The sequence below is a fragment of the Bradyrhizobium sp. Crot121 genome (assembly GCF_059512385.1).
The window spans coordinates 1-115,343 of record NZ_JCAMOR010000024.1 but is presented as its reverse complement, the minus strand read 5'-3'; the positions used below and the strand labels follow the sequence as shown (position 1 = coordinate 115,343).

The following is a 115,343-nucleotide window of genomic DNA, read 5'->3' as shown; positions in this document are numbered from 1 at the left end:
ACACCGCTGCGCACCGTCATCGCGGCGATTTCCGTTGATGTCGATAGTAAGTTTCCAACAAGCCAAGCGAGCTCACCGCGATCTTTTTGGAATTCCGCAACTGACAAGTCTTCACTTACGCCATGAATGGTTCCGGAACTTCCCAATTTTAACGCTGCAGGGTTCAGTGGATATATCGCACCGTTCTCAGTATTGATGAGTTCGATTTTCTGCACGTTCAGAATTCCGCCGTGACGTCCTAGGAAATTCAGCGCGAGCCGCCGCACTTCGACTTCGCCGCCTCCGGCGAGCGATAGATTCGCCTCATATGAATGGCCACTAAAGCCACCCGCCTGGAATGAACTCTTGATTGGCGCTCGCGCATGCTGGACTATTTGTAGGACATCGGGGCGGTCATGTGCCCATTCTGATGTGTCACGTCCAGCAACGAGAGAAATCTTGCCGCTTTCTTTCCCGTCTGTGGCGTCAATGATCAGCACCGGATCACCGTCGGGACGACCGATAGAGCACGACATGTTTGAGATTACTCTGATTGCCGTTGCCCGCACCGGGACAGGAAGGTCAAAATCCAGGACGGCGTCACCTGCCTTCGCTGCACATGACCCGAATTTGAGATTGGCAGATGGACGACGACCGAAGACTATGTGAGTTATCCCAAGCACACGCCGGAGACTTGCGCTTGGGATCTCGTGGATGGAACCTGTCGTGTCAATTCCCGTCGCCTCCTGATAGGCCTTCGGCTCCAACGGGCCATAACCACTGGCTGATCGGATCCCGTAAAGAAGGTTTATATTCGGCTGAAAGGCTTCATGAGCGAACGCTTCGGGCATCGCCAAGAGGCGACCGTTTGCATTGGACAGATCTTCTCGCAGACTAGGCCAATCCGTAAAAGCCTGCTTTTGAATCGGCGAAAACCGCCATTCACCGTACCACCCGAACTGACTGACATCGAGAACCACCGCGGCAACTACCAAGCTCGGCATGAGGTATCGACCGCTCATCCTCTTCCACAGCAAGAGAAGGCAAATCATTGCGACAAGCGAGATTAGCGGCGGTAGAATGGTTGCTTCAATCATGGCCCACGGGCTCACTCCTGCGTCGCGAAGCGCTTGTTGCCACTGCTTCGAACAAAGAGTTGCCACCCCCGCCGCAATGGCGAAGCTAAGAGCCACCTTAGCGGCCAAAATGATATGACGGGTGGTTACTTGGCCACGCTGGAGGCAATCAATCGCCATGCCGGCCAAAACGGAGATTGCGAAAGTAAAAGCTATTGCGCTTCGTGCTGCAGCGCGAAAGCTGCCAATAACGGGTATCTTATAGACGAAGTGCCCGAGTCCGTTTTGGCCCACCGTAGCCAACAGCAAGGAAAGGGCCGCTGCACCAAGCCAAAAAAGGGCGCCGTCATTACGCTGCCGCGCCAGTATCGCGCTCGCGGCAAGGAATAGAGCTCCTAGGCCCGCATAAGTTGCGAGTTCGGTCTGATTCCACGCTCCAAAGTAATTTGTGGGGTTACCCAACCCGCCACCGTAGAGATATGGGAAAAAGATCGTGGCGATCTGCCGAAGCGGCAACGAATACGTTACGAACTCTCCATAGCTCCACTCGGTAGTCCTTGCGCTAAGGCCGCTGAACTCTAGGAACGGCAGAAGCTGGACAGCGCACGCTGACACACCTACCACAACCATGCCTACGTAAACGCAAGCTAGTCTAAAAACGGCGATCATGCCTTCTGAGGAGGCGAACCAGAGATTTCGGACGGCCATGCCTCCGGCCAAGATCATAGCGTAGACGAAAATCTGAGGGTGCCCGCCCAAGAGGCACAGCGCGACCGCTAGGGCGCCAATGGCAAATCGGGTCGCGGTCCTGCGGTGGGAAAGGGCGTCGATAGTCCATGCGATAAGCGGCAGCCACGCAGCCGTCTGAACAACAGATGCATGGCCAAGATGGCCCACCATAAAACTACCGGTACCATAGATTGCGCCTGCTATCAGCGCAGCAGCAGTCGATCCAGTTTTCCAGTAAATGTAGCCGAAGCTGAATGAACCTGCGGCTACGTAAGCAAAGATCATGAATGTGTTGTAGTCGCGGAAAATCCACCGTGGCGGGTACCAAAGGAAAAACTGGGGATCGGCAAAGACCGGATAACCTGCAAGGATGTTCGGTTCCCAAAGCTGCCAAGGAATTGAAATGGCTGGATAGTAGGAGAGGTAGCCGTCGCCAGGCGCAAGTATCCTGCCCTCCATAAGTGCCGGCGAGAAGAACAAGATATACAAGAGCGCGTAAAAAAGCGGTGCAAGCAAAACCGGCAGATGCGCGGCGAACGCCGGCCGGCCAAACGTGCTAAGAAATAAAGTTCTGGTCATCGCACTGACCTGCAACAAGGCATTTCCTGTACCCGGTTCTGGCGTTTAACCGCCGAATCCATCGACTCATGCCCGAACAACGAGAATGATGCCAGCCAAAAATCAAGACCATCCCCCAAGCCCCACGAGCGACAGTGTTTCTCCCCGGATCTGGTCGTACAAGACCCAGATCGAAGCTATGGTCCGTCGCCCGCGCCGGATGTCGACCGCGACGTCATCATGGCCGAAGAGGACTGGCAGACGCGCGTCTTATCGAGGAACTCATAGGCAAGGTCGAGATCGCCATTGTTCCGACAAGTGGGCAATGGGACTTCATTATCTGTCCGGCGGATCTGATTCTGTTCGGCGATTCGCGGAGTCCCACAAAGACGTCAGGGATCTTACTCGAGTTCTATTATCACGCCATCGAGCACCGCCCGAGCACGGTGGCCTGATGGTGCGCACGCAGCTCACCGATCTCAAGGGCGTCCAATCGTGGCGTCGCCGATCAACCTTACGAGCGCGCAATAGCAAGCCGAATCTAAACTCCCGGTGGCGACCCATGATTGTGGCGGGCAGTTGATCAAATGCAATCGCGGCTAAGCGTTTGAACTTGAGTGGGTGCACTCAGAATTGAACTGTAAACCCCTGATTAGGAGTCAGAGCTTTTGGGTCAGCGAATAGCTGAGAGTCGTCGCTCATCCTGTCTTTCCGGTCCCCAAGGGATTGATAACTTGCCAGTCTTGAACGGGCGCGTTGTAATGGGCGATGCCCCTCGCGTCGCAAACTCAACGCTGCGTACAACACCATTCGCCATTCCATCTCGTCCAAGGTCCGCGCATAAACGACGTAGAATTATGTTTCAACACTTTACCGGACACCATTGGCCGGAAACCCGACCCGAGCGGACTAGCGCATCACATCGCTCTGATGGCTGCCAATCATGGGCCGCGAGACGTCTTGAAGTCGATGACATCTAGCCAAGAATATCTTTCAAAGTCGGCAAGATCGTAAGCGCTGTTTTCAGGCCACAGCTTTGAGTTCGTGACGGAATAGGCCCACGGAAGCAACTGATCGATGTCGCTACTCAGATGACCATTGACGATCCGGGTGAGCGCGTGCGTCCGTCAGGTGGCAAGCGGATCGACGTCGCTCAGCTTACAGGTTTCGACCAGGGATGCGATGATGGCCCAATGCTCGGCACCACCACAACCGTCAGAGCCTGCGAACAGCGCATTTTTCCGGTTCAGCGTGATCGGACGGATCGAGCGCTCGACGGCGTTGTTGTCGAGCTCGATACGGCCATCTTCGATGAAGCGCGTCAGGCTCTCCCAGCGTAAGAGCGCATGGCGGATGGCGTCGGCCAACTTGCCCTTTTGGCTGATCCGCGCGAGCTTTGCGCGGAGCCATGCTCGAAGGCTTCGACCAGCGGCCCGCTTTTCTGTTGCCGAACGAGACGGCGCTCCTCGGCGCTGCGGCCACGAATGTCCTTTTCGACGCCATAGAACGGGCGATGCGCTTGAGCGCCTCGGTCGCAATGGGCGCACGACCGGGTGTGGCATGTTCGTAAAAGTTACGCCGCATATGCGACCAGCAGAATGCAAGCTGAACCTCGCCACGCTCGGCGAGCTTGCCATAGCCAGCATAGCCATCGACCTGCAGGATTCCCTTGAAGCCTGCCAGATGGGCGATTGGTCGGTCGGCTTTGCGATCAGGGGCATAAACATAGGCCACGTCCGGCGGATCGGCGCTGCCCCATGGTTGGTCGTCCGCCGCATAGGCCCAGAGCTGACCGGTCTTGGTGCGCCGGCGGCCGGGATCGAGCACCGGCATCGTCGTCTCATCGGCGAACAGCTTTGGCCGTTGCCTGAGCTTGCCGAGGAGACGGTCATGCAGCGGACGCAGGTGGAAGGCAGCCTGTCCTACCCACTACGCCAGCGTCGAACGATCGAGCTCAATGCCTTGGCGGGCGTAAATCTGCGCCTGCCGGTAGAGCGGCAGGTGATCGGCACATTTGGAGACCAGCACCCGGGCGAGTAGCCTCGGTTGGCAGTCCGCCTTCGATGAGCCGGGTTGGGCCGGCGCTTGTATGACACCGTCCTCGCAAGCCCGGCAGGCGTATTTGGCACGCCGGGTCGAGGATCGGGAGCTGCGCCGGGACAGGTCCAGCCGCTCGCTTCCTCGCCGATCCGGTGCAACTCACGCTGGCAGTAGGGACAGGTCTTGTCCTCGATGTCGACGACAATCTCGATCCGCGGTAGATGCGTTGGTAAGGCACCAAGGTTGCCGTGGCGCTTGGGACCCCGCGCCTCACGGCCTTTAGGTGCGCTGACGTCCTGCGCCTTTCGCTGTACGCGGCGACCTGCTCGACATCTTCCAGACCCAGCAGCATCTGATCTTCAGGCAGCGTTTCCGCCCGCCGGCCAAACCGATGTCGCTGCAATTCCTTGATGATCTGACGCAGCCGTTCGCGCTCGCACTGTTCAGCAAGCAGCATCGCTTCAGCGTCTCGGGATCGTCAGGAATGGCGTCCTTCACACCCAAATCAGAGCATATTCGCCGCCATCTGACGACGCGTTCGACGCTCCTGATTCACTTCGCCGCAGCACTGCCAACAGCTATTCGGGCTGCGCTGGCGCCGGCGTCTCCCGTGCCTCGTGCTCAAGCCGCTAGTCGAGTCCTTCCAGCAGCGCCGACAATTGCGCCGCTGACAGGCGCATCACACCGTCCTCGATCTTCGGCCAGCGGAAGATCCCATCCGCAAGCCTCCTGGCGAACAGGCACAGGCCCGTTCCATCCCAAAACACCAGCTTAATCCGGTCCGCCCGCTTGGCCCGGAACAAATAGACAGCTCCCGAGAATGGATCTGCCCGCATGCTCTCGCACTGGGCTCGCAAGGCCCTCCATGCCCTTGCGGAGGTCTACCGGTTTGGTCACACCATCACCGGTCCGCACCCGACGGGCCGATCACCGGCTCGCCTTTGCCTGGACAATCGACGCAATCATCGTCGTATCCGCGCCACGACCGGCGCGGATCGTGACGCCGTCGATTTCGATCTCGATGATCCCGGCATCCAGCTTGCGCTTGCAACGCACCGGTTTGCGTTCCAGGCCAAGAGCGGGCCGGCACCACGGCATCCACCACCGCCGGCACAAACTGTACTTCTTCCGCCTCGGTATGACCGACCGCGGCTTCTCTCAACTGACGTCGCCAGCCAAACAACTGCTGCGGCGACAATCCATGCCGTCGGACCACCGAACAGACCGAGTCGCCACTCGCTACGATCTCCGCAACGATCCGCGCCTTGTCCTCGTCGCTCCACTTCCGCCGACGCCGGCTCCGGTGAAGACCTCAAGCCGCCGCGCCGGCTCCGTGATAGCAGTATGCACTGCGTCCGTTCTAAGCCTAACGGTCCAAACCAAGACGATTCCAACATCCACCACAACCACCTGTCTGGACTGAGAACAGTTCGAACGGAGCGGGTAAAACATCGCGGCTTGACGACGTGCTATCCAATGTCGGGCGCACGACTTCCTAGAGCCCGACATTCAAGGCTTCCAAGATCCCGCTCTTCTAGGCGCGCAACAAGTTTGCAGAGTACCAACGTCGTTCACTGCGAGGTCGAGTTTGTGCCGATCTCGGCACCTACACGTGAACGCCGCGTGTACAATCGGAGATGCACGCTTCTGCCCGCTGACGGCAGATCAGCAACGTACCGGACGCACCAGCTGTGAATTCGGCCCGAGACTGTCGGGCACAAGGGCACTCGGCTTCCGCAGCTTCCGACCGAACAACCAGAATAAGTGAGTGAGTTGAATCACTTGCGCCATCGAACGCCAAACCGCTCGGCACTAGACTAGCGACGAAATCCGAAAGTCCGTCCACATGGCGCAGATTCTCCGTTTGAGAACCACAAGTCGCCAGTGAACTTCATCGGAAGTGAATCAGACTCCAAAACTGACCCTCGCAACCAATTTTTGCAGGCCGATTCACGGCCATGTCTTGTACCTCACCTCTCCGAAGAGAGCCGCCCTGAGTTGATCGACACTGTCGGCCCAGCTCAGCCATGGCATGCCTTCGGACCTGCGGTGACAGTCGCGGTCATAGAGTGCCAACCAGTTAACGATCGACTGGGCGAGGTCTGAGGGCTCCTTGCCGCTGAAATAGTCGGCGTGGTCGCCAGCAACTTCGCGGAACACGGGAATATCGCGCGCAAGAATTGGAATTTTGTGGCGCGCCGCCTCGATCAGCGGCAGCCCGAACCCCTCCCCTTCCGAGGCTGCAATCAGGCAGCAGGACGCGCCATAGATCTTTTCGAGATATTCGTCGCTTATGCCCTCCAACCAGAACAGGCGCTTGCCAAGTTCGGGATGGGAGCGCAGCTTCCTAACCAACTCAGGAATTGTACGTTGCTGGTTCGGCGGCAGGTGCTTCCACCCTTCCGCGCCTACAATTACCAGCTTGACGTCTTTCCCTTCCCGCCACAGCTGATCAAAAGCTTCCAGCGTCTGTGAGTAGCCCTTCCTGGGCTCGATAGTTCCCACCATCAGGAAACTTGGCCGAGCGGAGAGGGCTGCAAGCGTCTCCCCAGCTTGATGGGGCAGCCCTTTAGTCGCAACGCTCCTCTCGAAATCGGAGCCTAAATGGAACCATTGGATCCTCAGAGGCCGCTTGCGCTCGATGCGGTTTGCATCCAGCCAATCGGCCACTTCGTCCGCGATAGAACGGGAAATACAGATCAGGTTATCGGCGTAGGTACCCAAGACGGACAGCCAGCGAGCATGGAGGTCCGCCGCACCATCGGGAAATGCATGTGGCAGCAGAATCGGAAGCAGATCGTAGACAACGAAGTTGACCGCGACTCCTTGTCGGCGCAGATCGGCGTAGAACTCAGAGTTGGCGAGCACAAGATAATGCTGGAGATCGAGACCCAGAAACACATCACCGCGTCGGACTTCGACGGGCGCATCTTCCAGCAGGTCCGTCGGACACCCCAGGAACCGTGAGGTAAAACTTCGGGCATACCGGTATCCGGACCGGCCGGAGGTTGCGTAAATGGGTTCTACGCGAAAACCTTGCGCCGCATCGTCTAGAAAAGCTTTCAGGACGCTGCGCGAGACGCGCTCGATACCCGTCTTGAGATCGTGCTGGGCCAAACCGGAAATGTCGAGCAGCAGCTGTCGCCGATCCGATCGCACCGGCAAATTGCGATTCATTGCTCGCGCGAGCGAGAGCCAGTCCTCTTCGTCTGCATGTGTGGGATTAATCGCGGCCGCTGCTGCGAACGCTCTTTGCTTCAGTGCCTCGTAGCCCTCGGACTGAAAGTGCTCGATGGCCTCGCGGTATTGGTCGGCTAAGAGACGGGGGGAATGGTACGTCTGCACATAAGACCGAGCATGCTCCCCCAACGCTCGTCTTTGTTTGGGCTCTGTCCGCAACGACTCCACTGCGCCGACCAGTTCCTCATTGGTGAATTCATCCGGTAACATGAGCACACTGCTTTCCGGCAGTTCGGCGAGGGACCCATGCCGGTTCACAATCGTTGGCAATGCATTCGCCATGCAATCGAAAACGGCAGCGGAGGTTTCTCCACGTGAGAGGGTACGCAGCTGTGCTGCTGCGTCGGCTGCCTGAAGATACTGTCGGTAAGTCTCATCAGTAGCGAAGCCAGTGACTTTGATGCGATCACGGAAGGGCGAAGAAGCAATGGTCCGGCCAAATTCTACCCCGTATTCTTTGCCGTCTGTCGCGCCCACGAAAACGAGATGACAGTTCGGATCGCGTGCGAGCTTGCTTTGCAACCAGGCTTCCAACAGGCGGCGATTGAGCTTGGTTGGGGCGATCATGCCAAACGAACACAGCACGAAGTCATCGTCATCAAATCCGAGGACACTTCGGGCAATGTGACGGATATTGCGCTGCGGCAGACGCCGCGCGAACGGGATGACTTTCCAATCGCTGGGAAGAGCGTCTCCATACCAGTTTCGTGCCAACTGCCGCGAATGCTCGCTATGGACAATGGTCCCATATGCGTTCTGCAGTACCGTGAGATTGACTGGGTATTTGGCGACGGCATCTCTCAAGTCGTCGTCCCCAGGCGGGCGCTCATTCACTGCGGAGTAGCCGTGAGAAGAATAAAGCAGTCTCGTCCAAAAGCCCTTCCAATTTAGATGGCGCTCCAGGTGGAAAGCAACTGAGCTAAGAAAGAAGTCATGCAGCACGACCGTGCCAGGAAAGCGCTCCAACAAGTCGAACATATGCTTGTGAAACGGCGAGTTGCCGAAGTGATACAGGATACGGTCGTAGCTCGGAGCGTTATCCGCAAACCAGGCCGGTTCGCGAACTGGGCAGTTCGCGATGACCTCCAGGTCACTTACTTTGGGCTGATCTACGATCACGTCAATGTCATAGTGGCGGGCCAGCTCCGGTATCAGCTCTGCGCTGTAATCCGCTATCCCGCTCTGCTCGGGAGGCAACGGAGAAACATAAGCAAGGCGTGGGCGCTTCCCAGACTCTGCAATGGTGAAGCGCCGCTCAGAAGCCTTCATCTCCTCGTTGTGCTCTTCAAAAGCAGCCCAGGCGCGGCGGGCGCTTTCTCCCCAACTGAACTTTGAGGCTTGTTCCAGGCCGTGCTTCTTGAGGCTTTTTCGGTAATCGGGATCTGTCAACGTCTGATCGAGACGCGCCGCGATATCTTGCTCGTCGAACGGATCGAACAGCGCGTCGGCCCGGCCGATCACTTCCGGAATGCTTGACCGATTGGAGCCGATGACGGCCGCGCCGCATTGCATGGCTTCGAGGGCGGGCAAGCCAAAGCCTTCCTGCAGCGATGGAAAGCAGAAGACGGTACAGAGATTGTACAGCGCTACGAGATCATCGTCGCAGACAAATGGCGCAATGACCAGCTCGTCGGGGCCGAGACCTTGCCGCTGAGCTTCCTGCTTGAGTGTGGCAACTTCAAAATCTACTGCAGGACAAACAACCAGAAGCTGGTGTTGTTGCCGCAGACTGGCCGGAAGGCTGCTGTAGGCCGAGAACAACCGGGCCAAATTCTTTCTCGGATCTGTGGCGCCGGTATACATCACGAACGGACGAACGAGGCCATAACGCCGACGTATGGCGTGTTCGCGATCTTTGGTCAGGTCGATCGCACGAAACTGTGCATCCGCCGCCGTCGAAATATTGACGACCTTATCAGTCGGCAAATTCAACAGATCAATCCCCTCGCGACGGGAAGACTCCGAAATAGCCAGCCACAGACCTGCACGGCGCATGCTGCCGAGCTTATTGTAATACCATGTCCGCATCGCCTGTTCGGGAAGATAGTCATCCTGGTGGACAAGAGGAATGAGATCAAACAGCGTGACCGCGGTTTTATGGCCGTCTGCAAAAGAGTCGACCGAAGCCACAGTATCATCGAAATAGCCGTCAAAGAGACTGGAAACATGCACAATGTCCGGCCTCAGACTGGAGAGAAAAGCCTCGCGCAGGATTTCGCCGGTTCGCCGGCGCCAGTCATTGGTTCGATGGTTTCCACTGACGGGTGTGGGCGTCTGCCAGACCACGATCCGGTCCTGTGGGACCAACCCGTCGAAAGCCGCTCGCAACGGCTCGACCGTATCGGGAAAAGCGTCATTCAATGCAAGCCAGACTTCATGGGCGCCAGCTTGTTTCGCCATGGCCTGCCCGAGCGCCAACGAGTAACGGCCTATACCCCTGTGTCTGCTACGGGACTGTGCGCCCTGCAGGTCTATAACTAGTTTCATTCTACTACCTGCTCCGCACTAGCGGTTATCAAGCTCATGCCGGCGTGCTAGCCTGATCTGCCGGTATACACGCTGGACTCCACAGGGCTCGCCGCTGACGTCCAGTTCTCGGCTTTTGAAATACTGAGAGGAATCAGTTCGATCTCGCGTCCACCCGAAGGTGGAAGGCGCGGGAAGTAGTTCCGGATCGTTGTGAACGACGGCCTGCAGCCGGATTCGCACCGCGGGAAAACGCCTCAAGATCGATCGTGCCCCATTTGCAAGGTAAGGCCGACCCTTGACGTACCCGGCCAACCCGGTAACGGCGCGCTGCGCCACACGGCGTGGGCGTGAGCCGGACTTCAGAGTCACCCACGCACGGACGCCGTGCGCAAGCGATCTCGATCGGGCACCGAAGCGCCCCGCCGCTGAAACGCCGTTCTTTACGCCGCGCAGAGGTGCGGTGATCTTCCAGGAGGTTGAAGCATGGACCGCGGCGAGATGGTCTTCTAGCACTGTCCTGGCGGCTCGCTCTCCGGCGAGGCTAGCTTCCACTGCGGCTTTGGCACCTTTCTCTTCGGCAAGAACAGCTTCGAGCGCTACCTTGGCATTTTGTGATTCACTGAGCTTTGACCGCAACCCAGCAGCTTCGGCGTTGATCTTGTGACAGAATGGCGCCGAAGCTGTCCCGCTCAAGGCAAAATCGTCAAAAAAATTCGGACCCGGCCCGAAACTGTTCGTGAGCTCTGGATGTTCGACACTCACATAGAAGCGGTTCAGCCCGTCGAAGTAACAAAGTTCGTAGCCAAGCTTCAACAGCTTGGGCTCCCATAGTCCATGATTCGATTCAGGTGAATTTGGCTTGGTGCTTTCGACCACGACGATCCACGGTCGCGCCCCGGATGGGACCCAGCTTTCTATTGCCTGGTCCTCCATACCCTCTACGTCGATTTTCAACCAATGGATTTTCTGATCCTTGTAAGAATCCAAAATTGCGGAGAGTGGCTGCGACGGCTTGGTTACTTGCTTGACAGTACGGCCTTGAACCTCATGCTTCCGGGCTATCTCTTCTTCTCCCGTGCTCAGGCCGGTATCTGGTATCTCGAAGAATACGATCTCACCTGCCTCCCGGCTGATCGCGGACTGGATCACCACTTCGTCCGGACGCGCCTGGCGCAGTTTGTCTGCATAGCCGTCGTTTGGCTCGACGTGAACACCCCGCCAGCCCCGCTCATAAAAAGCGAGGCTTACTGAGTCGATCACTGGATCCTGCGCGCCTATGTCAATATAGAAGCCGCGCTCGACGTGCTTAAGTGCACGCCACAGGATAACGTCCTCGAAATTCTGCGCGTATGAGATGAACATTAAAGCTTCCTGTTCCGTGCAGTGTTTCGGCTGATCAGAAGCATCGCCCCTGCCTATCATGAGTAAGGAAGCTCGCTACGATCAGGCCGTCGCCGGTGTAGCATTTGCCCACAGCCGCTAACGGCAAGCGCTGTTCGCTTCATTGTCCTTAGCAATCCGCGTTCCGTCATGAAGAAGCGGTGACAAGCGCCCGATCAAAGGCGTCTCAGATTGCCGACGCTCGGTAACTTTCAATTACACTCGCAATCTCGCCAAATGACCGAATCTGGCCTTGCTGTAGCCAAAGCCCCTTATTGCACCACCTGCGGCAGACCTCGAGATTATGTGACGCCAGCACGAGAACGCTCGCCTTCTGAACAAAAGAGTCGATACGCGCTTGCGCTCTGTCCATGAAATGCGCATCCCCCGCGAGAATCCACTCGTCCATCAGAAGAATCTCCGGCTCGAAACAGGTGGCGACGGCGAAGGTAAGTCGCAGCGTCATGCCCGACGAATAGGTTCGCACGGGCATGTCGAGGTAGTCGCCAAGTTCCGTGAATTCCGCGATACCGGGTAACAGCTGATCAATCTCGCCCGACGATAATCCTAGCAGCAGGCCGCGCAAGCGGATATTGTCATACCCACTCAGATCGGCATCAATGCCCAGCCCGATGTCAAACATCGGGGAGATGCGCCCGTGCACGGTTACAATGCCCGCCATGGGCTCGTAAATGCCCGCCATCACCCGCAGCAACGTGGTCTTGCCAGCACCGTTCGCTCCAATCAGCGCAAGTCGATCACCGCTATCAAGCGAAAAGGACACATCGCGCAGCGCATCGATCGTGATCCGATCGTTAGCGTCACGGGCGATACGGCCCGCGGAGCCACGAGACAACAGGCTTTTCTTCAGCGACCGCGAGCCGCCATGGTAGACTGGAAACGAAACGCTGACGTGATCAAGGCCGAGAACGGGTAGCGACATCAACTCAGACCCAGTAGGAGATACGCGCCCGGAAGCGGACGAAAAATGCGGCGGCCAGCAGAAAGTTGGCTGCCGTGATAAGGATTACGGCTCCATAGTTGACGGCAGAAGGCATCTGCCCCAGCATCGGCGCACGAACCAATTCGACGATATGATAGAATGGATTCAAGTTCATCAGAACAGAGTTGCCCCCGAGCAATTCTGGCTTCCACATGATCGGCGTCAAAAAGAAAAGGATCTGCACCACACTGGCAACAATCTGAGGAATGTCACGAAAGCGCGCGGAAACCATACCGAGATAAAGACTGGTGAGCGCGCCGTTGAGTACTACCAAGAGAAATCCCGGAATAGCAAATAGAGCGGTGCCACCCGGCCAGATCTGGAAATAGAGCAGGATGCCAAAATAGATGACAAAGTTGTGCGCGAAAATGATGATTTTGGCCCAGATGAACCGATAGACGTAGACGGAATACGGGAGTCGGATCTGCTTGATGTAGGATTCCGCCCCCGTAAACAAAGTTCCCGCTTCGGTCAGCATGGAGCTGATGAAGCCCCAGACAAGCAATCCCACGCAAAGAAACGGCATGAAATCGTGCAGCGCGATCTTGAAGATCTGCGCATAGATGACCCCCAGCGCTACCACCATGATCGCCATACTGGCGGTGAGCCAAAGTGGGCCGAGCAGCGAGCGCCGGTAGCGTTGCAGAATATCGTTCCATCCGAGCTTGCCCCAGAGCGGCCACAGCGCGGCGCCATCGATGACGTCGTTGATCGCAAGATGCAATTGCCCTTGCCTCTGCCCGCATACGATCATGGACTTCGCCATCTCAGGGTGCGATCTACCATCGCTCATTTGCTTCGATAAAGTGGTCACGGAACGAAACTCCGCTCATCGGCTTCCGATGCCAATCGTCTGTGTCCGCCGCAGAGAAAATGATTGGTTCTATTCGGCGTGGGCGCGGACCAGGATAACTGTTTCGAAGCCGGCCCGCCGGAACCTCGCCAACAATCGCAATGACGTGCTGGAATTCCGCCGTGGAGGTCGCGCCTATAGAACTTATAGCCGTGAAGAACACGCATCGAGACACTCATCCGCACGATCAGATTCGCTTCGTAACGGAATTGCGAGATCGCTCTAACGCGATGTCATCCCGAACTCTCTTGACCTGCATCTCGACCATTGTCGAGACGAGCTCCGGGAAGGTGACTTTCGGATGCCAGTTGAAAACGGACCGGAGCTTCGCCGGGTCCGCATGCGTATAGTGACTGTCCGTCTTTCGAATCAGTTTTGGATCGACACTGACGTAATCGGTCCAGTCCAGCCCGACCGACCGGAAGGCGAGCTCGCAAAACTCCTGGATTGAGTGATCTTCGCCGGTGCCGATCACATAATCGTCGGCCGTCGGATGTTGCAGAACCATGTGCATGACTTCGGCGTAATCGCCGGCAAACCCGAAGTCGCGCCGTACGCCCAGGTCCCCGAGCAGAAGCTTACCATCGGAGAGGATAGGACGGCCGCGCTCATCGAGTTCTGGTGTATCTTTCAGCCCGCACGCCGCGGCCGCGGCCGCGTAGGCGATCTTCTGCGACACGAATGACAGCGGTCGGTAAGGGCTCTCGTGATTGAACAGGATACCCGAGCAGGCATGAAGGCCATACTGCTTCCGATAGGCACCGATAATACGATGGCCGTAGAGCTTCGCGACAGCATAAGGCGATTTCGGCACACAATGGGTCTGCTCATTTTGACGCTCGCTGAAGCCGTCGCCAAAGATATCTGACGACGATGCTTGGAACAGACGGCAGTCCGGCTTATGTTTCAGTAACAACTCACAGATGTTTTGCGGCAAGAAGGCGTTAACATCCGCGGTTTCTCGTGGAAACTGCCATGACATGATCGGTCGGGATACCGCAGCGAGATTGTAGATCTCGTCCGGCCGCGTGTCCACGATGAGCTGCTCAAGAAACGCACTGCTCGTGAGATCGCCGATATGCCACCGGACTCCGTCAGCCGCGCCGGGCGGCGGTGCTCGCCTCGACTGTGCATGAACGACATAGCGATTGGCCAGGAGCAGGTCTACGAGATAGCGGCCGTCCTGTCCGGTCGCGCCAGTTACCAATGCGATTTTCGCCAACGACTCGTCCCCATCCGCTCGTGTTAGTTCCTTGGCCTGCCCTCTCCAGCTTGCGCGCGTTGCGATCACAAAGCCGGCCCCACCTCAGCGAACTGAGTCCATTCTTACTCGTGGTAATTGAAGTGGCTGTAGCCGTGCTGTTTGACGAGCTCATCGCGCCGTGCGGACTTCAAATCCTCCTGCATCATCTCCCTCACCAGATGCGAAAACGATGTCGACGGTGACCAGTCGAGCTTGCGCTTGGCCTTGGAGGGATCACCGAGCAGCGTCTCGACTTCGGCCGGCCGGAAGTAGCGCGGATCAACCTGGACGATGCACTTGCCGGTCGCGGCATCATAACCTTTCTCGTCGACGCCGGCACCTTGCCAGCGAATCGAGATGCCGACTTCCTCAGCAGCGACCTCGACGAATTCGCGGACCGAATGCTGCTCGCCAGTGGCGATCACGTAATCCTCCGGGTCCTTCTGCTGCAGCATGAGCCACTGCATCTCCACGTAATCACGAGCGTGTCCCCAGTCGCGAAGCGCATTAAGGTTACCGAGATAGACTTTCTCCTGTAGCCCGAGCTTGATGCGCGCCAACGCGCGGGTGATCTTGCGGGTGACAAACGTCTCGCCGCGGATCGGCGATTCATGATTGAAGAGAATGCCGTTGCAGGCGTAGAAGCCGTAGGCCTCGCGATAGTTCACGGTGATCCAATAGGCATAGAGCTTCGCGACGGCATAGGGTGAGCGCGGATAGAACGGAGTGGTTTCCTTCTGCGGTACCTCCTGAACCAGTCCATAAAGCTCCGAGGTCGAGGCTTGGTAGAAGCGCGTCTTCTTTTGCAGCCCGAGAATGCGAATCGCCTCTAACAGGCGGAGGGCCCCCAGCGCGTCGGAGTTGGCCGTGTATTCCGGCTCCTCGAACGACACGGCCACGTGACTCTGCGCCGCAAGGTTGTAGATCTCGTCGGGCTGAACCTGCTGTACAATGCGAATGAGGTTCGACGAATCGGTCAAATCTCCATGATGCAGCGTGAAGTCATGACCTTTTTCATGCAGGTCATGATAGAGGTGATCAATGCGGTCGGTATTGAATAGCGAGGTTCGCCGCTTGATGCCATGCACGCTGTAGCCTTTAGAGAGCAACAGCTCTGCGAGGTAAGCTCCGTCTTGTCCCGTGACGCCGGTGATCAGGGCGGTTTTCTTAGACATTCAGGTTTCAGTCCCTGGTTATAAAATGGAATGTGATCTTCCGCGCACCGGTGGAGGCATAGGCCCGAAACGACGTCCGGTGCCAGCTCGAAGCATTAGCTGGTGCAGCGAGCATTTACAATTCCCCGCGGTGGGGGCACCTCTTTAATCGAGTCAGCTTGCGAACTTCGCTCTAAAGCGGATAGGAATTTCTCATATTTCAGAAGATACCGGTGGGGTGGCCCCTTTTGCCACAAAGTGGGCGAAAAAGCGGCCGAATTGAGTCAACCGACGCCGGTATCGCGAGGCCGCCCCGCAGCAGGTCTACCAGACCTCACCACGGTTGAAGCTGAGAGTTACCCGCGAGCCCGCTGAGCCGAAAATCAAGTGAGACTTGAGCACCGCGAGCGGACGCAAAAGTGCTTTCTTCCGCCAATGACGCTTCAGGTAGTCGATGCTGGCTTGTTCACGTAGGCGAACAAGGGTCACTGTCTCTGGTGGGAGCCGACAGCGCTGCGAGAGTTAGAAGTAGTGCAACGGACTTTTGACCCGCACTGTGATGCCGTTCATTTCGAACTCATCGTACAAGGACAGACGAGCCAACCGGTTCGGCTCAGCTTCAATCATCTCGCGCCGAACCGCTTTTTCGCATTGCATCCCGCCATGGGCGTTCCTGAAATTCAATACGAGCGCAAAGCCCTCCTCGGGAATGGCGTTTGTCGCAAGCCAGCGCTTCACCATGAGTGTCAACTCGTCCATTTCTCCCTCCCGACTTACTGATCTCTTTTTCGCGTACGGGTCCCCCATGCGGATCACTCCGGCCCGGCGCCGCGCGGTTTTCGGCGAGGCCCCTTGCTATGATCCGAGCCGACGCCAACAAAATTCGCTACGTAAGTCTAGCACCCCAGTTGAATTACGTATAAAATAGACAGGAATTCGTAGAAAAGACCTCCATTCCTCTGGCGTGAAGATCGGGAAGGACAGCCGCGTCTGTTTACGACCGACCGTACCCTCAGTTTGCTAGGTCCACAGCATATGTACCACAGCTCGGACCAATGACGATTGAGCCGCTCAAAATTCTCCACACCTACAAGGTATATCGCGGCGACCTTGAGGGCGGAGTGCCCTCCGTAATCTCGGTTCTAAGTCGCGAGTCCAGAGAGTCGATTGACAATCGCGTGCTCGTCGCCCGTACGCGCGGCCGCTTTCGGCGCGAGACCATCGATGGCACGCCCGTAGAGGCTGTGGGATCCCTGGGCACATTGTTTTCGACGCCTTTAGCGCCGAGCTATCCTTTTGCCCTTCGTCGTCGCGCACTCGATTTCGATATCGTGGTTCACCATGCACCGTTTCCGCTCGCCGATCTTGCAATTTCGCGACTTTCGAGCCGTGTAGGCCTCGTCGTGTTTTGGCACGCTGACATCACAACCTATCCTCAGCTGCTAATGCTTCTCGCTCCCGCAATCACCCGGACCTTGGATCGCGCGGATCGGATTATCGTTGCCGATCAGTCATCAATAGACAATTCTCGCTTTCTCCAGCCGTTCAGAGCAAAATGCGTCGTTGCGCCCTACGGTATCGACATCGACTATTGGTCATGCTGCTCATCTCAGGAGAAAACAAAGGCGGACGAGTTGAGACGGAAGTACCCCAGATTGATCCTCGCTCTGGGGCGGTTGGTTCCCTACAAAGGATTTGCTGTACTGATTGAGGCCCTCAAGGCGGTCGAGGGACAATTGGTGCTCATCGGAGAAGGAGCCCTTCGAAGCGAGCTCGAAAAGATGGCCGCTAACTCCGGGGTTTCTGATCGTGTCACGTTTCTCGGAACCATTAGTGACAGCGAAGTAAAGTCATACTTGCATGCCGCGCAAGTTCTCGCGTTCCCTTCGGTAACGCAGGCCGAAGCCTTCGGGCTGGTTCAGTTGCAAGCGATGGCAGCCGGATTAGCTATTATAAATACGACCTTGCCTACCGCGGTGCCGCATATCGCAAGACACAATTTAGAAGCCCTGACAATTGCGCCGAATGATCCCAGCGCGCTGGCTTCAGCGCTAACTGAAGTCCTCCGAGATCCCTCGCTCGCTTCACGGTTAGGCCAGTCAGGAAGGAGGCGCGCCAAAGACCTCTACGACCAAAAGACATTCATGCGCCGTGTGAAGAGTATCTATTTCGATGTTCTAGGACGAAGTGAACCCAATTTAGTCCGTTAAGCCGCGACGATCCGCCTATTGTCTTGTTCGAGCTATCGCGGAGATTCCTCCGATCAAGTTCCGTACCAAAGTATCGCTGTGTGCATGTGGCGGATCTTTCGGATCGGATGCAACCGAAGCACTCCTACCAATGTTCGGCGAATAGCTCTGGATGCACGAGCGCGGCACCAATGCGAAGATCACGCCGTAGGGTACGGAGTTGTTCGCCTTGAAATGCACGCGCTGCGAGGACCACCCTGACCCTCCATCAGAAGGCGATGCCTGCTCGTGCGGTGGCGCCGGCACGCGCTGCCCGGCCTGCAATGTGACTGCCACGCATTGTAAAGCCGGTGATCTGAATTAGGAAATTAGCTGCAGCCCAATTGATCGACAGTACCGTCAGCATCAGATGCAGCAATAATAGCGCTGCGAACGCAGCTAGCCGATCTCATGACATTTGCCCCCTAGCGGGCCTTGGCTAGAACTTGATCGGTAATGCTCCTTGATATTGACCGCCCACCCCATAAAGGCGAACAAGGCGAAGTCACGGCTTATTCTGCCGTGTACCATGGCGATTGCAACCGCCAACGCAAAGCTACACACCACAAACCGCGCGCTTTCGTCTCTGCATGCTAGCCGCAATAGCGGCAACCCGGCGACCGCAACCAGAGCCGATAAGATGACACCGCCAAGCCAACCAAACTCTACCGCTGCTTGCAGAAAAGAATTGTGGACCTGGAAAATGTCAATACACTCAAGTTTAGGAAAGCTATCGAGCCCAAATCCGATGGGGCCGGAACGCTGCGCAAAGTATAAACTGTCAGCCAGCAATATTTTGCGGACGGCAATCGAATCCGCTTTGTTGACATCTAAATTACAGCTAGCCGTCATGTTCTGGTTGGTATCACCTCCACCTGCTCCTTCAACGACGGCTGCAGTAGATTTCGCCGCGATTGTTAATTGAACCGGCGGAGCGGTTAAGACCGCGGCGCAAACGGTCAGTATAACCGCGACCACATAGGCTCGCTGTTTGGACGTCGAAAGAATGGCCACCAAAATTAGACTGCCTACCAGCGCAATGAACAAAGCTCGCACCATGGATGCCGAGAATATGGTTAGCGGCACGAAGATCAAAGCACAGATGCAAAAAGTGCTACGCAATGTTAATCGCCTACTTGTCAGCGCAACCACCACGAAGCACATCGCGGAAAAGAATTGGGTCGGTGCATCGGCAAATCCGATCACGAAGGGATGGCCACCCGCGCTGTATCTGGAGCCGGTAGCTAGGCTATAGCCGGTCAGTATCGTGCCGACAACGACGATGGCGCTTACAAACCATACGAAATCGTTACGAACCTCTTCGACCCTTGAAAAAGGAATCATGCGAAAGGCCGGATAGGTCGCTAGCACCAACAACAACAGAGCGTATTCTTTGGGGCTACTGGTCCGCCCGTTCACAGCCATCGAGGCAGCGATCACCAACAGGAAGGCGCCGAATAAGTAGTCGGCGGGCATAACGACGATTCGCCGAAAGCTCAGGAAAAATATAACAGCGATTGAAAGTGAGAACACCGCACCGCTAAAAAACGCATTACCGGCAGTACCAATGCTACCATAGACGATGACGAAAATAGCGTTAGCACTGATCAGAGCGCTCAAAGCAGCGCCGATGAACCAGCTGGTGTTAATCACTTTGCTTTTTCCACCGAACGCGAAGGATGAAGGATACAAAGACAATAAGGGCGGTCAAATTGACGATCAATCCCATAGTGTCCGGCTCTAAATCCATAGTTGCCCCAATCTCTGGGAGACCCTTCTTTACCGGAATTAGCAGCAAGACCACAGAAGCATTTTGGCGGAATAGGCGCGCGCGAATCGTCCTGCAACTCAATCGGGTCGCGTAGCTGCCAAATCGATCGGTCATTTCGCTCTCCTTTTTGTTGGTTTACGGCCCGCAACCTAGCGAATGCCTGCGATCTCTTTCGGATTGTATCCGTTGGACAAAGCCCAGGCGCACCAAGACACACTTGGCCGTTCTCGATTTGGGCGGTCCGGTGCGGTTCACGCTCACCGCAGGACAGAAGGGTGATGCACCCCGTGCTGCCGCGTTGATTGAGGGATTACCCGCCGAGGTCGTCATGGCCGACACAGCCTATGACGCCGATCACCAGCGCCAAGCCATGTCTGCCAAAGGCGCGCCCGCTGTTACACCCAACAACCCGTTACGCGCGGTCATATATTTCACTCGACAAACATCTCTAAGCCAAGCGCCAACTGATGGAATGTAGCTTCTCAAAACTCAAGCAGCTCCGCCGCGTCGCCACCCACTTCAAAAAAACGCCCAAAATTACCCCACCGTCGTCACTTTTGCTGCAACCTTATCGATGCGATCAGTGTCCACGCCACTTAATCCTTACGCCCGGCAGCGCTGCTGATGGCGCAGTTATTCCTGCTCACACGTCGGCTGTTCGAACCGCAATGGAAAGCCCTTCGTCCATAGTAAGCTCTTGCTGCCAGTCGGTCGCTGTTAGCTTTGATAGATCAACTTCCAGGCCGCCAATCAGGCTGTCACGGATTCGAGGCCTGCCACTTGCGCGCAGCAGGAGTTCCAGCGCTTTGCGCGGAGCTGGAAAAAGCCGCGCCTTTCTGTCCATCGCCCGTGCCAGCCTAAAAATGAATTCCGGTGTTGAGACCTGCTCTTTGTCGGCCACCAAAAATACATCGAAAGGCTTTTCGTTGCGCGTAAGCCTGTTTGCGATGAAGGAGGCCAAATTCTGCACACCCACGAAGGCACGTCGATTATGAACCGCGCCGAACGGGAGTGGAGTTCCCGAGCGGACCGCTTTGACCAAGAGATGGAAATTGCCCAAAGCCCCTGGTCCGTAGACTAGTGGCGGCCGGACGACGGTGAGGCTCATCGGCAAATCCGAAGACAATTGCTTCAATCCAAGCTCAGCCTCTGCTTTTGAGACCCCGTAGACCCCCCGCGGTGCGAGTTCATCAGTTTCTCGAAACGGAGCGCGTTCATCGGTGCAACTCCCATGAACCAGCATGGTACTTACAAAGACAAACCGCTTGACACCTGCCTTTGCAGCAGATCGAGCGAGCTGTAACGTACCTTCAACATTGATCGTTCGGTAAACGTCTATCGCGCTCTCTTCGTTGACCTGGTGTACGCGCGCCGCCAGATGAACCACGGCCTGTACTCCGGTCAGCGCCTCCGACCAGTCGGTCGAAGGTCCGATCGATCCAACAACGACTTCATCATCAATGGATGACCTGGAACTTCGGACGGCACGCCGAACCGTCCAGCCTGCTCGTGACAGTACAGGGGTTAGGTGACGGCCGACGAAACCATTTGCTCCCGTTACCAGTACAATTGGCCGAGAGGCAATTGCCGGTGTGGATTTCTCATCAAGCATAACCATCCAGTTAGCTACAGAACGCTACTTGCGGCCCCTGCGAACTTTGCCGAAGACAGCCTCGAAAGGCTCCGGCCTTTTCACCGCGAGTTCCGTGCTCGAGTCGGACCGTTGCGGTCGGCAAGCCACAGAATCGGCCAATTCAATGAAATTTCCAAAAACATGACAAAGCAGCGGGCCTACAACCTTGGGTTAGGCAGCCATCACTATCCCGAACTCGGCGTAAGCACAATAGTACCAGTCCATCGTCGCCCCGGTATTTTTCGCGCACGGTATCTGCAGCCGCCAGGTTGTTCAACAGACTCGGCTCCAACTTTCTCGCGAATCTGCCGAACGTGAGCGGTTTCGCCGAGCCGTCAATTCTCTAATTGTAGAAGCGGTCCCATCGAAGGCTTGGCCGCCAAAATGAAAGCTGGCGGCAGTTCGCTGCCGCGCAGGGCTGATGCGGATAGAGCTCTCAGCTTGTCTGCCGGGCGCTGAATGAAGCTGCCAAATGTGGTTAGCCATTAGCTCGCAGGCGCAGTCATCGCTATAAGCAGGCAAGAACGCGGCCAAGCGAGAGTTATCACTTGAGGTCGGCGTATAATGACCCATGCGTGGTTAGGCAAACGGCAAGACCGCGCTTAGAAGTTTGGCAGAGATACAGCTAGAGATCGCGAATCTGAGAAACCATGCGGATACTCGTCCTCAATGCGGATTATCCGCGCTTCCTCGCTTGGCTCTATCGCAAGCAGCCCGATCTTGAGAATAGACCCTACGCCGCGCAAATGGCGGCGCGCAATGCCAGCCTATTCGGGGTCGCCGACTTCTACTCGAGGAATTTCAACGGCTGGGGTCATTCCGCGGCGGAAATCCACGTCAACAACTCCTGGATGCAGGCAGCCTGGGCGCGGGAGCACGGCATGGCCGTGGCAGTCACCGAGCCGGCCATGGGCGCCAGCAACCGACTTCCTGCGTGGCTATTGCAAGCGGTCGCGCCGTTCAAGCCGATGTTGCGGCCGTTCGCCCGGAAAATTGGGCTCAGCCCCAAGCTCGATGCGCAGGCGGAAAAAATCCTGCTCGCCCAAATCGAGGATTTCAGGCCGGATCTGGTGCTGAACCAAGACACGTTTCACATCGATACTGCGCTGATGCGGCGCATCAAGGGAATCGGCAAGCCTAAACTCGTTGGCCAGATCGGGATTTCACCGACCCACGGCGAGGATTGGCGGGTCTATGACCTCTTGATCTCGCAACTGACAGCCACGGTCGAGTTCTTCCGAGGCCACGGCGTCCGTGCCGAAGTGAGCCACCTCGCCTTCGAGCCCACCGTAAACGATGCGTTACCTCCCGCACCGGCACTGGACATCGACATCTCCTTCGTCGGCACCGTCTCGGCCGATCATCGGCAGCGAATCGCGCTATTGGAGGCAGTTGCCGCGCGTTACGATCTCAAGTTGTTCGGCAACATCGCGCCGGGCCTCCCCGCCTCCTCTCCCCTGCATCGCTGCTTTCAGGGCGAGGCCTGGGGCGCGGAGATGTATCAGGCGCTACGGCGATCTCGCATCACGCTGAACTCCCACATCGACATGGCCGGCCAGGAGGCCGGAAATGTGCGGCTATTCGAAGCGACCGGCGTCGGCACGTTTCTGCTCACCGACTTCAAGGACAATCTGCACACGCTGTTCGATCTTGACCACGAAGTCGTGGCGTGGCGCTCGATCGACGACTGCCTCGAAAAGATTGAACAATATCTCGCGGACAATGCGGCACGAAAGGAAATTGCTGCTGCCGGTCAGCGCCGCACGCTGAAGGCGCATAATTACCGCGAACGAATCCGCGCAATCCTGGCCGCCGTCGAAAATTCGTGACCACTCCGGCGCGACGGGATGGACGGAATATTTCCTTGACGCCGGGGGGCAAAGCAGCCACATTGCCCTCAAAATAGCCGCTTTGCGGTTGATTTTACTCACCTTTTTGGTCAACCGATGGATAGCGTCGAACACTGTCGCTTTAACGATCAGCTCTACGCGATCATCGTTCGCGCCTCGTTTCGGGAACCGGGAATCACGTTTTTCTCCACGCCCGAATTGTCGCAGCAGCTTGCCTATATGAGCCACCCCAAGGGCAAGAGCATTGCGCCGCATCGGCACAACAAGGTGACGCGCGAGGTTCACTACACCCAGGAAGTGCTGGTGATCCAGAAAGGCAAGCTGCAGGTCGACTTCTACACCGAGAGCGAAGAATATCTGGAGAGCCGCGTGCTCTCGGCCGGGGACATCATTCTTCTGTGCAGCGGTGCGCACGGATTCGAGGTGCTGGAACCGCTCGAGATGATTGAAATCAAGCAGGGCCCCTACGCGGGCGAAGGCGACAAGACGCGCTTCCCCGAGGCGCCAGCGGCTGTGAGGCGGATCAAGGGTCCGGTTGCGTGACGCAGGATTTCGTTCCAGTCAACACGCCGCTCCTCAACGGAAACGAAGCTGAGTATCTGGCCGAGTGCGTTCGCACCGGATGGATATCCTCCGAAGGTCCGTTCATTCCGCGCTTTGAGTCGACCATGGCCGAGATCGCGGGACGCCGTCACGGCGTTGCCGTCACCAACGGATCCGTTGCGCTCGATATTGCCGTTCACGCGCTTTCGCTCGAGCCGGGTAGCGAAGTCATCATCCCGACGTTTACAATCATCAGCTGCGCATCCGCAGTGATCCGCGCCGGACTTGTTCCCGTCGTGGTCGATTGTGATCCGAACACATGGAATATGACCGCGGACGCAGTGGAAGCAGCGATCACGCCAAAGACCAGCGCGATCATGGTGGTGCATATCTACGGCCTGCCAGTCGATCTCGACCCGATCCTGGAGCTGGCGCGCAAGCATGACCTTCGCGTGATCGAGGACGCTGCCGAGATGCACGGCCAGACCTACCGCGGCCGGTCCTGCGGCAGTTTTGGAGACGTGAGCACGTTCAGCTTCTATCCGAACAAGCACGTCACGACGGGCGAAGGCGGCATGATCCTGACCGATGATGCGCAGCTCGCCGACCGGCTGCGCAGCCTCCGCAATCTCTGTTTCAAGCCTGAGCAGCGCTTTGTCCATGATGAGCTTGGATGGAACGCGCGCATGACCAACTTGCAGGCCGCACTCGGCGTCGCCCAGACCGAGCGGCTTGGCGAGATGATCGACATCAAGCGCCGAATCGGCCGGCGCTATGACGAGCTCCTGGAAGGGCTCGATCTGATCCAGCGCCCTGTCCCGCGGACCAATTACGCTGACAACATCTATTGGGTGTACGGCGTCGTCCTGAAAGACGAGGTCGAGTTCGACGCCAAGGAAGCGATGCGGCGGCTTGCCGGCAAGGGTATCGGCACCCGCCCCTTCTTTTGGTGCATGCACGAACAACCCGTCCTGCGCAGGGCCGGCCTGTTCGCGCGCGCCTCGCATCCTCACGCGGAGCGGATCGCGCGCCGCGGCTTCTATCTCCCGAGCGGCCTTGCCTTGACGGACGACCAGATCGTGCGATCCGCACACGCATTAAAGGAGATCCTCGCTTGAGCGCCTTCGAACGCTACGCGCCGTGGTACGACCTCCTTTACCAGGACAAGGATTATGCCGCGGAAGCATCCTTTGTGGACGCGCAGCTCCGTCACCATGGCGCGACGCCCGGCACGTTGCTCGATCTAGGTTGTGGCACCGGCGTATACGCCCATGAGTTCGCGCGCAGCGGATGGACCGTCACCGGTGTCGACATCAGCGCAGACATGATCCGCCGGGCCGAGGCGCGCACGAGCGACGGCTCGGAACGCGTTCGATTCCGGCAGGGCGACGTCTGTGAATCCGGTCCGGAGCGCGATTTCGACGCCGCGGTCGCCCTGTTCCATGTGGCGAGCTACCAGACCAGCCGGGCGAGACTTCAGAATATGCTGGCGAGTGCAGCTATTGCGCTCAAGCCGGGCGGCATTCTCCTGTTCGACTATTGGTATGGCGGCGCAGTGCTCGCGCAAGGCGTTGAAACCCGTATCAAGGTCGTAGAGCGCCCGCCACTGCGCGTCACCCGGATCGCGCAATCCAACCACAATGAGGCCAGCGCGACCGTTCAGGTGAACTATACGCTGTTTTGCGAGGACGTTGCGCAATCGACGATCCATCGGATCGACGAAGCACACCACCTCCGCTACTGGTTTCCGTTCGAGGTCGAGGCGCTTCTCGATGCGACCGGCTTCGAGCCAGTCGGTCACTACGCGTGGTTGTCGACGACCAGCCCGCCGAACTCGCGGGACTGGGCGGCCTATTCCATCGCCAGAAAAAAGACGGTTCAACCGTGAAGCAGTTTCACGTTGGCGTCGTGCTGGAGTTGCCGCTCGAGGTCGACGGCGGCTTCCAGCAAGGGCTTAGCGACATCACGTGGCTGCGCGGCTCGGCAAAAACAGCCGGTATAGACGTGACCGTGTTCACCACATCGACGATCCATCGGATCGACGAAGCACACCACCTCCGCTACTGGTTTCCGTTCGAGGTCGAGGCGCTTCTCGGCGCGACCGGTTTCGAACCAATCGGTCACTATGCGTGGCTGTCGACGACCAGCCCGCCGAACTCGCGAGACTGGGCGGCTTATTCCATCGCCAGAAAAAAGACGGTTCAACCGTGAGGCAGTTTCACGTTGGCGTCGTGCTGGAGTTGCCGCTCGAGGTTGGCGGCGGCTTCCAGCAAGGGCTTAGCGATATCACATGGCTGCGCGGCTGGGCGAAGACGGCCGACATTGGTGTGACCGTCTTCACTACTCAGCCGAACAATATCGCCATCCTGGCTGAACTCGGCATCGAGGCCAAGCTGTTGCGGATTGGCTGGTTCGACCGGTTGTTCCTGTTCCTGAAATACTGCGGATGGTTCGACCTCCTGCAGTACGCGTTGCGTCTGTGTCCGCCCTTTGAAAAGCGGCTGATCCGGGAGCATGTCGACATCGTCTATTTCCTGACGACGTCGAACTGGCAACTCGTGCTCTACAAGCTGCCCTTCATCGTCACGATATTCGACGGTTGCCACCGCGATTCGCCGGAATTCGACGAGGCGCGCGAATTCGCCGAGTTCGAACGCCGCGAAATCGTCTTTCGCAGCGCCAGCACCAAGGCAGCTTTGGTCGTCGCCAACGCCGAGGAGGTAATTGACGCGCTATGCCGTCGTTATGCGATGGAACAGGATCGTGCGGTTTGTATCCCGTTTTCGCCATCGCCTTATGTGACACGGTCGAGTGAGGCTGGCGAGCAAACGGATGCGGACGGCGCGATCTTGCGCAAGTACGGGCTTGAGCCCGGCTATCTCTTCTACCCCGCCCAGTTCTGGTCTCATAAAAATCACGCAACCATCCTGCTGGCGATGAGTTTGCTGCAGAAGCACGGGGTACAGACAACGCTGGTGCTATGTGGATCGGATCGCGGTTCGCGTAGCGCAATCGAAGCCTTAGCCGCGCAACTCGGCCTTGGCGACCGCGTGCGTATCCTCGGCTTTGTTCCCTCTATCGAACTCGGCCCGCTCTATCGCAACGCAGCGGCGCTGGTGATGGCAAGCTACTTCGGTCCGACCAATCTGCCGCCGCTCGAAGCCTGGTCGGTCGGTACGCCCGTGATCTATCCCGAAGCCTTCAAGGCGCAAGCCGGCGATGCCGCCATCCTGTTCGACTACGACAATCCCGCTTCGCTGGCGGAAGCCATCGTCAAGGCCAGCCTACCCGAGGAACGTGCCCGGCTCGCCACCGCGGGCAAAGAGAGGCTCGAATATTTTGCGCGCCAGATTGACGACGGACATCGCGAGTTCGCGCAGCACCTTCTGAGACTGCGGTACCGCCGCTACCCTCGGATCTATTGAGGACCGCGGACGATCCTATCGGGGGATCGTCGCGATTATCTTTTCGCGGATATTTCCGATCAGCAACGGGATCGCCGCCACTCCTGCAACCACCAGCCAGATCGCACATTCCGCGAAGAAGCCCTGCATGCCGGTCCAGGATATCATGGAGCGGATCATAATTCCCAACCCCCAGCCTGCGATTATCGTCGCACCCATTACCCCCGCCAGAAACGCCAGGTGACGGAACGGATGCATGAGCGTTTGACGCATGATGACAAGCGTCAAGAGACCGAACTGAACCAGGAGATCGCTCGCCACGATCGCGGCCGCCGCGCCGAGCGGGCCCAGTTGAGGGATCAGCAGCAGCGATAGCACCAGAAAGACAATGAGCTGCAGCCCCTTGCTGCGTACAAGAAGATCGGCCCGGTTGCTGTAATTGGCATAGCTTAACGCCAAGATCGCCGGCGCGGCCACGCTGGTGCCGATCAGCATCGTCTTTGCCAGCAACGGATCGTAGGGAATGGCGCCGCGGGTCCAGAGCACGAAGAAATCAGGCCAGAACGGCAACAGTCCCGACACGACCGCACTGGCGAGCACCGCCACAAATACCGAACCGCGGGCGTAGAGCGCGCGCAACCGTTCGGTCGCACCAACAGCATAGTCGTGGCCGAGTTCAGCAGCCAGCGGAAGAGTTACCTGCAGGCAGAGCGCCCGCAATAGCCCAGCCGCAACGCGGATCAATCCCCATTGTGCGACAGCGACGCGATCGGCTACCAGCGCGCTGACCAGGAGCACCGGGAGGTTCATCAGCGCCAGCTCGGTCGCGCCAGCGATTCCGAACGGCGCCGCCTTGCGTAGCTGACCGACCATCCAGCGCATGGGACGTCTGCCCCGCGCCTTGCGCAGGAATGGATGCAAGCGCGGCGCATCGATGGTGATCAGATAGACCGCAATCAATATCTGCATCGCGACATAGGCGAACGTGACGGCAAACAAGCTCGCTGTCACGACAATAGCAACCAACTGCGCGACCTGTCCGATCAGCGTTCCGAAGCTCTGCAACCAGACAGCGCGGCCGTACAGGCCCCGCGCCCGATAGAGTGCCGACACCAGACCCGCCGGAAGCGTGAGCAGCATACCCGCCGTCATCGCCACAAAGGCAGCATCGAAATTCTCGATCGCCTCGAACCGGAACACCGTGGACGGCGAAACAGCCAGCGCCGCTGCCAGCACCAGACCGACGAGCAGGACGCTAAGCCAGAGGTAGAGCCGCATTATCGCAGCATAGAATGTCGTGGTGCGGCCGTCGCAATCAACGCTGGACTTGAATGAGAAGAAGCGATTGATGGCACGAAGCTGCAGGCCGGCATCAGCAACCAGCACAAGATTGCCGATCGCATAGATGACAAACCAGGCGGCCAGCTCCTCGCCGTTCCAGAAATGCAGAAAGACAGGAACCAGCGCGACCTGCTGGATGATCCCGAGCACCATCTGGAAAATGCTGGCGGACCAACCCGCAAGCAGCCGTCGTGCCCGGGTCGGGGGCGAAATGCCCGCGGGGACGTTCTCTCTGCCGCGCGCGTTTGGCTCTTCGATCAAGTCCGGGGACCCCTTTGGCGTACAGAGGGGGGCTAGCAGCAACCCGATGGGATGTCGATACTTGGCCCTCGCGCCAAAACATGCGGCTAGCGGCCTCTCATGGACCACAGAGGCCACTGGCGCGGAGCAGCCACCCGAATATGAAAAGCGCACCCGGCCTTGCGGGGTGTCCCAAAACAGATCCCGGCCGCCTTCCCTTACGATCCCCGCCAAGCCACTCAAAACATCAAGTCCGCCATGCCGTTGCTGGCGGGAGGCAGACCTTGCCGGGAGGTTGTCCGGCGCTATTGTAGCGCCGCCGTTCTATCCGGAGCTCCCCGTAATGCCCGTCCCGCATGCATCGCAAGCCCTGTCCCGATTCACAGTTCTCGACCTCACCCGCGTCCGCTCCGGCCCCACCTGTGTGCGGCAGCTCGCGGACTGGGGTGCCAATGTCATCAAGATCGATGCATTGACGGAGGACGCCGGCGGCGAGCAACCGGGCGGCCCACGGCATGGCTCGGACTTCCAGAACCTGCACCGCAACAAGCGCGCGATGACGCTCAATCTCAAGGATCCGAAAGGCCTCGAAGTATTCAAGCGGCTAGCCGAACAGGCTGACGTTGTGGTTGAGAATTTCCGGCCTGATGTCAAAGCCAAACTCGGCATCGACTACGAGAGTCTCCGCCAGATCAATCCGCGCATTGTCTATGGCAGCATCTCCGGCTTCGGCCAGGACGGGCCCTACCATAAACGCCCGGGGTTCGATCAGATCGCGCAGGGCATGGGCGGATTGATGTCAGTGACCGGCGCGCCCGGCGGCGGCCCAATGCGGGTCGGTATTCCCGTTGCCGACCTCGCCGCCGGCCTGTTCTGTGCGATCGGCATCCTCACGGCGCTCCTGGAACGCGACGTATCGGGTGAGGGTCAATGGGTACAAACGTCGCTGTTGCAGGCGCAGATCTTTATGCTGGATTTCCAGGCCGCGCGCTGGCTGATGGAAAAGGAAGTGGCGCAGCAGGCCGGGAACAACCACCCGACGTCGATCCCCACCGGCGTGTTCAAGACGTCGGATGGTTACATCAACATCGCCACGACAGGCGGACGCATCTGGGAACGCTGCGCACAGGCGATCGGGGCGCCCGAACTCATCACCGATCCCGACTATGCCACGGCGCCGGCACGCTCCAAGAACCGCGACGCGCTCAATGCGAGGATCAACGAGTTGACGCAGAAGAAGTCCACCGAGACCTGGGTCAACGAGCTGAACGCAGCCGGCGTGCCCTGCGGCCCTATCTATTCCATCGACCAGATGTTCGAGGATGCGCAAGTGAAATATCTCGGCATCGCCCAGGACGTGCCGAACGCAGAGAACCGCCACATCCGACTGGTGGGCCAACCGGTGACGCTGTCACGGACGCCAAGCACCATGGCGGCGCGCCCGCCGGAATTCGGCGAGCAGACCGACGAAGTGCTGGCGGAGTTCGGCTTCAGCAAGGATGAGATCGCCGAGCTCAGGCAGCGCAAAGTCGTGTGAGGCTTTACGCCTTCGCCGGCCGCAGCCGGCGAGTGGCGCCGCTAAGCGCCATGTCGATCAAGGGCCAGAACAACAGGACGATTGCGAGCGTCGTGATCGAACCGACGAGCCCGTTCGACCAGAACACCTTCATATCGCCGCCGGAGCCGATCATCGATAGCCGGAAGGCATCCTCCGCACGGTTGCCCAGCACAAGCGCGAGCGTGAACGGCGCCAAGGGAATGCCGATCTTCTTGAAGACGTAACCGACCACGCCAAAGCCCAGCATCAGCCAGATATCGAACATCGCATTCTGGATCGCGTAAGCGCCGATCGCACAGGACACCACGATCATCGGTGCAACCGCCGCAAACGGCACGCGCAGGATCGAGGCGAAGATCGGCACTGTCGTCAGCACCAGGACCAGGCCAACGACGTTGCCGAGATACATCGAGGCAATCAGGCCCCAAACGAAATCCTTGTGCTCGACGAACAAGAGCGGCCCAGGATTAAGTCCCCATACCATCAAGCCGCCGAGCAGGATGGCGGCGGTTCCAGATCCGGGAATTCCGAGCGCAAGCATCGGAAGCAGCGCTGAGGTGCCGGACGCATGCGCCGCCGTCTCCGGCGCAAATACGCCCTCGATACGCCCTTTGCCAAAACTGTCCTGATCCTTGGCAAAGCGTTTGGCGAGATTGTAGCCCATGAACGAGGCGGCGATCGCGCCGCCCGGCGTGATTCCAAGCCAGCAACCGATGAAGGATGAACGCACCAGCGTCACCCAGTATTTCGGTAGATCTTTCCAGACCGACAGCACCACGCGCAGGCTGATGCCGGCAGCATGGCCGCGCAGCGCCAGACGCTCTTCCATTGTCAGCAGGATTTCGCTGATGCCGAACAGGCCGATGACCGCGACCAGGAAGTTGATGCCGCGGAGCAGCTCGGTAGAGCCAAAGGTCATGCGGAGCTGGCCGGACACGGTGTCCATGCCGACGCCGGCAAGCAGAAGACCAAGTGACATCGAGATGACGGTCTTGTGCTTGGCCTCGCGGCCAAGGCCGACGAAGGAGCAGAAGGTCAGCAGATAGACCGCGAAGAATTCCGGCGGCCCGAACTTCAGCGCGAATGACGAGATCATCGGCGCCAGGAATGTGATCAGGAGCACCGCGACCAGCGAGCCGATGAAGGACGAGGTGAAAGCAGCCGTCAGCGCTTCCGCCGCCCTGCCCTGCTGCGCCATCGGATAGCCGTCAAACGTGGTCGCAACAGACCAAGCTTCGCCGGGAATATTGAACAGAATCGAGGTAATGGCGCCGCCGAACAGCGCCCCCCAGTAGATGCAGGATAGCATCACGATGGCCGAGGTCGGGTCCATCGTGAACGTCAACGGCAACAGGATCGCCACGCCATTCGGCCCACCAAGCCCCGGCAGTACGCCGACGAAAATGCCGAGCACGAGCCCGACCATCATCAGTAACAGCGTTTTCCAGGTGAGGAGAACGACGAAGCCGTGAAGGAGCAGGCCAAAAGCTTCCATGACTGAAAGTCCCGCCGATCGATTAGTAGCCAAGGGCCGCTTCGAGCGGTCCCTTCGGCATGATGACGTCGAAGGCGATGTCAAACGTCACGAACATCGCGGCGGTGAAGATGAAAGCGGTGAGCAGAGACTTCCACGCCGCGATCTTGCCGACAAAGCGCATGAAGCCAGCGATCAAGAGGAAGCTCGCAACATAGAGCCCAAGGAATTGCGTGGCGAGACAGAACAAGACCGTCGGCACGAACACCGCCATGACCCGGCGAAGCTGTGCCCGTGTCACAAAGATCTCGGAAGCTTCCTTGCGCGAGAAGATCGCTGCAAGCAGCCCGTAGAGGCTGGCGCCGCCAAGAACGATCGAAAGGTAGAACGGGAAGTAGCCCGGCTCGGGGCCGGTCGCATCCCAGGCCGCGCCCGTGCGCCAATTATCCCATCCGAGCGTGACGGCAAGCGCGAGCAACACGAGCGACACGACAGCGTCCACGACGCGATTGCTGGTCACCGCGGGTGAATTAGCTTCCGGCGCAGTCGGATCGTCGACGACGATTTCGATATCGGTGTTGGACATGGAGGCAGACGGTTCGGACGGGCGCACCAGGGTGGATACGTGCTGCCGCAACCGGCGTCAATCTAGCGCTCAACGCCTGCCGGTCCGCTCCGGGAACGCGCTCGCAAGTGCAGCATGATCGGGCCGGACCACGCCGCGTTCGGTGATCAAACCAGTCACCAGGCGCGCCGGCGTGACGTCAAAGCCGTAATTAGCGATCGGCGAGCCCTCGGGGACCACACGCACCATCTCAATTCGTCCATCCGCCGTACGCCCACTCATATGCGTCACTTCGCTTGCTGCACGCTGTTCGATCGGAATTTCCCGGCCATCATTGATACTAAAGTCGATAGTCGGCGACGGCAGTGCAACATAGAATGGCACGCTGTTGTCGCGCGCGGCGAGCGCCTTCAGGTAGGTACCGATCTTGTTGCAGACATCGCCATTGGCTGCGACCCGGTCGGTTCCAACGATCGCCAGATCGACCATGCCGTGCTGCATCAGATGGCCCCCCGTGTTGTCGGGAATGATGGTGTGGGGGACGCCATGGTGGCCGAGTTCCCAGGCGGTGAGTGAGGCCCCCTGATTGCGCGGACGCGTTTCGTCGACCCAGACATGAACGCTGAGTCCCATGTCATGAGCCCGGTAGATCGGTGCCGTCGCCGTCCCCCAATCGACGGTAGCCAGCCAGCCCGCGTTGCAGTGCGTTAAAATGTTGATGGTGCCGCCGGCTTTCTTGGCAGCGATCGCCTCGATGACTTCGAGGCCGTGGCTGCCGATCGCCTGGTTGATCCCGACGTCCTCATCGGCTATCTCGGCGGCACGCTTATATGCCGCCTCCCTGCGCACGGAGGGCGCCAGCGGACGAAGCACAGCCGCCATCTCGTCGAGCGCCCATTTCAGATTGATGGCCGTCGGCCGGGTCGCGATCAGCAGCTTGTATGCGCGATCGAGCGCCACGTCGGACGGATCAGCGTGCATGGCCAACGCCATGCCGTAAGCGGCGGTAGCACCGATAAGCGGCGCACCGCGGACTAGCATGGTTTGGATTGCGTCCGCAGCCTCCTCCGCACTCGTCAGGCTCGCGATGACAAACTCATGCGGCAGCCGCCGCTGATCGATAGCCCCGACGGACCAGCCGTCGGGCTCGAGCCAAATGCTGCGGAAATGCCGGCCATCGACTTTCATGAACGCAGGATCCGCGCTGCTACCGCGTCGAGCTTCCTGAGCAGTTCCGGATCGCGCGCCTCGGGCGCCGTGATCAGCGCGGTCTCGAGCGCGCGGTCGGAGCCGATCGGGCACGGCTCATGCTCGCGCGGAAAATCCTTTGCCAGGCGCGCCACCAGCGCCTTGGCTTTCTCGGCATTTGAACTAAGCACGCGAATGATGTCTTGCACGGTCACCGCATCGTGATCCGGATGCCAGCAATCGAAGTCGGTCACCATCGCGACGCTCGCGTAGCAAATCTCCGCTTCGCGAGCGAGCTTCGCCTCAGGCATATTGGTCATGCCTATCACCGCGTAGCCGAGTTCCTTGTACGTCAGACTTTCGGCAAGGCTCGAAAACTGCGGACCTTCCATGCACAGATAGGTGCCGCCGCGGGCGAAGGGAATGCCTTCGGCTTCTGCGGCGGCCGCCAGATGAATGCGCAAGCGCGGCGATACCGGATGCGCCATCGAGACATGAGCGACGCAGCCTTTGCCGAAGAACGAGCTTTCGCGCTTGTAGGTGCGGTCGACGAACTGATCGATGATCACGAAAGTGCCAGGCGGCAATTCTTCCTTGAACGATCCGCAGGCCGACAGCGACACCAAGTCGGTAACCCCCGCCCGCTTCAGCACATCGATATTGGCCCGGTAGTTGATGTCGGAGGGGGACAGGCGGTGCCCCTTGTCGTGCCGCGGCAGGAACACGATCGGCAGGCCGGCAATGGTGCCAAAGCGGAGCGGCGCGGAAGGCTCGCCCCAGGGACTCCTGATCGCCTCCTCGCGGACGTTTTCAAGACCCGGCAAGTCGTAGATGCCGGATCCGCCGATAATGCCTAGCACGGCGCTGGTCATGGCCTCTCCCGATCAGACTTTCGAAATAACGTTCGACTATACTGCGACGCAATAATCAAGCATTGTCGAGGGGCCGTAAACGGCGTTTGGTAGGTTAACCATGAACGACAAGGAAAAACGCCAATCCATCATCGATGCCTGCCTGCGCATGAATGCGCTCGGCATCAACCAGGGCACTTCGGGCAACATCAGCCTGCGGCATGAGGCCGGCCTGCTGATCACTCCGACCAGCGTCTCCTATGAGACGATGCGGCCCGAGCAGATCGTCTATATGGGTCTCGACGGCTCATTTGATCCGGCGCAGCGGCCATCGAGCGAATGGCGCTTCCACCTGGACATCCTGCGCGCTCGCCCGGACATAAACGCCGTGGTTCACGCCCACCCGACCTATTGCACGATCCTCGCCATCATGGGTCTGGAGATCCCGCCGATCCACTACATGGTCGCCTGCGCCGGCGGCGACACGATCCGCTGTGCGCCCTACGCCACATTCGGAACGCAGGAACTTTCGGCGCATGCGGTCAAGGCGCTCGATGGAAGGCTGGCCTGCCTCCTCGAACATCACGGCATGATCGCCGTCGGGCCATCGCTGGCAAAGGCCATGTGGCTGGCGGTCGAGGTCGAAACGCTGGCGCGGCAGTACCACGGCTGTCTGCAGATCGGGAAGCCGCGTCTGCTGCCGACCGAAGAGATCGAAAATGTGCGTGTCCGCATGGCCGGCTACGGCCACGCGGATAAATGAGACCGGGGAATCCGACTGCCGCCGTGACGCATTACTTGGCGACGAAGCCCGCTTCGTTCATCAGCGAAGCGTTGAGCTTGTCGTCTTCCTCCAGGAACTGCACCATGTCCTTGCCGGTGAGGAAGATCGGCTTCAGCGCCTGCTTTTCCATATAATCCTTATATTCCGGCGTTTGCGTTACCTTCTGAAACAGGTCGACATAGAATGCCTGCTGCTCGGCCGTAACCTTGCCCGGCAGGAACATCGCCCGCAGCATCAGGTATTGGACGTCGAGCCCCTCTTCCTTGCAGGTCGGGATGTCATTCCAGGATTGCGTTTCGGTGACCTTGGTCTTGTAGGAGATGCGCTCCTTGTCGAACACGCAAAGCGCGCGCACCTGGCCGGCGCGCCAGACTTCCAGATTCTCAGATGGATTGTTGACGTTGGCTTCGGTGTGATTCCCGACCAATTGCGTCGCCGCCTCTCCGCCAGACTTGTAGGGCAGATAGGAGAATTTCGCGCCGGTCTTCTGCTCCATGAACACGGTGAGCACGTGATCCTCGCGCTTGGAGCCGGTGCCGCCCATCTTGAACGGCGAGGATGCAGCCTTCGCTGCCGCAATGAACTCCTTCACCGTCTTTGGACCCGATGCGTTGTCCCACAAAACGAACTGATCCATTGCGACCACCGATACCGGAGTGAGGTCACGCCAGTTGAACGGAATTTTCGCCGACAGCGGCAGCATGTAAATCAGGGAATAGGCGATCAGCACCTTGTTTGGATCACCCTCGCTCGATTTCATGTACATCAGCGCTTCGGCACCCGATGCGCCGCCCTTGAGCGAAACCACCATCGGCTGCTTCATCAGATTGTTCTTCTGGATCGCTGCCTGCATCATGCGCGCCATCTGGTCGGAGGCGCCGCCGGCTCCGGCAGCGACGACGATCTCGACGGGTTTGGTCGGCTCCCAAGCGGCAAGTGCCGGCGCGGTCATAAGAACGGCCGCCAGGGCGGTCGCGGCTCCTGCAAAATGTCTCACGTCTCTTCCCTATGTCTTTATTTAGATTGGCACATCAGGGGCGTGCCTGCATCGCCATTCTGCGGACTGGGAACGCGAAGTTCAAGCCGCGAACGACCACATTGCTACTGACTTTGGGATGAGATTGTAAGAGCGACGCAAAGAATTCGGCCCTCTCCGCGAGCCCGTCCACGCGACGTCGGCTCGCGGCAGCGTCCGCCCAGCGTCGATCTCACGGAAAGACGATGATACCTACTTGCCCTTCCAGTTCGGCGTGCGCTTGTTGAGGAAGGCGTCCATGCCCTCTCGAAAATCCTCACTCATATAGGCGCGCAGGATCAGATCCTCGCCCTCATCACGCGACAGCGTGCGGCGGATGCGACGCACCGCCTCCTTCGTCACTTCGAGCGTGATCGGCGCGTGGCTCGCAATGAGCTTTGCGGTCTCGTCGGCGCGGCGCTGCAAGGTCGCGACGTCGGGCACGACTTCATTGAGCAAGCCGAGCGCCAGCGCTTCCGGCGCCTCGACCAGGCGAGCCTTGAAAATCATATCCTTGGTGCGCGCCGGACCGACCAGCGCGACGATGCGCGAAATATTCGACATCGACAGGCAATTGCCGAGCGTACGTGCGATTGGAAATCCGATCCGCGTCGCTTCGGTACCGATCCGGATGTCGCAGCAGGCCGCGATCCCGGCGCCGCCGCCCGTGCAGGCTCCGGCAATCGCCGCGATGACAGGCACCCGGCACTGCTCGAGAGCGCCGAGCACACGGTCGATCCGCGCTTCATAGTCAAGTGCGTCCTGCGCGGTCTTGAAGGCGCGGAATTGCGAGATGTCGGTACCGGAGGCAAAAGCCTTGTCACCGGCACCGGTCAGGATCAGCGCCTTGATCGAGCGGTCCTCGTTGATGCTCTCGCAGATCGAGGCCATCTGCTCGTACATCGCGAAGGTCAGCGCGTTACGCGCCTGCGGCCGGTTGAAAATGATCTTGGCGATCCCCTCCTCGACGGAATAGATCAGGTCTTCGCTGGGAGTGACTGGGGCGTTCATGGCGACCTCTTTCTCTCGTTGTCGGAGCGGCTCAGGCGACCGCGGCCTTCGGCATCGGCAAGACGTCGCGCCCCTTGAGCACCTCCATCGCCGCCAACACTCCACCGCTCCGGTGCGGCACCTTGGCCAGGTCCAGCCCCATCTCGACGCCCGACAGCGTGCCCATCAGCATCAGGTCATTGAAGTGCCCGATATGGCCGATCCGGAAAACCTTGCCTTTGATCTTGTTCAGGCCGGTCCCGAGCGACATGTCGAAATTTTCCAGCACCACCTTGCGGAAATTGTCGGCGTCATGGCCTTCCGGCATCACCACACCGGTCAGGGCCGGCGAATGCGCTTGGGGATCCTGGCACTGGGTCTCCAGCCCCCACACCTTCATCGCCGCGCGCGTTGCCGCACTGTGGCGCTTGTGGCGGGCGAAGACATTTTCGAGGCCCTCCTCTTCGAGCATCTTCACTGCCTCTCTCAGGCCCATCAGCAAGTTGGTCGCCGGCGTATAAGGCCAAGTGCCCACCTTGTTGATGGCGATGACCTCCTGCCAGTCCCAGTAGGAGCGCATCGCCGGGTTGGCCTTGGCCACCGCCAGCGCCTTCTCCGAAACGGCGTTGAAGCCGAGGCCCGGCGGCAGCATTAATCCCTTCTGGGAACCCGCGACCGACACGTCGATGCCCCAGGCGTCATGCTCATATTCAAGCGAACCGAGGCCGGAGATGGTATCGACCATCAAGAGTGCCGGATGGTTGATCCGATCCATGATCTTGCGGACCTCGAGGGGGTACGTAACACATCCGGTCGAGGTCTCGTTGTGGACGATCATGACGGCCTTGATCTTGTGCTGGCGGTCGGCGGATAGCCGCGCCTCAATCTGCTCGAGATCGGCCCCGTGGCGCCAGTCGCCGGGAACGAAGTCGATGTCGAGTTTGAATTTGTCAGCAATGCCGCGCCACAACACGGCGAACTGACCGGTCTCGCACATCAACACCTTGTCACCGGGGGCGAGCGTATTGACGATTGCGGCCTCCCAGGCGCCCGTCCCGGAGGACGGATAGATAATCACCGGCTGCGTGGTCCGGAATACCCGCTGCATGGCCGCCAGCACCGCATGGCCGAGCTCAGCAAATTCGGGACCGCGGTGGTCCAGGGTCGGCATGTCCATGGCGCGCAGAACCCGATCCGGCACGTTGGTCGGTCCCGGAATCTGCAGAAAATGCCGTCCAGTATGCAGGGTCATGAGGCGTCCTTCCCGGTCTAGCTTGGCGTCGCGAGCCGCTCGAATATCACCATTTTGCGGGCTTGTCCCTCGCGCAGCAGTGCCCATCAATGCATAAGAAGCAGGGCTCCGCCTTGCCAAGCCGGTCGCTGGGAGGCAAGAGAATGGTGCAATGCACGAGAACCGACCGGCGGCGGCAATGAAAGCCGAACAGACCCAAAAAACGGCTGACAGCAGCGCGCTCGCTACGAGCCTGGCCCGCGAGATCACGGGCGATGTGCTTTTCGACGCCTTCAGCCGCGGACGCTATGCGACCGACGCTTCGTTCTACCAGATCGTGCCCGAGGGCGTGGTGGTTCCCCGAACCATGGACGAGGCGCTACGGGCGCTGACAATCGCGCGCGACGCCGGTCGGATCGTGACTCCCCGTGGAGGCGGCACCTCGCAATGCGGCCAAACGGTTAACCACGGCGTTGTGATCGATTTTTCGCGCCACCTGAATAAAATCCTATCGTTGGACGTGGAGAACCGGACCTGCGTGGTCGAGCCGGGCATCGTGCTGGACGATCTCAATCGCCAGCTCAGAAAGCATGGGCTGTGGTTTCCGGTCGACGTCTCCACTGCCTCACGCGCTACCATTGGCGGCATGGCGGGCAATAATTCCTGCGGTGGGCGCTCGCTGCGCTACGGCACCATGCGCGACAATACGCTGTCGATCGACGCCGCGCTTGCCGACGGCACACTCCTGCATTTCGGCGAAGCGCCGCGGGACCTCGCGCAGGTGAATTCACCCGACAGCGGGCTTGCACTGTTTCGCGACATGCTCGATCTCGGCGAGCGCGAAGCGGCCGAGATCGCGGACAGATTCCCGAAGGTGCAACGCCGGGTCGGCGGCTATAATCTCGATGCGCTGGTGCCGCGCAATGCGCCGAACAACTTGGCGCATTTGCTGGTTGGCTCCGAAGGTACCCTTGCTTTCACCACCAAGGTCGAGCTGAAGCTGTGGCCGACGATCCGCAACAAGGTGCTGGGCGTCTGCCATTTTGGCAGCTTCTATGAGGCGATGGATGCGGCCCAGCATCTGGTCAAGCTGCGACCGATCGCAGTCGAACTGGTCGACCGCACCATGATCGCACTCGGCCGCGATATCGCGATGTTCAAAGCGGTCATTGCCGCGGCCGTGCGCGGCGATCCCGATGCGATCCTGGTCGTGGAGTTTGCCGAGGAGGACCAAGCTGAAAATCTCGCGCGCCTGAAGCAACTCGGCGAGTTGATGGGAGGTCTCGGCTTCGGCTGGGACAAGCCGCCGCGCAAATGGGGCGGCGTAGTCGAGATCGTCGAACCCGCCTTGCAGGGCGCTATCGCCGACTTCCGCGCCGCCGGCCTCAACGTCATGATGTCGATGAAGCAGGAGGGCAAGCCGGTCTCCTTCGTCGAGGATTGCGCGGTGCCGTTGCCGCATCTCGCTGACTACACTGACCGGCTCAACGCCGTTTTCGCCAGGCACGGCACCAGCGGCACGATGTACGCCCACGCCTCCGAAGGCTGTCTGCATGTCCGCCCTGTGCTTAACCTCAAGCTCGAAAAGGACGTCAAGGCGATGCGCGCCATCGCCGAAGAGGCGTTTGCCTTGGTGCGTGAATACAAGGGCTCGCATTCCGGCGAGCATGGCGACGGTCTGGTCCGGTCGGAATTTCACGAGACGATGTTCGGCGCGCGCATTGTCGCCGATTTCAGGGAGATCAAACAACGGTTCGATCCGAGCGGTGTGCTGAACCCCGGCAAGATCGTCGATCCGCCAAGGATGGATGACCGTTGGTTGTTTCGCTACTCGCCCCAATACAAGGTCAATGACCTGAAGACCGTACTCGACTGGTCGGCCTATCCCGGCGCCGGCGGCGGTTTCCAGGGCGCCGTCGAGATGTGCAACAATAACGGCGCGTGCCGGAAGCTCGAGGGCGGCGTGATGTGCCCATCTTATCGGGCGACACGCAACGAGAGGGATGTCACGCGAGGACGCGCCAACACGTTGCGGCTTGCCATTTCCGGGCAACTCGGACCTGATGCGCTTTCGTCAGACGAGATGATGGAGACCCTGAAACTCTGCGTCTCCTGCAAGGCCTGTCGGCATGAGTGTCCGACCGGGGTCGACATGGCCAAGATGAAGATTGAGGTGTTGGCTGCGCGAGCGGCGAAGCACGGGTTCTCGCCACGCGACCGGCTGGTTGGCTATTTGCCCCGCTATGCGGATCTGGCCTCGCGCTTCGCGCCGCTAGCCAACTGGCGCAACAGCAGCCGCGCGTTACGAGCGCTGTTCGAGAGGTTCGCGAGCATCAGTTCTAAGCGATCGCTGCCGGCATTCCGGCGCGATGTCTTCAAGACGGAAGTGGAAGTCTTTGGTCCGGAAGAAGGCCATGAAGTGGTTCTGTTCGCCGATACCTTCAACCGCACCTATGAGCGCGAAAATCTCGATGCCGCGCTGCGTGTGCTGGTGGAGGGGGGCTACCGCGTTCACGTTCCGAGGCCGATCGATCGCGCTCGACCACTTTGCTGCGGACGCACATTCCTCTCGGCTGGCATGGTGGATCAGGCTCGCATCGAATTGGACCGGCTGGTCACCACATACGCGCCTTTCGCAGCGCGGGGAGTGCCGATCGTCGGTCTCGAACCGAGCTGCCTCCTGACGCTGCGCGACGAACTGATCTCATTGCGTTCCGACGAAATCGCAAGAAGCATCAGCGCCCATGCGCTGCTCTTTGAGGAGTTCCTGGTGCGCGAAGCAGAGGCTGGCCGTTTGCGGCTGCCGCTTGGCGCCATTGCCGACAAAGCCCTGGTGCACGGCCATTGCCATCAGAAATCGTTCGGCGCGTTCAAACCTGTCGAAAAGGTGCTGCGCCTTGTCCCGGACCTGACTGTCGAAAGCATCGAGTCGAGCTGTTGTGGCATGGCCGGCGCGTTCGGCTATGGCGCCGACACCTACCGAGCCTCGATCGATATGGCCGAACTCTCCCTCCTTCCCGCAGTGCGCCGCGCCGACGATGCGACGCTGATCGTTGCTGACGGCACCTCGTGCCGACACCAGATCAGGGATGGCACCACACGTTCCCCGCTCCATGTCGCGCGCGTGCTGGCCATGAGCCTGGACCGCGCGAAATCCGAAGGTCACTCTACCCCCGTAAAGGAACCCCTCCATGACTGAGCTTACGCTTGACGTTGCCCGAAAGATCCTTGACGCCGCGCTTGCTGAGGCGGTCGAGAAAAAGCTCAAGCCGCTTGTCGTCACCATCCTCGACGCGCGCGGCGCGGTCAAACTGACCGCCGCGCAGGACGGGACCAGCCTGATGCGCGCCGAGATCGCGCATGGCAAGGCCTATGGCGCGCTGGCGCTCGGCATGGGGTCACGGGCGTTGTTTCAGCGCGCGCAGGAGCAGGCCTATTTCGTCGGCGCGGTGAATGCGCTGGCGCAGGGCCGCCTGGTGCCGGTGCCCGGCGGCGTACTCGTTCTGGATGGCACCACGCTGCTGGGTGCCGTTGGCGTCAGCGGCGATACTTCGGATAACGATGAGATCTGCGCGATCGCCGGCATCGAAGCAGCCGGACTCAAGGCGAATCCGGGATAGTCGCAAAAGGCGCGACGAGAGCAGATTTCCTTATCCTGGATCGGCCCTATCGCCCGGGCCAGGATGGTTTGCGCTTCTCGCTGAACGCCTTGAGGCCTTCCTTGGCATCCTCGGTCATCGCCAACAACGCGATCTGGCTCTCGGTATAGGCGATGCTCTCGTCGAACGACATCGAGGCTATCGCGCGCATGGCATATTTGCCGCGCCGGATTGCGGTCGGCGACTTGTCGACGATGCGGTTGATCAACCACTCGACCTTCGCGTCCAGCTCGGCCGCCGGCACCACATAATTCAGCAGCCCTGCGGCCTGCGCGGCCTTGGCGTCAAAGGGCTCGCCGGTCAGCGCCCATTCGTTGACCAGGCGAGGCGGCGCCATCGACTGCAATAGGCTCATCACCTGCATCGGGAAGACGCCGACCTTTACCTCCGGAAGGCCGAAGATGACGTGATCGGCGGCCACGGCCATATCGGTCATACATAGCAGGCCCATGCCGCCGGCCATGCACACGCCGCCTACGCGCGCGATCGCGGGTTTGGTCGAATTTTGCGAGAGCCGCAGCAGATCGGCGTAGTCGACGTTCGGTTTGGAATAATCCATCGAGAAGGCGGCGCCGCTGTTCTGCAGGTCGGCCCCCGCGCAAAAGGCCTTGTCGCCCGCTCCTGTCAGCACGATGACGCGGACAGCGCTGTCATCATGAGCGTCGCGGTAGCCTCTTGCGATGCCCGCGATCACGTCACCATTGAGCGCATTGCGCTTGTCCGGTCGGTTGATCGTGATCCAGAAGGCCTGGCCTCGCTTCTCCAGGATCACGCTGCTGGTCTCGGTCATCTGGCCCACCTGTTCTTGCCGTTTCCGGCAACCATTTGCGGCAGGTGGCGGCCGACTGCAAGAGCGATTTAGGCTGAGACCCGAGCCTTCCGGACCCAAACCTTGTTGTCGTGGAACGCGGCGCCGCCGACAGGGGCGACCGTCTCGGCGCCCGTCAGCGTATTGATGCCGCGGCCACCAATATGGGCCTTATTCGGGTGGATGGATTCGGCGATCAGCACGCCGCGACGCACGCCGTCAAACAGCTTCGCCGTTAGCGTCGTTTCGCCGCGCATGTTGCCGAGCGTCACCGCATCGCCGTCGGCAATCGAAAGAGCGGCCGCGTCGTCCGGATGGATCATCACCGTTGGCTTACCCTCACGGGCCCGGGATCCCGGCGTCTCATTGAAGCTGGTGTTGAGGTAGCTCCGTGACGGCGAGGTTGCCAGCCGGAACGGATGCTGCTCATCGGCCTCTTCAATAATGGTCCAATGGTCGGGTAGCGACGGCATCTGATCCCACGGCCCTAAACCGGCGATCCCGAAAGGCGGATGCGCCCAATCGGCCTTGAAGTGGAACTTCTTGTCCGCATGTGCAAAGCCGTCGAGGTAGTGCGAGGTCCGGAAATCTGGCTGGATGTCACGCCACAAATTCGCCTCAAGCCTCTCGATATCGCCATGACCGCTCTTCTTCAGCGTCACGTCGATCAATTCACGCGGTGACATCTCAAAGCCGGGATGGACTGCATTGAGGCGGCGCCCGAGTGCCTGAATCACTTGATGGTTGCTGCGGCATTCGGCCGGAGGCTCGATCAGCTTGGGTCCAACTGAAATGTGCTGGTGACCGCCGCCGTAATAGAGATCGTCGTGCTCCATGAACATCGTCGCGGGCAGGACGATATCGGCCATGGCTGCGGTCTCGGTCATGAACTGCTCATGGACCGCCACGAACAGGTCCTCCCGAGCAAACCCTTCGCGCACCAAGGTCTGCTCCGGCGCCACCGTCACCGGATTGGTGTTCTGGATCAGCATCGCCTTGACCGGCGGTCCGCCCTTCAAGGCCTCGGCGTCGCCGGTCAGGATACGTCCAATCCTCGATTGATCGAGCCAACGCGTGGTGCGGTCGATCGCATCATGTCCCTCGATGACGGATTCGTTGAATTTCCAGATCGCGGCATTGTTGAAAAATGCGCCGCCGCCTTCATATTGCCAGGCGCCAGTCACCGCCGGGATGCAGAGCGCCGCGTGCATTTGCGCCGCACCATTTCGGCTTCGTGTGAAGCCGTAGCCCAGGCGGAAGAACGAGCGTTTGATTTGGCCGACCAGGCGGGCGAAAGCCTCGATCTCCTCCACCGGCACGCCTGATATCGAGGAAGCCCATTCGGGCGTCCTGGTGGCGAGATGTGCTTCCAGTTCATCCGGGCAATCCGTATAGCGATCCATGTAGGCGCGATCTGCGTAGCCTTCGCGAAACAGCGCATGCATGACGCCGCAGGCGAAAGCAGCGTCGGTGCCGGGCCGCAGGATGATCTTCACGTCAGCCTGTTTCACCGTGTCATTGTTGTAGATATCGATCGCGGCAATCTTGGCGCCCCGCTCCTTCCGAGCGCGCATCGCGTGCGTCATGACGTTGACCTGGGTGTTCACCGGGTTGGTTCCCCAGATCACGACGAGGTCGGAGACGCCCATTTCACGCGGATCAACGCCGGCGATCTTGCCGGTGCCAACCGAAAATCCGACGCGCGCGATATTCGCGCAAATCGTGGAATAGAAGCGGGAGTATTTCTTGACATGCGCCAGGCGATTGATGCCGTCGCGCATCACGAGCCCCATGGTGCCGGCGTAGTAGTAGGGCCAGATCGACTCGGCCCCGAATTCGCGTTCGGCCGCATCGAAGCGCGCGACGATCTCGTCTAACGCCTCGTCCCAGGAAATGCGGTCAAACTGGCCGGAGCCCTTCGGCCCGGTTCGCCGCATCGGGTAGAGGAGCCGCTCGGGATGATGGATACGCTCGGCATAACGCGCAACCTTGGCGCAGACGACACCTGCTGTATAGGTCTGCAACTTTGAGCCGCGGACCCGTCCAATCGAGCGGCCCTCGATCACTTCGATGTCGAGCGCACAGGCCGACGGACAATCGTGCGGACAGGTTGAATGGCGAATGTCGATCTTGGCGCGCTCGTTCATGCCAAATAGGTAACATCAAATTCCAGCGCCGCCGAGGGGGATTGTCGGGAATTTGCGTGCGAAACAGGGCATAAGCCGGGTTCCGCCGAGCAGCGACATCAATCGCCGGGGAGCGTGCGGATTCGACTCGCCGGGAGAGCAAGTCGTGTCGGTCGGGGAGCGTCCGGTATGATGTCTGGGCCGACGAAGTCTGGGCCGACAGGCTCGGCCTGCGCCGTGTCCGAAACCCAATTTATAGCCGACGGATGACTAACCACCATGCCGATCAGGGCGATGACGATGAGCAACGGCAAAGCAATGAGCTTGATGCTCCAGCTTTGATAGATGTTCTGGTCGTCGTCAGGGGGCTGGTCGAATGAGTCGTGCATGGATCTCTCCACATTGCGGTCCCTGACGTCGGGTTACCGCAATGCGCGCCACCACCCTGTGAGCAGCTTCACAGGCCCGACGAACTCACCGCGTTGTGAAAGATGTCACGGAACGTGCTATTCGCTGCCGTTTTCCGATCCAGAATCGACCAGGGTCTGTAGTTCTTCCGGCTTCAGCACCACGATCGCACCATGCTCGAGCCGCACCCAGCCACGCGTGGCCCAAACCCGGAGCTGCTTGTTGATGCTTTCACGGGTCATGCCGACCATCTCGCTGATCTCTTGCTGGGTGATGGCAATGACACGACCTTGCGGCTCAGGCTTGTGCTTTTCGGTAAGGCGAAGCAAAGCACTGGCGACCCGCCCCGGAAGGTCTTGCAGGATGACCTGTTCGACTTGATCACTGGTCCAGCGCAGCCGTATGCACAGGAGCTCGATGAACTTCATCGCAAGCGCCGGCTGGCTTCGGACGAAGGGAATGAATTCGCGCTTATCGATGATGAAAAGTTCGCAATTGCTGTTCGCGGTAGCGTCGGCTGTCCGCAACCCTGAATCGAGCACCGCGATCTCGCCGAAGATCTCTCCGGCCTCGATCAGGTTCAGGATCGCGTTGCGACCATCGGGCGATGAGATGCTGATCTTGACGGTGCCCGATATGACAGCAAACAGGCTTGTGCCCGGATCTCCCTTCGAGAAGATCGCAGCTCCGCGCTTCAGCGTCGTGTGCTTGGCGTAACGACAAAGCTGCTCGAACGCCTCGGGTTCGAGATCGACAAAGTATGGATGCTTGCGGAGAACCGACAATTTGCTGGTCGAAAATCCGCGAGTCTCGCCCGTTTTATCCTGGGGCACGCTCGTTACAACTCCGAAAGCAAAAATTGCCTGGGATGTAGTTCTTCCGTAGTCAACCAAAACCGGCTTTTCAACTGGAAAGCGGTTTCCTACGTTGATGTGAGTGTAACGCTCCGATCCTGACGTGGGAAGCCAGCCGTCCGGAGCCCCTCTCCTGTCTCGCCCAAGTAGCCCTCGCCTGCATCTGCCACCTGGACGGCACGTGCGACACATCCGACAACTCTACGACAAACTTAAGTAATTTCAGCTTCGCGCTCGAAAAGTGACTGCGCCAATTTGCTGGAGCGCTGCCGCGCACCCCTGGCCTTGTCACCCGGGGCGATCTGGGTCTATTTGCCGCCCTCGTCCGCGAGAAAGCGACCGAACGACCCGCGCGCAAACAGCAGGGGCTCCTGCCGGTTGTAGGAATAGGCCTCAACCGCACCCAAGAATATGACGTGATCGCCGCCATAGTAGCGATTGACGGCACGACATTGGAAGTTGGCGACGCAGTCGGCGATGACGGGCGCATTCCCCAGTCCAGGCGTCCAGCTCACCCCGGCGAATTTATCGTTTGAGGATTTTGCAAATTGCGACGCCAATGCCTGCTGGGACGCGCCGAGCACATTGACCGTGAAGTGGCTCGCATTCTGGAAGATGGGCAGGCCCTGCGAGAACAGGCCAAGGCTCCACAACACCAACGGCGGATTCAGCGATACCGACGCAAAGGAGTTGCAGGTGACGCCATATGGCCTGCCGTCCGCGGCCATCGCCGTCACGATTGTGACACCGGTCGCAAATGCGCCAAGCGCATTCCGAAAATCCCGTGGATCGATCGGCGAGTTTCCGCTGGCAAATTCGTTGGCCGGGTCGGCCGGATGCTTGGGTACATCAGACATCCGGTGAACCTCAGAGCGTCAGATTTTCGGACGGCAAGCCCAGCGCCACGCGTCCATAGTTGGTCCCCGCCGCATCGAAATTGAAGGCAAGGTGTGAATTGACCGCATGGGCGTCGCGGAACTGCCGCTGCAACGTACCTGCCGTGAAAAGGCTGCGCGCCCCGCTTGCGGCGAACAACAGCGATACCGCCTCGCTGCAGAGATTGACTGAGAAAGCGCCGTCGCGCCGCAGCCTGGTCTTGGCGGCGATATCGGGGATATGGCCGCTCCATGCGTTCGTCATCGCGCCGATGCAGTTCGCTCGCATGATCAGGCGCGCCGCATCGATCTTGGCGGAAGCTTCCGCGATCTTGATCTGTGTGCTCTGCATGTCGCCAAGCTTGGCGCGATTGGAGGTCGAAACGCGATGGCGGGCGATCCCGACATAGTCGTCGAGACATGCCTGTGCATTGCCGAGGGCAACGCCTGACAAGACATATGGAAACAGCGCAAAGACCGGCAGCGCGTAGAGCGGGTTCGGATTGACCGAACTGCCAGGCGTCGGCCCACCCGCGAGATCGCTCACCGCGATCGACATCGAATTTGCGACAAAGGCTCCCTCGACCTCGACCTCATTCGAGCCGGTCCCGCGCAGACCCGTCGCGTTCCAGATATCCTTGATCCTGTAGTCCCGCCGATTGAGCAGGAATATCCGATATTCGACTCCATCGGCCTCGTCATCGGAGGAGACCACGCTGCCAAGCATATTCCATTCGCAGGATTCGACGCCCGACGAGAATGGCCAGCATCCGGTCAACACGTAGCCGCCATCGACCTTCCGCGCCCGGCCGGCGGGGAATATGAAGGAGGACGCAATCAGAGTATTCGGTTCCTTGCTCCAGACCACGTCCTGAGCCTGTGGATCGAACATCCCAAGCATCCAGTGGTGGCTCGCAAGATTGGCGAAATTCCACGCAACGGAAGCATCGCCCTGCCCCAGCGCATCGGCACAATCGATCAGCGCGACATAGTCGAGCTCCGCGCCGCCGACGCGCCTCGGCTGCAGAATCCGGAACAGGCCGGCGTTATGCAGATCGTACTCGGTCTCCGCCGGCAGGCGCCGTAATTCCTCGGTCCGTGCCGCCCGCTCGCGAAGTGCCGGAATGAGTGCCCTGGCACGCGCGACCATGGCCACATAATCTTCTGCTTGCCGCTCGATAGGCGAGCTTCCACCGGGGCTGTGGCCGTCCGTTGCCATTGGCGTTTTCCCGCTCGGCCTTTCTGATCCCAAAGTGGCCAAGACCGCTCGCAGTTTATCGCTTGAACACCACGGATCAAGACTCCTCGCAGCATCCCGACGTGAACGAGTTGCCGCCTGGAAGCAAAAATAAGCCCGGCGGCCAGGACGGCCACCGGGCTTGTTCGGAACTTCTCACGGACGTGCGTGCCTCGTCTAACCTCCTGCGGGCTCCCATTTCGCTAGCTCGCTTCCAGTATCACCTCATGGTTTTCCGCCAGTACAGGGTGCGCGGCCACGCCCAGGGAGCCTGCGGCTGATACAGCCGATAGCCGCGCGAGCGCAGCCAGTTGACGTGAAAGGCGAGCACCTGACCGACGCTCTCGCAGTAGTCCAGGATGCGAAGTTCAGCTCCGATCCACTGCGTCACCCAGATCGTGAAGGCATCGGCGGTCGCGCCGGAGCCGCCGATATCGATGAAGGCGCGCAGGGGCAGCAGCGGATCGGCGGAGACCTTTCCGATGCGTCCCTCTTTCCGCGCCTGCGTCAGCATCTCGGCGAAATAGGCGCCTTCGAACGCTCGCACGTAGTCCCCCTCCCAGATGTGATCATAGCGATCGGGATACAGCGACAGGTCGGTCCGCCGCTCTTCTTCGAGCACGGCCGGAAACCAGGGATTGTCGCGCCAGTTCGCGTGCACGACGATTGCGCCCGACGGTTTTCGCGCGCGCAGGAAGTCGTCGATCGCATCGGTCTTACGCCGCGGATTCCAACTCGCCCACAATTCGGAGCCTTCGGCACGAATGGTCGGACGCAACAGCGCGAGGCTACGTGCGCTCAGTGACTGCGCCTCGTCGACCCAGGCGATGCGAAAACCTTCCAGTGACTTGATCGAGTCCGCCGTATGATCCTGCATGCCGCGGAAGATGATAATACCGTCGCCCGGCGTTTCGATCTTGTCGGCGAACAGCTTGAAGCCGCTACCGATGCCAAGCGAGGCGATCTTGCTTTCGATCAGGCGCTTTGAGGATTGCGCCAATGTCCGCTGCGCCTCGCGGATGCAGACCGCGAGCGTGCCGCGTTCGGCCTGGCAGGTCTCGACCAGAAGCTCTCCAAAGAAATGGGATTTTCCCGAGCCCCTGCCCCCGAATGCTGCCTTGTATCGGCCGGGTTGCAGCAGCGGTTCAAATGCTTTCGCGGTCGGAATTTTCAGGATGGACAATGACGCGCTCTATTCGGTGGACGAGTTCTAGCTGGCCATCGCCGCTGTTCTCGATTGCCTGCGGGGCCTTGCCCCAGCCACGGTCGAGAATGGCGTTGGCGGCGGAAACGCGCGCAGCCGGCGTTGCATCTTTGCTGCGCATGATCCCCACCAGGACGTTCAACGCTGTTCTGGTGTGACTGCGGGCGAGCGAACGAATTTCGGTAAGAGTTTTTGCCACTTAAGTCTCGTGCGGATCAGGAAGGTCGTATGGCTTCGCTTGCGCGCGACGGCGTATTGAATTTGCGGCAGATCGCTCTGGAGACAGCGATCATTTCGGCGCGAACCTTATCCCCTGGATCGTCGGGGGCCGCTTGCGGCCATGGCCCATCTGCGCCAGGCAGCGAGGCCGGCGCGTTCGCGCGCGCCGGCTGATTGACGGTGAAAGTGGTTCGGACGACGGCGCGCTTGCGACGCGCGGCGTCGGGCATGGAGATGTGGCGTCGTGACGCGCCGTCGTCGTCCGATTCGAAAAACGGAAAAGAAAAAGCCCGCCGCGGATTTCTCCGCGCGGGCTTCACAATGTTTGCGATGATGTCCTTATGCCCCTGATTTGCCCGACGTGTCAACGTCCGAGTTGACATGGCGCAGAGCCAGCGATCCGGCGGCGCATCATCGGTGGTCTCACGCTGGGACAGCAAAATGCCCGCAGCGGTTACTTCCACTGCGGGCATTGATGAATTCCGCGACGATGTCCTTATGCTCCTGATTTGCCCGACGCGTCAACGTTTTCTGGAGCGCACTTCTTGCATGACCGCGAAAAACAAAACCAGCCTCGAGGCTCATTGCGGCACTGTGGAGTTAGCCGGATGCGCGGGCTTCGGTCCAGGCGGAGCAGGCTCGATCGATGACTTCGGCTCCGTCGGCATGACGGTGGCGCCTGCCGCTCGCGCAGCTTCCCCGGTTGTGGAGTAATTGGCTGTCGCGGCCGGCTGTACCTTCGGCTTGCTCCACGGACCATGATCGACCACCAATATGCCGAGCACGCCGGCTGCCGCCACCGCCAGTGCTACCAAGAGGGGCGCCCCGCCGTGCCGGTTCGAGCGATTTCCTATCAAAGGACTCTTCTCCATCGAATGCGTGTGGCCTGACGAACAAATCCTCGGGAGCTCGGAGGTTCCGCGCCCGCCAGACCGAACGGACTGTCCGCACGCGGAACAAATTGGCCGTTGACGCATTTGATAGGTTGCCGCTGAGGATGACCGTCGGCGCGGCGTGCGCTGCCAGACCAGATTTCATGAGGTTCTAGCCGTGAACTTCGAAACACCCGAATCCCCGCTGCAGCCCAGCCTTGGCGAACGCGCGATCGACACCGCAACCGATGTATCGCGTACGATCACGGACGTTTCCGATGGTCTTCGGGCTGCGATCGATCGGCTCAGCGACGCGATCAAGACCTCGCGTCAACCCGGCGGCACGCTTTCCACGATCAGCGCGATCACCCGCGAAGCGCCGCTAACGAGCCTGTTCGTCGCATTCCTGTTCGGCGTCGCGGTAGCGCGGCGGCGTTGAGCGCAGCGGCCAGGCACGGCTGTCGACATCTCCCTCGATAAACATTTTCTGGCGGCATCGAACCTGCCCGGATTCCAATGGTGGCGAGAGTATGGCACAGTGATTCGGTGGGTTGTTCGCCCACAAGTCAGTGGCGTTGCGTCTCTTGGGGGAGAGGGGATCCAATGCTGCGCACATTCCGGCCAACGCCGACCTGCACGCGATTCAAGACCGGCATCGAAATGCCATGCATGAAGTGCGGCGCACAGATGCGCCTCGCCTCGATCGAGCCGCGAGATCAGGTTTACGACGTGCTGACCTATCGCTGCACGCCGTGCGACTCCGGCGAGAGCTTCCTGCAGGCCCGCTAAAGCTTGCATCAGCCGCTCAGCACCGCCATGCCGGCCTGAGTCAGAACGGGACTCTCGTCCTGCAGCTCGACCAGACCGAGCTCGCTCAGGACGCGGAGGTCCTCGTCGCTGACAGGGGATATCTTCAGGCGGCGAGCCTGGATGTCCCGCAACGCCCAGCGGAGCGCAATGGCTCGTTCGAGAGAAAAATCTGCGAACGGGTTATCCGCCATTCGCGTCGACCATTCCGGCATTCTCGTTTCCCGCTTCTCGGATGCGGCGGCGATGGTTGCGATAACGCGACAGCCGCCTTCGCGTTCCCTCGCCCGCTTCCGCAGGTCGGAAATCGATGCCGCTAGTAGCGATACGGCTCAATGTCCAGTAGCGGAAATGCGCTGAACACGCCCGGCGGATTGGTCGCCGTCGCGGGGTGCAGGTAGGACTTGTCGAGTTCGGCGAAGCTGGTCACGCCGAGCAGACCGAGGCAGCGGATCACCTCGTCTTCCAGCAATTCCAGCATGCGGGCGACGCCCCTCTCGCCATCGGCGGCCAGTGCCCAGCATTGCAGGCGACCAATGCCGACGAGATCGGCGCCCAAGGCGATCGCCTTCACGATGTCAGTGCCGCGGCAGAACGAGCCGTCCACCATGATCTTGGCGCGGCCCCTCACCGCCTCGACGATTTCCGGCAGGACGTGCATCGCACCGCGGCCGTGATCGAGCTGACGGCCTCCATGGTTGGACACGTAGATCCAGTCGACGCCGTGATCGAGCGCGATGACCGCGTCCTCCGCGGTCGCGATCCCCTTGATGACCAGCGGTATCTTGAACTTGTCCTTGATCAACTTCACCGTCCGCCATTCCAGCCCTTTCTGGAAGTCGCCACCGGTGGCGCGAATACGGCTTTCCCGCACGTACCGCTTGGCAATGTCGCGCTCGCGACGACTGTAATGGGCGGTGTCGACGGTGAGGCAGAATGCGGAATAGCCGTTAGCAACACTGCGGCTGACGACGTCCTCCACGAAGGTATCATCCCCGCGAACATAGAGCTGGAAAATGCGCAGCGCATCGGGTGCGGCCTTCGCGGTATTCTCAAGCCCGGGCTCGGACACCGAGCTCAGCATGTGCGCCGCGCCGAATGCGCCGGCACCGCGGGCGACCGCTGCTCCCGCCGCAGGATCGAAGATCTCGAGCGCACCGACCGGTGCAAGCATGACCGGCAGTCGCAACTTGCGCCCGAACACCTCCGTCGAAGCATCGACGTGAACCACGTTGCGCAGCACACGCGGCCGGAACGCGATCTCATCCAGCGCCACCCGGTTGCGCCGCAGCGTGGTCTCGGTCTCGGAAGCGCCGACGATGTAATCCCAGGCGTTCTGGTTCAGCCTGGCGCGAGCCTTACGGACAAATTCGTGCAGGTTCTGGTATTCTTCGCCGCTGGCCCCGAGTTCGACATTGCGTGTCGGCCGGATGGAGGTCCCGTCATTCATGGTGGTTTCTCTCCCGTTTTGACCGGCACATTAGCCGCAGATAAGCGGCAAAAGCTACCGCCTTGAAGGGCTAAATCCCGGATGCAAATGAAGGGCAGCTATTCGCTTGCGATCACCCGTCTGCCGACAGCGGAGAACTCCAGCGCTCAACCGCCCGAAAAGCGGTTTCTGTATTCGGTCGGCGATATGCCGAGATGCCTGAGGAAGGCGCGCCGCATCCGCTCGTCGTCACCAAAGCCGGCACGTTTTGCGACCTCGACGACGCCGCGTATTTGCCGGCTCTCCAGCAGCAGCCGAGCGGTTTCGACGCGGAGGGCCTCGACGCCGTTTGCCGGCGTCATGCCGGTGCGGCTGGCATAGGTGCGGGCGAAGGTGCGCGGTGTCATGCCGGCTTTCGCGGCCAATGTTTCTACCCGCAGGTCGCTGGCGATGTTTTCGATGATCCAGGCATGGAGCGCGCTGAAGCGACCTTCGACATCGGAAGCCTGTGCTGCGAGAACGGTCGAGAACTGGCTCTGACCGCCCGGCCGTTTCAGGAACACCACCAGCCGCCGGGCAACATCGAGCGCAATCGTATGGCCGAAATCCTCTTCGATCATGGCGAGCGCCAGGTCGATGCCGGCGCTGACGCCGGCCGACGACCAGACATGCCCATCCTTGACGAAGATCGCATTGGGCTCGACGCGGACATTTGGAAAGCTGTCCTGCAGCCGCGGGCAATAGCGCCAGTGCGTCGCAGCGCGCTTGCCGTCCAGCACACCGGTCCACGCGAGCGCGAAAGCCCCGAGACAGACCGAGGCGATCCGGCGTACTTGCGGCAGCGCCTGCGAAATCCATTTCATCAAGCGCGCGTCATTGCGGATCTCCCAGATGCCGGGGCCACCCGGGATCACCAACGTGTCGATCTGGTGCGGTCGCACGCTGCTGATCGGAGCCGTGCCGATCATCATCCCCACATCCGTCGAAACCAGTCCGCCCGAGGTGGACAGATAGGAAAGCGAATATCCGGGGCCCGGCAATTCGATTGCCTCCAATTCGGCGAACACCTGCGCCGGCCCGGAGATGTCGAGCAGTGTCACGCCGGGGAAAGCGACAATCGCAATCCGCCGCATCGCGGCCTGCGGGCGCGGAGGGAGCCGTCGGGATTTGGCAGATTTCGAGGGCATATTGTCCTTTAAGCCATTCGAGCCTCGCCTGTATAGCTCTCTATGGACAGTGGAGTTCTGCCATGGTGCGAAAGCTCGGCAGCCAATACCAGGCCATCAACTCGCCCTGGACCGGTTATGCAGTCTACAGTTTTCCGGATGCATCCTGCATCGGAGCTTCCGACCGCCAGCCGCTGATGGACGCCATGAATGGCATCATCGCCGTAAACTGGAAGGCGACGGAGCCGCACTGGACCGCAAGCTCTCCCCCATTCGACCGCAAGTATAGCCTCATCCTTGTGTTTGACAGCTTGGGATTGGCGGCCTTTTCCGTCTATCGCGTGCTGCAGATGTCATGCGGACCTGCGGTCTATCGCAGCGGCACCGAGGTGCTTCCGGCTCACCAGGGACACGGTCTGTACGGCTTCTTCACTGAGGAAGTGCTGAAGCGTGCAAGCTCCGCAGCAAAGGGAATTGGTGGCCTGTTCTACGGATGGCGGACACGCAATCCAATCGTCTGGGCGGCCAATGCCAAGATCTGCGAGAAAGTGACACCTTCGCTGCTCGACGACATCAGGGATTCCGCCCTGCAGGCAGCCTGCGTCGAGATGTGCGCAACCCTCTATCCCGGCAAACCGCTCGAGGTGCCGGAAATGATCATGCGCGGCGCGTACGGCCACATTAAGCACCACCGGCAGGCTTACCGCGGCACCGCATCACTGGTCGATGCGGCGATGTCCCGCATGATTCCGGATTCGGCGGATGCACTATTCTCGGTTGGATTTGCGAGGGTGTGATGTCGATGCTGGGTCAGCAAACCGCATACGCCTCGACGGCCTCGCGGCTCGGGGACCGGGCCTATTGGGCCTGGGCGACGGTCGCTGTCGCCTACGCCATCGCCTTCCTGCAGCGCGTCTCGCCGCAATCGGTCAATCTGAGCCTGATGCACGACTTCGGCACCGACGCCGCGGGCGTCGCGATGCTCGCCTCCGGCTACTTCTGGGGCTACACGCTGATGCAGATTCCGGCCGGCCTTCTGGTCGACCGTTACGGCGTCAAGCGCGTGGTGCTGGCCAGCATGGCCGCTTCGTCGCTGGGCAGCGCAGCCTTTGCGCTGGCGCCGAACCTGCTTGATGTCTTCGCAGCGCGCCTGATCGTCGCGTGCGGCGATGCGCTGGTGTTCACCGCGCTCTTGAAGCTGGTCGCGCAGAACTTCTCCGATGAGCGGTTCGGCATCATGTCGGGCATCTCACAGGTGTCGGGATATGTCGGAGGCGTGATCGCGACGACGCCGCTTGCGGCCGCCGTAACGGGCTTCGGGTGGCGCGCCTGCTTTCTGTTCATAGCCGCTGTCGGCCTCGCCAATCTCGTCGCCGCCAAGTTCGCATTAAAACCAAATCCGGTGTCATCCGGCAACAAGACGCTGAAGAGCGTCATCTGCGCCGCACGGCAATCGTTGTCGCATGTCGCCAATTGGGGATGCGCCATGACCTTTGCGTCCCACTTCGCAGTAGTGACGACGCTGTCGGGAGTATGGGGCATTCCGATGGTGGCGCACTTTTTCGACATCTCGCCGATCGCCGCCGGAACGCCGCTGCTTGCCTTCATGATCGGCAACGCCATCGGCTCCATCTTCCTCGGTCACGCAGCCGACCGCGTGGCGGCACTCGACGCAGCACTGATCCGCATTTGCGTGCTGCGCATGATCCTCGTCGCGATGCTGCAGCCGCCGATCGCGAAGGCGTTCGGCCTTGTTTATGTCACCGTGGTGTTCACCACGCTCGGCCTGGTCGCCGGCGGAACGGTTCCCCTTGTGCTCAAATGCACCAAGCGGCTCTACACGGCCGACCTCATCGGCGTCGGCGCATCCGTGAACACGACCGCGGCCGGGATCTTTGCCGGCATCGCGCAACCGATCATCGGGTTCGCCATGCTTGTCGCGAGCCAGTTCGCCGTAGCCGATACCGCACATGGCGCAGGTGCGATCGGAGATGCCGGCTACGGCACCTTGATCGCAATTCTGCTGCTCATGTCGCTGCCCGGAATTGCCGGACCGCTTTTGATGAAAGGCAAACTGATAGTTCAGTAGTGGCGTTAACCTTGTAGGGGGCGTTATGGAGCGTTTGTTCTTGAGAAGAGAAGAAGTCGCGTCGAAATTTGCGGTGAGCAGTTGGCAAAGCGTGATGTTCGCCGAGTTCGAAGCGCAGATGAGCAGCGAAGCGAGACCGTTCCCCTGCGTGTTCGGCGTAGCCGGTTATCGCCAGGATCAGCTCCGCTACCTGTTCCTCGATCCTTACGATGTCGAAGTGCTCGGAGAACAGCTCGCGCATTATGTCTCGCAAGCCCGCTCGTTCGGCCCCAATACTTCACTGATCATGTTTACGCGGCCGCGCCCGGTACAAACGCTTGACGCCTATTCTCGCAAGATGTGGTCGACGCTGGACCAGCTTGCGCGGCTGGACAAGTCTGCTTGGCCAGCCGACATCCCCGAGCAGTTGGACGATCCGATGTGGGAATTCTCCTTCGCCGGCGAACCGATCTTCGTGGTGTGCACGACGCCCGCGCATGTGATGCGCCAGAGCCGTCGCTCCAGCGCGTTCATGCTGACCTTCCAGCCGCGGTGGGTGTTCGAAAAGATCCTCGGAACGGAAAAGGCGGCCAATGCGGCATCCGCGGAAGTGCGCAAACGGCTCATTCCCTACGACAGCACCAGTCCCTCGCCGCTGCTCGGACGCTACGGCGCGACCAACGGGCGCGAGTACCAGCAATATTTCCTGCAGGACGACAACCATTCCGTAGGGGGCTGCCCCTTCGCCAAGCTCGCGCAGAACAAGTCGGCTCACACCAGCAACACGGAGCAAGCGGCATGACCAGGATTGTTACAGGTCAGAAGACCGAATTCGCGATCGATCCGGCGATCCTCAACCTGCTTCCGGAACAAGGCTCGATCGAACTGCAGCATGACGTTGCGGGCAAGGTCCATAGCTTCCACACCCATCCGGTCGACGAGATCCTGATGATCATCAGCGGCAGGCTGAATTTCACCTGGGATGGCGGTCAGCGCATCGTCAGCGCCGGCGATACCATCTTCCTCCCGGCCGGCACGGTCCACCAATCGGAAGCGCTCGAAGGCGGTGCGGTCTATGCAATCGCGACCCAGCCACCCGCCAACATGGCGCGGAACTGATCGTTTCGCTCGACGGAGCTCCGAGCTATCTACTGCAGCTCCACAACACAACTGGATTGTTAATCCACTTATTAAGAGAGGAAGAATTTATGGCATATCCAGGCAAACGCGACGGCTTGGCGAAGAAGGTTGAAACCGCAGCCCAGGAGGCCGAACGCCTCGGTCTGACCACGGCCACCTTGATACTGCGGATGGCGCGGCTCGAGATCGACCGGGCCGAGCACAAGGAAGCGGACGAGAGGCCAAACAACAAACTCCGCAGCAAGCCGAACTGAAGCTGTCGCTTGGCTGGCTCGAAAAGCGAGATCGGCCCAAGGCTACAGCGTTTTCGAGCGAAGTGGATGCCGGTTCGCATGAAGAAAACGCGTCAAAACAAGAATCTAGAGCTCCGGTTCTGATTCAATCAGAACCGAATATGCTCCAGAGATCGCCGGCGGAGCGTGCCCAGGCCGATCCGCCAGACGATGGTCAGCTTAGTCCGTCTTCCCGAACGCTCCAGCTTTCTTCAGCGCCGCGATACGGCCGTCGTCATAGCCGAGCGTGGCGCGCAGCACGTCCCTGGTGTGCTGGCCAAGCAGCGGCGCGGCAACCGGATCGACGGTCGGCGTAACGCTCATCCCGATCGGCGTCTCGATATTGGGAACGAAGCCCGCGGTCGGGTGCGGAATCCTGCTGAGGCGATCACGGTCGCGCACTTCCGGCGCATTGAACCCCTGCTCGACTGTGCGCAGATAGCCGACCGGAATATTGGCCTTCTTCATCTTCGCCATCCAGTTTTCGAGCCTGTCGGTGGCAAAGATGCCGGCAATGATCGCGCGCAGCTTCTCTTTGTTTGCGGTCCGGTTCTTGCGGTGTGCGAAATCGGGATGGGTGATGAGATCCGGCCGGCCGAACACTTCGGTGACGAGGCGGCGGTACAGCCGGTCGTTGGCGCAGGCCATGTAGAGCGGACCATCGGCGGCCTGGTAAAGGCCGACTGTCGGCGAACCGTTCGGCGAATTGCCGAAGCGACCGGGATTTTGCCCGCTGATCAGATAGGCCATGCCGTAAAATCCGGTCATCGCTACCGCCATATCGATCAGCGCGACCTCGACATGCTGGCCGCGCCCGAGGCGGTCGCGCGCCAGCAAGGCAAGCAGGATCGCGTTGCAGGCCGACATGCCGGTTGCCATGTCGACGATCGGCGGACCGGTCCGCACCGGCTCACTATCGGGAAAACCGTTCAGCGACATGAAGCCGCTTTCGGCCTGCGTGATCGGATCGAACCCCGGTCGCAGGGCAAACTCGCCCTTGCGGCCATAGGCCGAGATCGAGCAATAGATCAGTCGCGGATTGCTCGGCGCCACCGAAGCATAGTCGAGGCCGAACTTCTTCATCACGCCGCCGGAGAAATTCTCCACCACGACATCAGCCTTGGCGATGAGTTCGCGCACCACCTCGAGCGCTGCGGGATTGGTGAAGTCGAGCGCAATACCCCGCTTGTTGCGGTTGAGGCTGAGATAGGCCGCGCTCTCGCCGCCGATTTCCGCATGCTCATAGGCGCGCGTGTCGTCGCCACCATCTGGATTTTCGACCTTGATGACCTCCGCGCCGAAGTCGGCAAGCGTCTGCGTACAGGCGGGACCGGCAACCACGCGGGTGAAATCGATAACCAGCAGACCATCGAGGGCGGTCGGTTCGCCCTTTGCGCGCGGCGCGCGCTCGAGCAATTGTGGTCCAGCGGTCATGGTTGGGTGTTTCCTCTTATTGTCAGTTCACGGGCAAACACCCGTGGTCGCCAAGAGCGACGCCACGACTTTCTAGCGAAGCACCAAGGTGAGGCCAAACCCGGATTTTGCAGGGCGGGATATCAGCCTGACATGGCTACCGGCTCAGACCGCCGATATTCCGCGGCGAGAAAGGGCACCACGCCCGATCGAGCCTCATTGCTGCTTTTCCCAGAACTCCAACAGTCCCTGCGAAGCCGAGCCACCGATCACGCAGGGGATGCCGATCGCGACCTGCCCGAGCGCCGCAGCCGAGACGCACCCGAGCGAGAGCGCGCCGACGCCAACCTGGCCCCAGAAGTCCAGATTGCGCCGGCTATCCGAGCCCTTAGCCTTGAGTTCGTCGACGGCCGCAAGGGCATCCTTGCGCAGCGCCGCGATCTCCACCGTATCGGCCGCATCGACGACCTCCGCGAGCGGCGCCTTGATCGGCGGTTTCTGCCGCGCCAGTTCGTTGCGCAGGAATTCACGCAGGCTGGCGTCGCGGATCGCATAGCTTGCCAGCGTATAGCGCGCCATGCTGCCGACCGTGAGCTTGTCAACGGTATCACGACTCCTGCTCCACGGCAGCATTTCGATGATGCGCTGGATCGGAACATGGGAGCCGGTCGCAAAATAATATCCCCATAGCGTGTCCAGGAGATCCTGGTTGGTGGCAAAGGTCAGCTTTGTGTTCAGCTTCCTCTCCTCCTTGGAGAACGGATTGCGCGTAAACGCGACGCGGAGCTTGTCCATCATCCCGGGAGTCGCCTCCTCGAGTGGAATATCGTTGAGTGTCGGCAGCCTGCCCGAAAGGTAGCTGTCAATCATCACGCGGCGCCCCGGCATTCGCGCCGCGACCCTGCACAGGATATTCCGCCAGTCAACCAGCCCGGAATAGGCGATTGCGCGCACGATCACCCATTCATCTTCCGGCGCGACGGGGAAGAAACTCGCAACCAGTTGGTCGGCCTTTTCCGGATTGGAGCCGATCGCACCGGCGATAAAGCCGAGATAGATGCCGGCATTTTCCGGCTCCTTGAAGCTTTGCGAATGGAAGAGAATGCGCACCGCGGCCGGCACATGGGCGTAATCCGGCTTGGCGCGATAATTATAGATCCACTGCTGGACCACGGCGAGCGAGGCGCGCGGGTCGATGTCAGGCGTCTTCTCCGCATGCGCCGATTGCATCAGCAGCAGGGAGCTTACGACGAGAGCTGCGTAACGCATCCGGCACTCCTGGCGAGCGTTGATGTATCACCGCACCAACATCTCGGACTTTGTGCTGCAAAGCTGATGCGGCCATTGCGACAATTCTGAGAACCGCCAGGTTAAATATGCGCGCTAAAATTATGGCGGGCGGCCGATTCCAGCCTGCAACTCACCCCAGATGCGACATCGTTTTGCCCGGCACCGGCAATTCGATATCGCCCGTCAATGGGAGACCGTAAGGGACGTGAAGCTCGAGCGCATCACGCTGTATCGGCAACCATCGAGGCTGCGCCTGATCGGCTCGGTGCTTGTCGCCGCCGCAGCCCTGTTGAACGCGGCCGCACCGCTTGCCGCCGAGGGCGTGCCGGCGCCAACAGCGACAATTATCGTCGAAGGCAATCGCCGGGTCGAGGCCGATACCGTACGCTCCTACTTTCGTCCAGGGCCGAACGGCCGGCTCGATGAAGCCGCGCGCGATGAAGCCTTGAAGGCGCTGGTCACAACGGGCCTGTTCGAGAAAGTCTCGATCGAGCGTACCGGCGATGGTCTGACGGTGCGTGTAGCGGAAGCGCCAATCCTCGACCGTGTCGCCTTCGAGGGTAACAGGAGAATAGAGGATGCCGATCTGGCCGCCGCGATCGAGTCCAAGCCGCACGGCAGCCTGCAGCGTGCAACGGTACAGTCGGACGTCGGCCGTATCATCGAAGTTTACCGCCATGCCGGACGCGACGACGTCCGCGTCGCGCCCGAGATCATCGACCGCGGCAACAGCCGCGTCGATCTCGTTTATGTGATCACGGAGGGTGCGAAAACGCCCGTACGCCAGATCAAGTTTGTCGGCAATCGGACATTCGGCGCACGCCAGCTCAACGCCGTGATCAAGACGTCGGCCACCAACATGCTCAGTTTTCTGACCGGCGGCGACGTCTACGATCCGGACCGCGTCGCGCAGGATCAGGAGCAGTTGCGTCTCTATTATCGCAGTAAGGGCTATGTGGATGCCGCCGTTCGCTCGGCAACGGCCGAATACGATCCAGCGGCCAAGGGATTTGCAGTCACTTTTGTGATCGATGAAGGCCCACTCTATCACTTCGGCGATGTCAGCATCGCCTGCAACATTCCCGGGCTCGATCCGCAAAAACTGCGCGGGGTCGCGCCCGCTCGCGCCGGCGCGGTGTTTGACGGCAACGCGCTGGACAAGAGCACCGAACTCCTTGCCGTCGAGATGGCCAAGCTCGGTTATCCCTTTGCGCAGGCGGTGACGCGCATCGCACGCGATGCCGCCGCACAGCGGATCGATGTCACGTTCGTGATCGACCAGGGGCCGCACACCTATGTCGAGCGCATCGAGATCCACGGCAACACCCACACGCGCGACTATGTGATCCGACGCGAGTTCGACATCGCCGAGGGCGATCCCTACAACAAGACGCTGATCGATCGCGCGGAGCGGCGATTGAAGAACTTGAACTACTTCAAGACCGTCAAGATCACCAATCGGCCTGGCTCAACGCCTGACCGCGTCGTGCTCGATGTCGAGACCGTGGAACAGGCAACCGGCGAGTTCAACATCTCCGGCGGCTACTCGAGCACTGACGGCGCGCTGGTCGAGGTCAAGGTGGGCGACCGCAATTTCTATGGGACCGGAAAGAACGTTCAGGCCTCTGTGAGCTATGGCCAATACGCCCGCGGCATCGACCTCGCGGCGTCAGAGCCCTATTTCCTCGGCACCAAGGTGTCGGCGGGAATCGAACTGTTCGGCCGGCAGAGCGAGGTGAGCAGCTACCAGTCCTACAACAGCACGACCTATGGCTCGACCCTGCAATTGGGCACGCCGATCACCGAGCAGCTCGGCGTGCAATGGCGTTACTCGATCTACAACCAGGACATCTCGCTCGGCCCGACCAGCTCCGGCTTGCCCCCTTCCCTCGCTGTCCAGCAGGCCGCCGCTAATGGGCCAGCCTGGGTCTCCGCCGTTGGTTCGACCTCGACCTACAGCACGCTCGACAACAACAAGAGCCCTACGAGCGGATTGAGGTCGCAACTGAGCCAGGATCTGGCCGGCCTCGGCGGTGACGTGAAGTTCCTGCGGACCAGCGAAGACGCGCGCTACTATCAATCACTCGCGGGCGACCTCGTCGGCATGGTCCGCGCTCAGGGCGGCTACGTCACTGGCTGGGGCGGTCAGCAGGTGCCGCTGATGAACAGCTTTTTCGGCGGTCCGAACTTGGTCCGGGGCTTTGCCACCAACGGCTTCGGCCCACGTGATCTGACGCCTGGCACCACCATGGATAACGTTGGCGGCAGTGCCTATTGGGCGACGACGGCGGAACTACAGAGCGGAATTCCCGGCGTGCCGGACGAATACGGCCTCAAGGCATCGGCTTTCGTCGATGCCGGAAGTGTATTCCGTTATAGCGGTCCGACCAGCGTGGGCGGCACCGCGCTGCAAGTTGGCAATAAAAACGTCGTGCGCTCCTCGGTCGGCATGGGCCTCACTTGGGCCTCCCCCTTCGGCGCCCTCACCGTTGACTATGCCTTGCCATTGACCAAAGCCGCCTATGACGTGGTGCAGCCGCTCCGCTTCAGCGCTGGAGGCTTTTGACGGGAACGGGATGCGGCGTCGCAAAGCCGTAGATTAGCGCCAGCCGGTCGAGACATTCCTTGAGGCGCCGCGCAAAGTAATCGTTCCAGCGCTGGGTTCGCAGTCCCCGCCGCTCGCCGACCTGCTCCATGGTCATGCCGAGGATCAGGACTTCGTGCACCAGTACCGTCGGCGCCGAGTTCGCGCTCGACCCAGTTGAGCCGCGATACCGCCCTGCGCTGGGCCTCGGTGATCGGCTCGCGCTGCGTGCCACCATCGACATATTCCCTGGTCGTGTCGACCGCGCGCGGCCCACGCTCGGCCTTCTCCCAATCACTCTGGAACGCGCGGCCACCTCGAAACTGGGTATCATCGATCTGACGGTGCGAATGTAGGCGTCCGAGCGGATCGTTGCGGACCGAGCGCAGCGCAACGACTTTGTCTCCCGGCTCGAGCGCAAGTGGACCGTCGACCTCAACGGTAGCGACTTCGGCGTTGTACGGCAAATCCTGTGCGCGGCGGTCATGTGCTCTTGCGGGATGATATGGTTTCTTGCGTTTGGCGCGCGGCATGGCTTGGCTCCTTCAGGGCAAAATTCAACCGGGACCATCTCGCCGGCGGCAAGACGGATCGCTAGCAAGATGGATGAGGTGGGAGGCGCGTACGCCGCTATGCCGGCTCGCTTAGGTGCAGCGGCGCGGTGCTCGGTGACGGCTCCGGATTGCGGCTCAAGTGGAAATGGGGCGTGCCAGTAGCTTGAGCCTGGCCGCCTCCGATGACCACAAAACGTGATGGGTTCGCCGTCGCTGTCACCGCCATAGGGGTATCGGCAATCTCCGTATTCGAGCTCCACCAGCGAAAGGTGGCGCGGCGCGATCTCGACACAACGGAGCTCGACCTGCGGCGCCTTCTCGAACACAGGCATCGGCCAAGGGAATTCGATCGATCCTGGCTGGCGTTCCCGCGGCTCGCTCGACCTGTTCAACTGCGGCACTGGCGTCGGCCGCGGCGTCACCGGTGGCGAACCGTCCGGCGTCGACAGGCCGAGCCGCCTGGCACGGCCGATCGCGGCGCTTCTCGTATAGTCGGTGTTGAATCTGGCGTTGATCGTCTTGGCAATCTTCGCAAAGCTCATGCCTTGGGCGAGATATTCCCGCAACGCGTCCGAATGTTCGGGCGCCCAGCCTGTCACTTCCATTGTTGATTCTTGTCCTTCCCTTCGGCGCCCGACGCCTCACCCGCCAATTTCTGATATTCCGAAATAAAGTCAAGCTTGATTTCTGATTATCAGAATTGCTACGCTTTCTGGGGATTCGAAAGAAGGATACGCCATGCTGGACGCCAGATTGATCGAGCGGGGCCTGAGGAAGCCAGGCAAGACCAAGGGTGGGCTCGCGCAGGCGATGGGTGTTCGCCCCGGCGCTGTTTCCGAAATCCTCTCCGGGATACGCCTGATCAAGGCGTCCGAGATTGCACCGATCATGGAATATCTCGAGCTCAACTCGGTTCCGGTCATGGGGCGTGTCGGTGCCGGCGCGTCGATCGAGCCGGAATATGAGCAGGTGCCGCCCGAGGGGCTCGGTGAAGTCGAGTTACCCTTCCCGATCGCAGAAGAAATCATCGCATTCGAAGTATCGGGCGATTCCATGCTGCCGAAATACGAGAATGGCGACATCATTGTCGTCTATCGCGAGCAGCGACATCCGCTCTCGAGCTTCTATGGCGAAGAGGCTGCCGTTCGCCTGAAGACCGGCGAGCGCTATCTGAAGACGATCGAGCGCGGAAAGTCGCCGACGGTGGTCAACCTCACGAGCTTCAACGCCAAGCCGATCAACGGGGTGAAGCTCGAATGGATCGGCGAAATCTGCGTGACCCTGCCGCGAGGCCAGATCGAGCGACTGCGCAGCAAGGCGGCCGCACGGTCCCGCAAAGCCGCCAAGACGCAGGGGCCTCGGACGCCGGAGAAATAGATCGCCCGATTTCTGATTTTCAGAAATTACACTTGACAAATTTCCGATTTTCGGAAATTATGTCGCCATCGACTCCTGTCGAGAGAGGTGGCCGATTTGGCCGACATGCAGTATTTCGTCGTGATGATCGATTACGGCCGGCGCGGCCGCGAGGCCGTCGTTGATCCCGAAATCACAAGGCGCGAGGTCATCGCGCGGGTTGTATCGGGCGAATACAGGAATATCAGCTTCATCCACGAAATCTCCGATTCGGTTGTCGAGGACGTGACCGCCGATATCCTCGCCGAGGCCGCCCTCCCCGACATCAGCGCGACCGAAGCCGACCTGCAGGCGAGCACCTTCGACCATCGCCGCGATCTGCGCAAGCACGAGCAAGCATGATCGGCCCTTCACATGAATCGCGATGAATCACATTCCAATTTCGAAAACGTGATCGTCCGCGGCTTTAATTCGTCAGCTGCAGATCAAATATCTTCGGCCAAACGGCTATTCGGAGTAGCGGCGGGGTGCGATGGATTCGCGATTCGCTGCTCCGAATTTGTGAAGTCTTGCTCTCAATGAATCCATATGTGAAGGCTGAGATCGCGGCGCGCGACGGCGATCTACGCATATTCCTTCTGCTCGGCATCGCGACCTGGTCCCTGTTCCTGGATCATATTCCGCACAACGCCGTCAGTGCGTTGACCTTGCGGAACTTTGGATTCAGCGGGGCGACCGAGCTGTTTGTATTTGTGATCGGCTATGCCGCTGCGATCATGTACGGGAAGATCGTTGTGGAACGTGGCTTCGTCGTGGGAGCGACCCGTGTGCTCAAGCGGGTATGGCAGCTCTACGCAGCCTATGTGGTGCTGTTCGTCGTCTACGTCGACCTGATCGGATATGTCGCGGCCCAATCCGCCGCGCCCGATCTCTTCGCCGAATTCAACATCACCGACTTCATCGAGCACCCGATTCGCGTAATCGTCCGCGGCTTGCTGCTGCAGGCCAAGCCGCTCAACCTGGACGTATTGCAGCTCTTCATCGTCCTCATGGCGTTCCTTCCCGCCGTGCTGTTCGGCATGATGCGCTGGCCGCGCCTGACCATGCTTGGATCCTTTGCACTCTATCTGTCGGCGCGGCACTTCGACTGGAATCTGACCGCCTTTCCGGAGGGGGGCTGGTATCTCAATCCGTTCTGCTGGCAATTGCTGTTCGTGCTGGGCGCTTGGTTCGCGGTCGGTGGCGCAGGAGATGCACACCTGGTTCGCGCGATGCAGAAGCTTCCGGCCTTGCGCGTCACCGCGTTGATCTACCTGCTCGTCGCCCTGACGATCATGTCGGCCGGGAAATCACCTGCGCTGGCGGAAATGATACCCAGTTCGGTGCTCGATGCCTTTCCGCCCAACGACAAGGCGAACCTCGCTCCCTATCGGGTGCTGCACCTGCTCGCAATGGCGTTCTTTTTCACCATGCTGATACCTCGCGACTGGTACGGACTCCAATTGCAGGCGGTGCAGCCCCTCATCAAATGCGGCGAGGAATGGCTGGCGGTGTTCTGCTCCGGCATCTTCCTTTCATTTGCCGGGCACCTGGTTCTGATCACAGGCCCCAAGTCGCTGGCGATGCAGGTGCTGGTCAGCGCCGCCGGCATTCTCGGCATGACCTGCATCGCCTATTACGCGTCCTGGTCCAAGCGGCAGGACCACAAATCCGCGGTCGGCGTGCGATCCTGATGCAGCTTCATGGAGGCGTGCGGCGCTAGCGCTGCATCTGCATGATCTGGTCCATCGGCATCATGTTCTGATTGAGGTTCGCCATGATCCATAGCGAGCCGCCAATCACCAGGAAGACGATGAGCACGCCGAAGGCAAGCGCCATCACGTTATTGGTGTTGTCAGGACCGGTCGTGAGGTGAAGGAAGAAGACCAGATGCACGCCCATCTGGGCGATCGCCAGCACGATGATGGCAACGGGAATGCTCGGCTGCCAGACGAGGTCAGTACCGGCAACGAAGAACGAGGTCGCCGTCAACAGGAGCGCAAGGCCAAGGCCGGTGACATAGCCGAGTACGCGCAGGCCGACGCCGCCCTCGCCTTCATCGCCAGGTGCCAGATCGATGCGGTGCTGTTCCGAAGCTTGATCGCTCATGGCTTGCTCCCGAGCAGATAGACCACCGAAAATACCGCGACCCAGATGATATCGAGCGCGTGCCAGAACAGCGCAAAGCACATGATGCGTCGCCCAATGTCGGCCCGAAAGCCCTTGGCGACCACTTGCGCCATCATCGTCAGCAGCCAGAGGATGCCGGCAGAGACATGCAGGCCATGGCAACCGACCAGACTGAAGAAGGCGGTCAGAAACGCGCTGCGCGTCGGCCCCGCGCCGCGTGCGACCAGGTCCGCAAACTCCCGTCCCTCAAGGTAGAGAAAGGCGAGCCCGAGGACGCAGGTTGCCGCCATGCCCACCTGGAACCAGAGCTTGTTTCGGACGTCAGCCGCGATGTTGGCGAGCCCGCAGGTGAAACTCGACAGCAACAGCAAGACGGTCTCGATCGCGACTCTTCTGAGATCGAACAGTTCGGCTCCCTTCGGCCCCCCTGCGGTCTGGTCAACCAGGACCGCATAGGTCGCGAAGAAGCACGAGAACATGACGATGTCGCTGAGCAGGAATATCCAGAAGCCGAAGCCTGTGACGATCCGCTTCGGTGCCGGTCCCGTGTGCGCGACCGCGGCATGCGCGATCCCGCGCAGACGGTGCGGATCGGCTTGAGCATATGCCAGCGTCGTGTCGGCCATGGCTCAGGCTCCCGCCAGGCTGGTCAGGGCGCGCCGCTCTTCGATATTGGCGCGGTCGATGCGCGCCACTTCCTTCGCCGGGATGATGTATTCGTCATGGTCCCGCCATGCGAATGCGACGAAGGTCGCGAAGGCGCCGATCGCACCGGCCGCGACCATCCACCAGATGTGCCAGATCAACGCAAAGCCCATGATGGTCGCGAAGAAAGCGCACACGAAGCCGGTCGGGGAATTGCGCGGCATCTCGATATCCTTGTAGTCGAGCTCGCGCTTCTCGAGGCCCTGCTGCTTGGCATGCGCCTTCAATGACCAGTAGGCATCCTCTCCGGTCACATCAGGTGAAATTGCGAAATTGAATGCCGGCGGCGGCGAGGCCGTTGCCCATTCCAGCGATCGCCCATCCCAGGGATCGCCGGTGCGGTCACGCAGCTCTTCGCGATGACGAATGCTGACGGTGAGCTGCATTATCTGGAAGATGATTCCGATCAGGATAATGACGGCGCCGGCGGCCGCGACCAGGAGCCACGGCCGCCATTCCGCGACGTCGTAGTGCTGCATTCGCCGGGTCATGCCGAGAAAGCCGAGCGCATAGAGCGGCATGAACGCAACGTAGAACCCGATCAGCCAGCACCAGAACGCCGCTTTGCCGAGCCCCTCATGCAGGCGGAAGCCGAACGCCTTTGGAAACCAGTAGGCATAGCCCGCGAAAGCGCCGAACAGCACGCCGCCGATGATCACATTGTGAAAGTGAGCGACCAGGAACAGGCTGTTGTGAAGCAGGAAATCGGCCGGCGGCACGGCGACCAGCACGCCAGTGAGGCCACCGAGGATGAACGTCACCATGAAGCCGATCGCCCACAGCATCGGCGTGTCGAACCGCACCCGTCCACCATACATCGTGAACAGCCAGTTGTAGATCTTCACGCCGGTCGGCACCGCGATGATCATACTGGCGATCCCGAAGATCGCATTGACATAGGGACCGGCCCCCATGGTGAAGAAATGGTGCAGCCACACCATGAAGGAGATGACGCAGATCGCCATGGTTGCGAGCACCATAGACCGATAGCCGAACAGCGGCTTGCCCGAAAACGTCGAGACCACCTCGGAGAAGATTCCGAACGCGGGCAGCACAAGGATGTAGACCTCGGGGTGACCCCACGCCCAGATCAGGTTCATGAACATCATCACGTTGCCGCCGGCCTCATTGGTGAAGAAATGGAAGCCGAAATAACGGTCGAGAATCAGCATCGCCAGCGTTGCTGTCAGGATCGGAAACGCCGCCACGATCAACAAACTCGAGGCGAGCGTGGTCCAGCAGAACATTGGCATCCGCAAATAGGTCATGCCCCTGGTGCGCAGCTTCAGCACCGTGGTAACGAGATTGATGCCGGCAACCAGCGTGCCGACGCCGGAGATCTGAAGCGCCCAGAGATAATAGTCGACGCCGACACCCGGCGAATAAGTGAGTCCGGACAGCGGCGGATAAGGCAGCCATCCGGTGCGCGCGAACTCGCCCACCACGAGCGAGATGTTGACCAGCAGCGCGCCTGTTGCGGTGAGCCAGAAGCCGACGGAATTCAAGGTCGGAAACGCCACGTCCCGCACGCCGAGCTGCAGCGGCACCACCAGATTCATCAGCCCGATCACGAACGGCATCGCCACGAAGAAGATCATGATGGTGCCGTGCGCGGAGAATATCTGGTTGTAGTGCTCCGGCGGCAGATAGCCTTGCGACTGGAAGGCAACTGCCTGCTGCGATCGCATCATGATAGCGTCGGAGAAACCGCGCAGCAGCATGACCATGGCGAGCAAGGTATACATCACACCGATCCGCTTGTGATCGACGCTGGTGATCCATTCGCGCCAGAGATATGGCAGGTGGCCGGCAAGGACGACCCAGACCAGGACCCCGAGGATGACGAGCGCGACGACGCCCGAGGCGATCATCGGAATCGGCTGATCGATCGGAATCGCGGACCAGTTCAGCTTACCGAACATCTTGGCCTCCGATATGCGACTGCGCGCTTTCTGACGTCAGCTTCGGTCCCGGCCCCGGGGGTATCTCCTGGGTCACGATGGCGTTGAACAGCCGCGGATCCTCGAGCCGATAGGTCGATGTCACGGTCTCGACTGACTGCTGGGCGAGCTTTCCATAGCTCTCCGCATTCAAGACACGATTGGTCCGGGCGGTGCGTTCCACCCAATCAGGAAACTCGAGTTGCGGTACGACCTGAACGTCGAACATCATATTGGGAAAGCCATCCCCGCTGAAATGAGACGACAGGCCCTGAAGGGTACCCTGATTGTCGGCGCGCAGCTTCAACCGCGTCACCATCCCGTTCATCGTATAGATCATGCTGCCAAGCTGCGGGATGAAGAACGCGTTCATCACGCTGCCGGAGGTCAACTCAAGATCAAGGGGAGAGCCGACCGGTACCGTCAGCGTGTTGACCGTTGCGATGCCCTGGTCCGGATAGATGAAGAGCCACTTCCAATCGAGCGACACGACCTGGATGCGGACCGGCGCGCCGGTCCCATCGATGGGCCGGGCGGGATCGAGCTGATGCGATCCAATCCACGCCACCCCGCCAAGCAGGATGATCGTCAGCGTCGGGATCGACCACACCACGAGCTCGAGGCGGCCGGAATAAGCCCAATGGGGCTGATAGGTCGCCCGTGGATTGGACTCGCGAAACCAGAATGCAAAGGCAAAGATTGCCGCGATCGTCGGCAGGACGATCGCCAGCATGATCCCGACCGAGTCGATCAGAATTGTCTTCTGGGCAGCGGCGATCGGACCTTGCGGATCGAAGATGTTCATCGCGAAGCCGTGACCGTGTTGTTGCTACAGCGGGGTCTTGGAACGACACTTCGGCGGACGAGATCGGCTTGGTCGGAATCAAGGCAACGGCGCCGGGGTCCCGACAGGAAGACTGATACACTGACTTTAGAGGTTCATCCCGGGATTGTCCGATCAAATTTCAACCGCCCCGCGGCGATCAGCGGCTCGATCGTTCATTTTTGAAAAAAGGCGGCGCAGTTTGCTCTCGCAGCATCTGGGCTTGTTCCGAGCATCCGCGTCGCCCGCGCCCCACGAGCGCCCTCAATCTCCTGGAAATGCGCGTCTCAAGCGCGCCTCGCTTTGGCGCAGCATGGCCGGGTCCAGCTTTCCCTGTCGGGACGCGTCCAGCGCGCAGGCAAAGATGCGATAGAACTGCGCGCCGTCGAATGCGACCAGGAGCATGTCGACGCCGGCATTCAGCGCCTCGACGACGGCATCGCAGACACTGTGCTGGTAGATCGCTCCCATCACCAGGTCATCCGTCATCACGATGCCCTGATAACTCCATTTGTTTCGAATGATCCCGTCGACGACGCGCTTTGAGTGCGAGGCCGCATGATCCGGGTCGATCGCGGTGAGAGTCACATGGCCGACCATGAGCTGCGCTTTTGAGTTCGCCGGCACCTCCCGGAACGGACGCCAGTCGGACGCTTCCAATTCGTCCGCTGATGTTCCGAGTTCCGCGCTGAAGTGATGGGTATCGGCGCGGACGCGGCCCAGCCCGGGAAAATGCTTGACGGTTGCCCCGACGCCGAACGCCTCGAGGCCGTGAACATACGCCTGCGCGATCTCGCCGACGATGGCGGGATCGGCTGAGATTGCGCGACGGCCGATCAGCGTATTGAAATCAAATCGATTAAGCCCAGCCTCGGGCCGCAGGTCGAGCACCGGGGCAAAATTGAGATTGACCCCGAGCGCTGCCAATTCCTGTCCGTGAATGCGGCCGAATTCTTCGGCCTTCGCCTTCCGTAGGTCCAGCGTCATTTCCACCAACGTAGCCAGCGCCGGCAGCTTGGTCAGTGGTGGCGACAGATGAGAAACGATGCCACCTTCCTGGTCGGCTGCGACGATCAAGGGCGGCAGCCCAGCGGCGCGCCGCTTGTCCTGAAGGGCTGCGATCTCGGCTTTCAACGCCTCCGCCGACTTTCGCCGCAGATTGTGCTTGCTGACATAGATGCCGCCGATCAACCCCTTCTCCGCCAGCACTGTCACCGCTGAGACCGACGAATAGCCGACCATGAAGTGCGGCCCAAGGCTGCGCACCTGCGCAGTATCGACCTGCAACACCTCGCGCTTGCGCAGCTCGAACGTAAGATGCGCGCCCAGCATCAGAAGCGGCGGCAGGCACCACAACAGGACCAGCAATCTTCGCGAAAACCCTCGCCGCCAGGAGCCGCGAAGCAGCAGGACAAGGACCACCACGCTGCTCGTGACCACGAGCACGATGTTTCCCGTTCCGCGCAGCACGGCGAGATAGGGCTCGTTCTTGTTGGCGGCGACAAGGGCGAACACCAACCCGGCGAACCAGAGCCCGATGATAACGACACGATTTCGAAATTTCATGGTTGGCGACGCCGCGTGTGAAACAACAGACCCCGCCCCTATCAAATGCACACACGCTTCGCGAGCACTTAATCACGTCTGCACGGAAACTGCACAAAACTCCTGAAGTCGTGCAGACGACCATTTCGAGATTTGCACAACGTCAGTTCAAGGTCCGCCGCGTTCGACATCCGCAAAGGAATTGACATGACAAGTCTCGCTTCGCCCGCCGCCGATATCCGACCCGTCCAAAGCTTGTCGCTGCCAGCCAAGCTCGCGATCGCGGTCGCGCTGGCTGCGCTTGCCGACTTGCTGTTCTACGGCGAGCAAGTCGGAATATCGGTTACTGTCTTCGCTGTTGCGCTGGCCTGCGGTTCGCTGCTTGCCAACATCGCCAAACTGGACAGGCGTCGAGTGATGCTCGGCGGCCTCCTCGTGATCGCCGGCCTCGTCCCGACCGTGGAGGAAGTCAATGCGGCATCACTTGCGATCATCTTGCTCGCGCTCGGAGCGGCCCTCTTGCTCACGACCAACCCTGGTCTCGCCGGCCTTGGCGAACGAGCGGCGGCGCTTTGCGACCTCTTCCTGGTCAATCCTTTCAGGTTCTTTGTGGACGCGCTCGGGATGTTCAATCTGCCGGCGCTGACCAGCGGCCTCATCCTGTGGTTCGTGCCCGCATTGCTTGGAACAGTTTTCGTCGCGTTGTTTGTCGCCGCCAACCCTGTGCTCGAAATATGGATCGGCCTGATCAACCCCAGCAACGCTGCTTCGGATCTAAACGTCGGACGGGCGCTGTTCTGGATCGTGGCGATATCCCTCGTCTGGCCGTTCATCCATGTCAGGTGGCGCCGCAAATCTGGCTCGGTCGCTGCCGCGGCCGAATCCCCCACGCCGGCCGCGGATACATCTTCCGATGTCGTCGATTTCCTCGGCGCACCAACCATCCTGCGCTCGCTGATCCTGTTCAATCTGCTGTTCGCGGTTCAGACGATCCTGGACGCGGTCTATCTCTGGGGCAATGCGGCGCTCCCGGCCGGCGTCACCTATGCCTCATATGCCCATCGCGGCGCCTATCCCCTGATCGTCACGGCCCTGCTGGCAGCGGGCTTCGTTCTCGTCGCAATTCGGCCTGGTGGTCCCGCCGAAGGGTCCAAGGTCATAAGACCCCTGGTCTATTTATGGGTGGCGCAGAACGTCCTGCTGGTCGCTTCCGCCATCTACCGGCTCGACCTCTATGTGCAGATCTATCTTCTGACCTATTGGCGCGTGGCTGCTTTCATCTGGATGCTGCTGGTCGCCGCCGGGCTTCTATTGATCGTCGCCCGCATCATGCTGGACCGTTCCAACGCCTGGCTGATAGCGGCAAACCTGGTCACGTTGACGGCCGTGCTCTATCTCTCCTCGCTCGTCAACTTCGCTGCGATCATTGCCGACTACAATGTCACCCACAGCCGGGACGCGTCCGGCAAGGGCCTGCAGGTCGATACAAACTACCTGGCTCAGCTCGGGCCGCAGGCGCTGCCCGCGATCGAGAAGGTCCTCCAGCTCCGCACGAGCGATCCGTGCCTTGTTTCCCGTCGGGATTCGCTTGTAGAACAGCAGCGGCAGGACATTGCGTCCTGGCGTTCCTGGGGTTTTCGAAGCTGGCGCCTGCAACGCTATCTCGACGGCGAACAGAAGAACAAAGTCACGGGTTGACGAGCGGGCTGGAGGGACGTTTGACGCACCGTATTCTTATCGTCGACGACGACCTGCACATCCGCGAGGTCATCCGCGTCGCCCTCAAGAAAGCCGGCATGAACGTGGTCGAGGCGCGCGACGGCAAGGAGGCGCTCGCCCGATTTGCAAGCGACCGGCCTGACCTGATCGTGCTCGACATCGGGATGCCAGAGCTGGACGGGCTCGACGTCTGCCGGGAAGTACGAAAGACTTCCGACGTACCTATCTTGTTCCTGTCGGCGCGCGACGATGAGATCGACCGCGTGCTGGGCCTCGAGATCGGCGGCGACGACTACGTGACAAAACCGTTCAGCCCGCGCGAGCTCGTCGCCCGCGTCAACGTCATCCTGCGGCGCATGAACCCTCGCGGCGGCGATGCCAAAGCCGGCAACACGGTTCTCACGCAAGGCAGACTGTCCGTCGATCCCGAGCAGCACGTCGCGTTGTTTGCCGGGATACCGCTCCGGCTGACGGCAATCGAGTTCGGAATCCTGCGTGCCTTCCTGACGCGGCCGACGGCCGTCTTCAACCGCGAGCAGCTCATGCGCGCGTCCTACCAGCTCAACGTCCAGGTGTCCGACCGCACCATCGACAGCCACATCCGCAACATCCGCGCCAAGCTTGCCGCGCTGAACTGCGACAACGTCATCGAGACCATTCACGGCGTCGGCTTCAAGCTCGGGCGATGCGAGCCGCAGGCATGAGCGGTCCGAATGCGCCTGACAAATGGCGGCCATCGCTCGGCCTGGTCATCTTCACCGTGCTGGCGACCGTCGCCATATTGCCCCTGGTCGGCCTGTTCTTCTTCCGCCTCTATGACAACCAGCTGATTCGCCAGACCCAGGCCGAGCTGATCGCGCAGAGCCGCGTGCTGGCGGCGATCTTCGCGCAGGAGGTACAGGCGCAGCTCACCAACGGGATTCCGCTCGGCGCCGAGATCCCGCCCGGCGTCTTGCCCGATCCTGGCGATCAGGTTACGCCGATCCGGCCCGCGCTCGATCTCACCGGCAATGATCTGTTGCGGCGGCGGCCCGCCGCCCTGCCCGCGGGCGCACCGGCCGACCAGGCCTATGTCGAGATCGGCGCGCGACTGCTGCCGATCGTCCGCGAGACGCAGAAGGTAACGCTTGCCGGATTCAGGATCCTCGATCCGCAAGGCGTCGTGATCGCGGGACGTCAGGAAGTCGGACAATCGCTCGCCCATATCGAGGAAATCGCCGCGGCGCTCCATGGCGAATATCGCGCCGCGCTGCGAATCCGCGTGCCGGACAAGCCCCCGCCGCCGATCTATTCCATCAGCCGCGGCGTCGGCGTGCACGTGTTTTCCGCGATGCCGGTGATCGTCAACAACCGCGTGGCCGGCGTGATCTATACGACCCGGACCCCGAGCAACATTTTCGACCATCTCTATCAGGAACGCGTCAAGTTCCTGCTTGCCGCCCTCGCCGTAATCCTAGCGACGATGGCGATCGGGCTGTTTTTCTCTCGCACCATCACCCAGCCCATGCACGAACTGATCGGCCGCGCCGCGCGCATCGGCAAAGGCGATCGCACCGCGTTCCGTCCGTTGCGGCACTACGGCACGCGCGAATTCGCACAGCTCTCGCATAGCTTCTTCGGCATGGCCGAACAATTGGCGCGGCGTTCGGACTACATCGCGACGTTCTCGGCACATCTCACGCACGAGCTGAAATCGCCGCTCACCTCGATCAAGGGCGCGGCGGAGCTGCTCTTGGATTCTCTGGACGACAAATCGGACGGCCTGACCCGTTCCGAGCAGAAGACCTTCGTGTCGAACATTCTCGGCGATACCGAGCGCCTCGAAGCGATGGCCCAGCGCTTGCGCGAACTGGCGCGCGCCGAAACCGTGCCGCAGAACGAGCGCACCGAACTCGCGTCCGTGATCAGTGATCTCAAGGGCCGGTTCCCGGCTTGCGTTGTCACGGCGGCCGGCAGTCTCGCCCGGCCGATCGGGATATCCGGCGAAAAGGCGCTGATCGTCCTCTCACACCTTGCCGACAACGCCGTGCGGCACAACGCCAGGAATATACGGCTCGACGCCGTGGACGAGCATGCGGCCGTCAGGCTGGTCGTGGGCAATGATGGTGATCCGATCTCGGAAGCCAACCGCGAACGGATCTTCGACGCCTTCTTCACCACCCGCCGCGATGCCGGCGGCACCGGGATGGGGCTTGCGATCGTGCGCGCCGTGATGACAAGTCACGGCGGCTCGATCCGACTGCTGCCGACCAGTGAAGGCGTGACCTTCGAGCTTAGGTTTCCCGCCGCTTGAACCTCACACCCGCTCGATGATGATCGCAGGCGCCATGCCGCCGGCGGCACACATCGTCACCAGACCACGCTTGAGGTCACGCCGCTCCAATTCATCCAGCACCGTGCCGATCAGGATCGAGCCGGTGGCGCCGATGGGATGACCGAGCGCGATGGCGCCGCCATTGACGTTGACCTTCTCGCGATCCAGCTTGAGATCGCGGATAAACTTCTCCGCGACCACGGCAAAGGCTTCGTTGATCTCGAACAGGTCGATATCGTCAAGCGTCAGTCCGGCCTTGGCCAGCACCTTGCGCGCCGCCGGCACTGGCGCGTTCAGCATCAGGGTCGGCGAGTCCCCCATATTGGCCATCGCGACCACGCGCGCTCGCGGCTTCAGGCCGTGCTTCCTGGCGTAGTCGGGCGACGCCAGCAGGATCGCCGCTGAGCCATCGACCACGCCGGACGAATTTCCCGCGTGATGGACAAAGTCGATGTCGAGATCGGGATACTTTTCCAGGATCAGCTTGCGATAGGTCGTACCCTTGTCGTCGAGCGCGTAATCGGCGATCGCGGTGAAAGCCGGCTTCAGCGCTGCGAGCCCCTCCAGCGTGGTCTGCGGCCGCGGGTATTCCTCCTTGTCGAGCGCGAGCGTGCCATCCTCGCGATAGACTGGAACCAGGCTCTTGTCGAAATGGCCGCTCTTGATCGCGGCCGCCGCCCGCTTCTGGCTCTCCAGCCCGAGCGCATCGACATCCTGCCGCGTGATGCCCTCGAGCGTCGCCACCGCGTCGGCGCAAACACCCTGGTGCGATTGCGGATGCCTTGCGCGCAGGCGGAGATTGCCGGCGTCCATCATGAATGGCCCCTCGCCGCGCCGTCCCTCCATCGACATCACCTCGGTGCCGCCGGCGATCACCAGATCCTCGGAGCCGGACATGATCGAAGCGGCGGCCATGTTGACGCTGGTGATGCCGGAACCGCAGAAGCGATCGAGCGTGACGCCGCTCGCCTTCACGTCGTAGCCGGCATCGAGCGCCGACATGCGGCCGAGATCGCCGCTCTGCGCGCCGCGCTGGGAACTGGTGCCCCAGATGATGTCGTCGACATCTGCGGTATCGATGCCGGTGCGATCGGCCAGCGCGCGCAGCACGGTGGCGCCGAGCTGCTGCGGATGGATGCCTGACAGCGCGCCCTTGCCTGCCTTGCCGATGCCTCGCGGCGTCCTGCATGCATCGATGATCAGCGCGTCAACCATGGTGTGTTCCTCACGATATTGGTTCGGCGCATTTGCAGCCGATCATCCGCCAAAGTCAATTCGCGCCCGCGCAAGCCGCGCTTTCCGGTTGTGGCGCTTTGCTGCTTCAGCTTTCGCGCCGTTCTTGACGATCAATTTCGTTTATGCGCAGCTAGCTCCAACAACAATACGTCCCAGGGAGGATACATGGTCGCGATCGGGCGGACCCTTGTCGGCTGCGCTTTTTTGGCTGCATCGACAGTTCTGGCGCAGGCCGCCGAACCGCTTCACCTGCGGGTGGCGGATTCGTTTCCGAAGGGCCACTATCTCGTCAAGCTCGTCCTCGAGCCCTGGATGGAGGAGGTCAAGAAGCGCACCAACAACGCGGTGACCTTCGACCACTATCCGGCGCAGCAGCTCGGCAAGGCCGCCGACATGCTGAAGCTGACGCAGACCGGTGTTGCCGACATTGGCTATGTCGCGCCTTCCTATGTCTCGGACAAGATGCCCGTGTCCGAAGTCGCGATGCTGCCGGGCGCGTTCGAGCACTCCTGCCAGGGGACGCTGGCCTATTGGAAGCTCGCGCGGAACGGCGTCATTGCGCAGCAGGATTATACCTCCAACAATATCCGCCTGCTGCTTGCGGTCAGCCTGCCGCAATATCGCATTTTCACCGTCAAGCAGCCGGTCAAGGATGTCGGCGACGTCGCCGGCTTGAAACTGCGTTCCACCGGCGGTGCGCAGGATCTTACGCTGCGCGCGATTGGCGCCGTGCCGGTGCGCATGGCAGCGCCCGATGCCTATGAATCGCTGTCGCGGGGCACCATGGACGGGCTGTTGTTCCCGCTAGAAAGCGTGGTCGCCTATGGCGCCGACAAGCTCGTGAAATACTCGACCGACGGAATAGGCTTTGCCAGTTTCATCGTCGCCTATTCGATCAGCGAAACCGTCTGGAAGAAGCTGTCGCCCGAGGTGCAAAAGGCGATGGTCGATGTCGCCGAGGAGATCATTCCCTCCGCCTGCCAGCAGGTCCAGAAATCAGACGACGAGACCAAGAAATCGATGGAAGCCACAGGCGTCAAGTTCGAGACCTTGTCACCTGACGCCAATGCGAAATTCAAGGACCTCATGAAGGGCGTCGCCAAGACCTGGTCGGAAGGCCTCGACGCGCGCGGCAAGCGCGGCAGCGACGCCCTGAAGGAGTTCGACGCGGCAGTGGCGGCCATTCCGGCCAAGTGAACTCGGGGAGCTAATTTTGCTCGACGGAATATTGAAGACACTGGGGACGATCGAGAAGATCGCCTCCACCGTGGCGGCGGTGTTCATGTTCGCCATCATGATCATCGTGTTCGGCGATGTCATCATGCGCTACGCGTTCAACAAGCCCTTCTCCTGGGCCTATGACCTGATCTCGCTCTATCTGATGGCGGGCATCTTCTTCCTGGTGCTGTCGGAAGCCTATGCCAGCCACGCCCATGTCAGCGTCGATATCCTGCAGCAGAAGTTTTCGCCGGCGATGATCCGCGTCTCCGAGATCGTCACCTGCATCGTCGGCATCGTCGTGTTTTCCCTGATCGCCTATCTCGGCTTCCTGCGTGCCGTCGACAGCTTCCAGTCAGCCGACGTCATGGCAGGCGCCATTCCGTGGCCGATGTGGCCATCGATCGCGCTCGTTCCGTTCGGGGCCGGGCTGATCACGCTGCGCCTTGCGCTGCACCTGATCGGTCACCTCCTCTCGCTGGCCACCGGCCGCGCCCTGATCGCGCTGCCGTCATCGCACACGACGGGGGAGACTTTCGAATGATCCCGACCCTTGCGATGGTCGTGCTGTTCGTGCTGCTCGCGATCGGCACGCCGGTTGGCTTTGCCATGGCCGGCTCGGGCGTGCTCGGCCTCTATCTGATCGGCGGCATGCCGATGCTGTCGGGCATCCTGCAGACGGCGCCGCTATCGGCGGTGACGTCCTATGAACTCATCACCATCCCGATGTTCCTGTTGATGGCGGAATTCGTGCTGGTCAGCGGCATCGCCGACGATCTGTTCAAGGCGACCGCCGCCTGGGTCGGACGGGTTCCAGGCGGGCTCGGCATGGCGACCGCGCTCGCCGGCGCCGGCTTCGGCGCGATCTGCGGCACCAGCACAGCATCCGCCGCGACGCTGTCGGCAACCAGCCTGCCCGCAATGCTGAAGCAGGGATACGAGCCGAAGATGGCCGCCGGTGTGGTGGCGATCTCGGGCACGCTCGCGATGCTGATTCCGCCGTCGGTGGCGCTGGTGATCTACGGCCTGCTCGCGGAAGTGAATATCGGCGCACTCCTGATCGGCGGCGTGATCCCCGGGATCCTCGTCACCTTCACCATCATGGCGACGGTGTGGTTCCTGGCTTGGCAGGATCCGTCGCGCGCGCCGTCAGCGCCATCAGTCTCGCTCGCGGAAAAATTCCGCATGCTGCGGGTGGTCGGCCCGATGCTACTGCTGTTCGGCATGGTGACGGGCGTGATCTATACCGGCGTCGCCACGCCGACTGAAGCTTCCGCGCTCGGCGCCTTCGGCGCTTTCGTCCTCGCGCTCTGGAAGGGCAAGATCAACTGGAAGAGCCTGCGGGCCGCGCTGCTGCGCTCGGCGCACGGCACCTGCATGATCGCGATGATCCTGTTTGGCGCCTCGATCTTCGGCTATTTCTTTACGCTGACGCAGGTGACGCAGAATTTGGTCGCCTGGGTCGGCGGCCTGCAGGTGCCGCCCTGGCTGATCCTCACCATCATCCTGTTCGGCTATATCGTGCTCGGCTCCTTTATGGACCAGATCGCGATCCTGGTCCTGACGGTGCCGATCGTGCTGCCGCTGATCAAGTCGCTCGGCTACGATCCGCTCTGGTTCGGCGTCATCAAGATCGTCACCGCCGAGGTTGGCATGATCACGCCGCCGGTCGGGCTGAACTGTTTCGTCGTGGCCCGCTATTCGGGACGGCCGGTCGCCGAGGTGTTTCACGGCGTCTTGCCGCATTTCATCGCCCATCTGATCGCGATCGCGATCCTGGTGATCTGGCCGATGATCATCCTGTGGCTGCCGATGAAGATGGGCTACTGACACAACAAAAGGAGAGGAAACAAAATGAAGGTTCGTCTGCAGAGACGCTTCGTCCTTGCTGCACTGACGATCGCCGCCGCGACGTCTCCAAGCCTCGCTCAAGAAAAGATCACGCTGCGCCTCGCCGACAGTCTTCCCAACGGCCACGTCATCCATGAGCTCGTGGGCAAGCCGTACTCCGAGCTTGTGACCAAGATGACCAACGGCCAGGTCACCTTCCAGCACTTCCCCGCGGAGCAGCTCGGCAAGGCCAAGGACATGGCGCAGCTCACCGTCGCCGGCGTCGCTGACGTTTCCTATGTGGTGCCGTCCTATTCATCAGATAAATATCCGCTGACCGCGGTCGCCGAGCTGCCCGGCATCTTCGAGACGGAATGCCAGGGGTCGATCGCATTCTACAAGGTCTCCCACAATGGCGGCATCCTGGAGACCAAGGAATTCGCGCCGAACCAGCTCCGCCCGCTGGTGACGATCGCGTTGCCTGCCTATCAGATCCAGCTCGCCAACAGCCGCGAGATCAAGACCGCAAAGGACCTGGAGGGCCTGAAGATCCGCACCACCGGCGGCGCGATGGACCTGATGACGCGCTCGATCGGCGCCGTTCCGGTGCGGATGGCAGCGCCTGAGATCTATGAATCGCTCACCCGCGGCACGCTCGACGGCTTGATCTTCTCCTACCAGAGCTCGGTGTCCTACGATTTCGGCAAGATCCTGAAATCCGGCACCGAAGGGCTCAACTTCGGCACCGCGATCTTCACCTATTCGATGGGCGAAGCCAAGTTCCGCTCGTTGCCTGAGAACGTCCGCAAAGCACTGGTTGACGCCGGCGAACAGACCACGCGCGAAGGCTGCAAGCGCTTCGAGGACGGCGAGAAGGCCGCAACCGAGAAGATCAAGTCGCAGGGCATGAAGGTCATCAACTTCGGCGCTGATGACAAGAAACAGTTCGACACCGCCTTCAAGGCCGTCGCCGAGGACTGGGTGAAGGACATCAACAAGCGCGGCAAGCCGGGCACCGAGGTGTTCAAGGCCTTCACCGAAGCTTTGGCTGCAGGCCGTTGACCCGCCGCGCTCAAGCCGGCGCGGCGAAGCCGGCGGGTCCCCTCGCCGGCTTCAAGGTGATCGATCTCACCAGCGTCATGATGGGGCCCTACGCGACCATGATCCTTGGCGACTACGGCGCCGACGTGATCAAGGTCGAAAGCCCCGACGGCGACGTCATGCGCCATGCCGCGCCGATGCGCCATCCCGGAATGGGCGCGATGTACCTGCAGGGCAACCGCAACAAGCGCTCCATCGTGCTCGATCTGAAGACGCCGAGCGGGCGTGAGGCGCTGTTGCGCCTGGCATCGACAGCCGATGTTTTCGTCCACAACGTCCGGCCGGCCGCAATGGCGCGGCTCAAGCTCGGCGCCGATGACCTGCTCGCGATCAATCCGCGGCTGGTCTATGCGAGCCTGCACGGCTTCGGCGAGACCGGCCCCTATGCCGGACGGCCCGCCTATGACGATCTGATCCAGGGATTGACGGCGTTGCCGGCGCTGACCGGCAAGATCACCGGCGAACCGCGCTACTCGCCGGCCACGATGGCCGACCGCATCGTCGGCCTGAATGCCACCCATGCGATCCTCGCCGCCCTGATCCATCGCGACCGTACCGGCGAAGGTCAGGCGATCGAAATCCCGATGTTCGAGACCATGGCGCAGTTCGTGCTCGGCGATCACATGGCCGGCCGCAGCTTCGAGCCGCCGATCGGGCCGCCCGGCTATTCGCGATTGCTCTCGCCGGACCGCCGTCCTTACCAGACCAGCGATGGCTATATCTGCGCGCTGGTCTATTCCGACAAGCAATGGAACGCCTTCTTCCGCCAAATCGGCCTTGAGAACGAAACCGATCGCGATCCTCGATTGAACGGCATCTCGGCGCGTACCCGCAACTATGATTTCGTCTACGACTGGTTTTCAAAGGTGATGAAGACCCGCAGCACCGCCGAATGGATGAACCTGTTCGAAGAGGCCGACATTCCGCATGCCCCGCTGCACGATCTCGACAGCCTGATCGACGATCCCCATCTCGCCGCGGTCGGGCTCATCCAATCCATCGAGCATCCGACCGAAGGAACGCTCCACGTCGCCGGCCCCGCCGCGACCTGGAGCAAGACCCCGCCCTCGATCCGCCGTCATCCGCCGCAACTCGGCGAGCACGGCGAGGAAATCCTGCGCGAAGCAGGATTCACGGAAGACGAGATAGCGCGGCTTACCGCCGAGGGAGCGCTGATCAACTGAGATTCGCGGCTCTGTAGCCCGGGTGAAGCGCAGCGCAACCCGGGGTTCTTTCTGACCCCGGATTGCGCTGCGCTCCATCCGGCTACGGCTGCATCACCCCCGCCGCAGCGCCAGAATCTTCTCGGCGGCGCGCAGATGCGGCTTGTCCACCATCTTGCCATCCATCTTCACCACACCGGAGGCGTTTCCCGCGAATGCGGCGACGACGCGCTCCGACCACGCGATCTCCTCGTCCGTCGGCATGAAGGCGGCATTGACGACGTCGACATGCTTTGGATGGATGACCGCCTTTGCCAGGAAACCATCCTGCCGCGCCGTGATGCATTCCTCCCGCAGCGCGTCCAGATCGTTGATGTCGGTCGCGATCGTATCGATGGCGACGACGCCGGCGGCGGCCGCGCTGATCAGGCAGAGATCGCGCGCCAGCCGGAACGGGCTGTGAAAGCGGTTACCGGTACGGTTACGTGACGCCCCCAGAGACGCGGCGAGGTCCTCGGCGCCCCACATCATGCCCCATAGCCGCGGGCTCATATTCTCGAAGTCGAGCAATTTCAGCACCGCGCTCGCCGTCTCGGTCGCAACCGTCACGATGCGCGTCGAACCCTGCGCGATTCCGGATGCCGCCTCGAACGCATCGAGGTAAAGCGCGAGCTTGTTGACGTCGGCGGCCCCTGCACATTTCGGCAGGACGATGCCGTCAGGCTTCGCTGGCATGACGGCCGCGAGATCGCCCAGCGTCATGTCGGTGTCGAGCGCGTTAACGCGGACATACATCTTCTGATCCGGATTGCGCGAATTCAGCATCTCGCGCGTGATGCCGCGCGCCGCCTCTTTCTGCTCGGGCGCAATGGAATCCTCGAGATCAAGGATCAAGGCATCCGCCGCCGTTTTCTTCGCGCTTTCGAATTTCCGGACGCTGTCGCCGGGAACAAACAGGAACGAACGCATCGCCTCACGCTTTCGGTTTGCAGAGCATCAGCCCGGTACGGCGGCAGCTCGCCACCACCTCGCCGCGCTGGTTGGTCATGGTGTGCTCGAACTCCACGAGCCCCTGGGTCGGCCGCGACTTGCTCGGGCGCTTCGAGACGATCTTGGTGTGCGCCCGCAGCGTATCGCCATGAAACACCGGCTTCGGAAATTTCACGTCGGTCATGCCCAAATTGCCGGCAGTGGTGCCAAGCGTCGTATCATACACGCTCATGCCGATCATGATGCCGAGGGTATAGAGGCTGTTGAACAGCCGCTGGCCATATTCGGTCTTCTCGGCGAAATGAGCATCGAGATGCAGCGGCTGCGGGTTCATGGTCAACAGACTGAACATCGTATTGTCCATCTCGGTTACGGTCCGGCTGAATTCATGATGGAATTCCCGCCCGACCTCGAATTCCTCGAAATATAGTCCTGCCATCAGCGTCCCCGATAGTTTGGCGTCCGCTTCTCGACGAACGCGTGCAACCCTTCCTGACAATCTTCCGTCGTCGCGACAAGCGAAAAACTCTCGGCCGCGTTCTCGATCGCGCGGCGGTAATCCGCATCCACCGCGCGCATGAAGGCATCGCGGCCGATCTTCATCACGATCGGCGACTTGGCGGCGAGCTTTCGGGCGACCTCGCGGGCGCGATCGAGCGCGGTCCCCTTCGGCACGATTTCGCTCAAAAGGCCCATGCGGAACGCGGTCGCCGCATCGAACGGCTCGCCGAGAAACAGCGGTCCGAACGCCTGGTGCTTTCCGACCAGCCGCGGCAAATGCACGAAGTGCAGCGCCGGTATCAGCCCGACGTCAATCTCCGGATAGCCGAACGTAGAGCCGTCGCCGGCAATGATCATGTCGCAGGATATGGCAATGGTCATGCCGCCGGCGCGCGCGGCGCCATCGATGGCCGCAATCGTCGGCTTGCCCATTCGATACTGGACATCGTTGAGGGCGAAGTAGAGCCGTTCGAGAAAGCCCTTGATCTCGATCGCCGGCTTGCCGCGCACGATGTCGAGATCGAGCCCGGCACAAAACACCTTGTGAGCGCTGCCGATGATCACGGCGCGCACCGCTGGATCGTCCTTGGCCGTCTTCAATGCAGCCAATAGCGCATCGATCAAGGACAGGCTCAGCGCGTTGACCGGCGGGCGATCCAGCATGATCTCGGCAATGCCGTCGGCAATCGAGTAGCCGACGAGTTTGTGGCTCATGATGCACCACCTCCGTTTGGCTGCGACTGACGCACCGCGCCGGCCGCGATCGACTCATCGATGACAGCACTGTCGAAGCCAGCCTCTCTCAGGACCTCGACGCTGTCCTGTCCGATGTCCGGCGCCGGACGCAAATCGTCCTCCGAACGACTCGCGATTCCCGGCGTCCGCGGCGTGTAGACCGGGCCGACGCCGGGCGTGTCCTGGCACACCGCGGCCTTGGTCGCCTCAACGTGGGCATTCCTCAGCCATTCGCCGGGATTGTGGATGCGCTCCGCGATGATATCGGCCGCATGCAGGCGCGTCAGCCACGCCTCGGCCGTTTGGGCGAGAAAGACCTCCCGTAACTGCGGGATCAGCGCGTCGGCCGAATCCGCCCGCCTGGCGAAATCGGCAAAGCGCGGATCGGTAGCAAGGTCTTCGCGTCCGATCGTCGTACACAGCCGCTTGTACTGCGCTTCGTTCACCAGCGTGACCATCATCCAGCCGTCCTTGGCCTGGTAGGTGCCGGCCGGCACGTTGAGCGCGCGCGGTGCGCCGCCCTCTAGAATGAACTCCGCAACCTTGTGGCCCAGCAGCGCCGCCGTCGACTGGCAGAGATTGACGTCGATCCAGCGCCCCGTGCCCACGGTCGCGCGCGCGAACAGCGTGGTGGCGATGGCCTGGAAGGCGTAGACGCCGGTGACGACGTCGGAGAGCGTCGTGCCGACCCGGTGCGGCGTGCCGTCGGCGCCGACATTGACCGAGACCAGACCCGAAAACGCCTGCGCCACCGAATCCGATCCGGGACGTTTCGCGTAAGGCCCGGCTTGCCCGAAGCCGCTGACCGAGAGATAGATCAGGCCGGGATTGTCGCGTGACAGCGATTCATAACCAAGCCCGAGCCGCGCGGCCACGCCAGGCCTGAAGCCTTCGATCAGGACGTCGGCTTGTCTTGCGAGCTGCTGGGCAATCGCGATCCCATCCTTGTGCTTCAGGTCGAGGCACAGGCTGCGCTTGCCGCGGTTATAGACCGCCGACAGCGTGGTTTGATTGCCGTAGGTCGTCCCGAGATAGCGCGACCAGTCGCCCTCGGGCGGCTCGACCTTGATGACATCGGCGCCATAGACGCCAAGCAGCATCGCGCAATAGGGCGACGCAATGCCCTGTCCGAAATCGAGCACGCGAAGGCCGCGATAGGGCGCCTCGTGCGTCGGCGCCAGCCTGCTTTCAACCGCCATTCATCCTCCCCATGGGGGCTGAAGGCTACAGCGCCAGATAGCGTTGCCGAATGTTGTCGTTGGCCTTCAGCTCTTCGATGGAAGATGTGTAGACGATTTGGCCCTTGTCGATAACCGTCGCGTGGCTCGCAAGGCCAAGGCAAAAATGCATGTTTTGCTCGGCGATCAACACCGTGGCGCCGGTCGCGCGGAGCTGCCGCAAGAGTTCGCCGATCCGTTGCACGATGATCGGCGCCAGCCCCTCGCTCGGCTCGTCCAATAGCAGCAGCGCCGGGTTGCCCATCAGCGTCCGCGCAATCGCCAGCATCTGCTGTTCGCCGCCGGACAGCCGTCCCGCGATCCGGGTGCGGAGCGGCTCGAGCAGCGGGAACACGTCATAGATGCGCCGGATCGACCATTCGTCCTCGCCGTTCGGCCCCTTCTTCTGGCCGATGACGAGATTGTCTTCCACCGTGTGCTCCGGGAATATCTGGCGGTCCTCCGGAACAAAGCCGAGCCCAGCGCGCGCAATACGATGCGGTCTCATCCCTGAGACAGTCCTGCCGTTCAGCGTCACCTTGCCGCGACGCGCCGGGGCCAGCCCCATGATCGCCTTCATCGTGGTGGACTTGCCAGCGCCGTTGCGGCCGAGCAGCGCCATGGTCTCGCCCTGCCGCACCGACAGGCCGACGCCGAACAGGATCTGGCTGGTGCCATAGCAGACGTCGAGGTCCTCGACCTGCACGACTGGCAAAGCGCTCATGTCACGGCCTCGGCATGTTCCTCGGTGCCGAGATAAGCCTCGATCACCGCTTCGTTGCGCCTGATGGCGTCAGGCGTGCCGGTCGCGAGAATGCGGCCGTAGCAGAGCACGACGATCCTCGGCGCGATCTTGAACACGATGTCCATGTCGTGCTCGATGAAGACGACCGTGATCTTCTGCGTCTCCCATAGCTCCCGGACCTTGTCGATCATCCGCCAGCGCTCTTCAGTGCCCATTCCGGCGGTCGGCTCGTCCAGCAGCAGCACCTTTGGGTCCAGCACCAGCGCCAGCGCGATATCCAGCAGCTTCTGGTCGCCATGCGACAGCGTCGCGGCCGTGCGGTGGCGCTTGTTGGCAAGGCCGAGCAATTCCATCGCGTGCTCGGCGCGATCCCGCGTCTCCGCGAGCGGGAAACGCCGGTGCAGCACGGTCGAGCGGCGCTGATCCGCGCAGACGGCGGCGAGCATGGTCTCCTGCACGGTGAGCGAAGGAAAGATGCTCGCGACCTGGAACGCCCGCCCGATGCCGTGCCGCACGATGTCGGGTGGCGACTTGCCGGCAAGATCGACGCCATCGAGCAGGACCTGGCCGGAGTCCGGCCTGAGCGCGCCCGTGATCAGGTTGAAGAACGTGCTCTTGCCGGCACCGTTCGGACCGATCACGGCCGTCAGCGAGCCGTCGGTGAAGTCCAGCGAAACGTTGTCCGTCGCTTTCACCCCGCCGAACGACTTTGAGAGCCCGCGGATGTCAAGCATGCGCAAGTCCTGGGTTCGATCGTCTTGCACCGTCATTCCGGGATGGTCCGCTAGGACCAGACCCGGAATCTCGAGATTCCGGGTTCGCGCTGCGCGCGCCCCGGAATGACGGCAAGTGGATGGGAAACATCATTGGCCGCGCTCCCCTGGCCCGTCGCGCCGCTGCGCATACCATTCAAGCACATAATCCATCAGGCCCTTGCGCAGGCCGATGGCGAAGAACAGGATCACGACGCCGAGCACGATGCCATGATATTCCGTGTAGCGGGTGACGGTATCGTTGAGGATCAGCAGCAGCACCGTGCCGACCATCGGCCCCAGGAACGTGGTGACGCCGCCGAGCATGTTGATGAAGATGCCCTCGCCCGAAATCGTCCAGTAGGCGAATTCGGGATAGGCGCCGGAGACGAACAGCGCCATCACCATGCCGCCGGTGGACGCAAACAGCGCCGCCAGCACGAAGATGGTCAGCTTGGCGCGCCAGACATCGATGCCGATGAAGCTGGCGCGCCGCGCATTGTCGCGGATCATGCGCAGCGTATAGCCGAACGGCGATTGCGCGATCTGGCGCATCAGAAGCAGGCCGAGCACCAGCAGCGCGCAGCTTGTGATGTAGAGATGCACATGATTGGCAAGATCGATGCCGAAAAAAACCGGCCGTGGGATGCCGCCGCGCAAGCCCTGGTCGCCGCCGGTCAGCGACGCCCAGGTCAGGATCGTCGAGTGGATCAGCATCTGGAACGCCAGCGTGACGAACGCGAAGTAGATCTCCTTCAGCCGCACGCAGATCGCACCGATGATCGCAGCGAAAACGGCGGTGATCGCGAGCGTCGCCACAAAAGCCACCGGTATCGGCACGCCGGTGCGCTGCATCAGCAGGCCGAAGCCATAGGCGCCGAGACCGAAGAACATGCCGTGCCCGAACGAGATCATGCCGGTATAGCCGACGAGCAGATTGAGCGACGTCGCGAACAGGCCGAACGCTGAACAGCGGATCACGAAATCGAGCAGCGCCTTGCTGCCGAAGAAGAATGGCAGCGCCGCCAGCACCGCAAAGGCGACCAGCGCAATCAGAATGTCGCGATAACGCGAGCGGAACGAGCGCGTTTCGATGCGCGGCGTAGTCAAGGTCTCCGACGCGCGATCAGCCTGCAGCTCGGTCATGCGACCTCCTTGCCGAACAGGCCGGTCGGCCGTGACACCAGGACGATCACCATGAACAGGTACATCAGGCCTTCGGTGAACAGGGGAAAGCCGAGCGAGCCGAACGAGCGGATCAGGCCGATGAGCAGAGCTCCGATCAACGCGCCCAGGATCGAGCCCATGCCGCCGATCACGGTAACGATGAAGGATTCGATCAGCACCGAAAATCCCATTCCCGGCGTCAGCGAGCGCACCGGCGCCGCCAGTGCGCCGGCAAGCCCAGCGAGCATGCCGCCGAGCGCGAACACGCCGCCATAGAGCAGTCCGGTATTGATGCCGAGCGCCGACACCATGCCCGGATTGTGGGCGGCCGCGCGGATCACCTTGCCGATCCGGGTGCGGGCAAGCCCAAGGCCAAGCACCAAGGCGGCGGCCAATGCGACCCCGATCAGCAGCAGGTAATAGGGCGGCACGACGCCGCCGGCGATGAACAGCGGCGGCACCTGGAACGCCGACGGCATGCCCATCGACTTGAATTCAGGTCCCCAGATCATGCGCACGACGTCGTCGAAGATCAGCACGAAGGCGTAGCAGACCAGCAATTGCATCAGCACGTCGGCGCCATAGACGCGGCTCATGAACACGCGCTCGAAGATCAGGCCCAGGAGCGCCGTGCCCGCCGCGCCGCACAGCATCGCGAGCGCAAAGCTGTCGGAAATCTGGTACGCAGTCATCGCGAAATAGGCGCCGAACATATAGAAGGCGCCATGGCTGAAATTGACCACCTTGAGCACGCCGAAGATCAGCGTCAGCCCGACGGCGACGAGAAACAGCAGCATACCGATAATGAGGCCGCTGGTGGTTTGCGTCACCAGGCAGGCCGGACTGGCGAGGCAGCCAGCGAGCGCGTCTATATCCAATGCAGTATTTCCATCTCAGCGCGCCGAAACCGTCGGCGCGCAACTCGCCAAACGTGACGTATGTGGAAGCGGGCCGCCCGCCTCCACTCACAGGCCGGTCAGGTGTAGCCCTTGCTCTTCTTCCACTCGGCTTCGAGCTCGAAGATGGTCTTCCAGTCGCCGGCCTTCACCTCCGGCACATAAGGTTCCTGCGGGATCGTGGTGCCCCAGCCGATGGCGTAGCCGACCAGAGTGTTGTCCTCCGCGCGCATCGTCACGGTGCCGTCGGCGCCGAACGGGCATTTGATCGTCAGCCCGCGCAGCGCTTCCGCGACCTTCTTGCCGTCGGTGGAGTTGGCTTTTTTCACCGCCTCGGTGAGCAGCATCACCGCAGTCGCGTTCTGCCACGACCAGTTGGTCGGGTACTCGTTGTACTTCGCCCGGTAGGCGTCGCCCCACGCGGCATTCTCCGGCGTCTTCGGGAATGTCTTGATGTAGCGGTTGCCGGAGTGAATGCCCTTCGGCAGGTTCTTCACCACCGTGAGCGCCGTGTAGTCAGCCATGTTGACGGCGAACACTTCCATTTGCGTGAACAGCGCGTAGATGTTGGCCTGGTCGATATAGGACGTCAGATCGCCGCCCCACAGGCACGAATACAGCGCCTGCGGCTTGGCCTGCAGGATCTTCGTCACCACTTCGGTGTAGTCAGGCTGGAACAGCTTTGGCCATGACTCGCTGATGATCTCGACATCGGGCGCAAAGCGCTTGAGATAGAGCGCGAATTCGCCGGTAGTATCGCGTCCATAGGCATAGTCCGGCGAGCAGGTCGCCCATTTCTTCAGGCCCTTGGCCTTCGCGATTGCGGCCGCATAGCTGCCGCCGATGATCGAATCATGAATGCCCTGCCGGACGCAGCGGAACGCGTTCGGAATGTGCTGCTTCGGATCCGCGGTCAGCGAGGAGGCTTCCGAGCAGGTGTGGATGCAGAGCACGCCGAGGTCGCGCGCCACTTCGTGCACCGCGAATGATCCGGACGAGGCCTCGCCGTCGAACAGCATCTCGCAGCCGTCGGTGTTGACGAGTTCGCGCGCGACGCGGGCTGCTTCCTGCGGCTGGCCCTTGGAGTCGCGGATCACCATCTCGATCTGCCGGCCAGCCAGGCCGCCCGCGGCGTTGACCTTCTCGACCTCCAGCAGCACGGCATTGCGCGAGGACGTGCCGAGCTGCGCGACGCGGCCCGACAAAATCGTCGGCATGCCGATCTTGATGGTCTTGGCTTGCGCTCGCGCCACCCATGGCGCAGCGATCGTCACCGCACCGGCGCCCATCAGCGCCAGAGTCGCACGGCGGCTGAGGCCCGGTTGACGGGTTCTCTTCATTCTCCCCTCCCAGTCGGGTTGTCGTTCCCTATTCCCTTGCCGGAGATCATCTCGTCTCCGTGGACACAAGGATTTCAGAGCAAGGGGGGTGACGTCAAGCCAAAGATGAATTACGAGTCACAGTTCATCGGGGAAGGAAACGAGGCCGAAACGGCCCTTTGAGCGGCAGATGATCAACCTTTCGAGCTTCATCGCCTTTCATGCCAAACGGACGCCGCATCGGTCTGCGCTGAAATATCGCGGCGTGGACATTTGCTACGGCAACTTCGACGAGCGCATCCGCCGGGTGGCCGGGTGGCTCGCCTCTCGCGGCATCGGTCCCGACGACGTCGTGGCGGTGCTGATGAAGAACAGCGCCGCCTTTCTCGAACTGGTGTTTGCCACCAGCCATATCGGCGCGGTGTTCCTGCCGATCAACTATCGGCTCTCCGCCGATGAGGTCGGCTACATCGTCGGCAATGCCGGCGCGCGCATCCTGATCGCGGATCAAGAGCTTGCCGCAACCGCGGCGGGCCATGCGCCAATCGTATTGCTGGATGAAGCCGCGCAATCGACTGCCACGCAGTTCGCCGGCGACATCGCGCCCGCGCCTATGCATGTCCGCCGACCGCAGGACCTGATGCGGCTGATGTACACGTCAGGCACGACCGACCGCCCCAAGGGCGTGATGCTCAGTTACGAGAACATGTACTGGAAGTCGGCCGACCAGACGCTGGTGCTCGGCCTCAATGCGGATACGCGCCTGCTTGTCGTCGGCCCGCTCTATCACGTCGGCGCCCTCGATTTGCCTGGAATCGGTGTGCTGTGGCACGGCGGCATGCTCTCGGTCCATCGCGACTTCAAGCCCGAACAGGCGCTCGCTGCGATCGCAGCGGAGAAGCTGAACGCGGCGTGGCTCGCCCCTGTGATGACGACCGCGATCCTCACTTGCCCCACCCGTGACCGTTACGATGTCTCAAGTCTCGCATGGGCGATCGGCGGCGGCGAGAAAACGCCGGAGGTGCGCATCCGCGCCTTCTCCGACTGTTTCAAGAATGCCCGCTACATCGACGCCTATGGTCTGACCGAGACCGTCGGCGGTGACACCTTCATGGAGCCGGGCCGCGAGATCGAGAAGATCGGCTCGACCGGACGCGCCATCGCCCATGTCGAGGTCGAGATCCGTGATGACCAGGGCAATCCTCTCCCCGCGGGCGAGAACGGCGAGATCTGTCTGCGCGGACCGAAGGTCACGAAAGGATATTGGCGGGATCCGGAGAAGACTGCAGCCGCCTTCTTCGGCGACTGGTTCCGCACCGGCGATGTCGGCTATCTCGACGAGGAGGGCTTCCTCTATCTCACTGACCGCAAGAAGGACCTGATCATTTCCGGCGGCGAGAACATCGCCTCCTCCGAGGTCGAGCGCGTCATCTATGAAATGCCCGAGGTCCGCGAGGTCGCCGTCATCGGCGCGCGCGATGAGCGCTGGGGCGAGAAGCCGGTCGCAATCGTCGTGCTGGCGGAAGGCGCTGCGCTCGATCTGCCTGCCCTCACTGACTACTGCCGCACCCGCCTTGCCAGCTTCAAAGTGCCGAAACAACTGATCATCCGCGACAGCCTGCCGCGCAACCCTTCCGGCAAGGTGCTCAAGCGCGTGCTGCGCGCTGAACTGGAGACCACCGCATGACCCAAGCACCGCACGCCGCTCCCATCAAGATCCCCAAGCTGAACCGGGTCGAGCGCAACGCCTGGACCAAGCAAAAGATCTTCGACGCCGCGACCAAGGTGGTCGGCAAATATGGTTACGCCGAAGCCTCCGTTGCCCGCATCACCGAGGAAGCCGGCGTCGCGCAAGGCACCTTCTACAATCATTTCGAGAACCGGCAGGAACTGCTCGAGCAGCTCCTGCCGAAGATCGGACTGGACATGGTGCGCTTCATCCACGCGCGCACCGGCACCCCGCATACGGCGCGGCAGGAGATCGAGCGCTTTTCCGCCTTCTTCGATTTCATCCTCGAAGTGCCGGAGTTCCTGCGCATCCTCAACGAGGCCGAGTTCTTTGCGCCGATCGGCTACCAGAAGCATTTCGACAATATCTCGACTGCCTATGTGCGCATCCTACGCCGCGCTCGGCAGGCCGGTGAGATCATCGATTTCAGCGACGAGGAGTTCGAGGCCATCGTGCAGATTCTGATGGGCGCGCGCGGCTATCTCAGCCGCCGCTATTCCTACACCGACGGCAAGGTTACCGCCCCGCCCGATCATGTGATCTCGGCCTATCGGAAGCTTGTGACCCGCGGCCTATTCAACAAAGCAAGTCAGGAAAATGGCCATGACCGCTGATGGCTTCGTTCTCGTCACCGGCGGCAGCCGCGGCATCGGCGCCGCCACCGCCACGCTGCTTGCCGACCAGGGCCAGCGCGTCGTCATCGTCGACATCGCGCCGGAACCGCTGGTCGGGACCGATGCGATCCTCTGGCCCGCGCCGTTCGATGTCGCGAGCGAAGCGACCGTCACCGCCGGCGTTGCCGACATCGAGGCCGCGCATGGGCCGATCACCGGCCTTGTCAATGCCGCCGGCGTGTTCGGCAAGATGCATCGGATCGAGCGGGTGCGGATGGAGCAATGGGACCGCGAGGTCAACATCGACCTGCGCGGCACGTTTCTGGTCGCCCGCAGCGTCGGCGTGCGGATGGCCGCGCGGCGAAACGGCGCCATTGTCAATGTCGCCTCAGTCGCCGGCATGACCTCGGGCCCGATCCACGCCTATACCGCGGCGAAAGCCGGCGTCATCCAGATCACGCAGACGCTTGCCGCCGAATGGGGCCGAGTCGGCGTGCGCGTCAACGCGGTGTCGCCAGGCTTCACCCGCACGGCGATGCTGGAAGCCGGCATCGCCTCGGGCGCGCTCGACAAGGAACTGCTGTCGCGGCCATCTGCCATGAACCGGCTGGTCGAGCCGTTCGAGGTGGCGCAGGCGATTGCCTGGCTGCTTTCACCAAAGAGCAGCGGCGTCACTGGCATCAACCTGCCTGTCGATGCCGGCTTTATCGCGGGGTCAACATGGACCGCCTATGGCGGATTACCGGAAGCACCGGAAGCGTGAGGACAACAGCATGAACATCGAAATGCCGCGCAAGAAACTCGACCTGGCTTCCGCGATCGCTGAAGGCGACATCCGCGTGCTGTTGATGGTGCTCGTGCACATGACTGGCGATGAGCGCTGGCTGGAACCGCCGTACAAGCCTAAGCGCGACGTGCGCCTGATCCCCGATCCGGACGCCGGCGTGCCGAAAGAAATTCAGGACGAAATCCGCGCCGCGGTCCTGAAGCTCTATGAGAACGGCGAGCCCAAGCCTGTTATCACCGATCCCGGCAACGAATTGATGCTGAAGATGATGAGCGCGACGCTCGGCGAGCCCGTTGCGCCGGAATATGCGCCGCTGATGCGCGAGGAAATGGGTTTCATCCCGCGCGATGCGCGCTGGACCAAACGTCCATCGGGCGAGAAGCTCGCCGAGCAGCACGTCCTGATCGTCGGCGCCGGCGTCTGCGCGATTGCGCTCGGCGTCGCGCTGGACCGGCTCGGCATCCCCTATACCATCGTCGAGAAAGAGGACGAGATCGGCGGCACCTGGTACGTCAACCGCTATCCCGGTTGCGGCGTCGATACCCCGAACCACTCCTATTCCTTCTCGTTCGGCGAGCGGAACCAGTGGACGCGTTATTTCGCGCCGCGCCAGGAACTGCTCGACTATCTCTTGAAGGTGGTGCGCGAACACGGCATCCGACGCCATGTCCGTCTCACGACCGAGCTGATCGCCTCGCGCTGGGACGAGACCAAGCGGCGCTGGATTTCCACCCTCAAGACCGAGAACGGCGAAGAGACCTTCGAGTCGACGGCGTTGGTCAGCGCGATCGGCCAGCTCAACGACCCCGCCCCGGCCCATTTCAAGGGCGAGCAAGATTTCCAGGGCCTCGCCGTGCATTCGGCGCTGTGGTCCGACGATATCAATCTCGACGGCAAGCGCGTCGCCGTGATCGGCACCGGCGCCACCGCGATGCAGCTCGTGCCCGCCATCGCCGATCGCGTATCGTCGGTCACGGTCTATCAGCGCACGGCGCAATGGGCACGCCCAGTCAAAGGTTACTCCGACCCGATCACCGAAGGCGCGCGATGGCTGCTCGCGCATTTGCCCTTCTATGTGCAGTGGTACCGCTTCAACATGTTCTGGCGCTATGGCGACGGCCTGCTGCCATTCCTGCGCAAGGATCCGAACTGGCCGCATCCGGCGCGCGCCGTCAACAAGGGCAACGACCGGCACCGGCAGGAGCTGACGGATTTCATCCTGTCCGAGCTCAAGGATCGCCCCGACCTGATCGAAAAATGCGTGCCGACCTATCCGCCCTATGGCAAGCGCATCCTGCTCGACAACAACTGGTTCAAGACGCTGACCAAGCCGAATGTCGAGCTGGTCACCGACCCGATCGATCATTTTGCGCGCGATGGCATCGTCACCGCAGACGGCAAGCAGCGTGCGCACGACATCATCGTCATCTCAACCGGCTTCAGGGTTTCGGAGATGGCGGCGCGGCTCAACATCATCGGGCGCGGCGGCAACAATCTCAGGGATGTCTGGGCCAACGACAACCCGACGGCCTATCTCGGCTTGACCGTGCCAAACTTCCCAAACTTGTTCCTGATGCTGGGCCCGAACTCAGGACCTGCGCATGGCGGCAGCGTGATTTTCCAGTCGGAATGCCAGAGCCGCTACATCTCGGCTTGCCTGGTCGAGATGATCGAGAAAGGCATTGCCGCCATCGATGTCAGTCAGGAAGCCCATGATCAATATGTCCGCAAGGTCGATGCCGAACATGAGCAGTTGATCTGGACCCATCCGGGCATGACGACCTATTATCGCAACAGCCGGGGCCGCGTGTTCTCGGCCATGCCCTGGCGCTTCGTCGACTATTGGGGGATGACCCACGATCCCGATCTGAGCCAGTATCGACAAACGAAACGTGCAGACGCATGAGCGCCACCACGATCAGGGAGGGCCAAGGATGGAAAGGCCGCGCGTACGCATCTACACCGACTACAAAAGCCCTTACGCCTTCGTCGCCAACAAGCGCCTGTTCGAGCTCGAAGAGCAGCATGGCGTCGAGTTGGAATGGCTGCCCTATACGCTGCGGATCCCGGAATTCATGGGGACGGTGGAAGAGCGCACCCCGCATTTCTGGCGCAAGGTGCGTTACGCCTACATGGACGCGCGGCGTTTCGCTAACGCGCAGGGCCTGACGATGAAAGGGCCGCGGCGGATTTACGACGCCTTCTATTCCAGCGCCGGCATGCTGTTCGCCCAACGCCACGGCCTGTTCCGGCCGTACCACGACACGGTCTTTCGCTGCTTTTGGAACCATGATCTGGAGATCGACGAACTATCTGATATCGCTGGCGTGATCGCGACGATCGGCGGCTCGGCGAAAGAGTTCGAGGAATATGTTCATGGGCCCGCGCGAGCGGAACATGATCGGATCGTCGAGGAAGCGGAGGCGCTCGGCGTGTTCGGCGTCCCGACCATGGTGTTCAATGGCGAGCTGTTCTGGGGTGGCGATCGCATCGACTTGCTGATCGAGCGCATTAAGGATCCGACCTCCATCGCGATAGCGCTTGGCAGCCGACATAGGAAATGATCCTGCGCCTGTGGTTCCCTCACCTCGGGGAACCGCGACTTCACTTGACAGCCTCCAATATCTGCCGCAGCATTTTGCTGATGCACCTGTCGGGGTGCTGGAGCTTGGCTCCCGGCCTTGCAGGGATTGCCGATCGATTATGTCGTCGGGCGGCAAGCAGAGGATACGGACAGATGTCCGTCGGGCCACTCTTGGAGAGGAGCATGACGCCACCGGGACAGTCCTGTGACCTTGCTCAGCGGCAAGGTCTCGGCGCAGTTGGAGCGAACAGCAGCTGCTAGCCGCATTGCGCCGTCGACAATCTGAACATATCCACCGGATGGGAGCGCAAAGGCCACGCGCTTTACGATCCAGAGTTATCCTGGTGTCTACCAGAATCCTTCGCTAAAACGAAGATGCAGGGCCCCGCGATGCTCCAATGCACCGGGGCCCATTAATTTGCAGGGGAGGCGTCGAGGTCTGCCATCCAGATCCGGAACCCAACTCCTCTTCGCGCGCTAATTTCGCTCGAACCGAGGGAGGTCATGATGAAACGCTATCTGCTTTGTCTCGGTTTGGTTGCGTTGCTCGCGGCTGTCTGCCCTGCCCTCGCCCAAAGCACGAGAACCGGTCCGGCATTTTATGTTGTGCTCAACTCGCTGACCAAGAGTTGCTCGGTTGTCGACAAGACGCCCAAGACGGATACCCCGAACATCACGGTCGCAAGCGACACGGTTTACAAGAGCCGGGCCGAGGCGGAGGAAGCGATCAAGACCTTGCCGTCCTGCTCGCGATAGCTGGTTCGCTAGATGAAACCGAAGGCGATCAGTTCGCAGCCAGATGCGCCGAGCACTCCGCGCGCTCCAGCAGCGGTGGATCCGATCAGGCGATAGCGTCCTTCGCTCATGACTGACTCGCTTCCTCGCGCAACGGCCGGAAGAACTCGCGCACCTCGCGCACGAACAACTCGGGCTGCTCAAAGGCGGCGAAGTGCCCGCCCTTCGGCATCTCGCTCCAATGACAGATGTTGGTGTAGCTCGCCTCCATCCACTTTCGAACCGGCGTGACAATCTCCTTGGGAAAGACGGCGACGCCGGTCGGCACGGTGACCTTGTGCGCGGTTCGCCGTTTCGATCCGAAGCTTTCCCAATAGAGCCGCGCCGAGGAAGCCGCGGTGGCGGGCACCCAATACAGCATGACGTTGTCGAGCAGTTCGTCGCGGGACAGGATGTTCTCGGGATGCCCGTCGCAGTCGGTCCAGGCCCAGAATTTCTCGAGGATCCACGCGGCCTGACCGCTCGGTGAATCCGTCAGCCCATAGCCGAGCGTTTGCGGGCGGGTCGACTGCTGCTTCGAATAGCCGGAATCCCAGTCGGCGTAGTATTTGATACCGTTCAGCGCCCGCACCTCTTCCGGCGTCGGCTGTCCCTCGACATTGGGCCGCGTCGCCATCGCCAGCGTGATGTGAATGCCGGCGCAATGCACAGCGTCTTGCGCGCCCAGCGCGGTCGTGACGGCCGAACCCCAGTCACCTCCTTGCGCGCCGTATCGTGCATAGCCAAGACGTTCCATCAGCACGGCCCAGGCCGCGGCGATGCGATCGACGCCCCAGCCGGTTGCACGCGGTTTGCCGGAGAAGCCGAAGCCCGGCAATGACGGACAGACCACATGAAACGCGTCGGCCGCACGGCCACCGTGCGCGGTCGGGTCGGTTAGCGGCTCGATCACCTTGTGGAATTCGACCACCGATCCCGGCCAGCCATGGGTGATGATCAGCGGCAACGCGTTCGCATGCGGCGAGCGAACATGCAGGAAATGGATGCCAAGTCCGTCGATCTCTGTCGTGAATTGCGCGAAGCGATTGAGGCGCGCTTCGCGGCTGCGCCAGTCATATTCGTCGGCCCAGTAGCGGCAGACCTCCTGGATCCACTTCAGCGGAGCACCTTGGCTCCAGTCTTCGACCAGCTCGGCCTCGGGCCACCGCGTCCGGCCGAGCCTTGATTTGAGATCTTCGAGCACATCGTCACCGACCGCGATCCGATAGGGTTGTATCGCTGTGCTCATGGCCCGCTCCTCCAAACGACACGCTCAATATCGGAGAAAAAGCAGGCTATGCGCAAGCCGCATGGACAGGCCGCGGCCCTCGCCTCGGCGATTACGCTTCCGGATCCGGGCAGGCGATCTCGACGCGGCATCCCGCGCCCGGGTGGATCGTCAGCCGGAAGCCGTGCAGCTTGACGATCGCAGCCACCAGATTGAGGCCTAGGCCGACGCCGGGCGTGTTGCGCATCTTGTCGGACCGATAGAACCGCCGCAGCACAGCGTCGCGCTCCTCTGCCGTGATCCCGCTACCGGTATCGACAATGCGGATCACGGTTTCATTCCCGTTGCGCAGCAGTTCGATATCGACCTTGCCGCCTTCCGGCGTGAACTTGATGGCGTTGTCGACGAGATTGGTGACCGCCTCGATCAACAGGTCCCGGTCGCCGCGCACGTTGAGCTCGTGCTCCGCGTGGACCGTCAGCACGATATTCTTGTTCTCCGCGATCGGCTCGTAGATGTCGCAGACCTCCCGCAACATCTCATGCAGCCGCACGATGCCGAAGCCGGCCGACCGCCGGCTGTTCTCGATCTCGGCAAGCCGCAACAGCGCAGTGATGATCGTCAGCGACTGATCGATGCCTGCGATCGCCTTGTCTGCGACCGTCTGAAGCTGCTCCAGCGACGTTGCATGGGTGCGGCCGCGCTCGAGCGCGAGCCTTGCGCGCGTCAGCGGCGTCCTGAGATCGTGGGCGATATCGTTGCCGACGCCGGCAAGCGCGTTGATCATCGTTTCCATCTCGTCGAGCATGCCGTTGACGATGACCGCGAGCTTCGAGAACGGCTCGCTGCCGTCGCGATATGGCAACCTTTCACGCAGATCGCCCGCGATAATGCGCTGGACGCGCTGGTTGACCTCCTCGACCTGCCGTTGCGCCCGCACGCTCAGCCACGCGCCGGCCAGAAGACAGATGATGAATGCCGGCAACAATCCGAACGCGAGCGCTTCGCCGACGACATGGGAGATTTCCTTGGTCTCATCGACATTGCGTGCAATCGCCAGAACGTTGCCGTTTGGCATGCGCTTTGCGATCGCGCGAACTGAATGATTGTGATCCGGCTGGTCTACCCTCGCCGCGGTGACGCTCTGCGCCGGGGCGTCGATCTTGAGACCGGCCGGAAGACGCTCCATGTTGCCGGCCAACCTCCGCCCATCCGAGCCAAACACCCCTGCAAACTGAACGCCGCGCGAATCCTGCCGCAGATGATCTTCGATCGCGTTGAGCTGGCGCTCCATCGGCAATGTCGCCATGAAGGCGATCTGACGGCCGAGCATGCGGTCGGTCCGCTCGATCAGATAATTGTCGATCTTCACATAGATGAAACCGAACAGCGCGATCATGAAGACGGCAAGGACGCCGGCCACCGCAAGTGCCCAGCGAAAGCTGTTCGACCGAATGAATTGCCACTGGCCCATCGTGTTCAGATGTCTCTGCATGAGGTCAACGGCCATCGATCGGAGCGCGCAATATCTCAGGAGGCCGCACGGAGAATGAAGCCGGCACCGCGGACATTCTGGATCATCGGAGTCTCGTCCGGCCCGTCCACCTTGTGGCGCAGGCGGCCCATATGCACGTCGACCAGGTTCGTCGCCGGGACGAACTTGTAGTTCCAGACTTCTTCAAGCAGCATGGCGCGCGTCAGCAACTGGTCGCTGCGTCGCATCATGTATTCGAGCAGGCGAAATTCGCGCGGCAACAGATCGATCACCCGATCGCCGCGCCTGGCACTGCGCTCGATCAGGTCGAGTTCGAGCTGCCCCACCCGCAGCAATGTCTCTCGCGATTCCACCGGCCGGCGCAGCAGCGCCTCTATCCGCGCGATCAGTTCCACGACGGCAAAGGGCTTGGTGAGATAATCATCGCCGCCCATGCGCAGGCCCCGCACACGGTCGTCCACCGCGCCGAGTGCACTTAGCACCAGCACCGGCGTGCGAACCTGCTCTTTCCGCAAGGTCTCGATCACGCTGAGCCCATCCATTCCCGGCAACAAGCGGTCGACAATCATGGCGTCAGGCCGCAGATTGCGAGCCTTGTCGAGGCCTTCTCGACCATTGGCCGACCATTCGACCTCGAACCCGCGTTCAGCGAGTTCGGCCGTAATCTCCTCGGCGGTCTCGCCGTCATCCTCGATCAAGAGCACCTTTGTCATCAATCCGTTCTCGACAACACCCTGCCGGAGGCCGGCCCGCGCCGCTGGCAGCGTGCGTCCGCCCTCCGCTCAACCAACATAGGCTCGGCGGCGGAACCACGCCATTAAATTGCATTTTAGAGAGGGGTTTTGCTGCCGATCCGGGCGGACCGCGGAGAGAGATCAGGAAACGGCCTGGGTCCTGAGGGTCACACGGCTGCCGTCGGCCAAGTCGACCGACGGATTGAGGATCACCTTGTCGCCCGCTTTAACACCGCTGTTGATCTCCACTTGCTGACCGAGGTCACGCACGACGTTGACCTTGTGCAGATGCGCCACCCCGTTCTCGACCACGGCGACCTGCAGGCCGCCTTGATTGAAGATGATTGCATCCGCAGACACTTTGAAGCTCGGCGTCTTGCGCGGGATGCGCAGTTCGATCGTGCAGTAGGTGCCGGGCGTGAGCGCGCCGTCCGGATTCGGGATATCGACCTCGGTCAACAGCGTTCGCGAACCCGGCTGCAGCGCATCGGCGATCCGCGTCACCGTGCCGGGGAAGGTGCGGTCGGGCAGTTCCGGAACGTGCACGATGGCATCGATCCCCGCACGTACTCCGAACGCCGCATCCTGTGGAACAAACACCTGGGTGCGGATGACATTGCTCTGCATGATCGTGAACATGAACGTGCCGCTGGTCGCATCCGCCTGCACCAGGCTGCCGACGTCGATATTGCGCTGGGTGATCACGCCGTCGAAGGGTGCAACGACGTGCTGGTAGATCTTCTGCTGATGCAACACCTGCACCTGCGCTTCCTCGGCGACGACATTGGCCTGCGCGACCGAGACCGCGGCCTCTTGCGCCTTCAGCGTCTGGGAGTCGATCGTTCCCTGCTGCGCGGTAAGCCAGCCCTTCTCCACCAGCGGCTTGTCGCGGTCCCAGGTCACCTTGGCCAGTTCCCTGTTGGCCTGCGCCTGCTGCAGCGCAGACCTGAGCTGCCCGAGCGTCGCCTCAGCCTGTGCGATCTGATGGTCGAGTTCCGGCGCAACGATCTCCGCCAGCAATTGCCCTTCCTTGACATGGTCACCGATATCAACCTCGCGCTTGGCGATATAGCCGCTGGCGCGCGCGAAGATGTTGGCGGAGGCAAAAGCCGAGGTGGTTGCAGGCAGGTTCACGACGTCGATCCCATCGCTAGGCTCGACGGTCGCCACACGAACGTCCGGGACGAGATCGTGGCGCTGTTCGGCCGTGGCCATGGTCTGGCGATATTGGGCGTAGTGATTCCATCCCCCGAACGCCAGTGCGGTCCCTCCGATCAGCCCCAGGGCCACGCCCACAGTCCGGCCAATCCACCGTCTCGAACGGCCATGCCGCACCGGCGCCGGATCGCTTTTGCGATCCCCGGGCGTCGGCTCGATTTTCAAAGGCCGATTGAAATTCATTCCAGCACCTCGTCGAATACCCCTTGATGTTTTTCGCCGTCATTGCCCTTGCGCAGCATGGCAAACAGATAGGGCACCACCAGCAACGTCGTCGGCGTCGCAAACAGCAAGCCGCCGATCACCGCGCGCGCAAGCGCGGCATTCTGCTCTTCGCCGGCCGCTCCGATCGCCATCGGGATCATGCCCACGATCATTGCGGCCGCGGTCATCAGCACCGGTCGGATCCTGGTATGCCCGGCCTCGATCGCAGCCTCGAAGGCAGTCTTGCCGGCAAGCTGCTGCTCGCGGGCAAAAGTCACCAGCAGGATCGAGTTGGCCGATGCCACACCCACCGCCATGATCGCTCCCATCAGCGACGGCACGTTCAGGGTCGTGCCGGTCACGAACAGCATGGTCAGGATGCCACAGAGCGTCGCGGGCAAGGCCAGGATAACGACGAAGGGATCGCCGAAGTTCTGATAGTTCACCACCATCAGCATGTAGACAAACACGGCGGCAAACAGCAGGCCGATGCCGAGATTGACGAACGAGCTGTTCATGCTGTCGATCTGGCCGATCACCTGGATCGAATTGCCTGGCTTCAGCTGCTTCTGCAGATCCCCGACAATATGGCTGATCTGGCTCGCGACGCTGCCGAGATCACGGCCTTGCGTGCTGGCATAGGTCTCGTAGACCGGCTGAATATTGGCCTGGTTGGCATTGGTCGGAACGCTGCCGCGCCTGAACGTGGCGACGTTGCTGAGCAGGCCAGGCACGGGTGTATCGGTCAGCGACGCCAGCGTCGTGGAAACCGGCGTGTTGCCGAGATCGCTGACGGACGAAATCCTGCTCTCGGGCGTCTGCACCGCGAAGTAGTATGGAATGCCGGATTTGGGATCGGTCCAGAAATTCGGCTGCACCTGCTCGGACGAGCTCAGGCTGACATTGAGATTGGTGGCGATCGTGTTGGCGTTCAGGCCGAGCTGGGCCGCGCGGGTGCGATCGATGTCGGCATAGAACGCTGGCGCGTTGACTTCCTGCTGCAGATGCGCATCCACCACGCCAGGGATATCGGCGATGCGCTGCCGCAGTTCCTGTGCGACCCGCAGATTATTGTCCTTGTCGTAGCCGACCGTACGGACGTCGATCTGCGCCGGCAGTCCGAAATTGAGGATCTGCGTCACGATATCCGCCGCCTGGAAGTAGAACGTGTCCTCCGGGAAAGCCTTGGGCAGCTCCTCGCGCAGCTTGCGCACATAGTTCGCCGTCGGCGCGTGGCCTTCCTTGAGCGCCACAAGGATCACGCCGTCATTGACGCCGATGGTCGAGCCGTCGCTGAAGGCGAGGTTATACGGCCGTGCCGGCAGCCCGATATTGTCGACGATCAATTCGCGCTGATCGGCCGGGATGATTTCGCGGATCTTGTTCTCGACCTGCTGAAAGACGCGCTCCGTCGCCTCGATCCTGGTCCCGGCCGGCGCGCGGACGTGAAGCTGAATCTGTCCGCCATCAATCGCCGGGAAGAAGTCTCGGCCGACCATCGGAAACATCACGCCGCCCAGCAGCAGCACGAATCCCATGCCGATGGGAATGATAAAGCGGTGGTTCAAGAGTTCGGTGAGCCAACGCGAATAGCCATGGCGTATGGTCTCAAAACCGCGCTCGAACGCCGCATGGAAGCGCGCGAACAAGCCGGTCGCCGCCGCTCCTGGTGCGCCGTGATGTTCGCCCTTGAGCAGAAGTCCGATCACGATCGGCGTCAGGGTTCGAGACAGACCGTAGGAAGCCAGCATCGCGAACACGACGGCGAGCCCGAGCGGCGTGAACAGGTACTTTGCCGGCCCATCCAGGAACACCACGGAGGTGAAGACGCAGCTGATCGCGAGCGTCGAGACCAGGGTCGGGACGGCAATGCCGGCGGCGCCGTGCAGCGTCGCCTGTGGCAGCGGCATCCCCTCCTCGGTCAGCAGCCGATGGGTGTTCTCGATCGTGACCGTCGAGTCGTCGACGAGAATGCCGACCGCGAGCGCCAGACCGCCGAGCGTCATCGTGTTCAAGGTTTCGCCGAGGAAATAAAGCACGATCAGCGAAGTCAGGATCGAAAGCGGGATCGAGATCATGATCACCACGGTCGAGCGCCATGATCCCAGGAACAGCAGGATCATCAGCGCGGTCAGCGCCGCCGCAATCGCGCCCTCGCGCAGTACGCCCGTGACCGACTCTTTGACGAACACCGACTGATCGAACAGTTCCTTGATCTGCATGCCCGGAGGCGCCGCGGCGCGCGCCGTCTGCAACGCCTGGTGCACAGCATTGACAACCGAGAGCGTGGAGGCATTGCCGTTCTTGATGATGCTGAGCAGCACCGAGCGCCGGCCGTTCTGCCGCACGACGTTCTGCTGCACCAGCCAGCCGTCATGTACCTGCCCGACATCCTTGACGAACACAGTCGCGCCGTTCACCACCTTGATCGGAATATTGTTGAGGTCGTCGATGCTCGGCGGCGTTGCATTGGTGCGGATGGCATACTGCGTCTTGCCGAACTTCGCCGTGCCTGCCGGCAATGTCAGGTTCTGGGTATTGACGGCATTCACCACGTCGAGCGGCGTCAATCCCTTGGCGAGCAGCTTTTCCGGATCGATATCGACCATGATCTGGCGGTACTTGCCTCCCGCCGGCGTCGGCAGCGTAATGCCGGGGATCGGCGCCAGTTGCTGGCGGATGCGATAGATGCCGTAGTCGTAGAGCTGCTGCTCACTGAGCGTGTCGGAGCTCAGGCTGATCTGCAGCACTGGAACGCTCGAGGCGTTGAACTGCACCACCACCGGCGGCTGGATCCCCGGCGGCATCAGCGCGCGGATCGAGTTGGTGGCGGAGACGATCTGGGCGATGGCGAGATCGAGATTGACGTCGGGCTGGAAGTAGATCTTCTGCACCGACAGCCCCGCCATGGTCTGGGCTTCGATGTTCCTGATGCCGTTGACGTTGGAGCTGATCGAATACTGGCTGTAGGTGGTGACGCGCTGCTCCATCTCGGGCGTGCTCAGCCCGGTGTAGCTCCAGATCACCGTCACCACGGGGATGTTGATTTCCGGAAAGATGTCCGTCGGCATCTTGTAGCTGGCGACGGCACCCAGAAACAGGATCAGCGCAGCGACCACATAGAACGTATGTGGAAACCGCAGAGCGAAGCGAACGATACCCATAATCGGTCCTTAACCGCGCGCCGCTCTGCCGGTCCTCACACAAGCAAGCGGCGCGCCTATTTCAAATGCACCTGCACGACGTGACCGGGCTTGTCCGGAACGCTCTCTGTGATTACCAGATAACGTCGTTGAATTTTGTCTTCGCCATGCCTCGTGCGCCGGCGAGGCTCGAGAGCCGACATCCTCATTTGTTTCGTCCCCTACTGCATATGCATCGTGTGGCTAGACATCGCGTCCAGTGATTGCATGGCAGGTATGGTATCCGGCTGCGGCGCAGGTGCAGTGCCCGGCTGTGTCGGCGCGGCAACCGACGGCGGCAACTCCTCGCCAACCGCGAGCCGCATCGCCGCAATCTCCTGCTGCTGGGTCACGACAATCTCCTGCGCGAGACGGCGAAGCTGCTCGTTATGGCCGTAGCGAAGGACAGCCTTCGCCATGTCGATCGCGCCTTGATGGTGCGGAACCATCATCGCGACGAAATCACGGTCGACATCGCCGGTCGGCTTGATCGTCATGTCCGCCATCATCTTGTTCATGGCGGCATCATTTTCTGAAAGGAAGGGCTGCTCGCCGGCATAGTCGGGGCGATCAGCCACATATTGAACCGGCATGGCCCCGCGAACGTGATACGCCCTGGTGGGATTCTGGGCCAACACGAACGACGTCGCCGCCACGGTGGCCGTCGTCGCGAGTGAGATCACGCGTTTGCGAACGAAAGAACGTGACAGCACGATCATACATGCCTCCAAGCGAAACCTGCCGCTACGTGGAGCGACCCACGATCCGACCTCTTCCATTTCCGAATACCTCTAGTGGGTAGTCCGCCCGAACAAGCCCAAAGACGTCGCGCCGCCGACGCCATTCAAGTGGCGGTCGAACATCCCATTCTCAACTAAAAAACGATTTAGGGTTTCGACGGCGCCGATTGGATGTCGGATCGCATCAACAAGCTGCTACGATCAGCCAACATTCGGTGACGGCGCGGATCGCAGCACTCAATATCCGGTGAGTTGGCGAGGACTTTTCTCCTCACGCGATGAAGCCGCGTCGAAAATCGCGCGAGCCAAATCTTAATCAGCTATGCGCAGAAGGCCGATCTGTTCATTCAATTGTGATTGCGGACGCTCGCGCACCCGTGATGACGAGCACACCTGTCTTCCTATGCGCCAGAACAGGCTAGCCGGACGATCGCACATCGCAGCGCTTGTTGTTTCAGGATATACGCGGCAACCGATTCGTTGCCCTGATTCGACGACGTCAGAGAAACGATGATGCCAGAGCCGGGCTCTCGGCGAGCGCATGCGCGGTATACTCCAGCGCGCTCCTGACCTGCGGCCGATTGACGGGACCGCCGAGGCATATCCTAACCGCCTCGGGCGGCGATCCGTTGACGACGAATGCATCGCTTGCGACGACACCGATGCCGGTCGATCGCATATGCTCGACGAATGCTGAGCGCGTCCATGGCGCGGGCAGTGGGACCCAGATGTTGAAGCTGAGCAGATCCCCGCGATAAGAACCTTTCGGCAATATCTCCGCTGCCAGCCTCTGCCGCGCCGATGTCTCCGTGCGGATGAATCGTAGGATCGTGTCCGCGGTGCCGTCCTCGATCCAGCGCGTCACCAGCGACACTGTGAGCGGCGAAGCCATGACGGTTGCGGCACGAAGGGCCGAGGCGAACGGCCAGGCCGAACGCGTATCGGGGACCACGACATAGGCAGCGCGCAATCCAGCACCGATGCATTTCGCAAGGCCCGCAACGTGCCAGGTGAGATCGGGCGCAATCGCGGCAAACGGCGCGTGGCCGTGACCGTGTTCGGGGATGAAGCCGTAGGCGTCATCCTCGATAATCGGCAACTTGTGGCGTCGCGCGATCGCAACGATCTCGCGTCGTCGAGGGTCGGGAATCGTCAGCGTAGTCGGATTCTGTAGGGTCGGATTGAGATAGATCGCCTTCGGCTTCAGCTTCTTGCATGCGTCGGTCAAGGCCTGCGGTTCGACGCCGTCATCGTCCATCGGCAAGCCGACCAGCGTGATGCCGAGTTGCGCGGCGATAGCGCGTATGCCCGGATAGGTGATGGCCTCGCACAGCACGATCTCGCCGGGCTTTGCGAGGATCGAGAGAATGCCAAGCAGCGCCGGATGCGCGCCAGGCGACACGAAGATACGGCTCTGCGCCGGCACCAGCGCGCGCCGGCCGAGCCAACTCGACGCCGCATCCTTGTCGGCCTGGGTGCCGCCGAATCCCTGGTAGCGCAAAAGCGAGACGACATCGCGCATGACGTAGTCCGCCGCCGCCTGCATCCGCGCGATCAAGTCGGGATCATCAGGCTCGGGCGGCAGATTCATCGAGAGGTCGACCGGCCGCGGCGGAAAGGCCTGCACTGAGCGTCGCGGGCGCGGCTTGTCGCGGACGAAAGTTCCCTGCCCGACCTTCGATTCGATCAGCCCGCGCTTCTGCGCCTCGACATAACCGCGCGCTACCGTCGTGAAGTCGATGTCGAGCCGCTTGGCCAACTTGCGCTGCGGCGGCAATCGGTCGCCGATGACAAGCTTTCCGGCGGCGATATCATCGGCGATGGCGTCGGCAATCGCGAGATAGCGCGGCTTGTCACTGTTGGAGAGGTCGGGTCGCCAGTCGGTCATTTGCGAGATCTAGCCAGATGAGCTCAAAATTGACCGTATGTTGTTGCATGCTCTTTCGCAATTGGGTTCGTAGTACTGCCATTATTCCTGCGGGACTCGACGAGGACGCCTGCATAGCAATCGAGCGCGTTGCACACTGCTGCTAGGCAGCTTTTTCTAACGGCAGAGAAACAATCCCTACAGTCCCGTCAGATATCCAGTCAACATTGACTGCATATCTGACTGCATATTGACTGCGTTGATGATTAATTGAGCAAACAGGCGTTTGGCACATTGATTGCTAATCCTGAAATCGATCCGGGAGGCCGGACGAGAGCAGGAGGTGCGCAATGCCCGCAGTAACGATGCCCGCTCGCCAGAAAGGCGATTTTCTTGTCGATTATGAGGAGAAGGTTTTCGAGGACGTCAAAGCCAAGCCCGGCGAGAAGGCGCTGGTGACGTTCCACACTGTCGCGTTCGAAGGCTCGATCGGTCTCGTCAACATCCTTCAGGCGCTTCGGTTGAAGCGAAAGGGTTTTGACACCTCGATCCTCCTCTATGGTCCGGGCGTCACGCTCGGCATCCAGCGCGGCTTTCCGAAGATCGGCGACGAAGCGTTTCCAGGCGCCCAGAACTTCAACAACCAGCTCGCAAAATTCATGGACGAAGGCGGCAACGTCTACGCCTGCCGCTTCGCCTTGCAGGCGCTGTATGGCCATGGCGAGCCGTCGCTGATCCCGGGCATCCGGCCGATCAATCCGCTCGACGTGCTGGATCTGATCCTGATCCACCGCAACGACAACGCCTTCATGCTCCACACCTGGACGCTCTGACGCGGGGCGAGCGGACGAGGGAGGAGACCGTGACAGCGAAGCGCATCGTCAAGGCTGCAGCGATCCAGATCGCGCCCGATCTGGAAACGCCGAGCGGAACCGTCGATCGGATCCTGGCGGCCGTTGCGGAAGCGGCCGGCAAGGGCGTCCAGTTCGCCGTGTTCCCGGAGACGCTGGTTCCCTGGTATCCGTATTTTTCCTTCGTCCGCCCGCCGGTCCTGAGCGGCGCCGAGCATATCCAGCTCTACGACAACGCCGTCGTGGTGCCGGGCCCAGTGACCGACGCCGTCGCCCAAGCCGCCAAGCGCCATGCCATAGTGATCGTGCTCGGCGTCAACGAGCGCGATCACGGCTCGCTCTATAATGCGCAGCTCGTATTCGATGCCACCGGCGCGATCGTGCTGAAGCGCCGCAAGATCACACCCACCTTCCACGAACGCATGATCTGGGGCCAGGGCGATGGCGCCGGACTGAAGGTGGCCGATACGGCCGTCGGCCGCGTCGGCGCGCTCGCCTGCTGGGAGCACTACAATCCCCTCGCCCGCTACGCGCTGATGGCGCAGCACGAGGAAATTCACGCGGCGCAATTTCCGGGATCGCTGGTCGGACAGATCTTCGCCGATCAGATCGAGGTGACGATCCGCCACCATGCACTCGAAAGCGGTTGCTTCGTCGTCAACGCCACCGGCTGGCTCTCCGAGGAGCAGATCGCGAAGATCTCGCCGGACGAAGGCCTGCGCAAGGGCCTGCGCGGCGGCTGCATGACCGCGATCGTCTCGCCGGAAGGCAATCACCTCGTCCCGCCGCTGACGAGCGGCGAAGGAATTCTGATCGCCGACCTTGACATGGCGCTGATCGCCAAGCGCAAGCGGATGATGGACTCGGTCGGCCACTATGCCCGGCCAGAGCTTTTGTCGCTCGTGCTCAACGACCAGCCGGCGCGTCCAATGCACGGCCTTCACCCCAATCGCCTCATGCCCAATCCGGGAGACGTATCCGATGACACAGCAGATGCCGCACGAGCGACTCAAGGCGATGCCGACCGAGCAGTTGATCAACGAGTTGCAGTCCTTCGGAGTACGCCTCGCTGATCCCAGGAACGGCGGCATCAGCCGCCGCGGCGGCGCCGGTCCCTCCGACCACACGCCATTCACCATCGACGGCTCCACCGTGATGGTGCCGGTCCATAATGCGCCGGCGTTCGAGAGCCCATATCTCGTCGAGCGGCCCGATGCCGCCGGCCGCAGCCGCATCTCGCGCGACGGCATCGTGCTGGCCGATGTCTCGTTCCCGTTGCGGCCGAAATTCTACGAGCTCTCTACCGCCGACGGCATTCCCTATTCCAAGATCGCGACGCTGCATGGGCGTGACGTGCTCGCAACCACGGTGCTGCAGACATGCATCCGCTACCAGAGCCGCACCAAGACCTGCCAGTTCTGCGCGATCGGGCAGTCGCTCGCGGCCGGACGCACGGTCGAACGCAAGACGCCGGCACAGCTTGCCGAAGTCGCCAAGGCCGCGGTCGAGCTCGATGGTATCAGCCACATGGTGATGACCACCGGCACGCCGCGCACCTCCGATCGCGGCGCTGCGATCCTTGCCGAGAGCGCCGCGGCCGTCAAAGCCGCCGTCGACCTGCCGATCCAGGCGCAATGCGAGCCGCCGGATGATTTCGCCTGGTTTGGCCGCATGAAGGATGCCGGCGTCGATGCGCTCGGCATGCATCTGGAAGTCATCGGCGCCGACGTGCGGCAACGGATCATGCCGGGCAAGGCCCAGGTCTCCATCGACGACTATTTCGAAGCCTTCGCGGCGGCGGTGCCGGTGTTCGGCCGCGGTCAGGTCTCGACGTATATCCTCGCCGGTCTCGGCGACAGCCCGGCAGAGATTCTGGCCACCTCGCAGCGCCTTATCGACATCGGTGTTTATCCATTCGTTGTTCCCTTTGTGCCGATCGCCGGCACGCCGCTGGAGAGTCATCCGACGCCTCCCCCATCTTTCATGCACGACATCCTGCGTCCGCTCGCGGACATGCTGCGGGCCGGGGACTTGCGCGCTTCCGACATCAAGGCGGGCTGCGGCAAATGCGGCGCCTGCTCGGCGCTGTCGACCTATGAGCAGAGGGCCATCGCATGATCTTCGAATCCTTCAAGCCGTTCATCGCGCCTGAATTCCAGGTGAAGTTCGCGACCGAAGCCTGGGAGAAGGCTGCGGCCGCTGCGCTCCGCCGCCGGGTGTTCTGCGAGGAGCAGCACGTCTTCACCGATGACGACCGCGATGCCACCGACGACTGCGCGATTCCGCTGGTGGCCGTGTCGTTGCTCGGCGTCGTCGAGGACGACGTCGTCGGCACCGTACGTATTCACCGCGATGACCATGAACCCGATGTCTGGTGGGGATCGCGGCTGGCGGTTGCGAGGAACTACCGCCGGCTGAGCGCGGTCGGCGCCGGCCTGATCCGGCTTGCGGTGTCGTCCGCGCACGCGCGCGGCTGCCGGCGTTTCCTCGCCAATGTCCAGAGCCAGAATGCGCTGCTGTTCCAGCACATGCACTGGCGCTCGCTCGGTGAGTTCGAGCTGCACGGCCGCCCGCATCACCGCATGGAGGCCGACCTCGATCACTATCCGCCATTCCGCACTCCTGAGACCGGCTTCCTCTCCCTGGCGAAATTGGCGGCCTGATCATGCTCTCCGGTGCCGCCATCGATGCTCTTGCGGAACGGCTGCGGCAGAGCCGCGGCATCGGCGCCAAGGCCGACATCGCCGCGGTGGCCGCCGCGCTCGAGCTGTCGGGCGATCAGGCGATCCCCGTGGGCGACGACTGCGCGGCAATTCCGGATGGTGACGGCCACCTCCTGTTCGCGATCGAAGGCTTCATGAACGAATTCGTCGCCGCCGATCCTTGGTTCGCCGGCTGGTGCGGCGCGATGGTGAACATCTCCGATGTCGCGGCGATGGGCGGACGGCCCACCGCGATCGTCAATGCGATCTGGTCCGATGGCCCGGATAACGCATCGCCGATCCTCGCCGGCCTGAAGGCGGCGGCGAAGGCGTTCGGGGTCCCCATCATCGGCGGCCACACCAATATTCGCAGCAGCCAGAGCCAATTCGCGGTCGCGATCCTCGGCCGTGCCAAGCGGCTGCTGACCAGCTTCGATGCGAAGCCAGGCGACAAGCTCGTTGCTGCGATCGATCTTCGCGGCCGCTACCGGGAGCCGTTCGCGAACTGGGAAGCGGCAACCGATGCGCCGCCGGAACGGCTGCGCGGCGACATCGAGATCCTGCCGTCGGTTGCCGAGTCCGGGCTCGCGTGTGCCGCCAAGGACATCAGCCAGGGCGGCATCGTCGGCACCGCCGCGATGCTCGCCGAGTGCTCGCAGGTGGCGCTCGCCATCGATCTCGACGCGATCCCGATTCCGGACGGCGTTCCGCTGGAACGCTGGCTGCAGACCTTTCCGAGCTTCGGCTATCTCGTGTCGGTCAAGCCGGAACATCTCGACGAAACGCTCGCGCGCTTTCGCCAGCGCGGCATCGCCGCCGCGTCCGTTGGCGACGTGATGGCCGGAACCACGGTCGACATTCGCGCCGGCTTCGACCGCGCGACGGTGTGGGATTTCGCGCAGCAGTCGTTGATCGGCTGCGGCCCCGCCAGGCGTCCGATCCAGCGGAGCGTCGCATGAGCGCTTCGTCCGCGCCGCTCCGCATCGCGATCCTGACCCACTCGACCAACCCGCGTGGCGGCGTGGTGCACGCGCTCGAGCTCGCGGACGCCTTGACGAGGCTCGGCCATGCCGCCATCGTGCATGCGCCCGATCGCGCCGGCAAGGGCTTCTTCCGTTCCAGTCTCGCGCCGACCGTATCGGTGCCGGCGTCGGCTGTGTCTGACGATGTCGCGTCGATGGTGGAAACGCGCATCGCGGACTATGTGCGGCATTTCGAGAATGCCGCGCATCGGCAATTCGATGTCTACCATGCCCAGGACGGCATCTCCGGCAATGCGCTGGCGACGCTGAAGCAGCGCGGGCTGATCCAGGGTTACGTCCGCACCGTGCACCACGTCGACGATTTCAGCGATGCGCGGCTGCACCAGCTCGACCAGCGCTCGATCGTTCTCGCCGATCATCTCTTTGTCGTCAGCCGGATGTGGCAGGAGCGCCTTCGCATCGAATTGGCCTGTACCTCGACGCTGGTCGGCAACGGCGTCGACACCAGCCGCTATTCGTCTGCCCCCAATCCCATCGATAGCGCACTGCGCGCCCGTCTCGGGCTTCGCGAGGGACCAGTGCTGCTGGCGATTGGCGGCATCGAGCAGCGCAAGAACACCCATGCCATCCTCGATGCCTTCAGCCAGGTGCATGCCATCCACCGCTCCGCGCAGCTCGTGATCGCGGGCGGCGCCTCGCTGCTCGACCACGGCGCCCACCAGCAGCAGTTCCGGCTGCGGCTGCAGGATGCCGGCTTGCCGGCAGGCGCGGTGATCGAGACCGGGCCGCTTGCCGATACTGAGATGCCATCGCTCTATCGGCTTTCGGACGCCCTGGTCTTCCCGTCGCTGCGCGAGGGCTTTGGCCTCGTCGTACTCGAAGCGATGGCGAGCGGCGTCCCCGTGATCGTCTCGCATATCCCGCCCTTCACCGAATATCTCGGCGCGGACGACGTTGCCTGGTGCGATCCGCATCAGGCGGGCTCGATTGCGAATGCCATCATCAGCGCGCTGTCCGAACCGCTTCGCTCCCGCCTCGCCGCGAACGGACGTAACGTCGCCGAACGTCACGATTGGAGCCGCACCGCTGAGGCGCACCTTCCAGCCTATCGCCGCATGAGCGAGGTGCATTATGCCTGAAATGCGTTTCCATGTGCGCTGGCCGGATGAAAGCATCGAGGTCTGCTATTCGCCTTCGCTGGTGATCAAGGACCATCTCGCCGTCGGCGCGACCTACTCGCTCGCCGATTTCCGGGAGCGCAGCCGCATCGCGCTGACGATCGCAGCAGAGCGCGTCCGCGAGAAATACGGCTTCTTCTGCACGCGCGCGCTCGGTCAACTCGCCCGGATCGAGGAAACGGCCGGCCGATTCGAGGCCATGCCAGAGGCCTCCGTCACCATCGTTTCGTTCGAAGAATAACAGGAGTTCATGATGTCTGATCTCGACTCTCACTACCCGGTCGTCGTGATCGGCGGCGGACAGGCCGGCCTTGCGATGAGCGCGCAGCTCAGCCGGCACGATATCGACCATGTGGTGCTGGAGAAGAACAGCATCGCCCATTCCTGGAAAACGCAGCGGTGGGACGCGTTCTGCCTGGTGACGCCGAACTGGCAGTGCCAGCTCCCCGGCTTTCCCTATACCGGCAGCGATCCGCACGGCTTCATGCTGCGCGATGAGATCGTCCGCTATATCGAAGACTACGCGAAGCACATCAAAGCTCGGGTCCGCGAAGGCGTCGCGGTCGTCAGGCTACGCCAGGTAAGCGGAAGATTCCTGCTCGAGACGACCGCGGGCGAGATCATGGCCGATAGCGTCGTGCTCGCGGTCAGCGGGTATCACATCCCCAAGCTTCCCGAATTCTCGGAGCGGCTGGACCCGGCCATCACGCAGATCCATTCTTCCGCCTATCGCAATCCCGACCAGTTACCAGCGGGCGAGATCTTCGTCGTCGGCAGCGGCCAATCCGGCTGCCAGATCGCCGAGGACCTGCATCTGGCCGGCCGCAAGGTTCATCTTGCGGTGGGCAGTGCGCCGCGCTGCCCCCGCTTCTACCGCGGCCGCGACGCCGTCGACTGGCTTGATGATCTCGGCCAATACGATCTGCCGGTGGATCAGCATCCGCTGCGGGAAAAGGTTCGCAAGAACGCCAACCACTATCTCACCGGCCGCGACGGCGGCCGCGACATCGACCTGCGCAGGTTTGCGCTCGAAGGCATGAAACTCTACGGGCGCCTGAAGGACGCGCGCGGCACCACGTTGCGGCTCAGCGACGATCTAAAGACCAACCTCGACAATGCCGATCGCGTCTACAACGGCATCTGCAGCCTGATCGACGACCACATTGCGAGAGGCGGGATCGATGCGCCGCTGACGCCGCACTATGCGCCGATGTGGTCGCCTGCCGACGCTCCGACGGAGCTCGACCTTGCGGCAGCCGGCATCACCAGCATCATCTGGACCACCGGCTTTCGTTCGGATTGGTCGTGGGTGGATTTGCCGATGTTCGACGGCGCAGGTTATCCCACGCACAAGCGCGGCGTCACCTCGGTCGATGGTGCCTATGTGATCGGATTGCCCTGGCTTTACACCTGGGGTTCGGGCCGGTTCGTCGGCATCGGACGCGACACGGAGTTCGTGGCGGATCATATCGTGGGCCGGCGGAGCGCGGTACAGGAGGTAGTGTGCGGAAGGTTCTGCAAAAGGCTGAGAGGCTGGAGCGGTCATGGTAAGTCCGGTGATTGCGAAGATCACCGCTCATAGAGGAGCTTGGACCCGCCATGACCGTGACGAAGATTAGGACGGACGTCTCTGCAGTCAAAGAGTTGTTGAGGTCGG

The 115,343-nt window shown here is 61.3% G+C and carries 100 protein-coding genes and 5 pseudogenes (1 of these 105 running past the window's edge); 45 read left to right on the top strand and 60 right to left on the bottom strand.

Features of this window, described 5'->3' with window-relative positions; genetic code table 11:
• The 12 genes and pseudogenes from AC5ZGW_RS21865 to AC5ZGW_RS21810 all read right to left on the bottom strand — a co-directional run.
• Positions 1 to 2,381, bottom strand: the 5' portion of a protein-coding gene (locus AC5ZGW_RS21865) for a hypothetical protein (RefSeq protein ID WP_130223550.1). It extends 439 nt beyond the left edge of the window; only the first 2,381 of its 2,820 coding nucleotides appear in the window; it begins with the start codon at positions 2,379 to 2,381; its stop codon lies off the left edge, out of view.
• Positions 2,382 to 3,394: 1,013 nt separating this feature from the next.
• A pseudogene (gene tnpC / locus AC5ZGW_RS21860) lies at positions 3,395 to 4,886 on the bottom strand (IS66 family transposase); the annotation flags it as partial.
• Positions 4,887 to 5,011: 125 nt separating this feature from the next.
• Positions 5,012 to 5,185: an IS66 family insertion sequence element accessory protein TnpB gene (tnpB, locus tag AC5ZGW_RS21855; RefSeq protein ID WP_245474539.1), complete on the bottom strand. Its 174-nt coding sequence runs from the start codon at positions 5,183 to 5,185 to the stop codon at positions 5,012 to 5,014.
• A 124-nt stretch (positions 5,186 to 5,309) separates the two neighbouring features.
• Positions 5,310 to 5,438: a hypothetical protein gene (locus AC5ZGW_RS21850; RefSeq protein WP_283813243.1), complete on the bottom strand. Its 129-nt coding sequence runs from the start codon at positions 5,436 to 5,438 to the stop codon at positions 5,310 to 5,312.
• A gap of 64 nt (positions 5,439 to 5,502) precedes the next feature.
• A pseudogene (locus AC5ZGW_RS21845) lies at positions 5,503 to 5,628 on the bottom strand (transposase); the annotation flags it as partial.
• 704 nt (positions 5,629 to 6,332) lie between these two features.
• Positions 6,333 to 10,022 (bottom strand): glycosyltransferase, encoded by a 3,690-nt coding sequence (locus tag AC5ZGW_RS21840; RefSeq protein WP_207230948.1) that lies wholly within the window; start codon positions 10,020 to 10,022, stop codon positions 6,333 to 6,335.
• 105 nt (positions 10,023 to 10,127) lie between these two features.
• Entirely contained in the window at positions 10,128 to 11,453 is a 1,326-nt protein-coding gene (locus AC5ZGW_RS21835; RefSeq protein ID WP_207230949.1) for an FkbM family methyltransferase, read from the bottom strand.
• A gap of 205 nt (positions 11,454 to 11,658) precedes the next feature.
• Positions 11,659 to 12,414, bottom strand: coding sequence for an ABC transporter ATP-binding protein (locus AC5ZGW_RS21830; RefSeq protein ID WP_130223556.1), 756 nt, complete (start codon positions 12,412 to 12,414; stop codon positions 11,659 to 11,661).
• Positions 12,415 to 12,418: 4 nt separating this feature from the next.
• Positions 12,419 to 13,228, bottom strand: coding sequence for an ABC transporter permease (locus tag AC5ZGW_RS21825; RefSeq protein WP_130223715.1), 810 nt, complete (start codon positions 13,226 to 13,228; stop codon positions 12,419 to 12,421).
• A gap of 286 nt (positions 13,229 to 13,514) precedes the next feature.
• On the bottom strand, positions 13,515 to 14,549 hold the full coding sequence (locus tag AC5ZGW_RS21820) for a GDP-mannose 4,6-dehydratase (RefSeq protein ID WP_130223558.1): 1,035 nt from the start codon (positions 14,547 to 14,549) through the stop codon (positions 13,515 to 13,517).
• A gap of 104 nt (positions 14,550 to 14,653) precedes the next feature.
• Positions 14,654 to 15,745, bottom strand: coding sequence for a GDP-mannose 4,6-dehydratase (gmd, locus tag AC5ZGW_RS21815; protein WP_130223560.1), 1,092 nt, complete (start codon positions 15,743 to 15,745; stop codon positions 14,654 to 14,656).
• A gap of 501 nt (positions 15,746 to 16,246) precedes the next feature.
• Positions 16,247 to 16,483, bottom strand: a complete 237-nt coding sequence (locus AC5ZGW_RS21810) for a hypothetical protein (protein WP_130223562.1) — start codon at positions 16,481 to 16,483, stop codon at positions 16,247 to 16,249.
• A gap of 296 nt (positions 16,484 to 16,779) precedes the next feature.
• On the opposite strand from AC5ZGW_RS21810, the gene AC5ZGW_RS21805 reads away from it, so the two are divergent.
• The gene (locus AC5ZGW_RS21805; protein WP_130223564.1) at positions 16,780 to 17,934 is read left to right on the top strand and encodes a glycosyltransferase; all 1,155 of its coding nucleotides are present in this window, start codon (positions 16,780 to 16,782) and stop codon (positions 17,932 to 17,934) included.
• A 417-nt stretch (positions 17,935 to 18,351) separates the two neighbouring features.
• Here AC5ZGW_RS21805 and AC5ZGW_RS21800 read toward each other — a convergent pair whose 3' ends face one another.
• Positions 18,352 to 19,605, bottom strand: coding sequence for an O-antigen ligase family protein (locus tag AC5ZGW_RS21800; RefSeq protein WP_130223566.1), 1,254 nt, complete (start codon positions 19,603 to 19,605; stop codon positions 18,352 to 18,354).
• Positions 19,598 to 19,837, bottom strand: a complete 240-nt coding sequence (locus AC5ZGW_RS21795) for a hypothetical protein (RefSeq protein ID WP_130223568.1) — start codon at positions 19,835 to 19,837, stop codon at positions 19,598 to 19,600. Before AC5ZGW_RS21795 ends, AC5ZGW_RS21800 begins: the two co-directional genes overlap by 8 nt.
• A 91-nt stretch (positions 19,838 to 19,928) precedes the next feature.
• On the opposite strand from AC5ZGW_RS21795, the pseudogene AC5ZGW_RS21790 reads away from it, so the two are divergent.
• Positions 19,929 to 20,348 (top strand): annotated as a pseudogene (locus AC5ZGW_RS21790) (transposase); the annotation flags it as partial.
• A gap of 18 nt (positions 20,349 to 20,366) precedes the next feature.
• On the opposite strand, the gene AC5ZGW_RS21785 reads toward AC5ZGW_RS21790, so the two are convergent.
• A complete protein-coding gene (locus tag AC5ZGW_RS21785) occupies positions 20,367 to 21,335 on the bottom strand; it encodes an NAD-dependent epimerase/dehydratase family protein (RefSeq protein WP_130223570.1) in 969 nt (322 codons plus the stop codon).
• A 671-nt stretch (positions 21,336 to 22,006) separates the two neighbouring features.
• Here AC5ZGW_RS21785 and AC5ZGW_RS21780 point away from each other — a divergent pair.
• From AC5ZGW_RS21780 to AC5ZGW_RS21760, 5 genes are all read left to right on the top strand, one after another.
• Positions 22,007 to 23,185: a CgeB family protein gene (locus AC5ZGW_RS21780; RefSeq protein WP_130223572.1), complete on the top strand. Its 1,179-nt coding sequence runs from the start codon at positions 22,007 to 22,009 to the stop codon at positions 23,183 to 23,185.
• Between the two features lie 117 nt (positions 23,186 to 23,302).
• On the top strand, positions 23,303 to 23,749 hold the full coding sequence (locus AC5ZGW_RS21775) for a cupin domain-containing protein (protein ID WP_130223574.1): 447 nt from the start codon (positions 23,303 to 23,305) through the stop codon (positions 23,747 to 23,749).
• Positions 23,746 to 24,867 (top strand): DegT/DnrJ/EryC1/StrS family aminotransferase, encoded by a 1,122-nt coding sequence (locus AC5ZGW_RS21770; RefSeq protein WP_130223576.1) that lies wholly within the window; start codon positions 23,746 to 23,748, stop codon positions 24,865 to 24,867. Before AC5ZGW_RS21775 ends, AC5ZGW_RS21770 begins: the two co-directional genes overlap by 4 nt.
• Positions 24,864 to 25,637 carry a class I SAM-dependent DNA methyltransferase gene (locus AC5ZGW_RS21765; protein WP_130223578.1) on the top strand — a complete coding sequence of 258 codons (774 nt, stop codon included), beginning with the start codon at positions 24,864 to 24,866 and terminating at the stop codon, positions 25,635 to 25,637. Before AC5ZGW_RS21770 ends, AC5ZGW_RS21765 begins: the two co-directional genes overlap by 4 nt.
• A 79-nt stretch (positions 25,638 to 25,716) precedes the next feature.
• Positions 25,717 to 27,174, top strand: coding sequence for a glycosyltransferase (locus AC5ZGW_RS21760; RefSeq protein ID WP_245474540.1), 1,458 nt, complete (start codon positions 25,717 to 25,719; stop codon positions 27,172 to 27,174).
• Positions 27,175 to 27,189: 15 nt separating this feature from the next.
• Here the strand turns inward: AC5ZGW_RS21760 and AC5ZGW_RS21755 are convergent, their stop codons facing one another.
• Complete coding sequence (locus tag AC5ZGW_RS21755; RefSeq protein ID WP_130223580.1) at positions 27,190 to 28,755, bottom strand: MATE family efflux transporter; 1,566 nt, start codon at positions 28,753 to 28,755, stop codon at positions 27,190 to 27,192.
• 322 nt (positions 28,756 to 29,077) lie between these two features.
• Here AC5ZGW_RS21755 and AC5ZGW_RS21750 point away from each other — a divergent pair, with 322 nt between their 5' ends.
• Positions 29,078 to 30,271, top strand: coding sequence for a CaiB/BaiF CoA transferase family protein (locus AC5ZGW_RS21750; RefSeq protein WP_130223582.1), 1,194 nt, complete (start codon positions 29,078 to 29,080; stop codon positions 30,269 to 30,271).
• A gap of 4 nt (positions 30,272 to 30,275) precedes the next feature.
• Here AC5ZGW_RS21750 and AC5ZGW_RS21745 read toward each other — a convergent pair whose 3' ends face one another.
• From AC5ZGW_RS21745 to AC5ZGW_RS21730, 4 genes are all read right to left on the bottom strand, one after another.
• Entirely contained in the window at positions 30,276 to 31,787 is a 1,512-nt protein-coding gene (locus tag AC5ZGW_RS21745) for a tripartite tricarboxylate transporter permease (protein WP_130223584.1), read from the bottom strand.
• A gap of 22 nt (positions 31,788 to 31,809) precedes the next feature.
• Positions 31,810 to 32,352, bottom strand: a complete 543-nt coding sequence (locus tag AC5ZGW_RS21740) for a tripartite tricarboxylate transporter TctB family protein (RefSeq protein WP_130223586.1) — start codon at positions 32,350 to 32,352, stop codon at positions 31,810 to 31,812.
• A 69-nt stretch (positions 32,353 to 32,421) separates the two neighbouring features.
• A complete protein-coding gene (gene mtnA / locus AC5ZGW_RS21735) occupies positions 32,422 to 33,519 on the bottom strand; it encodes an S-methyl-5-thioribose-1-phosphate isomerase (RefSeq protein WP_130223588.1) in 1,098 nt (365 codons plus the stop codon).
• The gene (locus AC5ZGW_RS21730; RefSeq protein WP_130223590.1) at positions 33,516 to 34,391 is read right to left on the bottom strand and encodes an S-methyl-5'-thioadenosine phosphorylase; all 876 of its coding nucleotides are present in this window, start codon (positions 34,389 to 34,391) and stop codon (positions 33,516 to 33,518) included. The genes mtnA and AC5ZGW_RS21730 overlap by 4 nt, the downstream gene beginning before the upstream one ends.
• Before the next feature lie 100 nt (positions 34,392 to 34,491).
• On the opposite strand from AC5ZGW_RS21730, the gene AC5ZGW_RS21725 reads away from it, so the two are divergent.
• On the top strand, positions 34,492 to 35,133 hold the full coding sequence (locus tag AC5ZGW_RS21725) for a class II aldolase/adducin family protein (protein ID WP_130223592.1): 642 nt from the start codon (positions 34,492 to 34,494) through the stop codon (positions 35,131 to 35,133).
• A gap of 31 nt (positions 35,134 to 35,164) precedes the next feature.
• Here the strand turns inward: AC5ZGW_RS21725 and AC5ZGW_RS21720 are convergent, their stop codons facing one another.
• The 3 genes from AC5ZGW_RS21720 to AC5ZGW_RS21710 all read right to left on the bottom strand — a co-directional run bounded on the left by AC5ZGW_RS21720 (position 35,165) and on the right by AC5ZGW_RS21710 (position 38,411).
• Positions 35,165 to 36,106 (bottom strand): Bug family tripartite tricarboxylate transporter substrate binding protein, encoded by a 942-nt coding sequence (locus AC5ZGW_RS21720; protein WP_051334756.1) that lies wholly within the window; start codon positions 36,104 to 36,106, stop codon positions 35,165 to 35,167.
• Between the two features lie 276 nt (positions 36,107 to 36,382).
• On the bottom strand, positions 36,383 to 37,180 hold the full coding sequence (locus AC5ZGW_RS21715; RefSeq protein WP_130223594.1) for an enoyl-CoA hydratase/isomerase family protein: 798 nt from the start codon (positions 37,178 to 37,180) through the stop codon (positions 36,383 to 36,385).
• A gap of 31 nt (positions 37,181 to 37,211) precedes the next feature.
• Positions 37,212 to 38,411, bottom strand: coding sequence for a pyridoxal-phosphate-dependent aminotransferase family protein (locus tag AC5ZGW_RS21710; RefSeq protein WP_130223596.1), 1,200 nt, complete (start codon positions 38,409 to 38,411; stop codon positions 37,212 to 37,214).
• A gap of 178 nt (positions 38,412 to 38,589) precedes the next feature.
• Between AC5ZGW_RS21710 and AC5ZGW_RS21705 the strand changes: the two genes are divergently transcribed.
• Together AC5ZGW_RS21705 and AC5ZGW_RS21700 are read left to right on the top strand one after the other, a co-directional pair.
• The gene (locus AC5ZGW_RS21705) at positions 38,590 to 41,589 is read left to right on the top strand and encodes an FAD-binding and (Fe-S)-binding domain-containing protein (RefSeq protein WP_130223598.1); all 3,000 of its coding nucleotides are present in this window, start codon (positions 38,590 to 38,592) and stop codon (positions 41,587 to 41,589) included.
• A complete protein-coding gene (locus AC5ZGW_RS21700; protein WP_130223600.1) occupies positions 41,582 to 42,010 on the top strand; it encodes a GlcG/HbpS family heme-binding protein in 429 nt (142 codons plus the stop codon). Before AC5ZGW_RS21705 ends, AC5ZGW_RS21700 begins: the two co-directional genes overlap by 8 nt.
• A gap of 46 nt (positions 42,011 to 42,056) precedes the next feature.
• Here AC5ZGW_RS21700 and AC5ZGW_RS21695 read toward each other — a convergent pair whose 3' ends face one another.
• From AC5ZGW_RS21695 to AC5ZGW_RS21660, 8 genes are all read right to left on the bottom strand, one after another.
• Positions 42,057 to 42,839 (bottom strand): enoyl-CoA hydratase/isomerase family protein, encoded by a 783-nt coding sequence (locus tag AC5ZGW_RS21695; RefSeq protein ID WP_130223602.1) that lies wholly within the window; start codon positions 42,837 to 42,839, stop codon positions 42,057 to 42,059.
• 68 nt (positions 42,840 to 42,907) lie between these two features.
• On the bottom strand, positions 42,908 to 45,004 hold the full coding sequence (locus AC5ZGW_RS21690; RefSeq protein WP_130223604.1) for a molybdopterin oxidoreductase family protein: 2,097 nt from the start codon (positions 45,002 to 45,004) through the stop codon (positions 42,908 to 42,910).
• Positions 45,005 to 45,102: 98 nt separating this feature from the next.
• Entirely contained in the window at positions 45,103 to 45,372 is a 270-nt protein-coding gene (locus AC5ZGW_RS21685; protein WP_130223606.1) for a hypothetical protein, read from the bottom strand.
• A gap of 117 nt (positions 45,373 to 45,489) precedes the next feature.
• On the bottom strand, positions 45,490 to 46,224 hold the full coding sequence (locus AC5ZGW_RS21680; protein WP_027582438.1) for a Crp/Fnr family transcriptional regulator: 735 nt from the start codon (positions 46,222 to 46,224) through the stop codon (positions 45,490 to 45,492).
• A gap of 329 nt (positions 46,225 to 46,553) precedes the next feature.
• Positions 46,554 to 47,102, bottom strand: a complete 549-nt coding sequence (locus AC5ZGW_RS21675; protein ID WP_130223608.1) for a flavin reductase family protein — start codon at positions 47,100 to 47,102, stop codon at positions 46,554 to 46,556.
• A 10-nt stretch (positions 47,103 to 47,112) separates the two neighbouring features.
• Positions 47,113 to 48,339, bottom strand: coding sequence for an acyl-CoA dehydrogenase family protein (locus AC5ZGW_RS21670; RefSeq protein ID WP_130223610.1), 1,227 nt, complete (start codon positions 48,337 to 48,339; stop codon positions 47,113 to 47,115).
• Positions 48,340 to 48,577: 238 nt separating this feature from the next.
• Positions 48,578 to 49,540 (bottom strand): PBSX family phage terminase large subunit, encoded by a 963-nt coding sequence (locus tag AC5ZGW_RS21665; RefSeq protein ID WP_130223612.1) that lies wholly within the window; start codon positions 49,538 to 49,540, stop codon positions 48,578 to 48,580.
• Complete coding sequence (locus AC5ZGW_RS21660; protein WP_084799748.1) at positions 49,503 to 49,760, bottom strand: hypothetical protein; 258 nt, start codon at positions 49,758 to 49,760, stop codon at positions 49,503 to 49,505. Before AC5ZGW_RS21660 ends, AC5ZGW_RS21665 begins: the two co-directional genes overlap by 38 nt.
• A 401-nt stretch (positions 49,761 to 50,161) precedes the next feature.
• Here AC5ZGW_RS21660 and AC5ZGW_RS21655 point away from each other — a divergent pair, with 401 nt between their 5' ends.
• From AC5ZGW_RS21655 to AC5ZGW_RS21645, 3 genes are all read left to right on the top strand, one after another.
• Positions 50,162 to 50,494, top strand: a complete 333-nt coding sequence (locus AC5ZGW_RS21655) for a hypothetical protein (RefSeq protein WP_165435063.1) — start codon at positions 50,162 to 50,164, stop codon at positions 50,492 to 50,494.
• Between the two features lie 336 nt (positions 50,495 to 50,830).
• Positions 50,831 to 51,091, top strand: coding sequence for a hypothetical protein (locus AC5ZGW_RS21650; protein ID WP_130223614.1), 261 nt, complete (start codon positions 50,831 to 50,833; stop codon positions 51,089 to 51,091).
• A gap of 164 nt (positions 51,092 to 51,255) precedes the next feature.
• On the top strand, positions 51,256 to 51,441 hold the full coding sequence (locus tag AC5ZGW_RS21645) for a hypothetical protein (protein ID WP_028164894.1): 186 nt from the start codon (positions 51,256 to 51,258) through the stop codon (positions 51,439 to 51,441).
• 8 nt (positions 51,442 to 51,449) lie between these two features.
• Here AC5ZGW_RS21645 and AC5ZGW_RS21640 read toward each other — a convergent pair whose 3' ends face one another.
• From AC5ZGW_RS21640 to AC5ZGW_RS21630, 3 genes are all read right to left on the bottom strand, one after another.
• The gene (locus AC5ZGW_RS21640) at positions 51,450 to 51,674 is read right to left on the bottom strand and encodes a hypothetical protein (protein ID WP_245474541.1); all 225 of its coding nucleotides are present in this window, start codon (positions 51,672 to 51,674) and stop codon (positions 51,450 to 51,452) included.
• Between the two features lie 101 nt (positions 51,675 to 51,775).
• A complete protein-coding gene (locus AC5ZGW_RS21635; RefSeq protein WP_130223616.1) occupies positions 51,776 to 52,909 on the bottom strand; it encodes an alpha-hydroxy acid oxidase in 1,134 nt (377 codons plus the stop codon).
• 146 nt (positions 52,910 to 53,055) lie between these two features.
• Positions 53,056 to 54,021, bottom strand: coding sequence for a GlxA family transcriptional regulator (locus AC5ZGW_RS21630; RefSeq protein ID WP_496113959.1), 966 nt, complete (start codon positions 54,019 to 54,021; stop codon positions 53,056 to 53,058).
• Positions 54,022 to 54,137: 116 nt separating this feature from the next.
• Between AC5ZGW_RS21630 and AC5ZGW_RS21625 the strand changes: the two genes are divergently transcribed.
• The 5 genes from AC5ZGW_RS21625 to AC5ZGW_RS21605 all read left to right on the top strand — a co-directional run bounded on the left by AC5ZGW_RS21625 (position 54,138) and on the right by AC5ZGW_RS21605 (position 57,516).
• Positions 54,138 to 54,851 carry a hypothetical protein gene (locus tag AC5ZGW_RS21625; RefSeq protein WP_130223620.1) on the top strand — a complete coding sequence of 238 codons (714 nt, stop codon included), beginning with the start codon at positions 54,138 to 54,140 and terminating at the stop codon, positions 54,849 to 54,851.
• Positions 54,851 to 56,143: an MFS transporter gene (locus tag AC5ZGW_RS21620; protein WP_130223622.1), complete on the top strand. Its 1,293-nt coding sequence runs from the start codon at positions 54,851 to 54,853 to the stop codon at positions 56,141 to 56,143. Before AC5ZGW_RS21625 ends, AC5ZGW_RS21620 begins: the two co-directional genes overlap by 1 nt.
• 73 nt (positions 56,144 to 56,216) lie before the next feature.
• Entirely contained in the window at positions 56,217 to 56,924 is a 708-nt protein-coding gene (locus tag AC5ZGW_RS21615; protein ID WP_245474542.1) for a YqcI/YcgG family protein, read from the top strand.
• Positions 56,921 to 57,241, top strand: a complete 321-nt coding sequence (locus AC5ZGW_RS21610; RefSeq protein WP_130223626.1) for a cupin domain-containing protein — start codon at positions 56,921 to 56,923, stop codon at positions 57,239 to 57,241. The genes AC5ZGW_RS21615 and AC5ZGW_RS21610 overlap by 4 nt, the downstream gene beginning before the upstream one ends.
• Before the next feature lie 116 nt (positions 57,242 to 57,357).
• Positions 57,358 to 57,516 carry a hypothetical protein gene (locus AC5ZGW_RS21605; RefSeq protein ID WP_245474543.1) on the top strand — a complete coding sequence of 53 codons (159 nt, stop codon included), beginning with the start codon at positions 57,358 to 57,360 and terminating at the stop codon, positions 57,514 to 57,516.
• A 198-nt stretch (positions 57,517 to 57,714) separates the two neighbouring features.
• On the opposite strand, the gene AC5ZGW_RS21600 is transcribed toward AC5ZGW_RS21605, so the two are convergent.
• Positions 57,715 to 58,968: a CaiB/BaiF CoA transferase family protein gene (locus AC5ZGW_RS21600; protein ID WP_130223628.1), complete on the bottom strand. Its 1,254-nt coding sequence runs from the start codon at positions 58,966 to 58,968 to the stop codon at positions 57,715 to 57,717.
• Between the two features lie 195 nt (positions 58,969 to 59,163).
• On the bottom strand, positions 59,164 to 60,216 hold the full coding sequence (locus tag AC5ZGW_RS21595; RefSeq protein WP_130223630.1) for a hypothetical protein: 1,053 nt from the start codon (positions 60,214 to 60,216) through the stop codon (positions 59,164 to 59,166).
• Between the two features lie 160 nt (positions 60,217 to 60,376).
• Between AC5ZGW_RS21595 and bamA the strand changes: the two genes are divergently transcribed.
• Positions 60,377 to 62,803 (top strand): outer membrane protein assembly factor BamA, encoded by a 2,427-nt coding sequence (gene bamA / locus AC5ZGW_RS21590; RefSeq protein WP_130223632.1) that lies wholly within the window; start codon positions 60,377 to 60,379, stop codon positions 62,801 to 62,803.
• Here bamA and AC5ZGW_RS21585 read toward each other — a convergent pair.
• Both AC5ZGW_RS21585 and AC5ZGW_RS21580 read right to left on the bottom strand, forming a co-directional pair.
• A pseudogene (locus AC5ZGW_RS21585) lies at positions 62,784 to 63,354 on the bottom strand (hypothetical protein). The gene bamA and the pseudogene AC5ZGW_RS21585 overlap by 20 nt on opposite strands.
• 236 nt (positions 63,355 to 63,590) lie before the next feature.
• Positions 63,591 to 63,917, bottom strand: a pseudogene (locus AC5ZGW_RS21580) (GcrA family cell cycle regulator); the annotation flags it as partial.
• Positions 63,918 to 64,113: 196 nt separating this feature from the next.
• Here AC5ZGW_RS21580 and AC5ZGW_RS21575 point away from each other — a divergent pair.
• From AC5ZGW_RS21575 to AC5ZGW_RS21565, 3 genes are all read left to right on the top strand, one after another.
• Complete coding sequence (locus tag AC5ZGW_RS21575) at positions 64,114 to 64,752, top strand: S24 family peptidase (protein ID WP_130223634.1); 639 nt, start codon at positions 64,114 to 64,116, stop codon at positions 64,750 to 64,752.
• A gap of 105 nt (positions 64,753 to 64,857) precedes the next feature.
• The gene (locus AC5ZGW_RS21570) at positions 64,858 to 65,133 is read left to right on the top strand and encodes a hypothetical protein (protein WP_130223719.1); all 276 of its coding nucleotides are present in this window, start codon (positions 64,858 to 64,860) and stop codon (positions 65,131 to 65,133) included.
• Between the two features lie 176 nt (positions 65,134 to 65,309).
• Positions 65,310 to 66,464 (top strand): OpgC domain-containing protein, encoded by a 1,155-nt coding sequence (locus tag AC5ZGW_RS21565; RefSeq protein WP_130223636.1) that lies wholly within the window; start codon positions 65,310 to 65,312, stop codon positions 66,462 to 66,464.
• 25 nt (positions 66,465 to 66,489) lie between these two features.
• Here the strand turns inward: AC5ZGW_RS21565 and cyoD are convergent, their stop codons facing one another.
• The 5 genes from cyoD to AC5ZGW_RS21540 all read right to left on the bottom strand — a co-directional run bounded on the left by cyoD (position 66,490) and on the right by AC5ZGW_RS21540 (position 71,934).
• Complete coding sequence (gene cyoD, locus AC5ZGW_RS21560; RefSeq protein ID WP_130223638.1) at positions 66,490 to 66,879, bottom strand: cytochrome o ubiquinol oxidase subunit IV; 390 nt, start codon at positions 66,877 to 66,879, stop codon at positions 66,490 to 66,492.
• Positions 66,876 to 67,526: a cytochrome (ubi)quinol oxidase subunit III gene (locus AC5ZGW_RS21555; protein ID WP_130223640.1), complete on the bottom strand. Its 651-nt coding sequence runs from the start codon at positions 67,524 to 67,526 to the stop codon at positions 66,876 to 66,878. The genes cyoD and AC5ZGW_RS21555 overlap by 4 nt, the downstream gene beginning before the upstream one ends.
• Before the next feature lie 3 nt (positions 67,527 to 67,529).
• On the bottom strand, positions 67,530 to 69,527 hold the full coding sequence (cyoB, locus tag AC5ZGW_RS21550) for a cytochrome o ubiquinol oxidase subunit I (protein WP_130223642.1): 1,998 nt from the start codon (positions 69,525 to 69,527) through the stop codon (positions 67,530 to 67,532).
• Entirely contained in the window at positions 69,517 to 70,350 is an 834-nt protein-coding gene (locus tag AC5ZGW_RS21545) for a cytochrome ubiquinol oxidase subunit II (protein WP_130223644.1), read from the bottom strand. Before AC5ZGW_RS21545 ends, cyoB begins: the two co-directional genes overlap by 11 nt.
• A 282-nt stretch (positions 70,351 to 70,632) precedes the next feature.
• Positions 70,633 to 71,934, bottom strand: coding sequence for a glycoside hydrolase family 3 N-terminal domain-containing protein (locus AC5ZGW_RS21540; RefSeq protein WP_130223646.1), 1,302 nt, complete (start codon positions 71,932 to 71,934; stop codon positions 70,633 to 70,635).
• Positions 71,935 to 72,120: 186 nt separating this feature from the next.
• Between AC5ZGW_RS21540 and AC5ZGW_RS21535 the strand changes: the two genes are divergently transcribed.
• Genes AC5ZGW_RS21535 through AC5ZGW_RS21525 form a run of 3 tightly spaced genes read left to right on the top strand, consistent with a single transcriptional unit; the run spans position 72,121 to position 75,925 of the window.
• Positions 72,121 to 73,611: a DUF4153 domain-containing protein gene (locus AC5ZGW_RS21535; protein ID WP_130223648.1), complete on the top strand. Its 1,491-nt coding sequence runs from the start codon at positions 72,121 to 72,123 to the stop codon at positions 73,609 to 73,611.
• A gap of 20 nt (positions 73,612 to 73,631) precedes the next feature.
• Positions 73,632 to 74,336, top strand: a complete 705-nt coding sequence (locus AC5ZGW_RS21530; protein WP_130223650.1) for a response regulator transcription factor — start codon at positions 73,632 to 73,634, stop codon at positions 74,334 to 74,336.
• Positions 74,333 to 75,925 (top strand): sensor histidine kinase, encoded by a 1,593-nt coding sequence (locus AC5ZGW_RS21525; protein ID WP_130223652.1) that lies wholly within the window; start codon positions 74,333 to 74,335, stop codon positions 75,923 to 75,925. Before AC5ZGW_RS21530 ends, AC5ZGW_RS21525 begins: the two co-directional genes overlap by 4 nt.
• A 3-nt stretch (positions 75,926 to 75,928) precedes the next feature.
• On the opposite strand, the gene AC5ZGW_RS21520 is transcribed toward AC5ZGW_RS21525, so the two are convergent.
• Positions 75,929 to 77,161: an acetyl-CoA C-acetyltransferase gene (locus tag AC5ZGW_RS21520; protein ID WP_130223654.1), complete on the bottom strand. Its 1,233-nt coding sequence runs from the start codon at positions 77,159 to 77,161 to the stop codon at positions 75,929 to 75,931.
• Between the two features lie 186 nt (positions 77,162 to 77,347).
• Here AC5ZGW_RS21520 and AC5ZGW_RS21515 point away from each other — a divergent pair, with 186 nt between their 5' ends.
• The 5 genes from AC5ZGW_RS21515 to AC5ZGW_RS21495 are packed head-to-tail and all read left to right on the top strand — an operon-like array spanning position 77,348 to position 82,515.
• Positions 77,348 to 78,379 carry a TRAP transporter substrate-binding protein gene (locus AC5ZGW_RS21515; RefSeq protein ID WP_130223656.1) on the top strand — a complete coding sequence of 344 codons (1,032 nt, stop codon included), beginning with the start codon at positions 77,348 to 77,350 and terminating at the stop codon, positions 78,377 to 78,379.
• A 16-nt stretch (positions 78,380 to 78,395) separates the two neighbouring features.
• Positions 78,396 to 78,944, top strand: a complete 549-nt coding sequence (locus AC5ZGW_RS21510; protein WP_130223658.1) for a TRAP transporter small permease — start codon at positions 78,396 to 78,398, stop codon at positions 78,942 to 78,944.
• Positions 78,941 to 80,230, top strand: coding sequence for a TRAP transporter large permease (locus tag AC5ZGW_RS21505; RefSeq protein WP_130223660.1), 1,290 nt, complete (start codon positions 78,941 to 78,943; stop codon positions 80,228 to 80,230). The genes AC5ZGW_RS21510 and AC5ZGW_RS21505 overlap by 4 nt, the downstream gene beginning before the upstream one ends.
• Positions 80,231 to 80,254: 24 nt before the next feature.
• The gene (locus AC5ZGW_RS21500) at positions 80,255 to 81,292 is read left to right on the top strand and encodes a TRAP transporter substrate-binding protein (RefSeq protein ID WP_130223662.1); all 1,038 of its coding nucleotides are present in this window, start codon (positions 80,255 to 80,257) and stop codon (positions 81,290 to 81,292) included.
• Positions 81,289 to 82,515: a CaiB/BaiF CoA transferase family protein gene (locus AC5ZGW_RS21495; RefSeq protein ID WP_283813244.1), complete on the top strand. Its 1,227-nt coding sequence runs from the start codon at positions 81,289 to 81,291 to the stop codon at positions 82,513 to 82,515. The genes AC5ZGW_RS21500 and AC5ZGW_RS21495 overlap by 4 nt, the downstream gene beginning before the upstream one ends.
• A 93-nt stretch (positions 82,516 to 82,608) precedes the next feature.
• Here AC5ZGW_RS21495 and AC5ZGW_RS21490 read toward each other — a convergent pair whose 3' ends face one another.
• From AC5ZGW_RS21490 to AC5ZGW_RS21450, 9 genes are all read right to left on the bottom strand, one after another.
• Positions 82,609 to 83,463 carry an HpcH/HpaI aldolase/citrate lyase family protein gene (locus AC5ZGW_RS21490; RefSeq protein WP_130223665.1) on the bottom strand — a complete coding sequence of 285 codons (855 nt, stop codon included), beginning with the start codon at positions 83,461 to 83,463 and terminating at the stop codon, positions 82,609 to 82,611.
• 4 nt (positions 83,464 to 83,467) lie between these two features.
• Positions 83,468 to 83,923: a MaoC family dehydratase gene (locus AC5ZGW_RS21485; protein ID WP_130223667.1), complete on the bottom strand. Its 456-nt coding sequence runs from the start codon at positions 83,921 to 83,923 to the stop codon at positions 83,468 to 83,470.
• Entirely contained in the window at positions 83,923 to 84,699 is a 777-nt protein-coding gene (locus tag AC5ZGW_RS21480) for an enoyl-CoA hydratase/isomerase family protein (RefSeq protein ID WP_130223669.1), read from the bottom strand. Before AC5ZGW_RS21480 ends, AC5ZGW_RS21485 begins: the two co-directional genes overlap by 1 nt.
• Complete coding sequence (locus tag AC5ZGW_RS21475) at positions 84,696 to 85,919, bottom strand: CaiB/BaiF CoA transferase family protein (protein WP_130223671.1); 1,224 nt, start codon at positions 85,917 to 85,919, stop codon at positions 84,696 to 84,698. Before AC5ZGW_RS21475 ends, AC5ZGW_RS21480 begins: the two co-directional genes overlap by 4 nt.
• 25 nt (positions 85,920 to 85,944) lie before the next feature.
• Complete coding sequence (locus AC5ZGW_RS21470) at positions 85,945 to 86,661, bottom strand: ABC transporter ATP-binding protein (protein ID WP_130223673.1); 717 nt, start codon at positions 86,659 to 86,661, stop codon at positions 85,945 to 85,947.
• Positions 86,658 to 87,416: an ABC transporter ATP-binding protein gene (locus AC5ZGW_RS21465; RefSeq protein ID WP_130223675.1), complete on the bottom strand. Its 759-nt coding sequence runs from the start codon at positions 87,414 to 87,416 to the stop codon at positions 86,658 to 86,660. The genes AC5ZGW_RS21470 and AC5ZGW_RS21465 overlap by 4 nt, the downstream gene beginning before the upstream one ends.
• A 129-nt stretch (positions 87,417 to 87,545) precedes the next feature.
• Complete coding sequence (locus AC5ZGW_RS21460; protein WP_130223677.1) at positions 87,546 to 88,580, bottom strand: branched-chain amino acid ABC transporter permease; 1,035 nt, start codon at positions 88,578 to 88,580, stop codon at positions 87,546 to 87,548.
• Entirely contained in the window at positions 88,577 to 89,479 is a 903-nt protein-coding gene (locus AC5ZGW_RS21455; protein WP_130223679.1) for a branched-chain amino acid ABC transporter permease, read from the bottom strand. Before AC5ZGW_RS21455 ends, AC5ZGW_RS21460 begins: the two co-directional genes overlap by 4 nt.
• Before the next feature lie 98 nt (positions 89,480 to 89,577).
• Complete coding sequence (locus AC5ZGW_RS21450; RefSeq protein ID WP_130223681.1) at positions 89,578 to 90,837, bottom strand: ABC transporter substrate-binding protein; 1,260 nt, start codon at positions 90,835 to 90,837, stop codon at positions 89,578 to 89,580.
• Between the two features lie 169 nt (positions 90,838 to 91,006).
• Between AC5ZGW_RS21450 and AC5ZGW_RS21445 the strand changes: the two genes are divergently transcribed.
• From AC5ZGW_RS21445 to AC5ZGW_RS21420, 6 genes are all read left to right on the top strand, one after another.
• Positions 91,007 to 92,503, top strand: coding sequence for an AMP-binding protein (locus tag AC5ZGW_RS21445; RefSeq protein WP_130223683.1), 1,497 nt, complete (start codon positions 91,007 to 91,009; stop codon positions 92,501 to 92,503).
• A complete protein-coding gene (locus AC5ZGW_RS21440; protein ID WP_130223685.1) occupies positions 92,500 to 93,159 on the top strand; it encodes a TetR/AcrR family transcriptional regulator in 660 nt (219 codons plus the stop codon). The genes AC5ZGW_RS21445 and AC5ZGW_RS21440 overlap by 4 nt, the downstream gene beginning before the upstream one ends.
• Positions 93,149 to 93,922 (top strand): SDR family NAD(P)-dependent oxidoreductase, encoded by a 774-nt coding sequence (locus tag AC5ZGW_RS21435; RefSeq protein WP_165435064.1) that lies wholly within the window; start codon positions 93,149 to 93,151, stop codon positions 93,920 to 93,922. The genes AC5ZGW_RS21440 and AC5ZGW_RS21435 overlap by 11 nt, the downstream gene beginning before the upstream one ends.
• Before the next feature lie 10 nt (positions 93,923 to 93,932).
• Positions 93,933 to 95,852: a flavin-containing monooxygenase gene (locus tag AC5ZGW_RS21430; RefSeq protein WP_130223689.1), complete on the top strand. Its 1,920-nt coding sequence runs from the start codon at positions 93,933 to 93,935 to the stop codon at positions 95,850 to 95,852.
• 28 nt (positions 95,853 to 95,880) lie between these two features.
• Entirely contained in the window at positions 95,881 to 96,510 is a 630-nt protein-coding gene (locus AC5ZGW_RS21425) for a 2-hydroxychromene-2-carboxylate isomerase (RefSeq protein ID WP_130223691.1), read from the top strand.
• Positions 96,511 to 97,037: 527 nt separating this feature from the next.
• Complete coding sequence (locus AC5ZGW_RS21420) at positions 97,038 to 97,286, top strand: hypothetical protein (protein ID WP_130223693.1); 249 nt, start codon at positions 97,038 to 97,040, stop codon at positions 97,284 to 97,286.
• Positions 97,287 to 97,392: 106 nt separating this feature from the next.
• On the opposite strand, the gene AC5ZGW_RS21415 is transcribed toward AC5ZGW_RS21420, so the two are convergent.
• From AC5ZGW_RS21415 to AC5ZGW_RS21385, 7 genes are all read right to left on the bottom strand, one after another.
• Positions 97,393 to 98,553 carry an epoxide hydrolase family protein gene (locus AC5ZGW_RS21415; protein WP_130223695.1) on the bottom strand — a complete coding sequence of 387 codons (1,161 nt, stop codon included), beginning with the start codon at positions 98,551 to 98,553 and terminating at the stop codon, positions 97,393 to 97,395.
• A gap of 91 nt (positions 98,554 to 98,644) precedes the next feature.
• Complete coding sequence (locus AC5ZGW_RS21410; protein WP_349645052.1) at positions 98,645 to 100,027, bottom strand: sensor histidine kinase; 1,383 nt, start codon at positions 100,025 to 100,027, stop codon at positions 98,645 to 98,647.
• A 35-nt stretch (positions 100,028 to 100,062) separates the two neighbouring features.
• On the bottom strand, positions 100,063 to 100,740 hold the full coding sequence (locus AC5ZGW_RS21405; protein ID WP_028164860.1) for a response regulator transcription factor: 678 nt from the start codon (positions 100,738 to 100,740) through the stop codon (positions 100,063 to 100,065).
• A gap of 162 nt (positions 100,741 to 100,902) precedes the next feature.
• Positions 100,903 to 102,051: an efflux RND transporter periplasmic adaptor subunit gene (locus AC5ZGW_RS21400; protein WP_245474544.1), complete on the bottom strand. Its 1,149-nt coding sequence runs from the start codon at positions 102,049 to 102,051 to the stop codon at positions 100,903 to 100,905.
• 107 nt (positions 102,052 to 102,158) lie between these two features.
• The gene (locus AC5ZGW_RS21395; protein ID WP_130223699.1) at positions 102,159 to 105,347 is read right to left on the bottom strand and encodes an efflux RND transporter permease subunit; all 3,189 of its coding nucleotides are present in this window, start codon (positions 105,345 to 105,347) and stop codon (positions 102,159 to 102,161) included.
• Between the two features lie 200 nt (positions 105,348 to 105,547).
• On the bottom strand, positions 105,548 to 105,958 hold the full coding sequence (locus AC5ZGW_RS21390; protein ID WP_130223725.1) for a DUF305 domain-containing protein: 411 nt from the start codon (positions 105,956 to 105,958) through the stop codon (positions 105,548 to 105,550).
• Positions 105,959 to 106,604: 646 nt separating this feature from the next.
• Positions 106,605 to 107,993, bottom strand: a complete 1,389-nt coding sequence (locus tag AC5ZGW_RS21385) for an aminotransferase-like domain-containing protein (protein WP_130223701.1) — start codon at positions 107,991 to 107,993, stop codon at positions 106,605 to 106,607.
• 329 nt (positions 107,994 to 108,322) lie between these two features.
• On the opposite strand from AC5ZGW_RS21385, the gene AC5ZGW_RS21380 reads away from it, so the two are divergent.
• From AC5ZGW_RS21380 to AC5ZGW_RS21345, 8 genes are read left to right on the top strand one after another with little or no spacing between them, the layout of a single operon-like run.
• On the top strand, positions 108,323 to 108,805 hold the full coding sequence (locus AC5ZGW_RS21380; RefSeq protein WP_028164856.1) for an MSMEG_0572/Sll0783 family nitrogen starvation response protein: 483 nt from the start codon (positions 108,323 to 108,325) through the stop codon (positions 108,803 to 108,805).
• Between the two features lie 29 nt (positions 108,806 to 108,834).
• The gene (locus tag AC5ZGW_RS21375; RefSeq protein WP_130223703.1) at positions 108,835 to 109,896 is read left to right on the top strand and encodes a Nit6803 family nitrilase; all 1,062 of its coding nucleotides are present in this window, start codon (positions 108,835 to 108,837) and stop codon (positions 109,894 to 109,896) included.
• Positions 109,805 to 110,941 carry an MSMEG_0568 family radical SAM protein gene (locus tag AC5ZGW_RS21370; protein WP_245474545.1) on the top strand — a complete coding sequence of 379 codons (1,137 nt, stop codon included), beginning with the start codon at positions 109,805 to 109,807 and terminating at the stop codon, positions 110,939 to 110,941. Before AC5ZGW_RS21375 ends, AC5ZGW_RS21370 begins: the two co-directional genes overlap by 92 nt.
• Positions 110,938 to 111,486 carry an MSMEG_0567/Sll0786 family nitrogen starvation N-acetyltransferase gene (locus tag AC5ZGW_RS21365; RefSeq protein WP_130223705.1) on the top strand — a complete coding sequence of 183 codons (549 nt, stop codon included), beginning with the start codon at positions 110,938 to 110,940 and terminating at the stop codon, positions 111,484 to 111,486. Before AC5ZGW_RS21370 ends, AC5ZGW_RS21365 begins: the two co-directional genes overlap by 4 nt.
• Before the next feature lie 2 nt (positions 111,487 to 111,488).
• Positions 111,489 to 112,484, top strand: coding sequence for a sll0787 family AIR synthase-like protein (locus AC5ZGW_RS21360; protein WP_130223707.1), 996 nt, complete (start codon positions 111,489 to 111,491; stop codon positions 112,482 to 112,484).
• The gene (locus AC5ZGW_RS21355; protein ID WP_130223709.1) at positions 112,481 to 113,647 is read left to right on the top strand and encodes an MSMEG_0565 family glycosyltransferase; all 1,167 of its coding nucleotides are present in this window, start codon (positions 112,481 to 112,483) and stop codon (positions 113,645 to 113,647) included. The genes AC5ZGW_RS21360 and AC5ZGW_RS21355 overlap by 4 nt, the downstream gene beginning before the upstream one ends.
• Positions 113,640 to 113,927 (top strand): MSMEG_0570 family nitrogen starvation response protein, encoded by a 288-nt coding sequence (locus tag AC5ZGW_RS21350; protein WP_130223711.1) that lies wholly within the window; start codon positions 113,640 to 113,642, stop codon positions 113,925 to 113,927. Before AC5ZGW_RS21355 ends, AC5ZGW_RS21350 begins: the two co-directional genes overlap by 8 nt.
• Positions 113,928 to 113,939: 12 nt before the next feature.
• Positions 113,940 to 115,268, top strand: coding sequence for an MSMEG_0569 family flavin-dependent oxidoreductase (locus AC5ZGW_RS21345; protein WP_496113958.1), 1,329 nt, complete (start codon positions 113,940 to 113,942; stop codon positions 115,266 to 115,268).
• Positions 115,269 to 115,343 lie beyond the last annotated feature (75 nt).

Bases quoted from the DNA above. Each gene is read 5' to 3' on its own strand.
- AC5ZGW_RS21840 (WP_207230948.1), bottom strand. From the start codon at position 10,022: ATGGCGAAACAAGCTGGCGCCCATGAAGTCTGGCTTGCATTGAATGAC.
- AC5ZGW_RS21835 (WP_207230949.1), bottom strand. From the start codon at position 11,453: ATGTTCATCTCATACGCGCAGAATTTCGAGGACGTTATCCTGTGGCGT.
- AC5ZGW_RS21830 (WP_130223556.1), bottom strand. From the start codon at position 12,414: ATGTCGCTACCCGTTCTCGGCCTTGATCACGTCAGCGTTTCGTTTCCA.
- AC5ZGW_RS21825 (WP_130223715.1), bottom strand. From the start codon at position 13,228: ATGATCGTATGCGGGCAGAGGCAAGGGCAATTGCATCTTGCGATCAAC.
- gmd (WP_130223560.1), bottom strand. From the start codon at position 15,745: ATGTCTAAGAAAACCGCCCTGATCACCGGCGTCACGGGACAAGACGGA.
- AC5ZGW_RS21810 (WP_130223562.1), bottom strand. From the start codon at position 16,483: ATGGACGAGTTGACACTCATGGTGAAGCGCTGGCTTGCGACAAACGCC.
- AC5ZGW_RS21805 (WP_130223564.1), top strand. From the start codon at position 16,780: ATGACGATTGAGCCGCTCAAAATTCTCCACACCTACAAGGTATATCGC.
- AC5ZGW_RS21795 (WP_130223568.1), bottom strand. From the start codon at position 19,837: ATGACCGATCGATTTGGCAGCTACGCGACCCGATTGAGTTGCAGGACG.
- AC5ZGW_RS21785 (WP_130223570.1), bottom strand. From the start codon at position 21,335: ATGCTTGATGAGAAATCCACACCGGCAATTGCCTCTCGGCCAATTGTA.
- AC5ZGW_RS21780 (WP_130223572.1), top strand. From the start codon at position 22,007: ATGCGGATACTCGTCCTCAATGCGGATTATCCGCGCTTCCTCGCTTGG.
- AC5ZGW_RS21775 (WP_130223574.1), top strand. From the start codon at position 23,303: ATGGATAGCGTCGAACACTGTCGCTTTAACGATCAGCTCTACGCGATC.
- AC5ZGW_RS21750 (WP_130223582.1), top strand. From the start codon at position 29,078: ATGCCCGTCCCGCATGCATCGCAAGCCCTGTCCCGATTCACAGTTCTC.
- AC5ZGW_RS21745 (WP_130223584.1), bottom strand. From the start codon at position 31,787: ATGGAAGCTTTTGGCCTGCTCCTTCACGGCTTCGTCGTTCTCCTCACC.
- AC5ZGW_RS21740 (WP_130223586.1), bottom strand. From the start codon at position 32,352: ATGTCCAACACCGATATCGAAATCGTCGTCGACGATCCGACTGCGCCG.
- mtnA (WP_130223588.1), bottom strand. From the start codon at position 33,519: ATGAAAGTCGATGGCCGGCATTTCCGCAGCATTTGGCTCGAGCCCGAC.
- AC5ZGW_RS21730 (WP_130223590.1), bottom strand. From the start codon at position 34,391: ATGACCAGCGCCGTGCTAGGCATTATCGGCGGATCCGGCATCTACGAC.
- AC5ZGW_RS21725 (WP_130223592.1), top strand. From the start codon at position 34,492: ATGAACGACAAGGAAAAACGCCAATCCATCATCGATGCCTGCCTGCGC.
- AC5ZGW_RS21720 (WP_051334756.1), bottom strand. From the start codon at position 36,106: ATGACCGCGCCGGCACTTGCCGCTTGGGAGCCGACCAAACCCGTCGAG.
- AC5ZGW_RS21715 (WP_130223594.1), bottom strand. From the start codon at position 37,180: ATGAACGCCCCAGTCACTCCCAGCGAAGACCTGATCTATTCCGTCGAG.
- AC5ZGW_RS21710 (WP_130223596.1), bottom strand. From the start codon at position 38,411: ATGACCCTGCATACTGGACGGCATTTTCTGCAGATTCCGGGACCGACC.
- AC5ZGW_RS21705 (WP_130223598.1), top strand. From the start codon at position 38,590: ATGAAAGCCGAACAGACCCAAAAAACGGCTGACAGCAGCGCGCTCGCT.
- AC5ZGW_RS21700 (WP_130223600.1), top strand. From the start codon at position 41,582: ATGACTGAGCTTACGCTTGACGTTGCCCGAAAGATCCTTGACGCCGCG.
- AC5ZGW_RS21695 (WP_130223602.1), bottom strand. From the start codon at position 42,839: ATGACCGAGACCAGCAGCGTGATCCTGGAGAAGCGAGGCCAGGCCTTC.
- AC5ZGW_RS21690 (WP_130223604.1), bottom strand. From the start codon at position 45,004: ATGAACGAGCGCGCCAAGATCGACATTCGCCATTCAACCTGTCCGCAC.
- AC5ZGW_RS21685 (WP_130223606.1), bottom strand. From the start codon at position 45,372: ATGCACGACTCATTCGACCAGCCCCCTGACGACGACCAGAACATCTAT.
- AC5ZGW_RS21675 (WP_130223608.1), bottom strand. From the start codon at position 47,102: ATGTCTGATGTACCCAAGCATCCGGCCGACCCGGCCAACGAATTTGCC.
- AC5ZGW_RS21670 (WP_130223610.1), bottom strand. From the start codon at position 48,339: ATGGCAACGGACGGCCACAGCCCCGGTGGAAGCTCGCCTATCGAGCGG.
- AC5ZGW_RS21655 (WP_165435063.1), top strand. From the start codon at position 50,162: ATGGCGCAGAGCCAGCGATCCGGCGGCGCATCATCGGTGGTCTCACGC.
- AC5ZGW_RS21645 (WP_028164894.1), top strand. From the start codon at position 51,256: ATGCTGCGCACATTCCGGCCAACGCCGACCTGCACGCGATTCAAGACC.
- AC5ZGW_RS21640 (WP_245474541.1), bottom strand. From the start codon at position 51,674: ATGCCGGAATGGTCGACGCGAATGGCGGATAACCCGTTCGCAGATTTT.
- AC5ZGW_RS21635 (WP_130223616.1), bottom strand. From the start codon at position 52,909: ATGAATGACGGGACCTCCATCCGGCCGACACGCAATGTCGAACTCGGG.
- AC5ZGW_RS21630 (WP_496113959.1), bottom strand. From the start codon at position 54,021: ATGCGGCGGATTGCGATTGTCGCTTTCCCCGGCGTGACACTGCTCGAC.
- AC5ZGW_RS21625 (WP_130223620.1), top strand. From the start codon at position 54,138: ATGGTGCGAAAGCTCGGCAGCCAATACCAGGCCATCAACTCGCCCTGG.
- AC5ZGW_RS21620 (WP_130223622.1), top strand. From the start codon at position 54,851: ATGTCGATGCTGGGTCAGCAAACCGCATACGCCTCGACGGCCTCGCGG.
- AC5ZGW_RS21610 (WP_130223626.1), top strand. From the start codon at position 56,921: ATGACCAGGATTGTTACAGGTCAGAAGACCGAATTCGCGATCGATCCG.
- AC5ZGW_RS21600 (WP_130223628.1), bottom strand. From the start codon at position 58,968: ATGACCGCTGGACCACAATTGCTCGAGCGCGCGCCGCGCGCAAAGGGC.
- AC5ZGW_RS21595 (WP_130223630.1), bottom strand. From the start codon at position 60,216: ATGCGTTACGCAGCTCTCGTCGTAAGCTCCCTGCTGCTGATGCAATCG.
- bamA (WP_130223632.1), top strand. From the start codon at position 60,377: ATGCGACATCGTTTTGCCCGGCACCGGCAATTCGATATCGCCCGTCAA.
- AC5ZGW_RS21575 (WP_130223634.1), top strand. From the start codon at position 64,114: ATGCTGGACGCCAGATTGATCGAGCGGGGCCTGAGGAAGCCAGGCAAG.
- AC5ZGW_RS21570 (WP_130223719.1), top strand. From the start codon at position 64,858: ATGCAGTATTTCGTCGTGATGATCGATTACGGCCGGCGCGGCCGCGAG.
- AC5ZGW_RS21565 (WP_130223636.1), top strand. From the start codon at position 65,310: ATGAATCCATATGTGAAGGCTGAGATCGCGGCGCGCGACGGCGATCTA.
- cyoD (WP_130223638.1), bottom strand. From the start codon at position 66,879: ATGAGCGATCAAGCTTCGGAACAGCACCGCATCGATCTGGCACCTGGC.
- AC5ZGW_RS21555 (WP_130223640.1), bottom strand. From the start codon at position 67,526: ATGGCCGACACGACGCTGGCATATGCTCAAGCCGATCCGCACCGTCTG.
- cyoB (WP_130223642.1), bottom strand. From the start codon at position 69,527: ATGTTCGGTAAGCTGAACTGGTCCGCGATTCCGATCGATCAGCCGATT.
- AC5ZGW_RS21545 (WP_130223644.1), bottom strand. From the start codon at position 70,350: ATGAACATCTTCGATCCGCAAGGTCCGATCGCCGCTGCCCAGAAGACA.
- AC5ZGW_RS21540 (WP_130223646.1), bottom strand. From the start codon at position 71,934: ATGAAATTTCGAAATCGTGTCGTTATCATCGGGCTCTGGTTCGCCGGG.
- AC5ZGW_RS21535 (WP_130223648.1), top strand. From the start codon at position 72,121: ATGACAAGTCTCGCTTCGCCCGCCGCCGATATCCGACCCGTCCAAAGC.
- AC5ZGW_RS21525 (WP_130223652.1), top strand. From the start codon at position 74,333: ATGAGCGGTCCGAATGCGCCTGACAAATGGCGGCCATCGCTCGGCCTG.
- AC5ZGW_RS21520 (WP_130223654.1), bottom strand. From the start codon at position 77,161: ATGGTTGACGCGCTGATCATCGATGCATGCAGGACGCCGCGAGGCATC.
- AC5ZGW_RS21515 (WP_130223656.1), top strand. From the start codon at position 77,348: ATGGTCGCGATCGGGCGGACCCTTGTCGGCTGCGCTTTTTTGGCTGCA.
- AC5ZGW_RS21505 (WP_130223660.1), top strand. From the start codon at position 78,941: ATGATCCCGACCCTTGCGATGGTCGTGCTGTTCGTGCTGCTCGCGATC.
- AC5ZGW_RS21500 (WP_130223662.1), top strand. From the start codon at position 80,255: ATGAAGGTTCGTCTGCAGAGACGCTTCGTCCTTGCTGCACTGACGATC.
- AC5ZGW_RS21490 (WP_130223665.1), bottom strand. From the start codon at position 83,463: ATGCGTTCGTTCCTGTTTGTTCCCGGCGACAGCGTCCGGAAATTCGAA.
- AC5ZGW_RS21485 (WP_130223667.1), bottom strand. From the start codon at position 83,923: ATGGCAGGACTATATTTCGAGGAATTCGAGGTCGGGCGGGAATTCCAT.
- AC5ZGW_RS21480 (WP_130223669.1), bottom strand. From the start codon at position 84,699: ATGAGCCACAAACTCGTCGGCTACTCGATTGCCGACGGCATTGCCGAG.
- AC5ZGW_RS21475 (WP_130223671.1), bottom strand. From the start codon at position 85,919: ATGGCGGTTGAAAGCAGGCTGGCGCCGACGCACGAGGCGCCCTATCGC.
- AC5ZGW_RS21470 (WP_130223673.1), bottom strand. From the start codon at position 86,661: ATGAGCGCTTTGCCAGTCGTGCAGGTCGAGGACCTCGACGTCTGCTAT.
- AC5ZGW_RS21465 (WP_130223675.1), bottom strand. From the start codon at position 87,416: ATGCTTGACATCCGCGGGCTCTCAAAGTCGTTCGGCGGGGTGAAAGCG.
- AC5ZGW_RS21460 (WP_130223677.1), bottom strand. From the start codon at position 88,580: ATGACCGAGCTGCAGGCTGATCGCGCGTCGGAGACCTTGACTACGCCG.
- AC5ZGW_RS21450 (WP_130223681.1), bottom strand. From the start codon at position 90,837: ATGAAGAGAACCCGTCAACCGGGCCTCAGCCGCCGTGCGACTCTGGCG.
- AC5ZGW_RS21445 (WP_130223683.1), top strand. From the start codon at position 91,007: ATGATCAACCTTTCGAGCTTCATCGCCTTTCATGCCAAACGGACGCCG.
- AC5ZGW_RS21440 (WP_130223685.1), top strand. From the start codon at position 92,500: ATGACCCAAGCACCGCACGCCGCTCCCATCAAGATCCCCAAGCTGAAC.
- AC5ZGW_RS21435 (WP_165435064.1), top strand. From the start codon at position 93,149: ATGACCGCTGATGGCTTCGTTCTCGTCACCGGCGGCAGCCGCGGCATC.
- AC5ZGW_RS21430 (WP_130223689.1), top strand. From the start codon at position 93,933: ATGAACATCGAAATGCCGCGCAAGAAACTCGACCTGGCTTCCGCGATC.
- AC5ZGW_RS21425 (WP_130223691.1), top strand. From the start codon at position 95,881: ATGGAAAGGCCGCGCGTACGCATCTACACCGACTACAAAAGCCCTTAC.
- AC5ZGW_RS21420 (WP_130223693.1), top strand. From the start codon at position 97,038: ATGAAACGCTATCTGCTTTGTCTCGGTTTGGTTGCGTTGCTCGCGGCT.
- AC5ZGW_RS21415 (WP_130223695.1), bottom strand. From the start codon at position 98,553: ATGAGCACAGCGATACAACCCTATCGGATCGCGGTCGGTGACGATGTG.
- AC5ZGW_RS21410 (WP_349645052.1), bottom strand. From the start codon at position 100,027: ATGCAGAGACATCTGAACACGATGGGCCAGTGGCAATTCATTCGGTCG.
- AC5ZGW_RS21405 (WP_028164860.1), bottom strand. From the start codon at position 100,740: ATGACAAAGGTGCTCTTGATCGAGGATGACGGCGAGACCGCCGAGGAG.
- AC5ZGW_RS21395 (WP_130223699.1), bottom strand. From the start codon at position 105,347: ATGGGTATCGTTCGCTTCGCTCTGCGGTTTCCACATACGTTCTATGTG.
- AC5ZGW_RS21390 (WP_130223725.1), bottom strand. From the start codon at position 105,958: ATGCCGGTTCAATATGTGGCTGATCGCCCCGACTATGCCGGCGAGCAG.
- AC5ZGW_RS21385 (WP_130223701.1), bottom strand. From the start codon at position 107,993: ATGACCGACTGGCGACCCGACCTCTCCAACAGTGACAAGCCGCGCTAT.
- AC5ZGW_RS21380 (WP_028164856.1), top strand. From the start codon at position 108,323: ATGCCCGCAGTAACGATGCCCGCTCGCCAGAAAGGCGATTTTCTTGTC.
- AC5ZGW_RS21370 (WP_245474545.1), top strand. From the start codon at position 109,805: ATGACACAGCAGATGCCGCACGAGCGACTCAAGGCGATGCCGACCGAG.
- AC5ZGW_RS21365 (WP_130223705.1), top strand. From the start codon at position 110,938: ATGATCTTCGAATCCTTCAAGCCGTTCATCGCGCCTGAATTCCAGGTG.
- AC5ZGW_RS21360 (WP_130223707.1), top strand. From the start codon at position 111,489: ATGCTCTCCGGTGCCGCCATCGATGCTCTTGCGGAACGGCTGCGGCAG.
- AC5ZGW_RS21355 (WP_130223709.1), top strand. From the start codon at position 112,481: ATGAGCGCTTCGTCCGCGCCGCTCCGCATCGCGATCCTGACCCACTCG.
- AC5ZGW_RS21350 (WP_130223711.1), top strand. From the start codon at position 113,640: ATGCCTGAAATGCGTTTCCATGTGCGCTGGCCGGATGAAAGCATCGAG.
- AC5ZGW_RS21345 (WP_496113958.1), top strand. From the start codon at position 113,940: ATGTCTGATCTCGACTCTCACTACCCGGTCGTCGTGATCGGCGGCGGA.